This is a genomic window from Providencia rettgeri, from assembly GCF_001874625.1.
Classification (GTDB): domain Bacteria; phylum Pseudomonadota; class Gammaproteobacteria; order Enterobacterales; family Enterobacteriaceae; genus Providencia; species Providencia huashanensis.
The window spans coordinates 4,670,010-4,780,676 of sequence record NZ_CP017671.1 but is presented as its reverse complement, the minus strand read 5'-3'; the positions used below and the strand labels follow the sequence as shown (position 1 = coordinate 4,780,676).

General features: G+C 39.5%; 103 protein-coding genes and 2 pseudogenes (1 of these 105 cut by a window edge). 63 read left to right on the top strand and 42 right to left on the bottom strand.

Annotation, left to right across the window (positions count from 1 at the left end; genetic code table 11):
• Window positions 1–512: 512 nt before the first annotated feature.
• From RB151_RS24650 to RB151_RS22230, 9 genes are all read left to right on the top strand, one after another.
• On the top strand, window positions 513–590 hold the full coding sequence (locus RB151_RS24650; protein ID WP_367575689.1) for a hypothetical protein: 78 nt from the start codon (window positions 513–515) through the stop codon (window positions 588–590).
• A gap of 170 nt (window positions 591–760) precedes the next feature.
• The gene (gene rpmH, locus RB151_RS22265) at window positions 761–904 is read left to right on the top strand and encodes a 50S ribosomal protein L34 (protein ID WP_042846776.1); all 144 of its coding nucleotides are present in this window, start codon (window positions 761–763) and stop codon (window positions 902–904) included.
• Between the two features lie 21 nt (window positions 905–925).
• Window positions 926–1,285: a ribonuclease P protein component gene (gene rnpA, locus RB151_RS22260; RefSeq protein WP_071548803.1), complete on the top strand. Its 360-nt coding sequence runs from the start codon at window positions 926–928 to the stop codon at window positions 1,283–1,285.
• Entirely contained in the window at window positions 1,249–1,509 is a 261-nt protein-coding gene (gene yidD, locus RB151_RS22255; RefSeq protein ID WP_071548802.1) for a membrane protein insertion efficiency factor YidD, read from the top strand. The genes rnpA and yidD overlap by 37 nt, the downstream gene beginning before the upstream one ends.
• 2 nt (window positions 1,510–1,511) lie before the next feature.
• Entirely contained in the window at window positions 1,512–3,161 is a 1,650-nt protein-coding gene (gene yidC, locus RB151_RS22250; protein WP_042846774.1) for a membrane protein insertase YidC, read from the top strand.
• Window positions 3,162–3,288: 127 nt separating this feature from the next.
• Entirely contained in the window at window positions 3,289–4,653 is a 1,365-nt protein-coding gene (gene mnmE / locus RB151_RS22245; protein ID WP_042846829.1) for a tRNA uridine-5-carboxymethylaminomethyl(34) synthesis GTPase MnmE, read from the top strand.
• A gap of 130 nt (window positions 4,654–4,783) precedes the next feature.
• Entirely contained in the window at window positions 4,784–5,548 is a 765-nt protein-coding gene (locus tag RB151_RS22240) for a hypothetical protein (RefSeq protein ID WP_042846773.1), read from the top strand.
• Between the two features lie 155 nt (window positions 5,549–5,703).
• Window positions 5,704–5,973, top strand: coding sequence for a helix-turn-helix domain-containing protein (locus tag RB151_RS22235; protein ID WP_071548801.1), 270 nt, complete (start codon window positions 5,704–5,706; stop codon window positions 5,971–5,973).
• Window positions 5,974–6,012: 39 nt separating this feature from the next.
• Window positions 6,013–6,726, top strand: coding sequence for a HipA domain-containing protein (locus tag RB151_RS22230; RefSeq protein WP_225833099.1), 714 nt, complete (start codon window positions 6,013–6,015; stop codon window positions 6,724–6,726).
• On the opposite strand, the gene fdhD is transcribed toward RB151_RS22230, so the two are convergent.
• A complete protein-coding gene (gene fdhD, locus RB151_RS22225) occupies window positions 6,723–7,553 on the bottom strand; it encodes a formate dehydrogenase accessory sulfurtransferase FdhD (protein WP_042846771.1) in 831 nt (276 codons plus the stop codon). The genes RB151_RS22230 and fdhD overlap by 4 nt on opposite strands.
• 176 nt (window positions 7,554–7,729) lie before the next feature.
• Between fdhD and fdnG the strand changes: the two genes are divergently transcribed.
• From fdnG to RB151_RS22175, 9 genes are all read left to right on the top strand, one after another.
• On the top strand, window positions 7,730–10,777 hold the full coding sequence (gene fdnG, locus RB151_RS22215; RefSeq protein ID WP_080750904.1) for a formate dehydrogenase-N subunit alpha: 3,048 nt from the start codon (window positions 7,730–7,732) through the stop codon (window positions 10,775–10,777).
• Window positions 10,778–10,788: 11 nt separating this feature from the next.
• Complete coding sequence (gene fdxH / locus RB151_RS22210; protein ID WP_004906826.1) at window positions 10,789–11,733, top strand: formate dehydrogenase subunit beta; 945 nt, start codon at window positions 10,789–10,791, stop codon at window positions 11,731–11,733.
• A complete protein-coding gene (gene fdoI / locus RB151_RS22205; protein ID WP_042846768.1) occupies window positions 11,730–12,377 on the top strand; it encodes a formate dehydrogenase cytochrome b556 subunit in 648 nt (215 codons plus the stop codon). The genes fdxH and fdoI overlap by 4 nt, the downstream gene beginning before the upstream one ends.
• A 487-nt stretch (window positions 12,378–12,864) precedes the next feature.
• On the top strand, window positions 12,865–14,115 hold the full coding sequence (gene frc / locus RB151_RS22200; RefSeq protein ID WP_071548800.1) for a formyl-CoA transferase: 1,251 nt from the start codon (window positions 12,865–12,867) through the stop codon (window positions 14,113–14,115).
• A 54-nt stretch (window positions 14,116–14,169) separates the two neighbouring features.
• Entirely contained in the window at window positions 14,170–15,873 is a 1,704-nt protein-coding gene (gene oxc, locus RB151_RS22195) for an oxalyl-CoA decarboxylase (RefSeq protein ID WP_042846766.1), read from the top strand.
• A 105-nt stretch (window positions 15,874–15,978) separates the two neighbouring features.
• Window positions 15,979–16,923: a transporter YfdV gene (gene yfdV, locus RB151_RS22190; RefSeq protein WP_094301242.1), complete on the top strand. Its 945-nt coding sequence runs from the start codon at window positions 15,979–15,981 to the stop codon at window positions 16,921–16,923.
• Window positions 16,924–16,996: 73 nt separating this feature from the next.
• Window positions 16,997–18,253 (top strand): formyl-CoA transferase, encoded by a 1,257-nt coding sequence (frc, locus tag RB151_RS22185; protein WP_042846764.1) that lies wholly within the window; start codon window positions 16,997–16,999, stop codon window positions 18,251–18,253.
• A 227-nt stretch (window positions 18,254–18,480) separates the two neighbouring features.
• Window positions 18,481–20,214 carry a nitrilase-related carbon-nitrogen hydrolase gene (locus RB151_RS22180; protein WP_048605665.1) on the top strand — a complete coding sequence of 578 codons (1,734 nt, stop codon included), beginning with the start codon at window positions 18,481–18,483 and terminating at the stop codon, window positions 20,212–20,214.
• Between the two features lie 452 nt (window positions 20,215–20,666).
• The gene (locus RB151_RS22175) at window positions 20,667–21,383 is read left to right on the top strand and encodes a YoaK family protein (RefSeq protein WP_042846762.1); all 717 of its coding nucleotides are present in this window, start codon (window positions 20,667–20,669) and stop codon (window positions 21,381–21,383) included.
• 77 nt (window positions 21,384–21,460) lie between these two features.
• Here RB151_RS22175 and uxaC read toward each other — a convergent pair whose 3' ends face one another.
• From uxaC to uxuA, 3 genes are all read right to left on the bottom strand, one after another.
• Window positions 21,461–22,873 carry a glucuronate isomerase gene (gene uxaC / locus RB151_RS22170; RefSeq protein ID WP_071548799.1) on the bottom strand — a complete coding sequence of 471 codons (1,413 nt, stop codon included), beginning with the start codon at window positions 22,871–22,873 and terminating at the stop codon, window positions 21,461–21,463.
• A gap of 14 nt (window positions 22,874–22,887) precedes the next feature.
• Entirely contained in the window at window positions 22,888–24,354 is a 1,467-nt protein-coding gene (locus tag RB151_RS22165) for a fructuronate reductase (protein WP_071548798.1), read from the bottom strand.
• A 65-nt stretch (window positions 24,355–24,419) separates the two neighbouring features.
• Window positions 24,420–25,607: a mannonate dehydratase gene (gene uxuA / locus RB151_RS22160; protein ID WP_071548797.1), complete on the bottom strand. Its 1,188-nt coding sequence runs from the start codon at window positions 25,605–25,607 to the stop codon at window positions 24,420–24,422.
• 373 nt (window positions 25,608–25,980) lie between these two features.
• Between uxuA and RB151_RS22155 the strand changes: the two genes are divergently transcribed.
• The 9 genes and pseudogenes from RB151_RS22155 (at window position 25,981) to RB151_RS22115 (ending at window position 38,061) form a co-directional block, all read left to right on the top strand.
• Entirely contained in the window at window positions 25,981–27,276 is a 1,296-nt protein-coding gene (locus RB151_RS22155) for an MFS transporter (protein WP_071548796.1), read from the top strand.
• 187 nt (window positions 27,277–27,463) lie between these two features.
• On the top strand, window positions 27,464–28,240 hold the full coding sequence (locus RB151_RS22150; RefSeq protein WP_225833096.1) for an FCD domain-containing protein: 777 nt from the start codon (window positions 27,464–27,466) through the stop codon (window positions 28,238–28,240).
• A 522-nt stretch (window positions 28,241–28,762) separates the two neighbouring features.
• Window positions 28,763–29,698 (top strand): formate dehydrogenase accessory protein FdhE, encoded by a 936-nt coding sequence (fdhE, locus tag RB151_RS22145; protein ID WP_071548795.1) that lies wholly within the window; start codon window positions 28,763–28,765, stop codon window positions 29,696–29,698.
• Between the two features lie 26 nt (window positions 29,699–29,724).
• Entirely contained in the window at window positions 29,725–31,116 is a 1,392-nt protein-coding gene (gene selA / locus RB151_RS22140; RefSeq protein ID WP_071548794.1) for an L-seryl-tRNA(Sec) selenium transferase, read from the top strand.
• A complete protein-coding gene (selB, locus tag RB151_RS22135; RefSeq protein ID WP_071548793.1) occupies window positions 31,113–32,981 on the top strand; it encodes a selenocysteine-specific translation elongation factor in 1,869 nt (622 codons plus the stop codon). Before selA ends, selB begins: the two co-directional genes overlap by 4 nt.
• Before the next feature lie 70 nt (window positions 32,982–33,051).
• The gene (locus tag RB151_RS22130; RefSeq protein ID WP_071548792.1) at window positions 33,052–34,710 is read left to right on the top strand and encodes an LTA synthase family protein; all 1,659 of its coding nucleotides are present in this window, start codon (window positions 33,052–33,054) and stop codon (window positions 34,708–34,710) included.
• Between the two features lie 239 nt (window positions 34,711–34,949).
• A pseudogene (locus RB151_RS22125) lies at window positions 34,950–35,953 on the top strand (NAD-dependent epimerase).
• A gap of 35 nt (window positions 35,954–35,988) precedes the next feature.
• Window positions 35,989–37,155 (top strand): nucleotide sugar dehydrogenase, encoded by a 1,167-nt coding sequence (locus RB151_RS22120; RefSeq protein ID WP_048605682.1) that lies wholly within the window; start codon window positions 35,989–35,991, stop codon window positions 37,153–37,155.
• A gap of 201 nt (window positions 37,156–37,356) precedes the next feature.
• Window positions 37,357–38,061: a lipopolysaccharide core heptose(II) kinase RfaY gene (locus RB151_RS22115; protein ID WP_048605683.1), complete on the top strand. Its 705-nt coding sequence runs from the start codon at window positions 37,357–37,359 to the stop codon at window positions 38,059–38,061.
• 33 nt (window positions 38,062–38,094) lie between these two features.
• Here the strand turns inward: RB151_RS22115 and thiM are convergent, their stop codons facing one another.
• Complete coding sequence (gene thiM, locus RB151_RS22110) at window positions 38,095–38,871, bottom strand: hydroxyethylthiazole kinase (protein WP_081363981.1); 777 nt, start codon at window positions 38,869–38,871, stop codon at window positions 38,095–38,097.
• A gap of 73 nt (window positions 38,872–38,944) precedes the next feature.
• Window positions 38,945–40,150 carry an ROK family protein gene (locus RB151_RS22105; RefSeq protein WP_071548791.1) on the bottom strand — a complete coding sequence of 402 codons (1,206 nt, stop codon included), beginning with the start codon at window positions 40,148–40,150 and terminating at the stop codon, window positions 38,945–38,947.
• Window positions 40,151–40,340: 190 nt separating this feature from the next.
• On the opposite strand from RB151_RS22105, the gene RB151_RS22100 reads away from it, so the two are divergent.
• The 3 genes from RB151_RS22100 to RB151_RS22090 all read left to right on the top strand — a co-directional run bounded on the left by RB151_RS22100 (window position 40,341) and on the right by RB151_RS22090 (window position 43,398).
• Window positions 40,341–41,159, top strand: coding sequence for a purine-nucleoside phosphorylase (locus RB151_RS22100; protein ID WP_048605686.1), 819 nt, complete (start codon window positions 40,341–40,343; stop codon window positions 41,157–41,159).
• A 68-nt stretch (window positions 41,160–41,227) separates the two neighbouring features.
• Window positions 41,228–42,145: a DMT family transporter gene (locus RB151_RS24515; RefSeq protein WP_042846827.1), complete on the top strand. Its 918-nt coding sequence runs from the start codon at window positions 41,228–41,230 to the stop codon at window positions 42,143–42,145.
• Window positions 42,142–43,398, top strand: coding sequence for a nucleoside permease (locus RB151_RS22090; protein ID WP_071548790.1), 1,257 nt, complete (start codon window positions 42,142–42,144; stop codon window positions 43,396–43,398). The genes RB151_RS24515 and RB151_RS22090 overlap by 4 nt, the downstream gene beginning before the upstream one ends.
• 115 nt (window positions 43,399–43,513) lie before the next feature.
• On the opposite strand, the gene RB151_RS22085 is transcribed toward RB151_RS22090, so the two are convergent.
• A complete protein-coding gene (locus tag RB151_RS22085) occupies window positions 43,514–44,377 on the bottom strand; it encodes a YicC/YloC family endoribonuclease (RefSeq protein ID WP_042846745.1) in 864 nt (287 codons plus the stop codon).
• Window positions 44,378–44,499: 122 nt separating this feature from the next.
• On the opposite strand from RB151_RS22085, the gene rph reads away from it, so the two are divergent.
• Window positions 44,500–45,213, top strand: a complete 714-nt coding sequence (gene rph / locus RB151_RS22080) for a ribonuclease PH (RefSeq protein WP_042846744.1) — start codon at window positions 44,500–44,502, stop codon at window positions 45,211–45,213.
• A gap of 142 nt (window positions 45,214–45,355) precedes the next feature.
• Window positions 45,356–46,000 carry an orotate phosphoribosyltransferase gene (pyrE, locus tag RB151_RS22075; protein WP_042846743.1) on the top strand — a complete coding sequence of 215 codons (645 nt, stop codon included), beginning with the start codon at window positions 45,356–45,358 and terminating at the stop codon, window positions 45,998–46,000.
• A gap of 50 nt (window positions 46,001–46,050) precedes the next feature.
• Here pyrE and slmA read toward each other — a convergent pair whose 3' ends face one another.
• The 3 genes from slmA to coaBC form a co-directional block, all read right to left on the bottom strand.
• Window positions 46,051–46,650: a nucleoid occlusion factor SlmA gene (slmA, locus tag RB151_RS22070; protein ID WP_042846742.1), complete on the bottom strand. Its 600-nt coding sequence runs from the start codon at window positions 46,648–46,650 to the stop codon at window positions 46,051–46,053.
• Between the two features lie 216 nt (window positions 46,651–46,866).
• Window positions 46,867–47,322 carry a dUTP diphosphatase gene (dut, locus tag RB151_RS22065; RefSeq protein WP_071548789.1) on the bottom strand — a complete coding sequence of 152 codons (456 nt, stop codon included), beginning with the start codon at window positions 47,320–47,322 and terminating at the stop codon, window positions 46,867–46,869.
• Entirely contained in the window at window positions 47,309–48,520 is a 1,212-nt protein-coding gene (gene coaBC, locus RB151_RS22060) for a bifunctional phosphopantothenoylcysteine decarboxylase/phosphopantothenate--cysteine ligase CoaBC (protein ID WP_048605688.1), read from the bottom strand. Before coaBC ends, dut begins: the two co-directional genes overlap by 14 nt.
• 188 nt (window positions 48,521–48,708) lie before the next feature.
• Between coaBC and radC the strand changes: the two genes are divergently transcribed.
• The 8 genes from radC (at window position 48,709) to RB151_RS22015 (ending at window position 55,258) form a co-directional block, all read left to right on the top strand.
• A complete protein-coding gene (gene radC / locus RB151_RS22055) occupies window positions 48,709–49,374 on the top strand; it encodes a RadC family protein (RefSeq protein ID WP_042846739.1) in 666 nt (221 codons plus the stop codon).
• A 252-nt stretch (window positions 49,375–49,626) separates the two neighbouring features.
• The gene (gene rpmB, locus RB151_RS22045; RefSeq protein ID WP_042846738.1) at window positions 49,627–49,863 is read left to right on the top strand and encodes a 50S ribosomal protein L28; all 237 of its coding nucleotides are present in this window, start codon (window positions 49,627–49,629) and stop codon (window positions 49,861–49,863) included.
• An 11-nt stretch (window positions 49,864–49,874) separates the two neighbouring features.
• Complete coding sequence (gene rpmG, locus RB151_RS22040; protein WP_004924244.1) at window positions 49,875–50,042, top strand: 50S ribosomal protein L33; 168 nt, start codon at window positions 49,875–49,877, stop codon at window positions 50,040–50,042.
• A 203-nt stretch (window positions 50,043–50,245) separates the two neighbouring features.
• A complete protein-coding gene (gene rfaQ / locus RB151_RS22035) occupies window positions 50,246–51,310 on the top strand; it encodes a lipopolysaccharide core heptosyltransferase RfaQ (protein WP_042846737.1) in 1,065 nt (354 codons plus the stop codon).
• Window position 51,311: 1 nt separating this feature from the next.
• Window positions 51,312–52,436, top strand: coding sequence for a glycosyltransferase family 4 protein (locus tag RB151_RS22030; RefSeq protein ID WP_042846736.1), 1,125 nt, complete (start codon window positions 51,312–51,314; stop codon window positions 52,434–52,436).
• A complete protein-coding gene (gene rfaP, locus RB151_RS22025; protein ID WP_071548788.1) occupies window positions 52,429–53,226 on the top strand; it encodes a lipopolysaccharide core heptose(I) kinase RfaP in 798 nt (265 codons plus the stop codon). The genes RB151_RS22030 and rfaP overlap by 8 nt, the downstream gene beginning before the upstream one ends.
• Before the next feature lie 29 nt (window positions 53,227–53,255).
• On the top strand, window positions 53,256–54,269 hold the full coding sequence (gene waaO / locus RB151_RS22020; protein ID WP_071548787.1) for a lipopolysaccharide 3-alpha-galactosyltransferase: 1,014 nt from the start codon (window positions 53,256–53,258) through the stop codon (window positions 54,267–54,269).
• Window positions 54,270–54,280: 11 nt separating this feature from the next.
• Window positions 54,281–55,258, top strand: coding sequence for a glycosyltransferase (locus tag RB151_RS22015; protein WP_071548786.1), 978 nt, complete (start codon window positions 54,281–54,283; stop codon window positions 55,256–55,258).
• A 38-nt stretch (window positions 55,259–55,296) separates the two neighbouring features.
• On the opposite strand, the gene RB151_RS22010 is transcribed toward RB151_RS22015, so the two are convergent.
• The gene (locus RB151_RS22010) at window positions 55,297–56,847 is read right to left on the bottom strand and encodes a phosphoethanolamine transferase (protein WP_071548785.1); all 1,551 of its coding nucleotides are present in this window, start codon (window positions 56,845–56,847) and stop codon (window positions 55,297–55,299) included.
• Window positions 56,848–57,332: 485 nt separating this feature from the next.
• Here RB151_RS22010 and RB151_RS22005 point away from each other — a divergent pair, with 485 nt between their 5' ends.
• The gene (locus RB151_RS22005) at window positions 57,333–58,313 is read left to right on the top strand and encodes a glycosyltransferase (protein ID WP_048605699.1); all 981 of its coding nucleotides are present in this window, start codon (window positions 57,333–57,335) and stop codon (window positions 58,311–58,313) included.
• Here RB151_RS22005 and RB151_RS22000 read toward each other — a convergent pair whose 3' ends face one another.
• Complete coding sequence (locus RB151_RS22000) at window positions 58,314–59,552, bottom strand: O-antigen ligase family protein (protein ID WP_071548784.1); 1,239 nt, start codon at window positions 59,550–59,552, stop codon at window positions 58,314–58,316.
• Between the two features lie 254 nt (window positions 59,553–59,806).
• On the opposite strand from RB151_RS22000, the gene mutM reads away from it, so the two are divergent.
• Window positions 59,807–60,616, top strand: a complete 810-nt coding sequence (gene mutM, locus RB151_RS21995) for a bifunctional DNA-formamidopyrimidine glycosylase/DNA-(apurinic or apyrimidinic site) lyase (protein ID WP_042846728.1) — start codon at window positions 59,807–59,809, stop codon at window positions 60,614–60,616.
• 10 nt (window positions 60,617–60,626) lie between these two features.
• Here mutM and coaD read toward each other — a convergent pair whose 3' ends face one another.
• A complete protein-coding gene (gene coaD, locus RB151_RS21990; protein ID WP_042846826.1) occupies window positions 60,627–61,112 on the bottom strand; it encodes a pantetheine-phosphate adenylyltransferase in 486 nt (161 codons plus the stop codon).
• A 202-nt stretch (window positions 61,113–61,314) separates the two neighbouring features.
• Here coaD and waaA point away from each other — a divergent pair, with 202 nt between their 5' ends.
• Together waaA and RB151_RS21980 are read left to right on the top strand one after the other, a co-directional pair.
• On the top strand, window positions 61,315–62,595 hold the full coding sequence (waaA, locus tag RB151_RS21985; RefSeq protein WP_042846726.1) for a lipid IV(A) 3-deoxy-D-manno-octulosonic acid transferase: 1,281 nt from the start codon (window positions 61,315–61,317) through the stop codon (window positions 62,593–62,595).
• 199 nt (window positions 62,596–62,794) lie between these two features.
• Window positions 62,795–64,255: a glycosyltransferase family 39 protein gene (locus RB151_RS21980; protein ID WP_071548783.1), complete on the top strand. Its 1,461-nt coding sequence runs from the start codon at window positions 62,795–62,797 to the stop codon at window positions 64,253–64,255.
• A 103-nt stretch (window positions 64,256–64,358) separates the two neighbouring features.
• Here the strand turns inward: RB151_RS21980 and RB151_RS21975 are convergent, their stop codons facing one another.
• The 4 genes from RB151_RS21975 to rfaD all read right to left on the bottom strand — a co-directional run bounded on the left by RB151_RS21975 (window position 64,359) and on the right by rfaD (window position 68,240).
• Window positions 64,359–65,219 (bottom strand): WlaTC/HtrL family glycosyltransferase, encoded by an 861-nt coding sequence (locus tag RB151_RS21975; RefSeq protein WP_071548782.1) that lies wholly within the window; start codon window positions 65,217–65,219, stop codon window positions 64,359–64,361.
• Window positions 65,220–65,283: 64 nt separating this feature from the next.
• The gene (gene rfaC, locus RB151_RS21970) at window positions 65,284–66,246 is read right to left on the bottom strand and encodes a lipopolysaccharide heptosyltransferase RfaC (RefSeq protein ID WP_071548781.1); all 963 of its coding nucleotides are present in this window, start codon (window positions 66,244–66,246) and stop codon (window positions 65,284–65,286) included.
• Window positions 66,246–67,292, bottom strand: a complete 1,047-nt coding sequence (rfaF, locus tag RB151_RS21965; RefSeq protein WP_071548780.1) for an ADP-heptose--LPS heptosyltransferase RfaF — start codon at window positions 67,290–67,292, stop codon at window positions 66,246–66,248. Before rfaF ends, rfaC begins: the two co-directional genes overlap by 1 nt.
• A 9-nt stretch (window positions 67,293–67,301) precedes the next feature.
• Entirely contained in the window at window positions 67,302–68,240 is a 939-nt protein-coding gene (gene rfaD, locus RB151_RS21960; RefSeq protein ID WP_042846722.1) for an ADP-glyceromanno-heptose 6-epimerase, read from the bottom strand.
• A gap of 229 nt (window positions 68,241–68,469) precedes the next feature.
• Here rfaD and RB151_RS21955 point away from each other — a divergent pair, with 229 nt between their 5' ends.
• Together RB151_RS21955 and tdh are read left to right on the top strand one after the other, a co-directional pair.
• A complete protein-coding gene (locus RB151_RS21955; protein ID WP_071548779.1) occupies window positions 68,470–69,666 on the top strand; it encodes a glycine C-acetyltransferase in 1,197 nt (398 codons plus the stop codon).
• Window positions 69,667–69,677: 11 nt separating this feature from the next.
• Window positions 69,678–70,703: an L-threonine 3-dehydrogenase gene (tdh, locus tag RB151_RS21950; protein ID WP_042846719.1), complete on the top strand. Its 1,026-nt coding sequence runs from the start codon at window positions 69,678–69,680 to the stop codon at window positions 70,701–70,703.
• A 93-nt stretch (window positions 70,704–70,796) separates the two neighbouring features.
• Here the strand turns inward: tdh and RB151_RS21945 are convergent, their stop codons facing one another.
• Both RB151_RS21945 and envC read right to left on the bottom strand, forming a co-directional pair.
• Window positions 70,797–71,810, bottom strand: a complete 1,014-nt coding sequence (locus tag RB151_RS21945; RefSeq protein ID WP_042846718.1) for a divergent polysaccharide deacetylase family protein — start codon at window positions 71,808–71,810, stop codon at window positions 70,797–70,799.
• Window positions 71,811–71,844: 34 nt separating this feature from the next.
• A complete protein-coding gene (gene envC / locus RB151_RS21940; protein ID WP_042846717.1) occupies window positions 71,845–73,134 on the bottom strand; it encodes a murein hydrolase activator EnvC in 1,290 nt (429 codons plus the stop codon).
• A 435-nt stretch (window positions 73,135–73,569) separates the two neighbouring features.
• Between envC and RB151_RS21935 the strand changes: the two genes are divergently transcribed.
• The 4 genes from RB151_RS21935 to cysE all read left to right on the top strand — a co-directional run bounded on the left by RB151_RS21935 (window position 73,570) and on the right by cysE (window position 76,756).
• The gene (locus tag RB151_RS21935) at window positions 73,570–74,007 is read left to right on the top strand and encodes a rhodanese-like domain-containing protein (RefSeq protein WP_042846716.1); all 438 of its coding nucleotides are present in this window, start codon (window positions 73,570–73,572) and stop codon (window positions 74,005–74,007) included.
• A 357-nt stretch (window positions 74,008–74,364) separates the two neighbouring features.
• The gene (gene secB / locus RB151_RS21930) at window positions 74,365–74,841 is read left to right on the top strand and encodes a protein-export chaperone SecB (protein ID WP_042846715.1); all 477 of its coding nucleotides are present in this window, start codon (window positions 74,365–74,367) and stop codon (window positions 74,839–74,841) included.
• Window positions 74,841–75,869: an NAD(P)H-dependent glycerol-3-phosphate dehydrogenase gene (gene gpsA, locus RB151_RS21925; RefSeq protein WP_042846714.1), complete on the top strand. Its 1,029-nt coding sequence runs from the start codon at window positions 74,841–74,843 to the stop codon at window positions 75,867–75,869. The genes secB and gpsA overlap by 1 nt, the downstream gene beginning before the upstream one ends.
• Before the next feature lie 65 nt (window positions 75,870–75,934).
• On the top strand, window positions 75,935–76,756 hold the full coding sequence (cysE, locus tag RB151_RS21920; RefSeq protein WP_071548778.1) for a serine O-acetyltransferase: 822 nt from the start codon (window positions 75,935–75,937) through the stop codon (window positions 76,754–76,756).
• Window positions 76,757–76,800: 44 nt separating this feature from the next.
• On the opposite strand, the gene RB151_RS23545 is transcribed toward cysE, so the two are convergent.
• From RB151_RS23545 to cpxR, 19 genes and pseudogenes are all read right to left on the bottom strand, one after another.
• Window positions 76,801–77,058: a hypothetical protein gene (locus tag RB151_RS23545; protein WP_237071498.1), complete on the bottom strand. Its 258-nt coding sequence runs from the start codon at window positions 77,056–77,058 to the stop codon at window positions 76,801–76,803.
• A gap of 33 nt (window positions 77,059–77,091) precedes the next feature.
• Entirely contained in the window at window positions 77,092–77,595 is a 504-nt protein-coding gene (gene trmL, locus RB151_RS21910; RefSeq protein WP_042846710.1) for a tRNA (uridine(34)/cytosine(34)/5-carboxymethylaminomethyluridine(34)-2'-O)-methyltransferase TrmL, read from the bottom strand.
• 164 nt (window positions 77,596–77,759) lie between these two features.
• Window positions 77,760–78,785 carry a UDP-glucose 4-epimerase GalE gene (gene galE, locus RB151_RS21905; RefSeq protein WP_071548776.1) on the bottom strand — a complete coding sequence of 342 codons (1,026 nt, stop codon included), beginning with the start codon at window positions 78,783–78,785 and terminating at the stop codon, window positions 77,760–77,762.
• Window positions 78,786–78,802: 17 nt separating this feature from the next.
• A complete protein-coding gene (locus RB151_RS21900; protein ID WP_187265070.1) occupies window positions 78,803–80,881 on the bottom strand; it encodes a polysaccharide biosynthesis tyrosine autokinase in 2,079 nt (692 codons plus the stop codon).
• 35 nt (window positions 80,882–80,916) lie between these two features.
• Window positions 80,917–81,345, bottom strand: a complete 429-nt coding sequence (locus RB151_RS21895; protein WP_071548774.1) for a protein tyrosine phosphatase — start codon at window positions 81,343–81,345, stop codon at window positions 80,917–80,919.
• Window positions 81,346–81,350: 5 nt separating this feature from the next.
• Window positions 81,351–82,496: a polysaccharide export protein gene (locus tag RB151_RS21890; protein WP_071548773.1), complete on the bottom strand. Its 1,146-nt coding sequence runs from the start codon at window positions 82,494–82,496 to the stop codon at window positions 81,351–81,353.
• A 47-nt stretch (window positions 82,497–82,543) separates the two neighbouring features.
• A complete protein-coding gene (locus RB151_RS21885; protein ID WP_071548772.1) occupies window positions 82,544–83,491 on the bottom strand; it encodes an NAD-dependent epimerase/dehydratase family protein in 948 nt (315 codons plus the stop codon).
• A 9-nt stretch (window positions 83,492–83,500) separates the two neighbouring features.
• A complete protein-coding gene (locus RB151_RS21880; protein WP_237071496.1) occupies window positions 83,501–84,289 on the bottom strand; it encodes a glycosyltransferase in 789 nt (262 codons plus the stop codon).
• A 50-nt stretch (window positions 84,290–84,339) separates the two neighbouring features.
• Complete coding sequence (locus tag RB151_RS21875; protein WP_071548770.1) at window positions 84,340–85,299, bottom strand: glycosyltransferase family 2 protein; 960 nt, start codon at window positions 85,297–85,299, stop codon at window positions 84,340–84,342.
• A 40-nt stretch (window positions 85,300–85,339) separates the two neighbouring features.
• Window positions 85,340–86,305: an EpsG family protein gene (locus tag RB151_RS24645; protein WP_158516037.1), complete on the bottom strand. Its 966-nt coding sequence runs from the start codon at window positions 86,303–86,305 to the stop codon at window positions 85,340–85,342.
• A 72-nt stretch (window positions 86,306–86,377) separates the two neighbouring features.
• On the bottom strand, window positions 86,378–87,490 hold the full coding sequence (locus RB151_RS21865; protein ID WP_081363980.1) for a glycosyltransferase: 1,113 nt from the start codon (window positions 87,488–87,490) through the stop codon (window positions 86,378–86,380).
• Window positions 87,491–87,504: 14 nt separating this feature from the next.
• Window positions 87,505–88,335 (bottom strand): LicD family protein, encoded by an 831-nt coding sequence (locus tag RB151_RS21860; protein ID WP_071548767.1) that lies wholly within the window; start codon window positions 88,333–88,335, stop codon window positions 87,505–87,507.
• Window positions 88,328–89,556, bottom strand: a pseudogene (locus RB151_RS21855) (oligosaccharide flippase family protein). The gene RB151_RS21860 and the pseudogene RB151_RS21855 overlap by 8 nt, the downstream one beginning before the upstream one ends.
• A gap of 1 nt (window position 89,557) precedes the next feature.
• Window positions 89,558–89,947, bottom strand: coding sequence for a ParB N-terminal domain-containing protein (locus tag RB151_RS21845; protein WP_071548764.1), 390 nt, complete (start codon window positions 89,945–89,947; stop codon window positions 89,558–89,560).
• Window positions 89,948–91,756: an aminotransferase class I/II-fold pyridoxal phosphate-dependent enzyme gene (locus tag RB151_RS21840; RefSeq protein WP_071548763.1), complete on the bottom strand. Its 1,809-nt coding sequence runs from the start codon at window positions 91,754–91,756 to the stop codon at window positions 89,948–89,950.
• A gap of 2 nt (window positions 91,757–91,758) precedes the next feature.
• Window positions 91,759–92,748: an NAD/NADP octopine/nopaline dehydrogenase family protein gene (locus RB151_RS21835; protein ID WP_071548762.1), complete on the bottom strand. Its 990-nt coding sequence runs from the start codon at window positions 92,746–92,748 to the stop codon at window positions 91,759–91,761.
• Between the two features lie 607 nt (window positions 92,749–93,355).
• Window positions 93,356–94,795, bottom strand: coding sequence for a capsule assembly Wzi family protein (locus tag RB151_RS21830; protein WP_052219352.1), 1,440 nt, complete (start codon window positions 94,793–94,795; stop codon window positions 93,356–93,358).
• Window positions 94,796–95,277: 482 nt separating this feature from the next.
• Complete coding sequence (cpxA, locus tag RB151_RS21825; protein WP_042846694.1) at window positions 95,278–96,648, bottom strand: envelope stress sensor histidine kinase CpxA; 1,371 nt, start codon at window positions 96,646–96,648, stop codon at window positions 95,278–95,280.
• Entirely contained in the window at window positions 96,645–97,343 is a 699-nt protein-coding gene (gene cpxR, locus RB151_RS21820) for an envelope stress response regulator transcription factor CpxR (RefSeq protein ID WP_042846693.1), read from the bottom strand. The genes cpxA and cpxR overlap by 4 nt, the downstream gene beginning before the upstream one ends.
• A 150-nt stretch (window positions 97,344–97,493) precedes the next feature.
• Between cpxR and RB151_RS21815 the strand changes: the two genes are divergently transcribed.
• Window positions 97,494–98,069, top strand: a complete 576-nt coding sequence (locus RB151_RS21815) for a Spy/CpxP family protein refolding chaperone (RefSeq protein ID WP_071548761.1) — start codon at window positions 97,494–97,496, stop codon at window positions 98,067–98,069.
• A gap of 257 nt (window positions 98,070–98,326) precedes the next feature.
• Here the strand turns inward: RB151_RS21815 and RB151_RS21810 are convergent, their stop codons facing one another.
• A complete protein-coding gene (locus tag RB151_RS21810; protein ID WP_071548760.1) occupies window positions 98,327–99,298 on the bottom strand; it encodes a phage integrase in 972 nt (323 codons plus the stop codon).
• A 66-nt stretch (window positions 99,299–99,364) separates the two neighbouring features.
• Window positions 99,365–99,664: a helix-turn-helix domain-containing protein gene (locus RB151_RS21805; RefSeq protein WP_071548759.1), complete on the bottom strand. Its 300-nt coding sequence runs from the start codon at window positions 99,662–99,664 to the stop codon at window positions 99,365–99,367.
• Window positions 99,665–99,786: 122 nt separating this feature from the next.
• On the opposite strand from RB151_RS21805, the gene RB151_RS21800 reads away from it, so the two are divergent.
• The 12 genes from RB151_RS21800 (at window position 99,787) to RB151_RS21740 (ending at window position 107,869) form a co-directional block, all read left to right on the top strand.
• Window positions 99,787–100,077: a Cox family DNA-binding protein gene (locus tag RB151_RS21800; protein ID WP_071548758.1), complete on the top strand. Its 291-nt coding sequence runs from the start codon at window positions 99,787–99,789 to the stop codon at window positions 100,075–100,077.
• Window position 100,078: 1 nt separating this feature from the next.
• Window positions 100,079–100,291, top strand: coding sequence for a hypothetical protein (locus tag RB151_RS21795; protein ID WP_071548757.1), 213 nt, complete (start codon window positions 100,079–100,081; stop codon window positions 100,289–100,291).
• A 138-nt stretch (window positions 100,292–100,429) separates the two neighbouring features.
• Complete coding sequence (locus tag RB151_RS21785) at window positions 100,430–100,861, top strand: DUF5347 family protein (protein WP_071548755.1); 432 nt, start codon at window positions 100,430–100,432, stop codon at window positions 100,859–100,861.
• Window positions 100,862–100,929: 68 nt separating this feature from the next.
• Complete coding sequence (locus tag RB151_RS21780) at window positions 100,930–101,190, top strand: DUF2732 family protein (protein ID WP_227024181.1); 261 nt, start codon at window positions 100,930–100,932, stop codon at window positions 101,188–101,190.
• Window positions 101,183–101,404, top strand: coding sequence for a TraR/DksA family transcriptional regulator (locus tag RB151_RS21775; RefSeq protein WP_071548753.1), 222 nt, complete (start codon window positions 101,183–101,185; stop codon window positions 101,402–101,404). The genes RB151_RS21780 and RB151_RS21775 overlap by 8 nt, the downstream gene beginning before the upstream one ends.
• 2 nt (window positions 101,405–101,406) lie before the next feature.
• A complete protein-coding gene (locus RB151_RS21770) occupies window positions 101,407–101,703 on the top strand; it encodes a DUF3850 domain-containing protein (protein ID WP_071548752.1) in 297 nt (98 codons plus the stop codon).
• Window positions 101,696–102,520 carry a DNA adenine methylase gene (locus RB151_RS21765; protein ID WP_071548751.1) on the top strand — a complete coding sequence of 275 codons (825 nt, stop codon included), beginning with the start codon at window positions 101,696–101,698 and terminating at the stop codon, window positions 102,518–102,520. Before RB151_RS21770 ends, RB151_RS21765 begins: the two co-directional genes overlap by 8 nt.
• The gene (locus tag RB151_RS21760; RefSeq protein ID WP_071548750.1) at window positions 102,520–102,843 is read left to right on the top strand and encodes a DUF5405 family protein; all 324 of its coding nucleotides are present in this window, start codon (window positions 102,520–102,522) and stop codon (window positions 102,841–102,843) included. Before RB151_RS21765 ends, RB151_RS21760 begins: the two co-directional genes overlap by 1 nt.
• Window positions 102,836–105,244, top strand: coding sequence for a replication endonuclease (locus RB151_RS21755; protein ID WP_071548749.1), 2,409 nt, complete (start codon window positions 102,836–102,838; stop codon window positions 105,242–105,244). The genes RB151_RS21760 and RB151_RS21755 overlap by 8 nt, the downstream gene beginning before the upstream one ends.
• 235 nt (window positions 105,245–105,479) lie before the next feature.
• Complete coding sequence (locus RB151_RS21750) at window positions 105,480–106,262, top strand: TIGR04255 family protein (RefSeq protein WP_071548748.1); 783 nt, start codon at window positions 105,480–105,482, stop codon at window positions 106,260–106,262.
• A 32-nt stretch (window positions 106,263–106,294) separates the two neighbouring features.
• Window positions 106,295–106,942, top strand: a complete 648-nt coding sequence (locus RB151_RS21745; RefSeq protein WP_071548747.1) for a hypothetical protein — start codon at window positions 106,295–106,297, stop codon at window positions 106,940–106,942.
• A 12-nt stretch (window positions 106,943–106,954) separates the two neighbouring features.
• Entirely contained in the window at window positions 106,955–107,869 is a 915-nt protein-coding gene (locus RB151_RS21740) for a hypothetical protein (protein ID WP_071548746.1), read from the top strand.
• Window positions 107,870–108,455: 586 nt separating this feature from the next.
• On the opposite strand, the gene RB151_RS21735 is transcribed toward RB151_RS21740, so the two are convergent.
• Together RB151_RS21735 and RB151_RS21730 are read right to left on the bottom strand one after the other, a co-directional pair.
• A complete protein-coding gene (locus RB151_RS21735) occupies window positions 108,456–109,493 on the bottom strand; it encodes a phage portal protein (RefSeq protein ID WP_071548745.1) in 1,038 nt (345 codons plus the stop codon).
• Window positions 109,493–110,667 carry the 3' portion of a terminase ATPase subunit family protein gene (locus RB151_RS21730; RefSeq protein ID WP_071548744.1) on the bottom strand. The gene runs 583 nt beyond the window's last position, so only the last 1,175 of its 1,758 coding nucleotides appear in the window; the start codon falls outside the window, past its right edge; its stop codon occupies window positions 109,493–109,495. Before RB151_RS21730 ends, RB151_RS21735 begins: the two co-directional genes overlap by 1 nt.

Sequence of the window (110,667 nt, the reverse complement as noted above, 5' to 3'; positions counted from 1 at the left end):
GTTGGACTCCCCTAAACAAGGTCAATGGAACAAGAATTACGGATTCAAACAAAGAATTTTCTCAGGATTACTTTTTATTAATGGCCCAAAGAGGTTTTAGATTAATTTTTACTTACCGCATATTGCTGATCAGTGGATCAGAAATAGACCCGAGATCATACCGCAAAATTAGCCAGAGATCTTCATTCTTTTACACAGTTTTTATGCTTTTTATCCACAGGTAAATGTGATAAGGCATCTCTTATGATAAAGAAACAGACAGGATGATCGTCATTACCCGCTATTTTTCCACATGGCTGGGGATAACTTTAGACGATTTCTCGAAAATATTCTGCTTGATCAAAAAATATTTTCAGATCACTTCAAGATCCTTGCGCTTTGGGGCGGAGTCCGTATAATCTTCCTCCCTGTGTACAGTACTGATGTGATTTTTACACAAAACTGAGGTAAACTTGCTGGGTACCGCTACTCTATTTTAACGCTGACGTTAAAGAGAGAGGGGTTAAAAGCAGGTGGTCAGCCAGTATGAAAGTAAAATAATCAGTTGGCTGTCACAACATATGTCGGCAAACCTGTCAGCCAGGCTATAAATAAAAGTGGTTTGATTGCGTCATTTCATTGACGTGACCCCCTATGTTTTATTACAATCCTGCCTCTTTCTATATTGTTGCGATAGAGGCACAGGTGTAAATCAGTTTTCACTGGTTGCCAACGCGTTTACTGAATCAGTAATAAATTTTAAAGTTAGGTAGAAATCGTTATGAAACGCACTTTTCAACCGTCCGTACTGAAGCGCAACCGTTCACACGGTTTCCGTGCTCGTATGGCTACAAAAAATGGTCGTCAAGTTCTGGCTCGCCGTCGTGCGAAAGGCCGCTCTAGTCTGACCGTTTCATCTAAGTAATAAAGCTAGCCCTCTATTCCAGTGGTTACGCTCGCTTTTACCCGGGAGTTACGTTTGTTAACTCCCAGGCATTTCGATAATGTCTTTAAGCAGCCGCAGAGGGCGAGTTCCCCAGAGATAACTATCCTTGGTCGCCTAAACGAGCTGGGGCATCCCCGCATCGGTCTTACCATCGCCAAAAAAAATGTTAAACGAGCTCATGAGCGAAATCGTATCAAACGGTTAGCCCGTGAATACTTTCGTTTGCATCAACATGAGTTGCCTTCAATGGATTTTGTGGTATTGGTAAGGAAAGGGGTCGCTAATCTCGACAATCAACAGATTACGGAATCGTTGGATAAGTTATGGCGTCGTCACTGTCGCTTGGCTCAAAATTCCTGATCATGCTGATCAGAGGCTACCAACTGGTGATTAGCCCGTTGTTAGGGCCTCGTTGTCGCTTCAATCCCACATGTTCAAATTACGGAATTGAGGCATTGCGCAGGTTTGGTATGCTAAAAGGGAGTTGGTTAACGGCGAAACGCATATTAAAATGCCACCCTTTACACGCTGGTGGAGATGATCCTGTCCCACCTAGAAAAACTGATGATAATAGAGAATTATAACGATGGATTCGCAACGCAATCTTCTACTCATCGCTTTGTTGTTCGTGTCGTTCTTAGTTTGGCAGGCCTGGGAGAGCGATAAAGTTGCTCAGGAAGTTAAAACTGTTCAAACTACGCAACAAGCGGATATGCCAAGCAGTGATGCTCAAGCCGTAACTGGCAGCGGGCAAGGTAAGCTCATCACAGTCAAAACAGATGTATTGGATATTCGTATCAATACTCGTGGTGGTGATATCGATGAGGCTGACCTGTTAGCCTATCCTGCGACCCTTCATTCGGAAGACCCTTTCCGTTTACTGGAAACTAACCCAGGCTTTGTCTACCAGGCACAAAGTGGTTTGATTGGCCTTCATGGCCCAGACAACCCCGCAAATAATAATGGCGAACGTCCACTTTACTCTACAGACTCTGCAACTTTCGTTTTAGAGAACGGTCAGGATGTGTTACGTGTTCCAATGACATTTACAGATAGCAACGGTGTTGTTTATCAGAAAACGTATATTGTGAAACGTGGCCAATACACTGTTGAAGTTGAATACAGTATTCAAAACCCGACAGCTCAACCTTTAAGTCTCGCTTTCTTCGGTCAGTTGAAACAAACTATCGAGTTACCAAAAGAGCGTGATACAGGTAGCAGTAATTTTGCTTTGCATACTTACCGTGGTGCAGCTTACTCTTCAGATGAAAACAACTATAAAAAATATAGCTTTGGTGACATCGAAGATAAAAGCCTTGATTTGACCACTAAAGGTGGCTGGGTCGCGATGTTGCAACAATATTTTGCAACCGCATGGATCCCTGCAAGTTCTGAAAAGAGCACCTTCTATACCATCGACCTTGATAAAAAATCTGCCATTATTGGTTATAAGAGTGAACCAATGACCATTGCTGCAAATGGTGCAGGTACTTATTCATCAACGTTATGGGTTGGTCCAGAAATTCAATCTGAAATGGCGGCAGTTGCTCCTCATTTAGATTTGACCGTAGATTACGGTTGGTTATGGTTTATCTCTCAGCCTCTGTTCAAACTGTTGAAATTTATTCACGGTTTCGTGGGTAACTGGGGTATTGCCATCATTGTTATTACCTTTATCGTCCGTGGTATTATGTACCCACTGACTAAAGCGCAATATACCTCAATGGCGAAAATGCGTTTACTGCAACCAAAATTGGCTGCGATGCGTGAGCGTATTGGTGATGACAAACAGCGTATGAGCCAAGAAATGATGGCGATGTATAAAGCAGAAAAAGTAAACCCACTGGGTGGATGTTTACCTCTGCTGATCCAAATGCCAATATTCCTTGCACTTTATTATATGTTGATGGGTTCTGTTGAACTGCGTCACGCCCCATTCTTTGGTTGGATCCAAGACTTGTCTGCGCAAGACCCGTATTACATCCTGCCAGTATTGATGGGTGTGACGATGTTTGTTATCCAGAAAATGTCACCGACCGCTGTGACTGACCCAATGCAGCAGAAGATCATGACGTACATGCCTGTCGTGTTTACTATTTTCTTCCTGTGGTTCCCATCAGGTCTGGTTCTGTATTATATCGTGAGTAACTTAGTCACTATTATCCAGCAACAAGTGATTTACCGTGGTCTGGAAAAACGTGGTCTACACAGTCGCGATAAAAAAGAGAAAAAATAATTTCGCTTCTCAGTAAACTGAGAATGGCTTCACAAAGCGAGATTCTATAGTAGTATTAAGGCGACCAATTATGGTCGCCTTAATTATTTTCAAAAAACAGTTTTCAAGTCAAAGACAGAGAAACCTCATGCAAATCAACGATACTATCGTCGCACAGGCAACACCTCCCGGTCGTGGTGGTGTCGGTATTTTACGTATATCTGGCCCAAAAGCTGCATTAGTGGCTGAAACCGTGTTGGGTAAACTCCCTAAGCCACGTTATGCGGATTATCTCCCTTTTCGTGATGTAGAAGGTTCTGTCCTTGACCAAGGTATTGCGCTTTACTTCCCTGGGCCAAATTCCTTTACAGGGGAAGATGTCCTTGAACTACAAGGACACGGTGGTCCGGTCATTCTTGATTTATTGCTAAGAAGAATACTCACTATTGATGGTATTCGTATAGCAAATCCGGGTGAGTTTTCTGAGCGTGCATTTTTGAATGATAAGCTTGATTTAGCCCAAGCTGAGGCGATTGCCGATTTAATCGATGCGAGTTCAGAGCAAGCGGCGCGTTCTGCAATGAACTCCTTACAGGGGGCTTTTTCTTCCCATATTCACCAATTAGTGGAAGCACTCACTCACTTGCGCATCTATGTGGAAGCAGCGATTGATTTTCCCGATGAAGAAATTGATTTTCTATCTGATGGTAAAATTGAAGCCAAGCTTAATGAAGTGGTTGCCGATTTAGAACAGGTTCGCTCCCAAGCTCGCCAAGGTAGTTTGTTGCGAGAAGGGATGAAAGTGGTGATTGCTGGGCGTCCAAACGCCGGTAAATCTAGCTTACTGAATGCGTTAGCAGGGCGAGAGGCAGCGATTGTCACGGATATAGCGGGTACAACCCGTGATGTGTTGCGTGAACATATACATATTGATGGAATGCCATTACATATCATTGATACAGCAGGCCTACGGGAAGCCAGTGATGAAGTTGAGCGTATAGGTATCGAGCGTGCATGGAAGGAGATTGAACAGGCTGACCATGTGCTGTTTATGGTGGATAGCACCACGACTGATGCCACTGAGCCACAAGAGATTTGGCCCGAATTTATGGCACGCCTACCCGATGAGCTACCCGTAACTGTGATCCGTAATAAAGCAGACATGACCGGGGAGCCGGTTGAGTTTATTGATAACACTCGTTACCCATTAATCCGTTTATCTGCTCGTGAAGAAAATGGTATTGATTTATTGCGGGATCATCTAAAAGAAGCGGTTGGCTTTAATAGTAATACAGAGGGTGGTTTCTTGGCACGTAGCCGCCATTTACAAGCATTGAATGCGGCCGCAGTTCACCTAGAACAGGGCTATGACCAGTTAGTGAATGCCCGCTCCGGTGAGCTTTTGGCTGAAGAGTTGCGTCTAGCCCAATTAGAACTCAGCGAAATCACGGGGGAGTTTACTTCTGATGATTTATTAGGCCGTATTTTCTCAAGTTTTTGTATTGGGAAGTAATACGGTATCGTATTAACCTACACGGCGTTGTGTAGGTTTCCTTTCTTTTTTGTCGTCTTAATCCAATATTAAGCATTTAGTGTTTTTATTTTTCTAAAATGGTCGATTAAACCAACTAACAGATAAAAGCATGGATAAGTTATTGCAAGTTAACACTCAAAGTTACGCTCAACGCCCTGACTTAATAGAAGAGTGCGAGTTATTTCTTGATAAGTTATGGCCTCAGTTTATGAGCCAATCATCGGTATGTGATGAATATTGGAACAGGCTTGATGAAGAGCCCAATTCTTATTTTCAATTTATTGCCACTGTAAATGAGAACGAAGAGGAGCGGGTCATTGGTATTATTCGCTCTGTGCCTTTTTTATGGCCTTATGGTGATTTTAGCAAATTAGCGGAAATGGGCTGGGATGCGATTTTTAACTTCGCGATGGAAAATCAACAAGGCGGAGAGCCTTATATTTCGGCACTTTCTGTGACGGTTGACCCGCAATATCGTGGGTGTCAAATCCCTGCTTTATTGATTAATGCATTAAAACACGCAGCAAAAGAATATGCGGCAAAAGCGGTGATTGTGCCTGTTCGCCCAACATTAAAACATTGTTATCCATTACAGGATTTTGAGGCGTATTGCGGCTGGCAAAATGAGCGCGGAGAGCCTTTTGACCCGTGGATCAGAACGCATTGGCGGTTGGGTGCCACGGTACTACAGCCCGTTCATCGTTCAATGGTCATTATAGGCTCAATTGCTGATTGGCAATCATGGACAGGTATGTATTTCCCGCAATCAGGGCAATATATTGTACCCAACGCTTTGGTGCCAGTTACTGTTGATATTCAGCGCCAACAAGTTGAATATATTGAGCCTAATTTGTGGATGCTGCACTCGCTTTAAGGCTCAGTATTGTGTCTATCTTTGAATGATACTTATCGATATATTTCTACACTCTATAGCGTGTTATTTATATTTTACCTGTTATAGCGTGTAAAATGATGTTTACCGGTTGTAGCAGGTAAATATCATTAGTGCCAAACAAGGTAGGTGTTAAAATGAAAGTGACCAATACCCGACAACTTAGTGCTTACATGAAAGATGTCAGAGAGACGAAAAAATTATCTCAAAGTAAAGTCGCAAGTAAAGTGGGTATTCGGCAAGATACCGTCTCCAGTTTTGAACTCTCTCCTGACTCTACCAAATTAGAAACCTTCTTTAAGATTTTATCTGCCCTAAATTTAGAACTCGATATTAAACCGCGAAATGAAAGTGGCTCATCAAACTCAAACTCAAATTCAAACTCTAGATGGAAGGAGGAGTGGTGATGGCGATTTTGCATGTATATATGAATGGTTATTGGGTAGGTGACTTTATTCGCTCAAGTACTGGGGCTCATCAGTTTAAATGATGTGCCCCATAGTTTTATTTTAAATGTAGGTGAAATAAAGGCGTTAGCGGTTGAACGTTTTGAGCGTAAATATTCTTCTGATTCCTCGTGGATTATGCGTTTACCACAAGAAGATTTTTGTCAAACATTGAATATTTCACCGGCAAGAAAATATCAAAATCATGGTGGACCGGGTATTTCTGAAATTATGAATTACTTATTAGGTTCAATAAATGCAGAGAAAGATAGATATCAGTTTATGAAGAGCCAGGTTTTGTTTTGGTTACTTGCAGCGACGGATGGCCATGCTAAAAATTTTTCATTATTTATTGAACCTGAAGGCCGTTATCAGTTAACACCTTTTTACGATATTTTGTCCATGTATCCTAGTTATGGGGGGAGGGGAATTAACCCTAGAGATGCCAAATTGGCTATGGGGCTGAAGGGAACAAGGGAGATGAAATACAATATAGAGCAAATTTTTCCAAGGCATTTTTTTGCAACGGCCAAGGAGGTTGGTTTTGACCGCACTGAAATGGAAAAAATCTTAATTGAGTTTGATGAGCAAATGGAAAGTGTTATTACAAAGGTTAGGGAACAGCTTCCAACCAATTTCCCTAAGCACATTGCAGACTCAATTTTATCAGGGTTACATCATAAAGCCGCACGATTAAAAAAAGGTTGGGATTAATCCTTTACCCGACTCGGATGGGTAAACACGGTGGCTTTCCCCTGACGGCAAAAACCGACTAAGGTTAAATTGGCTTTTTCCGCCACTTCGATAGCGAGTGCCGTGGCAGCAGAAACGGCAAATAAAATTTCTGCACCGCAACTGGCGGCTTTTTGTACCATTTCATAACTTGCGCGGCTAGAAACCAATACAGCACCTTGTTGCCATTGGTTACGATGCTTCATTCCGAGTAGTTTATCAAGTGCGACATGGCGACCGACATCTTCGCATCCCCCCACTAATAAACCTTCTGGTGATATCCATGCGGCGGCGTGGGTACAGCCCGTTAGGGCACCTATTTCTTGTACCTTTTTCAATTCATGTAGCGCGTTATCTAAGTAAGACAAGGAAAATGTTTGTGTAAAGGGTAGGGGAGCGATGGGTTTAAAAATTTCATCGAGTTGTTCGGTACCACAAATACCACAGCCTGTACGCCCTGCTAAATTACGGCGGCGTTCTTTTAGCTCCATAAATCGGCGGCTAGATAATTCAACCTGTACTTCAATTCCTCGGTTACAGCCTTCAACGATATCAATTCCACGTATTTCATCACCTGACTGTATTATCCCTTCTGAAAGTGCAAATCCGACGGCAAAATCCGCTAAATCTTTTGGCGTTGCCATCATAACAACATGTGATATGCCATTGAACACTAGAGCGACAGGATATTCTTCTGCAACATAATCATTAACGGGTGAGTTAAGGTTGCCTTTTTGTTGCACACTTGTGTGATTTAAGCCAATCATTTTAGTTAATTTGGAGTCATTTGTAGTATTTGTTTCATACATTAGATGAATTCCTAGCATTAATGATACATAATATTAATTATGGGTAAAAAGAATTTACACCATTTGCCAGGCAATGTACCTGGATACGATAGGGAAGACGTTGAATAAGAACAGTTTACCTGATTATCGCGATTGGCGTTAGGTAAACATGAGCAATGTATAATGAGGAGATCCCCATGCAAGTCAGCAGAAGGCAGTTCTTTAAGATCTGCGCTGGCGGTATGGCAGGTACGACGGCAGCAGCATTAGGGTTTGCACCCGCCACTGCGTTAGCGTCAACGCGCCAGTATAAATTACTGCGTGCGAAGGAAACCAGAAATACCTGTACCTACTGTTCTGTCGGCTGTGGGCTGTTAATGTACAGCCTTGGTGATGGCGCGAAAAATGCGAAAGAAAGCATTTTCCATATTGAAGGGGACCCGGATCATCCGGTAAACCGTGGTGCACTTTGTCCTAAAGGTGCTGGACTTATCGATTTTATCCACAGTGAAAGCCGCCTTAAGTACCCTGAAGTGCGTGAGCCAGGGACAAATGAGTGGAAACGTATCACTTGGAATGAAGCCTTTGATCGTATCGCTAAGTTAATGAAAGAAGACCGCGATGCGAACTTTATTGAAAAAAATAAAGAGGGTGTCACTGTTAACCGTTGGCTAACCACCGGTATGCTATGTGCATCCGCAGGAAGCAATGAAAGCGGCTTTGTAACCCAAAAATTTACCCGCGCTCTCGGCATGCTTGCCGTAGATAACCAAGCGCGTGTCTGACACGGACCAACGGTAGCAAGTCTTGCTCCAACATTTGGTCGCGGTGCGATGACCAACCACTGGGTTGACATTAAAAATGCAAACCTAGTTGTCGTTATGGGTGGTAATGCGGCAGAAGCGCATCCAGTCGGTTTCCGCTGGGCGATGGAAGCTAAAATCCATAATAAAGCCAAACTAATCGTTATTGACCCTCGCTTTACCCGTACTGCGGCAGTGGCGGATTTTTACACGCCTATTCGCTCAGGTACTGATATTGCGTTCTTGTCTGGTGTTATCAAATACTTATTGGATAATGAAAAAATTCAGCGTGAATACGTGGAAGCGTATACCAACGCCAGTTTAGTTATTCGTGAAGATTATGGTTTTGATGACGGCCTGTTTACAGGTTATGACGAAGAAAAACGTCAATACGACAAAACCACGTGGAACTATGAGATGGATGAAAACGGCCTTGCGCTGCGCGATCCGACTCTGAAACACCCACGTTGTGTGCTAAATCTATTAAAAGAGCACGTCAGCCGTTATACACCTGAAGTGGTGAATAACATCTGTGGTACGCCAATTAAAGACTTCTTGCAAGTCTGTGAATACCTTGCAGAAACGAGTGCTAAAGATAAAACCGCTTCGTTCTTGTACGCATTAGGTTGGACACAACATACTGTTGGTGCCCAAAACATTCGTACTATGGCGATGATCCAGTTACTTCTGGGTAATATGGGGATGCTAGGCGGTGGTGTAAACGCACTGCGCGGGCACTCCAATATCCAAGGGTTAACTGACTTAGGCTTGCTATCTCAAAGCTTGCCGGGTTATTTGACCTTACCATCCGAAAAACAAACGACATTAGACAGTTATTTAACTGCCAATACACCGAAAGCGACGGTTGCAGGCCAAGTTAACTATTGGAGCAACTATCCGAAATTTTTCGTCAGTATGATGAAAACTTTTTATGGTGATAAAGCGCAGAAAGAAAATGACTGGGGCTTTGATTTATTACCGAAATGGGATCAAGGCTACGATGTGTTGCGTTATTTCGAAATGATGGATAAGGGGGAAGTTAACGGTTATATCTGCCAAGGCTTTAACCCGGTTGCTTCATTCCCGAATAAAAACAAAGTCATTAAATCACTTTCTAAGTTGAAGTATTTAATTACCGTTGACCCGCTGAATACGGAAACATCCAATTTCTGGCAAAACCACGGCGAAATGAACGATGTGAAACCGGAAGAAATCCAAACTACGGTATTCCGTCTACCTTCTTGTTGTTTTGCTGAAGAAAATGGCTCGATTGTTAACTCAGCTCGTTGGTTACAATGGCACTGGAAAGGTGCGGATGCTCCGGGCGAAGCCATTAGTGATGGTGAAATTCTTTCGGGGATTTTCCATCGCATGCGTCAGTTATATGCTGCCGAAGGTGGTGCTGTGCCAGAGCAGGTTCTGAGTATGACTTGGAACTACTTTGACCGTGATAATCCAACTCCGGAAGAAGTCGCTCAAGAAAACAATGGCTATGCTTTAGTTGACTTGAAAGATGCAGATGGCAACGTGATTGTTAAAAAAGGCGAATTACTTAGCTCCTTTGCTCAATTACGTGATGACGGTACGACATCAAGTGGTTGCTGGATCTTTACGGGTAGCTGGACACCAAAAGGTAACCAGATGGCTAACCGTGATAACTCTGACCCAACAGGTCTGGGTAACACATTAGGTTGGGCATGGGCATGGCCTTTGAACCGTCGCGTGATTTATAACCGCGCATCAGCTGACCCAATGGGTAAACCGTGGGACCCAAAACGTCAGATTCTCGAGTGGGATGGCAGCAAATGGACAGGAATGGATATTCCTGACTATAGCAATGCTGCTCCGGGTAGTGGTGTTGGTCCGTTTATCATGCAACCGGAAGGTATGGGGCGTTTATTCGCACTGGATAAAATGGCGGAAGGCCCATTCCCAGAGCATTACGAGCCTATCGAGACCCCGCTTGATACTAACCCATTGCATCCAAATGTGGTGTCTAACCCTGCGGCTCGTGTCTTTAAAGATGACTGGGCTCAAATGGGTAAAGCGACTGAATTCCCTTATGTGGGAACCACTTATCGCTTAACGGAACACTTCCACTATTGGACAAAACATGCTCTGTTAAATGCCATTATTCAGCCGCAACAATTCATCGAGATTGGTGAACGTTTAGCGAATGAAAAAGGTATCAAGCAAGGCGATACGGTGAAAGTTAGCTCTAAACGTGGTTACATCAAAGCGAAAGCAGTCGTTACCAAACGTATTCATACCCTGAAAGTGGCTGGAAAAGATATCGATACTATCGGTATTCCAATTCACTGGGGATTTGAAGGTTTGGCAGTGAAAGGCTTTATCGCTAATACGTTAACGCCGTTTGTGGGTGATGCGAATACTCAGACACCGGAATTTAAATCATTCCTTGTCAATGTGGAAAAGGTGTAAGGAGATAAATTATGTCAATGCAATCTCAGGACATTATTCGTCGTTCTGCCACCAATTCCCTGACTCCCGCACCTCAGGTGCGGGACTATAAGGAAGAGGTTGCAAAGCTTATCGACGTTACGACCTGTATCGGCTGCAAAGCTTGTCAGGTCGCATGTTCCGAATGGAATGATATCCGTGACAAAATAGGGACTAACGTTGGGGTATATGATAACCCAACAGATTTAACAGCTAAATCATGGACAGTAATGCGTTTTTCTGAAGTCGAAGAAAACGATAAGTTTGAATGGCTGATCCGTAAAGATGGCTGTATGCACTGTGCTGACCCAGGGTGCTTAAAGGCATGTCCTTCAGAAGGTGCTATTGTTCAGTACAAAAACGGTATCGTTGATTTCCAATCAGAACATTGTATTGGTTGCGGTTACTGTATTGCGGGTTGCCCGTTTGATGTGCCACGTATCAACCCAGAAGATAACCGTGCATACAAATGTACGTTGTGTGTTGACCGAGTTGAAGTCGGTCAAGAGCCTGCGTGTGTGAAAACTTGTCCGACAGGGGCTATTCATTTCGGTAGCAAAGAAGACATGATTAACATGGCAGGTGAGCGTGTTGAAGAGCTGAAAACACGTGGTTATGCAAATGCAGGTTTATATGACCCTGAAGGTGTTGGCGGTACGCATGTTATGTACGTCTTACACCACGCAGATAAACCTCAGTTGTACCACGGGCTGCCGGAAAACCCGACAATCAGCCCAACCGTCACTTTCTGGAAAGGTATCTGGAAGCCGTTGGCAGCGGTTGGTTTTGCTGCAACATTTGCGGCGGCCATCTTCCACTATGTGGGTATTGGTCCGAACCGCGTCTCCAAAAAAGATGAAGAAGAGGCTTTAGAAGATTTGCATAATGCAATGTCATCTGACACTTCGAAATCAAAAGAAGGGGAGGATCAGAAATGATGCCAGATGATAACGATAAAATTATCCGCCATAAGCCGATTGAAAGGATCAATCACTGGGCGGTTGTGATTTGCTTTTTGTTCACCGCGATCAGTGGTCTAGGGTTCTTTTTCCCATCATTAAACTGGTTTATGAACATTTTAGGTACGCCACAACTGTCTCGAATTTTACATCCATTCGTGGGCACAGCGATGTTCTTGCTGTTCGTGTTTATGTTCTTCCGTTATTTCCACCATAACTTCATTAATAAAGAAGATATTAAGTGGGCTAAGAATATTGGTAAGGTACTGAAAAACGAAGAGGCAGGCGATGTAGGGCAATATAACCTCGGTCAAAAAGGGGTATATTGGGTAGTCACCATTTGCTTACTAGCATTGGTTATCACAGGTGTGATTATGTGGCGCCCTTATTTTGCGGATTATTTCCCTATTCCTGTTTATCGTGCGGCTATCTTAGTGCACTCACTTTCAGCTATCGCATTGATCATCATGATAGTGGTGCATGCATACGCTGCAATTTGGGTGAAAGGCTCTGTACGTGCGATGGTTGAAGGTTGGGTAACTCGTGGTTGGGCAAGAAAGCATCACCCACGCTGGTACCGTGAAATCATCGAAAAAGAAAAGCAGCAGCAAGAGAAAAACTAAGTATCTTGATAGTATTTTTAAAACCCACAAATTATATTTGTGGGTTTTTTTATATTATTTAATTATCATATTCAGATGGGTTTTATTTTAACTGTGTTTAATTATTTATTAAAAATATATTTTAATTTATCAATATTAGAATGTCGATATTAGATTTATTATCTTAATTTTATGCTTTATTTAATAAAGATGGTCATATTTAGAGTAACTAAATAATACATTTAGATGATGTTGATTTATTATTCAATAATAGAGCAATAGTGAAATTAATTACTATATTTAATATTATTTTAGCCTATTGATATTAAAAAATAATTAAAGCGGCGAATCACTGGACTTATACCATAATATTTAATACAAATAGTTAACGGTTGCGGAATATATTACCTCAACAAAATAAAAACCCTCATATTTAAATATATTATTTTAATACAGTGAAATAAATATCATTCATTCCATTTACGATAGCTAAATAAAGAGGTAATGCATGGATCTTCCTTTACAAGGTATCAAAGTACTCGATTTCACCGGTGTACAGTCAGGGCCATCTTGTACCCAAATGTTAGCGTGGTTTGGGGCTGATGTGATAAAAATTGAACGCCCCGGCGTTGGTGATGTAACTCGTAATCAACTTAGAGATATTCCCGATGTTGATGCGCTTTATTTTACCATGCTCAATAGTAATAAACGTTCCGTTGAATTAAATACCAAAACGCCAGAAGGGAAAGAAGTTATGGAGCGGCTGATCAAACAAGCCGATGTCCTTGTTGAAAACTTCCATCCAGGTGCCATCGACCATATGGGTTTTACTTGGGAACATATTCAAGAATTAAATCCTCGTCTGATTTTCGGCTCCATTAAAGGTTTCGATGAAAACTCACCTTATGCCAATGTTAAAGCTTATGAAAATGTGGCTCAAGCCGCTGGTGGAGCTGCATCAACTACCGGTTTTTGGGATGGTCCTCCACTTGTCAGCGCCGCTGCATTAGGTGACAGTAATACAGGGATGCATTTATTAATCGGCTTATTGGCAGCACTGTTACATCGAGAGAAAACGGGTAAAGGGCAACGCGTGACGATGTCGATGCAAGATGCTGTACTCAACTTATGTCGTGTAAAACTACGCGATCAGCAGCGTTTAGAAAAAATCGGCTATTTAGAAGAATACCCTCAGTATCCAAATGGTAAATTTGGTGATGCTGTTCCCCGTGGCGGAAATGCGGGAGGCGGTGTGCAGCCCGGTTGGATCTTGAAATGTAAAGGCTGGGAAACAGACCCGAATGCTTATATCTATTTCACTATTCAGGAACAAGATTGGGAACAGACTTGCATTGCCATTGGTAAGCCGGAATGGGCGAGTGACCCAGCTTATAGTACCCCACAAGCTCGACAGCCACATATCTTTGATATCTTTGCTGAAATCGAAAAGTTCTTGGCAGATAAAGACAAACATGAAGCCGTTGAATACCTCAGTAAGTATGGGGTGCCATGTGCGCCAGTACTGAGCATGCGTGAAATTGCCAGAGACCAATCACTTCGTGATAGCGGAAGCGTTGTTGAAGTAGAACAACCTAAAAGAGGCACTTACTTAACTGTAGGCTGCCCAATGAAATTCTCTTCGTTCACACCAGATATAAAGAGTGCCCCATTGTTGGGTGAGCACACAGAAGAAGTACTGACTGAGCTAGGTTACAGTGCAGATGAAATTGCATCTATGCGAACCAATAAAGCTATCTAAATTGTAATTGGGGGAGAATACCTTCCCCATCATTCTGCTATCGATGAGGTGGACATGTCTGCTGACCAAAATCAAAATTTAACGGATGGTATGCATATTATTGTTGATGCACTAAAAAAGAATGGCATTGACACAATCTATGGCGTTGTTGGTATCCCTGTTACGGATATGGCGAGGCATGCTCAAGCCGAGGGAATACGTTATATTGGCTTTCGCCATGAACAGTCTGCGGGTAATGCGGCTGCCATTAGTGGTTTTATTACCCAAAAACCCGGTATTTGTTTGACGGTTTCTGCACCGGGCTTTTTAAATGGTATGGTGGCACTAGCCAATGCGACAACCAATGGCTTTCCGATGATCCAAATAAGTGGCTCAAGCGATAGGGCGATCATAGACCTGCAACAAGGGGACTATGAAGAGCTGGACCAGATGAATACTGCAAAGCCATTTGTCAAAGCTTCCTACCGAGTTAATAAACCAGAAGATTTAGGGATTGCTTTAGCAAGAGCCATACGAGCTTCGGTATCGGGTCGCCCTGGCGGTGTATATCTTGACCTTACCACTGAGGTGTTAGCGGCGGTGATGGATAAAGACGAAGCAGACAAAACGATTTTTAAGGTAGAAGACCCTGCACCAAGACAAATTCCATCACCTGATTCAGTGAATAAAGCGCTTAAGTTACTTGCATCAGCTAAGCGGCCATTAATTATTTTGGGTAAAGGCGCCGCATATGCACAAGCGGATGACAATATTCGTCAATTTATTGAAACGACGGGTATTCCTTATTTACCGATGTCAATGGCAAAAGGTTTGCTACCGGATACCCACCCCCTGTCAGCGGCATCAGCTCGCTCATATGCCTTATCCAGTGCGGATGTTGTGGTGTTAATGGGCGCACGCCTTAATTGGTTGCTTGATCATGGAAAAGGTAAGCATTGGTCGCCAGACACTCAATTTATTCAATTGGATATTGAGCCATCTGAGATTGATAGTAACCGCCCAATAACCGCACCTGTTGTTGGTGATATTTACTCAAGTATTGAGTCTTTACTGGCTGGTCTTAAATCAATCCCTGTTAAATCCCCAACAGAATGGATTGCCAGTATTGATGAGCATAAGAAAATCAATGTCGAGAAAATGGCTGCTAAGTTAAATACTGACACTTCTCCGATGAACTATTTCAATGCATTACGTGCAATCCGTGATGTGCTGGTCGATCACCAAGATGTTTATGTCGTTAATGAAGGCGCTAACACGCTTGATAATGGACGAAATATTATTGATATGTACCAACCACGTAAGCGCTTAGATTGTGGAACATGGGGTGTTATGGGGGTGGGGATGGGTTACGCTGTTGGTGCGGCAGTAACCAGTGGTAAACCCGTGGTGGCTATTGAAGGTGACAGTGCATTCGGTTTTAGTGGTATGGAGATAGAAACTATTTGCCGTTATAAACTGCCAGTGACCATTCTAATTTTTAATAATGGCGGAATATACCGTGGCGATGGTGTGAATTTGCATGGTGATAGCGACCCTTCTCCAACGGTATTAATGGGAACTGCCCGTTACGACAAGATGATAGAGGCTTTTGGTGGTATCGGCTATAACGCAACGACACCAGCAGAAATACAACAGGCATTGAAAGCAGGGTTAACATCAGGTAACCCAACGTTAATTAATGTGGTGATAGACCCTGATGTGGGGACTGAAAGTGGTCATATAGGCAGCTTGAATCCTAAATCAGTAGTAAAAAATTAACCCAACATCAATTTAAAAGTTGAAATTTCATAGCGCCACTTACTTGATATAAGTGGCGTAAGGTACTTTATCGTCAAAAAATAGGTGGGTCTTATGGCTGACTTTATGTTGAAGATTTTTATGAGTGACCTATTGCCTATCATTATTATTATGGTCCTTGGTTATGCGAGTGGTAAGCGTAATGTATTTACGGAAGACCAAGCAAAGGCATTCAATAAATTAGTTTTAAATTATGCATTACCTGCGGCATTATTTGTTTCAATTGCACGCGCTAATCGTGAAATGATATTTGCTGACACTAAACTGACCATTATTTCGTTTGTAACTTTATTAATTTGTTTCTTTTTCTCTTTCTTTAGTTGTAAATATATTTTTAAACATAGTCGTGGTGAAGCGGCGGTATGTGCATTGATTGCAGGTTCTCCGACCATCGGTTTTCTTGGGTTTGCAATACTCGACCCTATTTATGGCGCGACCGTTTCTACAGGTCTCGTTGTGGCAATTATCTCAATTATTGTTAATGCCATTACTATTCCTATTGGTCTATTTTTACTTAACCCATCTGATGCAGAAGGTAAGAAAGGGGGAGGAGGAATGGACGCTTTGGTCTCTGCTTTCAAAGAGCCAGTGGTATGGGCCCCGGTATTAGCAACGGTATTGGTTCTTATTGGTATTAAAATCCCCCCTATTTTAGACCCGACTTTTGAATTAATTGCTAAAGCGAATTCAGGTGTAGCGGTATTTGCCGCAGGCTTGACATTAGCAGCGAATAAATTCGAGTTTGATGGTGAAATTGTTTACAACACATTATTAAAACTCGTGTTAATGCCAGGCTTAATGTTACTTGCGGGAATGACGTTTAATATGGAATCTGAGCAATTGCAAATGATGGTATTAGCGGGGGCATTACCACCTGCGTTCTCAGGGATTATTATTGCAAGTCGCTTTAATATTTATACCCGTACTGGAACCGCATCACTGGCGGTAAGTGTACTTGGTTTTATTATTGCAGCACCCGTGTGGATCTATATCGCTCGAGTCGTCGCTTAGAAATGTCCGTTTGATAAAAGTCTCGACCATGGTGGGATTGGCATCATGGTCTTTCGGCAAAAAGAGGTAAATGATGACAGCTACAAAGCCTTTAGATGGAATACGTGTTCTAGATTTTACAGGGGTTCAGTCTGGGCCATCTTGTACCCAAATGTTAGCGTGGTTTGGGGCTGATGTGATAAAGATAGAACGACCAAGAGTTGGAGATGTAACTCGTCATCAATTGCGTGATATTCCTGATGTGGATGCATTATATTTTACCATGCTTAATAGTAATAAGCGTTCTTTAGAGCTGGATACTAAAACCCCAGAGGGTAAAGAAGTCATGGAAAAGCTGATACGCCAAGCGGACGTGTTAGTTGAAAATTTCCATCCGGGGGCGATTGACCATATGGGATTCACATGGGAGTACATTCAACAATTAAATCCTCGTTTAATTTTTGGTTCCATCAAAGGGTTTAATCAAAACTCGCCTTACGCAGATGTGAAAGCGTACGAAAATGTTGCCCAATCAGCAGGAGGTGCAGCCTCAACAACAGGGTTCCCTGATGGCCCCCCTGTTGTAAGTGCAGCAGCCCTTGGGGACAGTAATACGGGAATGCATTTACTGATTGGCTTGTTAACCGCATTGTTACACCGCGAAAAAACCGGTAAAGGTCAACGCGTGACGATGTCAATGCAAGATGCTGTGCTGAATTTATGCCGTGTAAAATTACGCGACCAACAGCGCTTAGAAAAAATAGGTTATTTAGAAGAGTATCCGCAATATCCAAATGGAAAGTTTGGTGATGCGGTTCCCCGAGGCGGAAATTCCAGCGGGGGAGGTCAGCCCGGCACCATGCTTAAATGTAAGGGCAGTGATACTGATCCTAATGCTTATATTTACTTTATTAATCAGGATCATAACTGGGAAAACACCTGTGATGCGATTGGTCGACCGGAATGGAAAACCGACCCTAATTTCGCAACGACCGAAGCTCGGGTAAGCCATATTCAGGATGTATGGGATGCGATTGAAGATATTGCGAAAGACAAAGATAAACATGAAATAACCGATTATTTCGATAAGTTTGGCGTGCCTTGTTCCGCAGTGCTGAGTATGAAAGAGATTATGGAAGATAAATCTTTGCGTGGTAGTGGTTCTATTGTTGAAGTTAAGCAACCCATACGGGGTTCTTATTTAACGGTAGGGTGCCCAGTGAAGTTTTCTAGTTTTATTCCAGAAATTAAGAGTGCTCCATTACTGGGAGAACATAATCACGAAATATTGAAAGAGCTTGGTTATAGCGATGAACAAATTATTGAGATGAAAAATAAAAGTGTTATTTAATTAATAATACTTTAAACACCTAATAATTGGTGAGCTTAAATAGATAGTCAATATTAAATTGTTATATTTGGATATTAATATATTCAAATATAACAATAATGCACAGAATTTGAATGGCTTAATTCACTTTTTAAACCCATAAATTATTTTTCTATTCTATCCACGATTAATTATTCATTAATAGTGGGGGCTTTTTACTACTCTATTCGTTGAATAAGGATTGTCATATGCGTATTTCTGAAATTAAAAAAAGTAGTAAGGTTGCTGCCGTTGATTTTGTTCCTGCATGGGGTGATTTAAATGGGAATATTCAACGCCTAGTTGCAGCTGCAGAGAAAGTTGCTGCTCAGGGTGTCGACTATGCCGTTTTTCCTGAAACAGCGGTTAGCGGTTATTTATTTTCGGACACGGCTGAGTTAGCACCTTATTTAGATACTATTCCGGGTAAAACGACGGCGGCAATTTTGCCTGTCCTCGCACAGACTGGCATGTATATGAGCGTTGGTATTGCTGAGCGAGATAGTGAAACAGGCTTAGCTTATAATTCAGCGGTCCTAATGGGGCCTGAAGGTATCATTGGTAAATATCGAAAAATAGGGTTGAACTCCCAAGACCAAAAAGTATTTGCTCCGGGTAATACTGGTGTGAAAACGTTTGATACCCCGATAGGCCGCATCGCATTATTAATTTGTTATGACGATACCTATTGGCAATATGTTCGTTTAGCGGCACTTGAAGGGGCTCAAATTATTGGTTGGCATTCAGTTTCGGACCGTATGATGCCTGATGCAACAGCGGCAGAAATGCTAGGTGACCACTCAACAGTGGCCCATGTTCAACATATGAGTGCACTGAATGGCGTATGGGTAGTTTGTGCGACACGCAGCGGTATTGAAACGAATCCAATTACCAAGGGACAGCTGTATTATAATGGGGGGTCGAGTGTGTGGTCCCCGTCCGGTCATAAGGTGGCGCAGTCCCCGGTGTTAAGCCCTTTAGAATTGGAACCCGGGTTGAATGGCATATATAGTGCAATGATTGATTTAGATGAAGCCGATAAACAGCGTAATACTTTGCTTGCTAAGCGTCGTCCTGACTTATATTCCCCAACACTTGCATTTCATCGTAGCCCTACGGATATCAATGCAACTTCGACGATAGTGCAAACCACTTTTATTGCAGCCCAGTGGGAAAAATCAGTCTCTAAGTTAGACTCTATTCAGGTGGGTGAGAATGAACTCTTAGTTTTACCTGAGCTTTCGGCACTTCCTTATACCGATGACCCGAATATTATTTTGTCCCATGCCGAAACACGAGGAGGGGTATTTGAACAAACCCTTTGCAAAGCAGCTTATGAAGGGAAAGGGTATATTGTAGGTAGTTACCCTGAAATTGATACCGATAAACTGTACCACACGGTGGTGCTAGCGGGCCCAGCGGGGGATATACTCGCCCGTTATCGAGTGACACACCTTAATGAGCGTGATAGTGGCTGGGCAATGGCAGGCCATGCAGTCAGTGTCACGGCAACTCCTATTGGGCGCATTGCTTTGGCTGCGGCACATGAATTAGAAGTCCCAGAACTCGCGGGGTTATATAGTGCATTACGCGCTGATATTTTGGCGGCGCCAGCGGGCATACCGAGTGATTTGAAAGTTGAAATTGATAGCCATCTTTATTCTGTGGAAAACCCACCGACTGGGCGAGCGGATTTTATCCCTTATGCTATCGCAACATTAAACCAACTATGGGTGATATGTGGAGGCCGCAATGAACGAGATTCAACGTCGGCCGCCATATACGGGCCTGAACCCGTCGTACTGACGCCAACATTAACAGCACAGAGAGGGGCTGAAGATGTTAGATTACAAACACAGGTTCCTGCTCCTTTTACTTGGATTAATCAAGAGCGTTTAATTAGTGGGCAGCAAGCCATTTGGTTTACGCCGCTAACTCGGTAGTTATTTTTGTTTTCCTGTTGTAATTCATTTGGTTACAACAGGAATACTAAGTTATTAATATGAAAAATATTACTCATTAGCAATTAAAAGCCGGCAAAGGAGAGTTAAAACACTTCACTTTTTTGGTGTTGTTGCCTTGTTGGTTTTAATTGCGAGTATTTCTAGTGAAGTTTTTAATCACGGTTTATTTTGAATTTCAATTCTGAATTTGCATTTATTTTACAGTTGGTTTTTTTATTTTTATTTAGCTCTAAAAATAAAAAACGGTTTATTAAGAAATACTCAATTATTGTTCCGCCCTCTATGCATTATTTTGGTTATTTTGGATTATGTATCGACTAAATTGGCAAAAAAACAAATTTATTTAAGACGATTTTTACGGTGCATATCACTTCGATTATGAGTCGGCCGAGCTGCTCAAAAATAGAGAGTTCAATACAGGGAAATAAAATATGACAACCTCTTCACCACAAGTGCCGTTTATGCAATTACCCACTATTGCATTTTTATTAGCGATTGCCTCAGGGATGTTGGATGGCTATGCCTTTTTCACAACGAAATCATTTGCGACGTTTCAGTCGGGCAATATCATCATGCTAGGTTATCAATTTGCTGAAAACGGTCTGGCTGCGGTGACGCCTTATGTTATTTCTATTTTCTCATTTGGTGCGGGAGCTATGTTACTGGCATTGATCCGTTATCGCTATAATACCGATGAGAAAACATGGACATTCACTTTACTGTCACTTGAAATAGCCCTTTTATTGCTGCTGATCGCGTATATTTTTTTATTCAATATCCAATCTAAGGGGTTTCATGCCGTTTGGGCTTTGTCTTTTATTGCAGGTATGCAGGGTAATGCATTCCACAAAATTAATGGCATGTTATACGGGAATATTGCAGTCACCTTAAATGTACAGCTAGGTTTTAGTTCTTTAGCAGAGTCTATCGCATTTAAAGGTAAAGCCAGAAAAAACGCATTGTATAAAAGTTATTGTTATTTTCTGACGCTCTTGGGTTTTGCTGGTGGGGCATTTCTCATGGTATTACTCGCTGATTATGCAAGGGAATATGCATTGTTTGCTACATTAATTCCGTTATGTTTGATATTTTTCTCTGGTCGCCAGTTTTCGAAAGAAAATAAACAGCTACCAATAGATTCGGATTGATGGATAAAAGCCGTTATGAGGCATAATCTCCTTATTCGTAGGGGATTATGCCTATATAAAAAGTGATAAAAGGTTTGCTAGGGTGCTGAAAAGTAATTTTCTGCATTATTAAAGCAAATATTTTGTACCATTTTACCTAGCATTTTTTCCTCATTTGGAATTTCACCATTGATTACCCACGTTCCTAACATATTACACAAAATACGACGGAAGTATTCATGGCGCGTATAGGATAGGAAACTACGGGAGTCAGTTAACATACCGACAAATTGGCTCAATAACCCCAATTGTGAGAGCTGCTCAAGTTGACGTAACATGCCATCTTTTTGGTCATTAAACCACCAGCCAGAACCAAACTGAATTTTTCCTGCGATGCCTCCGCCTTGAAAGTTACCTATCATGGTCGCTAAAACTTCGTTATCACGAGGATTCAAGCAATATAAAATGGTTTTTGGCAGCTCATTATTTTTGTCCATCTCATCTAATAAACGAGACAGTGGATAAGCAATAGGGCTGTCTCCGATAGAATCAAAGCCGCTATCTGCGCCTAATAACTTAAACATACGGGTGTTATTATTGCGTAGCGCACCTATATGTAACTGCATGACCCAATTATGTTTGGCGTATTGTTTCCCTAGCCAGACAAGCACCGCAGTAGAAAACTGAGCAATAGACAGCTCATCTAATGGTTGGCCATTAAGCCTATTTTGTAAAATAGTATCTAACACGCTTTCATCGGGGATAGGGGCATAACGTAATACTTCAATGCCGTGGTCAGATGCCACACAACCGTGCTGATCAAAATGTGTTATCCGCACTGCTAATGCAGATAGCAAATCACTAAAGCGTGTAATTTCGATATCAGCGGATTTACCCAATTTGCTGATATAGTCGACAAATCCATCAAGCTCAATTTTAAAGGCTCTATCTGGACGCCAGCTCGGGCGAACGTCAATATTAAAGGTTTTATCTTGGGCAATTTTTTGGTGATATTCTAATGTATCGATAGGGTCATCCGTTGTTCCTACCATACGTACATTCATTTGCTGCATGATACCGCGAGCCGAAAAATCAGGCTGTGTCAGTTTTTCGTTGGCATCGTGCCAAATGGTATCGGCGGTGTCAGGTGAAAAAAGTTTACCAGTGATACCAAAAGGGCGCCTTAGCTCTAAATGTGTCCAATGGTATAGTGGATTACCTAGTGTCATTGGCACTGTTTTTGCCCAAGCTTGATATTTTTCATAGTCACTAGTTTCCTTACCCGTGATCAGAGCTTCAGGGATACCCGCTGATCGCATACCACGCCATTTGTAATGGTCGCCTTCTAGCCAAATCTGCCCGAGGTTATCAAACTGTCTGTTTTCTGCAATTTCGCGAGGGTTTAAATGACAATGATAATCATAGATTGGCATTGTCGCGACATACTCATGATAAAGGCGGCGAGCAATTTCGTTATTCAGTAAAAAATCTTCGCAAAGAAATGTTTTCATATCATTATCCAACCTTAAAGCGTGGCAACAGCTTGGCGTGCACCCATATCGAGTAATTGTTGATAAGCCGATTTAATTACTTTCACAAATAATGGATTCTTGGGAAGCTCAGTACCAAAAATAGCATCGATAGCGAGTAAATCATCTACAACCGAAACGTTAAGCCCATGTTTGGTATAAATAGCCGTGTAGGTATCAACGAGAGGGTCCCGAACATCGATTTTGTTGCCTTGTTCGTCAACACCAGCAACATAACGCATCCACCCCGCAATCCCTAAAGCGAGATGGCGATAGTCAGTCTTATTAGTCATATGCCATGCGATAGGATCTAACATACGTTGCGGTAATTTTTGGCTTCCGTCCATAGCGATTTGCCAAGTTTGGTGTTTCAACGAAGGGTTAGTGAAGCGATTTATTAAGCTACTTGCGTAATCTGCTAAATTCACTTCTTCAGGCATAACCAAGGTGGGAGCTTGTTCATTCATCATTAATGCATAGGCTGCGCGACGATAGTCTGGGTTGGTCATAGTGTCAGATATGTGAGCATAACCACCTAAATAACCAAGGTAAGCTAAGAAGGAATGACTGCCGTTTAGCATCCTTAGTTTCATTAGTTCAAATGGAACCACATCCTCAACAAATTGAGCGCCAGCACAGTCCCATTCAGGCCTACCGTTAACAAAATTATCTTCAATAACCCATTGTCTGAAAGGCTCACAAGCAATGGCACAAGTGTCTTTGACCCCTAAAAGCTCAGCAATTTCAGCCAGTGTTTCTTCTGTTGCGGCGGGAACAATGCGGTCAACCATTGTGCAAGGAAATGTCACATTATTTTCTATCCACGCGGCTAATTCACTACTTTGTAATTGGGCTAAACCTAGCACCGCTTCTCTAGCAACATGGCCATTTTCACGGACATTATCACAAGAAAGAACAGTAAACGGTGGTAGTTGGCGTTCATAACGAAGTTTTAGTGCTGCAGTAATATAGCCAATAGCAGATGCTGGTTGAGATGGTGTTGCTAAATCTTGTTGAATTAGTTGGTTATTTTTATCTAACTTCCCAGTGGCAGGGTCTGTACAGTAGCCTTTTTCGGTTACAGTAAGAGAAACGATACTCACTGATGGTGAGGCCATTTTTTCAATAATGGCGTCAATACCGTCAATGAGAGGGTGTAATGCTTCTTTCATTGAACCAATAATTTTTAATTCGGTATGTGTTTCACCTTTTTCAGCCACGGTATAAAGCATGGATTGTTGTTTGAGATTTTCTATCAAAGCAGCATCATGCTTTGAGATCAAATTAACCTCACAATAACCCCAATCACTATCTGTTTTTTCTAATACGTGATGAGTATACAGCGCTTGATGTGCACGATGAAAAGCACCACAACCTAGGTGTACGATACGAGTGGTTAAGCGGTCGGCTGTCCAGTGTGGGCGAGTAGCATTAATTGCCGAGGTAACGATATTTTTTTCCATGACGAACCCCTGTTAATTAGCGGCCAATTTGGTTTGGCCGCTTGTCAGGTACAACGGTGAGATAATTATTTCTTAGAATAGAATGCGCGGTGAATACCCAGTTCTAATCCACGAATTTCAGCAAGTCCTTTTAGGCGGCCAATTGCGGAATATCCAGGGTTGGTCTTTTTCTTCAGGTCATCAAGCATTTGGTGGCCATGATCTGGGCGCATAGGGATTAACTCACCTGAACCAGTTTGTATTCTGCGATGTTCTTCTTCTGCAACAGCACAAATGACATTATACATGTCCACATCACCTGCTAAGTGGGCAGCTTCATGGAAAGTGTTTGGATTTTCTTCGCGTAACGTAGAACGTAAGTGAAGAAAATAAATACGTGAGCCAAAAGTACGGATCATGTTAACTAGGTCGTTATCCGCACGGACACCATACGAACCGGTGCACATAGTGTAGCCGTTTGCATCACTATTTACGGTATCTGCCATCCACTTCATATCTTCAATGGTCGAAACGATACGTGGTAAGCCTAATATTGGACGAGGAGGGTCATCAGGGTGAACCGCCATTTTCATTCCAATCTCTTCAGCTACAGGGATGATTTTCTTTAAGAAATAAGCAAAGTGTTCACGCAGTTTATTTTTATCAATATCTGCATAGAGTTTTAAATGTTGGCGGAATTGTTCAAGGGTATAGCCTTCTTCAGCACCCGGTAAGCCAGCAATAATATTATTGATAAGTTTTTGCTTTTCCTCATCACTCATTGATTCAAAGCGCTGTTTAGCCTGAGCAAGCTCTTGGGCTGTATAATCTTGTTCTGCATTTTCACGCTGTAATAAGTGGATCTCAAAGACAGCAAAAGCAATTTGGTCAAAACGTAATGCTTTTGAACCATCTGGTAATTCATATTCTAAATCCGTGCGTGTCCAATCAAGCACTGGCATGAAATTATAACAAACAGTATGAATACCACAGGCTGCAAGGTTGCGCATAGATTGTTGATAGTTTGCTATCCATTTATCGTAGTCCCCTGTATGGGTTTTGATATCTTCATGAATAGGAATACTTTCAACGACTGACCATTCTAGCTGGTTCGCTTCAATCAAGTCTTTACGCTGTTTTATTTCTTCAATACTCCAGACTTCCCCGTTTGGTATGTGATGAAGTGCTGTAACAATACCCGTTGCACCAGCCTGACGAATATCAGAAAGGGAAACCGGGTCCGCCGGTCCATACCAACGCCAAGTTTGCTTCATACTTAACCTCGTTTATATTTCACTAATGCATCTAAATCGGCTAATAAGTTCTTCTTGCAATACAGCAGTTGGAACTATAGTCATTTAACTTATTTGCTAAAAAGTGTGCCATGATATTTTCTTAATATCCACAGAGGTCAACCAATTTGGTTAACCAGATCACAAATACTCATTAAATTTGGGTCACCAATTATAAACCAAGATACAGCTCACAAAACAAAGGCATCATTTTGTGCAGAATCCAGTCAGCTAAATATAAAACTTATCGATTTAAAACTATTTTTCTTTCAGGTTTACCAATTTTATCATTAGTTGGGTTAACCAAGTATCTGTTCAGGATGATTAGAAAAATATAAACCCTAAAAGGCTGACTATGAAAAAGTTAAGACATTATCGATGGTACATGATTCTCTTGGTTTGCTTTATAACTATAATCAACTATTTAGATAGAACCGCATTAGGTGTTGCTGCCCCAACTATTATGGAGACAACGGGCATTACAAAAGAGCAATACTCATGGATTGTAAGTGCGTTCCAATTAGCCTACACAATTGGTCAACCAATAATGGGTTTTTTCATTGATACCATTGGTTTGAAGCTAGGTTTCTTTATTTGTGCTTTGATTTGGGGACTAGCAACTATGGGGCATGCTTTAACAGGAACATGGCAAGGTCTCGCATTTATGCGTGGGTTGATGGGGTTCAGTGAAGCCTCGGCTATCCCAGCAGGTGTTAAAACTGCGTCAACATGGTTCCCTGCTAAAGAACGCGGTATAGCAACAGGTGTGTTTAACATGGGGACGTCGTTTGGTGCCATGTTAGCTCCACCATTGATCGCGTGGGCTATTTTATTTCATAGTTGGGAATTCGCTTTCATTATTTCAGGTGTACTAGCAATCATTGCTGCATTCATTTGGTTCTTTTTCTATAAAGACCCTAAAGACGCGAAAAGGTTATCAGATGAAGAACGCGCTTATATTGAAGAAGGGCAAGAAAAGCATTTACAGCCATCTAAAAAAGAAAAAACGTCGATCAAAAATATCTTAAAGCAACGTAATTTCTGGGGGATTGGTATTTCCCGTTTCCTTGCAGACCCTGCTTGGGGAACAATTAACTTTTGGGTGCCTATTTTCTTTGTAGAGACGTTAAATTTTAGTCTTAAAGAAATTGCGATGTTCGTTTGGCTACCTTTCTTAATGGCGGACCTAGGCTGTCTAGCGAGTGGTTTTGTTGCTAAATTCCTAAACGATCGCGGTATTTCATTAATTAACTCTCGTCGTATTACCTTCACAATAGGCGCTATTTTGATGACAACGATTGGTTTGGTTAGTATTGTTGAAAATCCTTATATCGCTGTTTTATTAATTAGTATTGGTGGCTTCTCGCACCAATTATTATCCACTGTTGCAGCAACATTAGGCGCTGATTTATTCAAGAAAAATGAGGTAGCAACAGCGGTAGGTATGGCTGGCGCATGCGCTTGGACTGGTCAGTTAATCTTTAACTTATTTATCGGTGCATTTGTTGGCATCATTGGTTTTGGCCCATTCTTTGTTGCTTTGGCAGTATTCGATTTAATCGGTGCAGCAGTGCTGTGGATTTTGATTAAAGAGAAAAAAGAGCCTGAAGAAAGTAAAACTGATCATGATAGCTCACTGGTAGCATCATAATTATCGTAAACCTATAAAGTTATATATATCAAGTAAATACACTGCAAGGTCTGATTCTATATTTTGTTGGAATTGGACCTTTTCTATTATTTTTCTTGCTAATGTTTGGCGTAAAACTATTTTTGGTCGACCAATATCTGTTAGACTAGGGCAATCGAAGCTCAGTTTTAATATAATGGCCAATGTAATGACACAGTTTACTGAATATAAACGTCCCTACCAGGAAGTCGGTTATACTTTACGCCAAATGATCTCGAATATGGACTATGCGATTGGTGATAGGCTTCCTCCAGAACGGGAAATTGCTGAAATGCTAGATGTTTCTCGTGCGGTTGTACGTGAAGCATTGATTATGTTAGAAATTGAAAATCTGATTGAAGTGCGAAAGGGGTCTGGGGTCTACGTCATTGCTTTACCTAAGGACAGTGAAGCCGCTGAACAAGGTAAAATTGATAACTCAGACCTTAATGCAGCAGGGCCGTTTGAGTTACTTCAAGCTCGCCAGTTGCTAGAAAGTAATATTGCAGAATTTGCAGCGACACAAGTGACCCCTGTGGATATTGCAAATATGCGTAAAGCTTTAAAAAGAGAGAGAGACGAGCTAAAAACGGGTGAAGATGAAACGGGTGACCGTGAGTTCCACCTTGCGATTGCACAAGCAACGCATAACAGTATGTTAGTTGAACTTCTTAAGCAGTCATGGGAATGGCGGGAAAATAACCCAATGTGGCTCAAGCTACATGCACGTATTACAGATAAAGATTATCGAAAAGCTTGGATGACAGACCACGAAGTGATTTTAGCTGCGATGATAAAAAAAGACCCTGCAGCGGCAAAAGCTGCAATGTGGCAACATCTTGAAAATGTGAAACAGCGGCTCCTCGAACTTTCAGACGTAGATGACCCTAATTTTGATGGTTATTTATTTAATTCTTATCCAGTAGATTTAATTCGTAACATTTGAGTTCTCTGATATTACCTGTACGCGACTGAAGGCTATTTAGTCGCGTCACTTATTGACGAAAAATGCGTTTGCGATTTAATTAAGCATTAATATGCATAATTGACATTATTTAAATATATTGATGTTTTTCTATTTATTTTTTCAGCCGGTCACTAAAAAATAGAACAGTTTGATGGCAAATCTTCGGGGTTTTATTATTACCCTTTTTTACGCTAAAAATTGACGAGCAGTAGTCATATCCTCTTTAACGTAGACTTCAGATATTTTTATCCTAGAGATAACAATTTATTTATATCAAATAAAACAACCATCATCCTGATTTACATTTACCTTGATCTACTACGGGGTTATATCATAGATAATTCGAGGGCCAGAGTAGCCTCAACGCTACTTTTGTTTTATCCTGAGTATTAGAGCACCGCTTTCGCGGATATAAAATATGATGAGCAAAGACGCTTCGGGAAAATGGTCAGCCATTTCTCGGGGATTGTCGTTATAAAAAAATAGAAAAGAGAGAACGCAATGGGTATTCGTATCGTTCCTAAAGAAGAGTTAGGGCAAGAAAGATTGAAAGAAAAAGGAATTGGTTTTATTCCTCCGGTTCTATTTCCTAACCTAAAAAGTTTATATCAACGCCGTGCTGAGCGGTTGAAAGAACTCGGTATTGGTGAGCATCCCTTTGAAGATTATCTGAATTTTGCAGCTGAAGTTGCTACTGCGCAACATAATGCACAACATGATAATCCATTAGACGTGGATATGGCGCCTATTCTTGAGCGTTCAATTAATACAAACAACTCCCCCTTAGATGCAAAAACCTTCCCACGTACAACACATTGGCACAAATTATTGACCGCTATTATCGCTGAGTTAATGCCAATTGTCCCTGAATCAGTTCGCCCAGCATTAGAAAACTTAGATAAAGCATCCGAAACTGAATTAGAGGCAATGGCGACCGCGTTATTAAATGAGGAGTTTGAGAAAGTCCCTGCGGAAAAATCCATGTTTATTTGGGCTGCTCTATCTGTGTATTGGGCGCAAATGGCTGCAAATATCCCCGGTAAAGCGCGCGCGGAACATGGTGACCACCGTCATTTCTGCCCAGTATGCAATAGCATGCCTGTATCAAGCATTGTACAAATTGGGACTTCGCAGGGGCTGCGTTATTTACACTGTAATTTATGTGAAACCGAATGGCACATGGTGCGTGTGAAATGCAGCAATTGTGAGCAAACAGGCCAACTGAATTATTGGTCACTGGATGACGAAAACGCAGCCATTAAAGCGGAAAGTTGTGGTGATTGTGGAAGTTATCTGAAGATCCTTTACCAAGAGAAAGAAGCTAAAGTCGAAGCAGTTGCTGATGATTTAGCGTCAATTATTTTGGATGCACGTATGGAAGAAGAAGGTTTTGCACGTAGCAGTATTAACCCGTTCTTATTCCCTGGTGAAAAATAAGCGGTAACAAACAGAGAATCGTAACTATGGCTGAATCAAATTCTGTTTTATATCGCCAACTTCCTGCGATCGATAAATTATTGCAGCTTGATGAAGTACAAATATTGGTCGAGCAATCAGGATTGCATTGGGTAACAGCATGCTTACGTGAAATGCAAGAACAAGCCCGAACTTGTATTTCACAGTTTGGAAAATTACCCGCTTGGCACGATGACTGGCTAAAAGAACTATCTGTCCGCCACCAAACATTAGGGCAAAGTGCGTTAAAAAGCGTCTTTAATCTAACGGGGACGGTACTGCATACCAATTTAGGTCGAGCAGTAATGCCAACCTCGGCGATTAATGCAGTTAGCCAAGTGATGAATTCGCCAGTTACATTAGAATATTCTCTTGATGGCGCCATGCGTGGTCACAGAGACCGCGCGATTGCGGATTTACTCTGTGAATTAACAGGGGCAGAGGATGCATGCATTGTTAATAATAACGCAGCGGCAGTTTTGTTATTATTGGCAACAGTCGCGAATGGTCAGCAAGTCATTGTTTCTCGTGGTGAACTCGTCGAGATTGGCGGGGCTTTTCGCGTACCAGATGTGATGGCACAGGCCGGTTGCCAACTGGTTGAGGTGGGCACAACAAACCGTACTCACTTACGTGATTATGAAAATGCAATTAATGAGCAAACTGCATTGTTAATGAAGGTGCATACCAGTAACTATAGCATCGAAGGGTTTACTGCTGAGGTAGAGGGAGATGAATTAGCGGAACTGGGCAAAAAATACCAGTTACCGACGGCGATTGACTTAGGCAGTGGCTCCATGATTGATATGATAACCTTGGGGTTACCCGCTGAGCCAATGCCTCAAACCTATCTTGCTCAAGGTGTTGATTTAGTTTCTATTTCCGCTGATAAGCTTCTTGGTGGGCCACAAGCAGGGATTATCTTAGGGAAGAAAAAATGGATTGAGGCAATCCAAAAGCACCCGTTAAAACGCGCACTGCGCGTTGATAAAATGGTGTTAGCTGCGCTTGAAGCTACCCTAAAACTCTATTTAACCCCTGAAAAACTAGTTACTGAGTTACCGACCTTGCGATGGCTAACCCGTGAGCCAGAAGTGATCCAAAGGAGCGCAGAAAATATCTTAGTAGCACTGCAAGCTTTTTACGGTGACAAGTTTATTGTGGAAGTTGAGTCTTGCTTATCGCAAATAGGAAGCGGCTCGCTACCTATTGACCGGTTACCGAGTTTTGCGGTGACTTTTGCACCATTAGATGGAAAAGGCAGTACGCTGGAACAACTTGCCTCCCAATGGCGGCGGCTACCTCAACCCGTTATTGGTCGTATGAAAGAAGGCAAGCTGTGGCTTGACCTGCGTTGTCTTGATGATGAACATGCTTTATTACAGGTTTTACTTTCATGATTTTTGCGACAGCTGGCCATGTTGACCATGGTAAAACATCATTAATTCAATTGATTACAGGTATAAATACATCTCACCTTCCCGAAGAAAAAAAACGCGGGATGACGATTGACCTCGGTTATGCCTATTGGTCGCAACAGGATGGTAGTGCAATTGGCTTTATTGATGTGCCAGGGCATGAAAAATTCTTAGCGAACATGCTAGCTGGGGTTGGCGGCATTAACCATGCTCTACTGGTTGTGGCATGTGATGATGGTGTAATGGCTCAAACACTTGAGCATCTATCCATTTTAAGGCTCGCTGGCTGCCAAGATATCACGTTAATCCTTACCAAGGCTGACCGAGTTGACCATTCACGTATTGAACAAGTGATACAACAAGCTAAATCAGAGCTAGCACGGCAAGGTTGGCCTGACGCTAAATTATTTATCACCTCTAGCGAAGATGGGCGTGGTGTTGAATCACTACGTTTATATCTACAACAGTTACATCAACTCAATGGCGCTCATGAAAATTTGCAGCGCCGTTTTCGTTTAGCCATTGACCGAGTTTTCCATGTAAAAGGGGCTGGGATTGTGGTGACGGGAACTGCGTTAGCAGGGAAAATACAAGTCGGGGACTCACTATGGGTTACTGGTGCAGATAAACCGGTTAGAGTCAGAGGGGTCCATCGGCAAAATCAATCCTCAGACTGTGCGCAAGCGGGTGACCGTGTGGCATTGAACCTATCCGGTGATATCGCGAAAGAAGACATCACTCGAGGTGATTGGCTGTTGTCTCAGCAACCGGCCTTTATTGCAAACCGTGTGATTGTTGAGCTGGAATGTGACGCATTAATTAAGCATTGGCAACCTGTACATCTTTATCATGGAGCAAGTCACATTACCGGACGTGTATCTTTATTAGTGGAGCAAGGGGAAACCCCCATTCTTGCCGAGTTAATTTTAGATACTCCATTATGGTTAGTGGATAATGACCGGCTGATTATCCGTGATATAAGTGCTCGCCAGACATTAGGCGGGGCACGTGTGATCCGCTTAGTCTCCCCGCGTCGTGGCAAAAGGCTTCCCGAGTTTTTAGATTGGTTATCAAAGCTGTGTAAAGAGCATGATGAGCTTGCGCACTTTAAGTTACAACTTCCTCAGGGGGAGCTTAATTTACAGGAATACAGCTGGGCGCGGCAATTAACCCATGAAGCGGTAGAAAGCTTATTGGTGCAAACAGATGCAGAGCGTGTCGGTAACAATGTACTGTCAGCATTTAAAGCCCAAGTGGCTAAAGAGCGTTTAGTACAGACCCTTGAGAAATTTAACCAAGTCCATAGTGACCAAATCGGGGTTGGGAAAGCCCGATTAAAACGCATGGCGCTCCCTTCTATGAGTGAAGCGCTAGTGTTTAAGCTGATTAATGACCTTATTGATGAAAAGGTCATTAAGCAAACGCGCGGTTGGTTACATATGCCTCAGCATGGGTTGGTTTTCGACGCTGAGCAACAATTAATTTGGCAACAGATTTACCCGTTATTTTCTCGTAATGAGGCTTGGTGGGTACGTGATCTCGCATTAGAAAGTGGCTATGAGGAAGAGACAATGCGGCGCGTACTTAAAAAAGCCGCACAAATGGGGTTAGTTATCGCGATTGTGCGTGACCGTTATTACAGCAATGAGCAAATTAGCTATTTTGCTGCGAAGATCCATCGTTATTGCTTAGAAAATGAAGTGATTTTTGCGGCGGATTTTCGTAATCAATTGGGCATTGGTCGAAAACTTGCGATTCAAATTCTTGAGTTTTTTGATAAAAGCGGTTTTACTCGTCGTAAAGGCGATGGGCACTATTTGCGTGATAAAGGGATTTTCGTTGAATAAACTGAGTGTTTTATTCCGTTATAGTAGTGCTTCATAGCAAACCTTCAATATTAACCTTGTGGTAAAACCGATGAAGAAAAAGTTATTTGCAGGCTTTTATCTGGCATTAATTTTTATTGGCTCACTTTTTTTAGTGTTTGAAAAAGGGAGTGTGATTTATCCTGCGCTGATTTCAATCAGTGTATATGCTACCTTATTTGGTGTTTTAATGGTGCTTACAGCTCGCTGGTTATTTTCAGTGGTTATTACCAGTACCTTGTTTATTATCATTAAATTTTTAAACCAGTTAAAAGTTCATTACTACAAAGAACAACTTTTCTTCACCGATATTAACATCATGACCGATACCTCCAATATGGGCACCTTGGGCCATTATTGGTTAGCGGGTGTTGCCTTGGTCGCCTTGGTTATTTTGCTAGTGGTTAATGGTGTTATCAGTTGGCGCCTAGTGTCATCATCTAAATCATTAACTTCACGTATTGTTGGGCTGATCTTAGTTGTTGCGGGTTATTTTGGGGCGAGTTTTACAAGCGATCATTATTATGATCGGTGGTCTCAAACTTTACCTAAGGGCCGTGGGACAGTCACAAATATTATCATGTCTGCAAAAAACTCGAGTTATCAATCACCGCAATTTGCAGGTTCTGCGGATTATTTCATCGAGAAAGCGGCAACGGTAACGTTAGAAAATACAACGCCTTCAGAAAAGCCAGATATTGTTTTATTACTTCAAGAATCAACGGTTAACCCAAATATTTATGATTTACCTGCTGGGACAAAACTTCCTGAATTATTCATGTTCCAGCAAGATGAGGGTGTTGCTGCATCTAGCCAAATGCGGGTTCAGACTTTTGGCGGTGGTACTTGGCTATCAGAGTTCTCAGCGCTCACAGGTTTAAATAGTGATGATTTTGGTGCACAAAAAAGCGGTGTTTTTTATTTTATTGTCGATAACTTAAAAAATAGCCTATTCAAAGAAATGAAAGCCAATGGCTATTACACAGTTGTCTTAACACCGTTTAATAAAGGGGCTTACCATTCAGGCCATGCTTATGAAACCCTCGGTGTCGATAGAATTATCCAGCCACAAGAACTCGGTTATCCAGGTAAATTACAAGATAATCTATGGACAATCAGCACGGAAGATATGCTGAAATATGTCAAAGAAATTTTAGCAAAAGAAACGGACAAACCTGTTTTTATTTTCTCTTTAACAATGTATGAGCATGGGCCTTATAAAGAGAGCCACAGTGATGATTACGGGATAAAAGACAAAATTAAACAGGCAGATGCTGCCGGTGAATTTAGCCACTATATGGAGAAAATTATTGCCTCAGATGCATCAATCCGTGACTTTGCTAGCTTTATTGAAAAGCGAGACCGCCCACTAATGTTCTTGTATTTTGGTGATCACCAGCCGGGTATTAGTTTAAATCAATATAATTCCCCTCTGTCGTCACCAGCTTACCTGACTCAATTTACGTTACGTGATAATTTGAAATCAGGGACACACATTGAAATCGGCCCATTAACCGATATTTCCTTCTTAGGGGGTATCCTATTGGAGCGCGCAAATTTAAAGGTTTCGCCATTCTATGAGGCTAATATTAAGATGCGCCATCTTTGTGAGGGTAAATTGAATGATTGCGAAGACCAGAAGCTACTAGATAGCTATCGTAATTATATTTACCGCACTTTAAAATCCGCAGATAAAGTAGATAACAACTAAATATCAGTAAGTTGTGGCAGGTATCTAACCATACCTGCTACTGATTTTATCTTTATATCGTCTACCTTTCTTCCTATCTAACCTTAACGTTTCTTTAAAAGGAAAATTTTTTATTTATTATTCGGTTAGCGATAAAACCATTTTTGACTTTTTGTGTCTTATATTCAGGTCAGTTTATTTAAATGACCAAAACGCTCAATTAGAGCTTGGAAATGGTTTAATGCTAGAAGATGGTGAATATGAAATACTTGGTCACGGGAAGTGCAGGCTTTATTGGTTTTAGGCTATGTCAGCGTTTATTAGAAAGTGGGCATGAGGTCGTCGGTATTGATAACCTTAATGCTTACTATGATCAGGGCCTTAAACAATCCCGCTTACATTTATTAGAACAATTTCCGCTATTTCGTTTTCTTCACCTTGACCTAACCGATCGCGAAACCATCAGGGTATTGTGTACCCAAGAGCAATTCGATAGGGTTATTCACCTTGCGGCACAAGCGGGGGTTCGTTATTCGTTGGAAAACCCATTTGCTTATGCAGATAGCAATTTAACGGGTCACCTAGCTATTTTAGAAGGTTGCCGCCAAGCCAAAGTAAAACACCTTGTGTATGCTTCTTCTAGCTCCGTGTATGGCGTGACAGATAAGGCCCCATTTACTACCGATATGCCAACCGATCATCCAATCTCATTGTATGCAGCAACGAAGAAAGCCAATGAATTGATGGCGCACTCCTACTCACATCTATACCAGTTGCCTACAACAGGGCTGCGCTTCTTTACCGTTTATGGCCCTTGGGGCCGGCCAGATATGGCCTTATTTAAATTTACTAAAGCTATTTTGGCGGGGGAGCCCATTGATGTCTATAATAACGGCAATCTCAGCCGTGATTTCACTTTTGTTGATGATATTGTCGAAGGTGTGATCCGTATTTCGGATATAATTCCACAAGCAGACCCGCACAATAACGGTGCCTCACCGGCAGAAAGTAGTGCGCCATACCGTATTTATAATATTGGTAATGGGCAGCCCGTTAAATTGATTGAGTTTATTTCAGCGTTGGAAAAAGCGCTCGGTAAAGAGGCCATTAAAAACTTCTTACCTATGCAAGCAGGGGACGTCTACACAACTTGGGCAGACACTGAAGACCTATTTAATGTGACAGGTTATCGTCCACAAGTATCTATTGAGCAGGGTGTTCTCAGGCCTTTGTTGATTGGTATCGTTCTTATTACCATCAATAAAATAATACATCCGTAGCAGAAATTGAGAGGCAAGTTTGAAAATAGCAATCGCAGGGACCGGCTACGTCGGCCTATCTAACGCCATGTTACTGTCACAAAATCACGAAGTGGTTGCAGTCGATATCATCCCTGAAAAAGTGGCAATGCTAAACAATCATCAATCACCGATTGTTGACGCTGAAATTGAGCAATTCTTAACGGAAAAAACGCTCAATTTCCGTGCCACAGAAGATAAAAACGAAGCCTATACGGGCGCGCAGTATGTGATAGTGGCGACGCCAACAGACTACGACCCAAAAACCAATTACTTCAATACTCAATCGGTTGAATCTGTTATTCATGACGTGAATAACATTAACCCCGCAGCGACGATTATTGTGAAATCCACCATTCCTGTGGGCTTTACTGAGCGTTTACGTGAAGAGTTTGGTTACACCAACGTGATTTTCTCCCCTGAATTTTTACGTGAAGGCCGTGCTCTGTGGGATAACTTACACCCTTCCCGCATTGTGGTCGGGGAGCGTTCTGAGCGTGCAAAGGTTTTTGCTGATTTACTGCTAGAAGGTGCAATTAAAAAAGACGTTCCGGTGTTATTTACCGATGGAACCGAAGCCGAAGCCATTAAACTGTTTGCCAATACCTATTTGGCGATGCGAGTGGCGTACTTTAATGAACTCGACACTTATGCAGAAAGCCGTGGCTTAAATGCACGCCAAATCATTGAAGGTGTCTCTTTAGACCCACGTATTGGCAGCCATTATAACAACCCATCATTCGGTTACGGCGGTTATTGTTTACCGAAAGATACCAAACAGCTACTGGCTAATTACGATGACGTGCCAAATAACTTGATTAACGCCATTGTCGAATCCAACCGTACCCGTAAAGACTTTATTTCTGATGCCATTATTGCTAAAGCACCACACAAAGTGGGGGTTTATCGCTTAGTGATGAAAGCGGGCTCTGATAACTTCCGTGCTTCAGCGGTACAAGGGGTGATGAAACGCATCAAAGCCAAGGGCATTGAAGTGGTGGTGTATGAACCTGTTTTAAATGAACCTGAGTTTTTCCGTTCAAAAGTGGTCAATGACTTAGCGGAATTTAAGGCTCAGTGCGACATTATTTTAGCCAACCGTATGGTGCCTGAGCTGGAAGATGTAGCGAGTAAAGTCTATACCCGTGACTTGTTTGGTAACGATTAAGCTTATCAACCTGAAATAGATTGGTCATCGAATTGGCCAATCTATGCGTCAAGTCCCCGTATTGTCGCTAAAACCCTATCTATTTTGTGCTAAATGCCACAATTACTCATTTTATTCGCTGATTTTGCAAGAATCGCTAAGAAATGCCTTTTCCCCTTTGCTAGCATCAGCTGATCTACTTAAATAAACTGGCTTTTTGTCATGCAAAAAATAATTAAAAAACAAATGGATAGTTTTACGACTTATCAAAAAGAGGGAACAATCGATTTTTGGCAGGTTATTAATGATTTTATTCAAGGGAAAATTGATGGCAAAAATTTAGGTAGTGGCAATATCGATAGAAGTGTTGCACGTATTAATATTGATGGTCGGAATTTTATTATTAAGTGTGAAAAAGAGCGTGATAAACGCCTTGAAAAGAGAATAATGCGCATTATCTCTGGGCCTTTTTATTCAACCTTATTAAAACGCTTAGTTGTCGCTCAAAATAAAGGCTGTACTGTCACAAATGATATTTACTTTGTGGCTGAAAAAATAAAATGCCGTGAATCAATCGAAACGTGGATTATTGCTGAGTATGTAGAAGGGACAGTACTCTCTGAGCTTGACGATATCACGCCTTACTATGAGGAGATGAAATCGGTCATTCATCAGTTACATCAATACGGGTTATCTTCTAATGATGTCCATACGGGGAATTTTGTTTTAACGGACAATGGATTGAAAGTCATTGATTTATCAGATTATGGTAATTTGTCTATTTGCAAAGCTAATGACTTAATTGCTTTACAACGTTTTTACGGTATCGAACCTGATCACAAAAACCTTATCTATCGATTTATTCGTTTCAGGGATAACTTTCGCCATTGGTCGAGAAAACTTAGAGGAAAGAAAACGCGGTTATAACTTAGCGACTTTATTTTCTTTATCAATAAGTGATTAATTTAGCTGGTAAATGGCATCTAAAAATTCAGGGATAAAACTGCCTGTACCGTGGCACCGTAGTGTCGCTGTTTCTCCTGCTTGTTTCATTAATGCGCATGCTGTTGCAACATGCTGTAAACGGTCGCCAGTTAAGGTACAAAATGCGCCAACAACAGCAGAAAGCGCACACCCAGTGCCAACCACTCGAGTCATTAATGGATGACCCCCTATGACGGCAATCGTTCGCGCCCCATCGGTGATGTAGTCAACTTCGCCGCTAATTGCCACGATTGTAGCCGTTTTTCGCGCTAATAACTGAGCTGCCGGTAGAGCATCACTCGTGGTATTCAGGGAATCAACCCCCCTCCCACCAAGGCTTTCACCGGCTAATGCCATGATTTCGGATGCATTGCCACGAATAGCGGCGGGTTTTAGTGTGAGTAGCTCTTGACAAAATTGTGTCCGAAAACTCAGCGCCCCCACGGCAACAGGGTCTAACACCCACGGCTTATTGGCAGCATTAGCACTCTGTACCGCTAAACGCATAGCATGCTGCCGCGGTGCAGTTAGCGTGCCTACGTTGATTAATAACCCACTGGCTATGGCAGCAAATTGCTCCGCTTCTTCGGGCTCAATGACCATGGCGGGGGAACAACCCAAGGCAAGAAGTACATTGGCTGTAAAGGTTTGAACGACATCATTGGTCATGCAGTGGACAAGGGGAGAGGCAGACTTAAGTTGCTGTAATATATTTGATTTTGTTACGTTGTCGATACTTTCAAATTCAGCCATGTGCCCCTCTCGCATAATGGAAACTGTAGAATAACTCATGCAGTTTACAGGTTATAATCATTAATGAAATAGCTTAATAATCAGAAAGATAGTTTTGTATCACCATCCCCCCAGCCCCTTGAGCGACAATTTCATAAGAGTCATTTGCTGGGTAAATACGTGTTTTAATATGCGGGAAAATAGACAGTTTGTCTTCAATGGATTTTTTAGTCACCGCAAAAAAGTGGTTTTTAGGTGTTAATGTGCCCCCGCATACAACGACATCCGCTTGCGTGATCAAAACGGCATTAGCAATCGCAATACCATAATAATAGGCAGCTTCTTCAAGTGCCTCAAGACACAATGCATCATTCAAGGTTAACGCTTTGAAAATAATATGGTAATTAATCTCAGATTCATGATTAACTAATTCATTGATAACTGAGGGCTTTCCTAAGCGAAGTTGTTTTATTATTCGGGTTTTAATCGCAGATAGTGAGCTATACTGCTTTAAACAGCCAAATGACCCACATTCACAGCGTTGGCCATTGATATCAATCGTGGTGTGACCAAATGCTTGGGCGGTACTGATAGGCGCAGGGGCGTAGTGATTATTAATTATGGTGCAGCTGCGGATGTCAGTATCACAAGTAGTGAATAAAAACCTTTGGCTATCAGAGGTATAGCGTAAGCGATATTCAGCAAAAGCCGCAAAGCTGATCCCACTCCCGAGTAATACAAAGCAAGGTACTTTGTCAGTAATATAACGATATAGCTCTTGTATCCGGGCGCTATATTGGTGATAAGGTAGTTTATCGCGCTCTAAAATATGGTCGATAGCAATCCCTATGCCAAGCAAGCTTTCAAGCTTGAGATGGTGTTCCTCAAGCAGGGTGTTAACCTTATTTAGCAGATGATCTAGCATGTTTTCTGCTGTTTCTAAGTGTTCATATTTCACTTTGACTATGCCTAAAATATCCAGCTTTAGGTTTTGTAAAACAATGGTCGAGTAGATATCACTCATTTCAATCCCAACTAAATAACCATCAGCAGGGTTGATGCTATACAGAATGGGTTTACGCCCACCAGTTGATTCTCCGAGTTCTGAGGTCGAAATTAATTGGCATTTACTCAGCTCATCGAGCAGCCTTGCACAGGTGGCAGGCTTCATACTGGCCAATGATGCCAAGGTTTCAGCTCTAATTGGACCATGGTTAAGAATCAACCGATAGAGGACTTTGAGTTTTTGTGTTTTTGAATTTTTTGAGGTGCGAAATTCATTTAATAGTGTATGTAACAAGCGCCCCGCTCCTTTCTATTGCCAACTCTTGCGCTAGAGATTAGCAAATCTACGCATAAAATACTGTTTCGTCCGACACATCATACCGAAATACTTTTTCTTAAAATGAGATTAAGATCGCTGTTCTGTTTTTAAATTGCTTTATGATCGATTTTAACAATTTTTAGTCGATGTCAATTTGGAGACCGCCATGCATCATACAAAAGATATTTTAGAAAGCTTGAGTTTTATTCAGTCTCGCACAGATATGAAACCTACTGTTGGCATTATTTTAGGGTCAGGATTAGGGCCATTCGCCGACACATTAGAAAATGCGGTACATATTCCTTATAGTGAAATTCCCCATTTTGCGAAATCAGAGGCGGTTGGTCATGCCAACGAGTTAGTCATAGGGACTATCGCAGGCAAAAATGTTGTTGCTATGAAAGGGCGTTTTCATTATTACGAAGGCTTTTCCCTTGATCAAGTCACTTTCCCTGTGCGTTTAATGAAAGCTCTGGGTGTCGAAAAACTGATTATTACTAATGCTTGCGGTGCAGTGAATACTGAGTTTAACCCAGGCGATCTGATGATTATCACAGACCATATTAATTTGACGGCGAACAACCCATTAATTGGGCCAAATAACCCTGAATTAGGTGTGCGCTTCTTGGATGTTAGCGAAGTCTATAACAAAGAGTTACGTCAAACGATTAAAGATGTTGCCACAGAGCAAGGGGTCAGTGTGCGTGAGGGCGTATATGCATGGTGGACAGGGCCAACTTATGAAACACCTGCCGAAATTCGCATGATCAGAACGTTAGGCGCTGACGCCGTTGGGATGTCTACTGTACCTGAAGCCTTGGTTGCTCACCATTCACAAATTAAAACAGTCGGGATTTCCTGCTTAACCAATATGGCGTGCGGTATTTTAGAACAACCTCTCAGCCATGACGAAGTGATTGAAACGGCAGAAAAAGTCAAAGCAACTTTCTTGAAGTTAGTGACAGGTGTGATTGAGCGCTTCTAATTTTTTAAGCTTCTTTTTCTCAAAATAATATAAAGAATGTTGTAAGTATAGGCAGGATGAATATTGAAATGAAACTCAAAGGTTTAATTCTAGTTTCTTTAGGCGCTTGTAGTTATGGCATTCTTTCGACGTTAGTCATTCTAGCTTATCGTGCTGGGTATTCCCTTAATGATGTCATCGGTAGCCAAACGGTACTTGGTGCGATATTACTTTGGTTTTTTGTCGTCGTTGGCGCATGGGTAAAAAGAGTTCGTTTAGTCTGGCCAACGGGTCAGCAGGGGTTGTTGATGTTACTCACGGGGACAACAACAGGCTTAACGGGGCTACTGTATTATGCATCGCTACAGTATTTATCGCCTGCTCTTGGTGTTGTGTTATTTTTGCAATTTACCTGGATGGGGGTAGTAATTAATACGGTAGTGACGCGCCAAATACCGCCTTTCATGACGGTAATTTCTGTTGTCGTCATATTAATCGGAACAGTACTGGCGACAGGGTTACTGAATAGTGAAACGGTGGTGTTTCATTGGCTTGGTGTGTTATTAGGGTTATTAGCCGCATTATCAAATGCTATCCGCGTGTATGTCAGTGGGGCCTTAGCAATAAAAACTGACCCAATGATGCGTTCTGCAATTATGGTAACAGGCGGAGCTATTTTGACATCAATCGTTGTACCACCCACCTTTTTGCTAAGTGCTTCAACGTTTCAATCGTTATTTTTCTCTTATGGATTACCTCTCGCTTTTTTTGGTTCCTTTTTTGGTATGTGGATGTTTGCCAAGGGCACTCCACTTATTGGCACCAGCCTAGCGACCATTGTTAGCTCAATGCAACTTCCCGTTACTATTTTATTGTCTGTAACGGTATTGCATTTACCTCTTGAATTCATTCAGTTTGTTGGTGTTGTCGTCATTCTTATGGGTGTCGCCATTGCTGAGTTGAAAATAAAAACGAATAAATGTAACTCCAAACGGAGCTTCGTATGAATATTAAATCCCGCTTAAAAATCATGCTTTTTCTACAATATTTTGTCTGGGGAAGTTGGTTGATTACACTCGGCTCTTACATGATGAAAACATTGAGTTTCTCAGGTGCAGAAGTCGGTATGGTTTATAGTTCGAAAGGTGTAGCCGCTATTTTAATGCCCGGTATTATCGGGATAATTGCAGATAAATATATTCCAGCAAATCGGCTATATATGATTTGTCATTTGATTGGCGCAGCGGCTTTATTTTATGCAGCTACAGTAACCAACTCGACAGTGATGTTTTGGGTGATGCTGATTAATGCGATGGCTTTCATGCCAACCATTGCGCTTTCGAACAGTATTAGCTACTCATCATTAAGCCAATATCAATTAGACTCGGTCAGTAATTTCCCGCCTATTCGTGTATTTGGTACCATTGGTTTTATTGTGGCGATGTGGAGTATTAGCTTATTGAAATTTGAGCTAAGTAGTATGCAACTTTATATTGCAGGTGGTTGTTCACTACTTTTAGCGCTTTATTCACTAACCTTGCCAAAAATTGATGTCAATAAAAAAGCCATTTCAAGTAGCTGGATCAGTAAGCTAGGTTTAGATGCGCTCGTTTTATTTAAAAAACCGATTATGGCGGTGTTTTTCTTATTCGCTATGTTACTTGGTGCTGTTTTACAAATCACCAATACGTTTGGTAACCCATTCTTGCATGATTTCGGCCTGAACCCGCTATACCAAGATAGCTTAGTTGTTCAGTACCCATCGATATTATTGTCGATTTCTCAGATGGCTGAAGTGGGTTTTATCTTAGCAATTCCTTTCTTCTTAAAACGCTATGGCATTAAAACAGTCATGTTATTGAGTATGTTTGCTTGGACATTAAGGTTTGGTTTCTTTGCGTTTGGTGACCCATCTGCGATTGGCTTAATGTTCTTAATCATGTCAATGATTGTTTATGGCTGTGCGTTTGATTTCTTCAATATTTCAGGGTCTATCTTTATCGAAAGAGAAGTCGACACAAGAATGCGGGCAAGTGCTCAAGGTTTATTTATGACGATGGTGAATGGCGTTGGTGCGTATTTTGGCGCTATTTTAAGTGGGTTAGTTGTCGATTATTATACGGTAGATGGGGTTAAAGATTGGCAAATGATTTGGTTGGTCTTTGCATCTTATACCGTAGTATTAGCGATAATATTCCAATTTACGTTCCATTATCATCACGATAAAAACACTGGCTTGAAAGAAGCCAAAGCCAATTAGTCAAAAGTGGCGTAAACCCCGTTCAATACGAGCGGGGATACCCGGATAAGCTGTTAAAAATTAAGCCAATCAATACAAGTACCAATTGGCTTAATTTTTTAGTTATTGAAGAGGGTTATTCAATATTCTGAATTTGTTCTCTCATTTGCTCAATCAATACTTTTAGCTCGACGGCAGAGTTAGTGACTTCGCTATTGATTGACTTCGACGCTAATGTATTTGATTCACGGTTAAATTCTTGCATCATAAAATCAAGGCGACGACCTGTTGCCTCTTTTTTCTTCAGAATATTACGTGTTTCTTTAACATGTGCTTCTAGGCGATCTAATTCTTCAGAAACATCAATACGCTGTGCTAACAAAATAAGCTCTTGCTCTAAACGGTTGTTATCCACTTGGATTTCCGCTTCTTCAAGCTTGCTGTGCAAGCGGTCACGTTGCCATTGTAAAATTTCAGGCATATGTTGGCGGACTTTAGCTACTTCAACCAGTACACCATCGAGGCGTTGTTCGATTAATGCATGCAGTGACGCGCCTTCAGCTTCACGGCTTTGAATGAAAGCATCAATGGTTTCATCTAAGCCTGCCATTAATTGTTCGCTAATGGCGTCTAAATCTTGCTCACCTGCTGACATCACCCCAGGCCAACGTAAAATTTCCAATGGGTTAATTTCACCTTCATGGCTATAATTTTTTACCCAATTAGCGGCACTAATTAATTGGCGAGCAAGCCCCTCATTAAGAATTAATTCACCACGATTTGCCCCATCTAGCTCAAAACGCAGGTTACATTCTACTTTTCCTCGAGTTAGGCGAGAACGTAAACGCTCACGTATAACCGGTTCAAGGCTTCTAAATTGCTCAGGTAAGCGAATATAGGTTTCTAAATAGCGTTGGTTTACGGAACGCAGCTCCCAGGCCGCACTCCCCCATTCACCCTTGATATCACGGCGGGCAAAAGCGGTCATACTTCGGATCATAATTCGTTCCTATCATCATCAAATTAGGGGGATTATAACGCTATGAGGGATGACAGGATAGGCATTATCGCTTTAAGGACGTATAATGCGTCCCAATTTGAGTTGATAATGGAGATAACACCATGCGCCCAGCAGATAGACAAGCAGACCAAATGCGCCCGATTAATATCACGCGCAACTATACCAAGCATGCAGAAGGCTCTGTTCTTATTGAGTTTGGCGACACTAAGGTGTTATGTAATGCAACTGTTGAAGAAGGCGTTCCACGCTTTTTAAAAGGGCAGGGGCAAGGCTGGGTAACCGCTGAATATGGCATGTTACCGCGAGCAACTAATTCACGTAATCAACGAGAAGCGGCGAGAGGAAAACAAACAGGCCGCACGATGGAAATTCAGCGGTTAATTGCCCGCTCTTTACGAGCTGCGGTTGACTTGAAAAAATTAGGCGAATACACCATAACGCTAGATTGTGATGTGATCCAAGCCGATGGGGGTACTCGTACCGCTGCGATTTCAGGCGCTTGCGTTGCTTTAGTTGATGCTCTGAACAAAATGGTAGAGCAAGGTAAGCTAGCTAAGAGCCCATTAAAATCGATGGTTGCAGCAGTGTCTGTTGGAATTGTTAATCAAGAAGCACTGTGTGATCTTGAATATGTTGAAGACTCCGCCGCAGAAACCGATATGAATGTTGTTATGATGGATGACGGCCGTATGATTGAAGTACAAGGCACCGCAGAAGGTGAACCGTTCAGCCATGAGGAGTTACTCGCATTATTAGCACTTGCTAAAACGGGCTTAGAAACGATTTTTGAAGCTCAGCGAGAAGCGCTGAAATAAGTTAATGATTCGTTAGGCGGCTAAATAGTCGCCTTTTTTATGCTTAGAGATCGACCCTTGTTTTTAAGTACGGTACTTATAACAAATAGTCTCTAATTCGTTTTGTCAGATATTAAACAGTAATCCATGAGGAGAATGACCAATGAAAGCCTATCAGCGCGATTTTATTGAACTTGCCATGAAAAAACAGGTGCTTAAATTTGGTGAGTTTACGCTGAAATCAGGTCGCAAAAGCCCTTATTTTTTTAATGCAGGGCTATTTAATACGGGACGTGATTTGGCACTTGTCGGTCGTTTTTATGCGCAAGCGCTACAAGATAGCGCAATAGAATGTGATGTCATTTTTGGGCCAGCGTATAAAGGTATCCCAATCGCAACGACAACCGCAGTCGCACTAGCAGAACACCATGATATTGATATGCCATATTGCTTTAATCGTAAAGAAGCAAAAGATCATGGCGAAGGGGGCATACTCGTGGGGAGCCCATTACAGGGAAAAGTCGTGGTCGTTGATGATGTGATTACCGCGGGGACCGCTATCCGTGAGTCTATGGAAATTATTAAACAGCATAAAGCGACGTTGAATGGTGTTTTATTGTCCCTTGACCGTCAAGAAAAAGGCAAAAGTGAAATTTCAGCGGTACAGGAAGTTGAACGCGATTATCACTGCAAGGTTTATTCAATCATTACGATGAGTGATTTAATTACCTATCTTTCTGAAAAAGAGGGGATGCAGGAACATTTAGTGGCAATGAAGGCTTACCGAGAACAATACGGAATTGAATAAAAAAATCCCCGCGCCCAATAACGGGCGGGGTGAGTAGTATAAATAATCGGTTATTGTAACTGAGCTAGAATTAAAGGCCAGCGTGCTTCGAACTCCACCGTTGGCCGATAACGAAATTCAGAGCGTACAAAACGTGAGAGCATACCTTCACAAAAGGCTAATAGTTGAGAGGCAAGTAATGACTCATCATGGATAAACCCATGGCCATCACGTATTTTTTTCTCTTTCAACACCTGCCGTAATTGCGATTCAATACGTTCAAACAATTGGTTAATACGGTCTTGTAGCCTATCTTGCTCAAACATTAACGCATGACCAGTCATTATACGCGTTAGCCCTGGGTTTTTCTCTGAAAAGCCTAGAACTAGCGCTAATATTAACTTGATTCTGATAATAGTATCTTTTTCATCATTTAAAATCAGATTGATGCGCGAAACCAGTGAGTCTTCTATAAACCCAATGAGGCTATCGAACATTTTCATTTTACTTGGAAAATGACGATATAGCGCAGCTTCTGACACACCAACGGTGGCCGCAAGTTTTGCCGTTGTAATACGCTGGCTACCATCACTACTTTCTAACATTAACGCAAGAGCTTGTAAGATCTCATCACGCCTGTTACGTTTTTTTGTTGTCGCTTTTTCTGCCATGTCTAATAAGACCCCTGCTAAAACAGCAAAACAAACTATCCAAAATTTTGCTTTTAGTAAAGAGACTTACGCAGCAAAATAGGTTTTAAAAATGTAGAGTTTATAAGCAATTTTGAGCTTTTCCCTGTTGTTGATTATATGACTGATTGTTTTTATTGATAAATATAGAACCTAGTGCCGGTTCTATATAGCATATTAAACATCAGGGGGTTTTATTTATTGACGGCCAGAATGACCAAAGCCACCTGCACCGCGCTCAGTTGCATCAAAATCATCAACAATATTAAATTCAGCTTGAACAACGGGAACAAACACCATTTGTGCCATACGCTCACCAGGTTCAACTGTAAAAGATTTATCGCTACGGTTCCATACAGAGACCATAAGCTGCCCTTGGTAATCGGAGTCAATCAACCCAACTAGATTACCAAGTACCACCCCGTGTTTATGGCCTAAGCCTGAACGAGGTAAAATCACAGCAGCAAGGTTTTCATCTGCTATATGAATAGCTAAACCTGTTGGAATCAATTCTGTTTGACCCGGTGCTAAGTCGATCGGTGCGTCAACGCATGCACGTAAATCTAAACCGGCAGAGCCTGTAGTTGCATAGGTCGGCAGAGGAAATTCAGTACCGATACGGCTATCAAGAATTTTTAGGTCAATTTTTTTCATAACGTTGAAGTATCTCGTCAAGTAAGTAGTGGCTTAATTCAGTTTTACTGCAATGAGGCAAACGAGTATCACCATTGCTATCAAAAAGGTGTAATGCATTGTTATCGCTATTAAACCCGTTATCCGCAAGGGATACATCATTGGCACAAATTAAATCTAATTGTTTTTGTTGCCGTTTTTGGCGTGCATATTCTTCCACATTTTGGGTTTCTGCTGCAAACCCAACAACATAGGGCCTGTTTTGTTTCAGGTTGCCCACACTCGCTACGATATCTGGGTTTTTGACCAGTGTAATCATAACTTCATCGCCTTGTTTTTTTATTTTATTTTCGGCGATCGTTTTGGCGCGATAATCTGCAACGGCAGCACACCCAATAAAAATATTTTGTTCAGCAATGGTTTGATGCACTTTATCATACATATCTAAACCACTAATGACGTCGATTCGATTAACCCCTGTTGGAGTTTCAAGGTTTACAGGGCCTGCAATTAATGTCACTTCGGCACCACGTTGACTAGCTGCTTGTGCAATAGCAAACCCCATTTTCCCTGAACTGTGATTACTGATAAAACGAACAGGGTCCAATGCTTCACGTGTTGGGCCCGCGGTAATCATCAATTTAATGCCTTGTAAGTCAAGCTTAGGGTTGAAATGTTCAGCTGCGAGACGAACGATTGCTAATGGGTCAAGCATACGGCCTGGGCCAATATCACCACAAGCTTGGTTACCGTCATCCGGCCCCCAAATCATACATTGGCGTTGTTGCAATCTGATTAAATTGTCTTGTGTGGCGCTCGCCCGATACATTTGTTGATTCATGGCTGGCACAACGGCAATAGGAGCTGAAGAGGCGAGACAGACCGTCGTTAGTAAGTCATTTGCCATTCCAGCACTAAGTTTAGCAATTAAATCCGCAGTTGCTGGTGCTAAAATAATTATATCAGCCCATTTAGCCAATTCAATGTGACCCATTGCGGCCTCTGCTGCTGGGTCTAACAGGTCATCAGAAACAGGATGCCCTGAAACAGCTTGCAAAGTTAAAGGGGTAATAAAGGCCTTTGCGCCCTGAGTCATGACGACTCGCACTACTGCACCTTGATCACGCAAGCGACGTGTCAGCTCAGGGATTTTATAGGCAGCGATGCCCCCGCTGATCCCAATAACTACCTGCTTACCTAATAGTGATAGCTGATTCATTATTTTTATCCGATTCGCTCAATGTGGAAGGCATATTACCACATCATCAGTTTAGGTGGCGCGCTCGATTTGACATCAGATTGTTATTTTTGCGAAGCGTTACTCAAACACGGATAGGCAGGCTTGTTAACGTTTTCTAAGCTATATAAAAAGGTTCGAAAAGGGTTTTGGGGCGAAGGAATAAAGGGATGAGAGAACATCAGGAGTTACCACCGAGGGAAAAACTACTTGCATACGGGGCCGCCTCATTATCGGATGCGGAACTATTAGCGATTTTCTTGCGAACAGGAAGCCAAGGGGAACCCGTTTTACAGTTAGCCAAACGTATGATCAAAGAATTTGGTTCCTTATATTTACTCATCCAAGCTGATTACGAAAAGTTGATGCAGTGTAAAGGTATGGGGAACTGTAAATTTACACAGTTACAAGCCATAAGTGAATTGGCTCGTCGTTTTTTTTCTGAGCAATTTTTACATGAAGATGTAATGAGCGGGCCTGAATTATTGAAGTCAAAGTTGTTAGATTTGTTTGCGGGCCGGGAGCGTGAGGTTTTTATTGTTTTGTTTTTAAATAATCAAAATCAAATTATTTGCCATGAAGAAATGTTTAAAGGCACATTAAATAGAGTTGAGGTACATCCGAGGGAAATTATTCGCTTTGCTATTAAAATGAATGCTAGCGCAATTATACTGGCTCATAACCATCCTTCGGGTAATCCTGAACCGAGTATGGCTGATAAACAAGTTACTGAACAAATTCAACAAGCTTGCTCTCTTATGGGCGTGAAATTACTTGACCATTTTGTAGTCGGGCACAAACAATGCGTCTCATTTGTAGAGCGGGGATGGCTATAAAATTATTTTTTTGCCTAAAAAATGACAACTTTCGTTGTGTTGGGCTTGAGTGAAATCGATTGAAAGCGTATACTACGCCACCTTTAAGGATCTTGGGTTTGGCGAGAAGGGCCTATCTCAGTAAATTTTTTACTCAGGTATAAACGGTTTTTTCAGTCAATGAAAGTTTGCTGAGATGGGCTCCTAAGCCTGACGAGGCGGCCATACCCAGAACAAAAAAGCTCGAGCTGATTAGATTTTTGGAGAATAGACATGTCACGAGTCTGCCAAGTTACTGGCAAGCGTCCAATGAGCGGTAACAACCGTTCACACGCATTAAACGCGACCAAACGTCGTTTTTTGCCAAACCTGCACTCTCACCGTTTCTGGGTTGAGTCTGAGAAACGTTTCGTAACACTGCGTGTATCTGCTAAAGGTATGCGTGTGATCGATAAAAAGGGAATTGATGCGGTTCTTGCTGAACTGCGTGCCCGTGGTGAGAAGTACTAAGGAGCTAAAAAATGGCTAAAGGTATTCGCGAGAAAATCAAGCTGGTCTCTTCTGAAGGTACAGGTCATTTCTATACCACTACGAAGAACAAGCGCACAATGCCAGAAAAACTGGAAATGAAAAAATTCGATCCAGTTGTTCGTAAGCATGTGATCTACAAAGAAGCAAAAATCAAGTAATTTTGCTATCTGCGTTAAAAACTCAGCTTCGGCTGAGTTTTTTTTTGCTTAAAAATTGGTTAGTTACGGATATGCGCATTCGAGGCTATGACCATTATTCTGAAAGTAGTAACATAGCTAGTAATTATTGAATTAATAATGATATTCGTTGTCAAATATCTATCGTCTTTTACACATAATATAGACCTGATTAAGAGTGCCTGGTGAAAAAACAGTTTAAAAAAATTCTTGTGATCAAGATGAGGTTTCATGGGGACATGCTGCTGACTACACCTGTTATCAGCTCATTAAAACACCAATATCCTGATGCAGAAATTGATGTTTTGCTTTATCAGGAGACCATTCCCATCCTCTCTGAAAACTCTGAAATCAATGCCTTATATGGCATGGCGAGTAAAAAAAGTTCTGGATTGAGTAAAGCCTGTAATTTTATCAAGCTAATGCTAAAGCTACGTAAAAATAAATACGATTTAGTTGTTAATTTAGCTGATCAGTGGTTGGTTAGCTTATTGGTTAGGGCTATCCCTGCTGAAATGAAAATCTCTCATCAATTTACTCATCGAGACTCTCAATATTGGCGTAACAGTTTTACTCATTTGACCCCACCTGAAGGGGAACATGTTGTTGTAAATAATTTATCCGTACTTAAGCCGTTAGAAATTAAAGAATTAAAAACGCATCTAACGATGTCATACTCGGCGCAAGATTGGAAAAATATTGACGAAAAGTTATTAAGCTTAGGCGTCCATAGTAGCTATGTGGTTATCCAACCAACAGCCCGTCAACTTTTTAAGTGTTGGGATAATGAAAAGTTCTCAGCGGTCATTGATGCACTGCAGTCTCGTGGTTACCAAGTTGTTTTGACTTCAGGGCCGAGTAAAGAAGACCTTGAATGTATTAATCAGATTGCAGATGGCTGTAATACAAAACCTGTTACTGAGCTTGCGGGGAAAACAACGTTCCCTGAGTTAGGGGCTCTTATTGCTCATGCCGCTTTATTTATTGGTGTGGATTCTGCGCCAATGCATATTGCTGCAGCGGTAAACACACCTATCGTGTGCCTTTTTGGCGCGACAAATCATATTTTTTGGCGCCCTTGGAGTGATAATGTTGTTCAATTCTGGGCCGGTGACTATGAATCGATGCCACCCAGAGATGAGCTAGACCGCAATAAAAAGTATTTATCCATTATTCCAGCGTTAGATGTAATTAACGCAACAGAAAAAATGTTACCCATGAATATCCGCTCCATGATGAAAAGGTATTAATATGAATGTGGCATTCTGCTTATATAAATATTTCCCGTATGGTGGTCTACAGCGGGATTTTCTGCGTATTGCTACTGAATGCCAGTCACGTGGTCACCATGTTCGAGTGTATACCCAATCATGGGACGGTGATCAGCCTGATGGCTTTGAAATTATCATTGTACCGGTGACATCAAACACGAATCATGGCCGTAATACTCAATATTGCCATTGGGTTTTAGACCATTTGCAGCATCACCCAGTAGACCGTATTGTCGGTTTTAATAAAATGCCGGGCTTAGATATCTATTATGCTGCTGATGTGTGCTATGCCCAAAAAGTTGCGGAAGAAAAAGGTTTCTTTTATAAGCTAACCCCGCGTTATAAGCATTATGCAGCATTTGAAAAAGCTGTTTTTGCAGTGGGTAAGCCCACCCAATTATTGATGTTAACGCCACATCAAATTAGCCATTTTAAAACGCATTATGGGACAGAGAACCAGCGTTTCCATATGCTTCCTCCAGGTATTGCTAAAAGTATAAAATACGACCAGCAAATACCGAATGCGAAACAGGTCTATCGCCAAAAAAATCAAATACCAGAATCTGCATTTTTATTGTTGCAAGTGGGTTCTGATTTTAGGCGTAAAGGTGTTGATAGAACATTAAAAGCGGTTGCTGCGCTCCCTGAAGATATTAAAAAAAATACGCTGCTGATGGTGGTTGGGCAAGATAAACCAGCAAAATACCAACGTTTAGCTGAAACACTTGGGATTGGGCAGCAAGTTTCTTTCTTTAGTGGTCGTAATGATATTGCCGAATTAATGGCAGCTGCCGATATATTAATGCATCCAGCTTATCAAGAAGCAGCAGGTATTGTGTTATTAGAAGCTATTACTGCAGGATTACCTATTATAGTGACGGAAGTATGTGGTTACGCTTCATTTATTGAGCAAGCCCAATGCGGTATGGTTATCAAAGAACCATTTGAGCAATCAGCTTTAAACTTAGCATTAGAAAATAGCCTAAAAAATTCTGTTCAGCTTGTACAATGGGCTCGAAATGCACAGTATTTTGCAGATACAGAAGATTTGTATAGCCTACCAGAAAAGGCTGCGGATATTATTTTAGGGTGCTCAAATGATTGAATTAAAAACGCCTTTCAGTGAATTATGGAAAAATAAAGATCCATTTGTTGAAAGCGATAAATTACATGGTGAAGTCTTCCGTGCATTAGAGTCGCGTAAAACATTACGTTTTGAAATTGAAGGGCAAAGCTATTTTATAAAGATCCACTATGGCACAACACTAAAAGAAGTTTTAAAAAATCTATTTTCTTTCCGTTTACCTGTTTTAGGGGCTGATAGAGAATGGAATGCTATCCATCAACTTACTAAAGTGGGCGTTGATACTATGAATGGGCGGGCATTCGGGCAAAAAGGGCTTAACCCTCTTCGCCGACATTCATTTATTATCACTGAAGATTTGACCCCGACGGTGAGTTTAGAGGATTATTGTGCAAATTGGCTAGATGAGCCTCCGGCATTTCGTACCAAGCAAATGATTATTCGTCGGGTTGCGGACATGGTACGTAAGATGCACGCGACAGGTATTAACCACCGAGATTGCTATATTTGCCATTTTTTACTTCATTTACCTTTTACGGGTAATGAAGACGATTTAAAAATATCCGTTATTGACTTACATCGTGCACAACTTAGAAATTCGGTTCCCATTCGTTGGCGCAATAAAGATTTAATTGGGTTATATTATTCTTCATTGAACATTGGGCTAACTCAGCGTGATATTTTTCGGTTTATGAAGGTATACTTTGAGTTGCCGCTAAGAACAATTTTGCAGCGGGAAAGGCACTTAATAGCCAAAGCTGAAAGTAAAGCAGAGCAAATTAAAGAACGTACAATAAGAAAGTCATTGTAAATGAAATTGAGATAAGAGAGATAAACTAAATGTTTTTCAATAAGGACAATGCGATAACAAAGCAAATTGATTTATCCTCAACTGGCGCGGTCGTTAGTGATGATAGCTTGCATATTTCATATGGGATTGACCGTAATTTTCTATATGGCTGTGGAATTTCAATTGCATCTTTATTAAAAACAAATAGAGATATTTCTTTTTCATTTCATATTTTTACTGATTATTTTGACGATGAGCAAAGCCGCCTTTTTCAACAACTAGCTGAACAATATAAAACCGGTATTCAGGTTTATTTAGTTGATTGCGAACAACTAAAAACACTGCCAAGTACTAAAAATTGGTCATATGCTACGTATTTTAGATTTATTATTGCTGATTATTTTGCAAATCAGCTAGAAAGAATAATCTATATGGATGCGGATATTATGTGCCAGGGTTCATTGCAACCATTATTGAGTATTCAATTTACTGGTGATGAGATCGCAGCGGTGGTACCTGAAAGGGATATGGCTTGGTGGGAAAAAAGGGCAACAGCCTTAGGGGTACCTAGCATTACATCAGGGTATTTTAATGCTGGCTTTTTAGTCATTAATTTAGTTAATTGGGCTAAGTGCAATATATCAGAGAAAGCAATAGAGTTACTTTCTCAAGAAGAAGTCAAAGCGAAAATATCGTATCTTGATCAAGATATCTTAAATATGCTACTGACGGGTAAAGTTATTTATTTAGATGGAAAATATAATACCCAATATAGTATAAACTACGAGCTTCAAAAGGGTAAAAAAGAGAACCCAATCACTTCAGAAACGGTATTAATTCATTATATTGGCCCAACTAAGCCTTGGCATGAATGGGCGAATTACTCAACAGCTCAGCCCTTTATTAATGCAAAAAACGCGTCACCATGGAAAGACATTCCGTTACTGAAGGCTAAAAGCAGTAATCATTTGCGTTACTGTGCTAAGCATAAAATAACGCAAAAAAAATATTTACAGTGGTTTATTGGATATATTCAATATTTTTTTAGTAAAATAAAAGGCTAACAGGTGCTAGAGTGGATTTAATAAAGGAAAAAATAGAATTTGGAAGTCAGGATTCTGAAGCAGAATTAAATATTGCTTATGGAGTAGATAATAATTTTCTATTTGGTTCAGGAATTTCAATGAACTCTATTATTATAAATAATAGAAATCTTAAATTGAAATTTCATTTATTTACAGATTTCATTGATGATGATTTTTTGTTAAAATTCAAATCGTTGGCATTAAATAATAATGTGAGTATTGATATATATATTTTAAACTCTGATGAATTAAAAAAATTACCAACATCACCTGTATGGTCGTATGCTACTTATTTTCGATTTTTTATCTTTGATTATTTATGCGATACTATTTCATCAATACTGTATTTGGATGCAGATGTATTTTGTAAAGGAAGTTTATCTCATTATACTAAGATAGTATTTAAAGATGAATTTTCAGCTGTAATACCTGATGTTCCTGCTATGCAGGAATCTTGTGAATCTCGCCTAGGAATAAAAAATATAAAAAATAAATATTTTAATGCCGGAGTAATTTTTCTTAATTTGAAAGAATGGGATAGTATTAATTTCACAAAAAAAGCATTTGAATTAATTACTCACAATCATACAGGCAAGCCATTAAAATATTTAGATCAAGATGCATTAAATATTTTATTTAAATGTAATAATATTTATCTTTCTAGAGATTATAACTGTATTTACACATTAAAAAATGAACTAGAAAAAATAAATTATAGAGATTATATTACAGATTCTACTAAGTTAATTCACTATACTGGCGCAACTAAACCTTGGCATTATTGGGCTGTCGATTACCCTGCAAGCCAAACATTTAAAATAGCTTTTGATAGTTCACCATGGAAAGCTCAATCACTAGTGTTGGCAATAAAGAAGCCTGAATATCAAGAAAGATATAAACATGAATTCCATCAAGGGAAAATTTTAAAGGGAATAGGTAGCTTAATTAAATATAGATTAATTAAGTGAAGATGAAGGTTAGCAAATTTATTTGCTAACCTTATAGTCTATTTATACCTTATGTCTATAGGAATATCATCATCTTCACCACTTCTTAATTTACTGAAATGGCTTTTCAGTATAGATTCGTTATCATTCCCAGAAAATAGGGTGTAGTTAGGATCTATTTTATTATTTCTGATGTTTAACCAGTTCGCTAATCCTGTAGTAAAAAATTTCCCTGATTTATGAACTTTGATATATTCTTTTGTGTTACTGTCAGAATTAAACATCATGAGTGGGATATTTAATACTTTTGCCGAAACATGGCTTAAATTTAATTTAATCTGGTCATCTATTAATGAATGAGAAAGTCCATGATCAGCAAAATACAACATGGAGAAGCTACGATGAGTTTGTTTTTGTTGCTCTTTTAATGAATTATAAATTAGGCCAAGTATTTTATCTGTTTTTTCTATACTAGCAACATAACAAGAGATATTATTGAACTGATTATCTTTAGTCCTGTAGTTATTTTTATAATCTTCAATTCGAGCACAAGCATCGGGGTGTGAGCCATATAAATGAATGACAAAGAGTCTCTTTTGTTTTTTACTGACCTTTTCATCTAACACTTGTTGGAATACATTTACTAAACTAAAATCACTAGTATCTTTAGAATTAAATGCGCCCATTTTATTGAATTTTTTAATATCACTTCTTTTTGCGATAAATGTAATTGGTGTATCAAACTCACCAAGAAACCCTTGATTTGATAGCCAATACACCTTGTACCCTGCTGATTTTGCTAAGTCGACAAAATTTAAGCCATAATTCGGTAACCATTCATCTTTTTGGGATTGGGTTAGCATAATTCGCAAAGATGCCACCGTGTTAGTGCCACCGGAAGTTAATCCTTCAACAATGACTCCATTTGTCTTACTAATAAAAGGTGTGTTTTTAATTGGGTAGCCGTAGGCATTCATATAATCACGACGAACACTTTCACCAATAATTAAAACATAATCATCATATTGTGGAGTACCTACTTTTAATGTTGAATCTCCCCATTCACTTTTTTTAGTAAATTCATTTAAGTTATTGACTTCATTTTTTACATTTAATATAGAGTGATAGATATTATCAAAAAATTTAAAAGGGGATTGATTTATCAATGCAATAATGGCTAGGCAAACAAGCAATGTTCTATTTTTATAAAAAAATATGCCGTTTTTAATGGTCATTTTCCTATAATAAATAAAAGCAACAATAATAAATATTGCGAAAAGATAATTTTTTATAGGGATTTGTGTGAAAAATTCTTGGGACTCCATTGCATCTGTAGCGACTATAGATGAAATATATTGGTAGGTTGGCTCCCCAAAGTTGAGGCCAATTGGTGTATAGAGTGCATTGACTATAATAATAGGGAAGCCAATATACCAATAAGCTTTATTTGATGAGCTTAATATAATAATTAAAAAGCAGACTAGTGTTATTTCCCTAACCGTTGGGTGTGCATTACCGGTGCCGAGCAGCATAACTTTGGATAATGTCGCTAAAATAACCAGCGCAAGTATGATGAGTATATATTTTTTTAGCTCAATGCTTTGTTTCATTGTTATATCGCAAAGTAAAATTTAGTTGGTTTATGAATACTAATAATTAAGATTAGAATTTTCCTAACGCTACCCCATAATCCGATTATAGTGTAAATACAGAATATTTATATAGATTACAGCCAAATTGTTTAATAAAATTAAAGCTAGCTGTTTAGACTTAACAATTTCATGGAGTTTTTCAACTAAACGTGGTCTGTCAAGACATCTACTGTTGATATATTGCACAATGCAAGTCATCAAATTTGGTGTGCAATAAAATTATACGATACTAAGTGCTGGTTTTGGCAGTTTGCCCCTCAAAATACTCAATATAACCATTTGTTATATATGTGGTTTTTTCTATTGAAAGAGATAATCGTAAAACTGAGTGAATTAACATAAATCAGGGCAAAATTAGTTTATACTATTGGTGTATATTATTAAAACTCAATTAAGCTTAGCTAATCTGAAGTTGTAAAAATGTGAGGGGTAGGAACCTTAAAATGTTATGTAATGAGATGATAAAATCAAAGATAGAAATTAACTCAGATACCAACATTAGTAATGAATGTTACTTTCACATTTCATATGGCGTAGATGAAAATTTTTTATACGGTGTAGGGACATCGATTTCCTCGATTCTGCTTAACAACCAAGAAAATTTTTTCCACTTTCATCTCTTTGTTGATAATTTAAGCGATGAGAGGTTGTTTCATCAATTAATGGAACATACGCAACATAGGTTAAGTATATATCTTATTGATAACGAAAAATTTAAATCTTTACCTCTACCATCAAAAGGCTGGAGTTCCGCAATATATTTTCGCTTAATTATCATTTCATACTTAGCAACAAAAGGGCTTGATAAACTATTATACTTGGATGCCGATATTATCTGTAAAGGGGAGTTATCATATCTGGGTTCATTAGAATTTAATGAGAGTACTTATCTATATGCCGTTAAAGATAAGTTCCGTAGCGATAAAAATTCATTACCCATGGATATGTCAAAGTATTTTAATTCTGGTTTTTTATATATGTCGATAAAAAGGATGGCAGAATATAACATTCCAAATCAAGTCATTGATTTGGTTAATAAAAGTGACTTTACGCACCCAGATCAGGATGCTTTGAATATTTTATTAAATAATAAAGTGATCAATATCAGTGAGAATTTTAACTTTATGTTTTCTTTAGATTGGCATATAACCAAAAAATCAGACCTCCCTAAAATCTCTGAGCAGGTTGTTTTTATTCACTTTGTCGGTTTAACAAAGCCATTTCATGAATGGGCTAAATTTTATTCAGAGTGTATTTATTTCGAGTCTGCAAGGGATAACTCCCCTTGGAAAAATGTCCCTTTACTAAAACCGGAAGGTTATAAACAGTTATCAAGAAAAAAATCACATTTAAGAAGAAATGGCGATTATATTGGTTTTCTTATCACAACCATAAAGTATTTGATGAGAAAACTATCTATCTAATTAATTCGATAGACATTTTTTGACTAAAATGGCAGTTAATATATTATATAAGATGAAAATATCTAAAAAGATAAACTCAAATAGACAATACACCAAAAAGTAACCAATAGAAGAAACAAAGATCCCAACATTAAGAATATTTTTTCCCCTTCGAATGTCTTTTAATAGGTCTTTCATATTAATGAAAAATGCAGATAAAAATAAAACTAAGCCAATAAAACCAATGTTATAGATGATATTTAAGAAAAAGGGCTCATCATTGTTATAGAAAGACTCACCTGACTTACGTGAATATCCCATTCCACCTTGGTTAGTTGGGGCTTTATTATCAAGTAAGAACTGATTGTACGCGACAGAACCATAACCAACACCAGCAAGCTGACTAGCAAGGCTTTGTGTAAAAATAGGGTAGCGTGTTTCAATGATTTTATCACGGTTAGATGTTAAGTTTTCAGAATATAAAGATTGGTTTATTTTATTTTTTACCTGTGGGATGTAATGATAAGAAGTAAAAACAATAGCTACAGCTAATACGCCAAGGCTAATTATATTAATAAGGAACTTCTTGTAGTTTGCTGATAATAAACATAAAATCATAAATGCTTCTATTACGACAGCCAATGCTCCACCACGACTTCCAGTATAGAGTAGGAATAAAAATGCACAGGCAGATAGGGTCAACATTAACAATTTAAGTAATATTTTTTTAAATAAAAAAACAGCACTGAAAGTGAATGGGAATAGTAATGTCATATAGTGCGCAAAGCCATACCTAAGTTGTAGGTATAGAGGCAACTGACTATTTTTAAATTGTTTTAGTATGGGGATGATAAAAATAGTAAACGCAAGGGTAGCAATAAGGGCATAAATAATCGTTTTATTTGATTTTGACATCTCTTTTTTAAAAACGATTAAAAACAATGTAATAATGACAATATAGCGCCAGTCATTAAAAAACTCTTTAACGGCCTCATGAGTGAAGCTTGGATAGGTGAAAGTGACCGCACATAATAACCCCCAGGCCCCAAATAAAAAAAGTATTTTCCTATTTTTGATTAATGTAATAAGGTCATTTTTAATATTAATTTTATATTTAAAAATTGAGTATAAGGTATATATAAAAAGTAAAGCAGCAGAAACATTTAATACGCCTTGGGTATCATTGGTAAACATTCCTAAAGTGACTAAAAATAATAATAAAAAAGGGAGTTGATTGGTGACATTGTTATTTATATTCACAAAATAGCCTTTACTCTATTTAACAGTTTATGCTGATTACCCAAAGTTTTTATATTAATAAATTACACTTATTTATCATGAGGGAAAGTGCTTTAAATGTAAATACTTTATGATAACTTCTGTTTATGAATCGGTACTTAAATATCAATCAGCTTATTTACCAAAGTGTTCAGCTTCGTGTTATAACAGGTGGTGCCTTAGAATAGGTATTTGATACAGTGTACTTTTTAATTGGGTCAATATAGGTATAAAGCATGCCAGAACTACCAGAAGTCGAAACAAGCCGTCGTGGTATCGAACCCCATTTGGTTGGTAATACAATATCTTATGCCATTGTACGTAACGGTCGTTTACGTTGGCCAGTTAGTGAACAAATTAAAAGTTTATCAGATGAAGCGGTTTTGAGTGTTCAACGCCGTGCAAAATATTTGCTGATTGAATTGCAAACAGGGTGGATTATTGTGCATCTTGGTATGTCTGGTAGTGTCCGAATTTTAACGGAAGAATTACCTGAAGAAAAACATGACCATGTAGATCTCATTATGCGTGATGGCAAAGTACTTCGCTATACCGACCCTCGTCGTTTCGGTGCTTGGCTTTGGTGTGATGACTTAGAAACCAGCTCTGTACTTGCGCATTTAGGCCCTGAACCGCTATCTGATGCTTTTAATCCTCACTATCTTTATGAATTAGCTCAAAAAAAGAAAGTTGCTATCAAGCCTTGGTTAATGGATAACAAAGTTGTAGTTGGTGTTGGTAATATTTATGCTAATGAAGCCTTATTTGCGGCAAAAATTTCACCCGAAAAAATTACCAATACACTAACTTTGGAAGAGGTTGCTGAATTAGTTCAACAAATTAAAAAAGTTTTACAGCGCTCTATCGAACAAGGTGGCACAACGTTGAAAGATTTTTTGCAATCGGATGGTAAGCCGGGCTACTTTGCTCAAGAGCTGTTCGTGTATGGCAAAAAAGGCGAACCCTGTTCAATGTGTGGAACACCAATTGAAAGTATTAAACAGGGCCAACGTAGCACCTTTTTTTGCCCGCAATGCCAAAAGTAGTAGGTACTTACTATTTTTTATTGAGCTTCTTTAACATTGCCTCAGCAACGACTGGGGGCAAGAAAGAAGAAATATCACCATCATGAAGTGCAACATCCTTTATTAAAGATGAAGAAACAAAGGATAAACTTTGTGATGGTAATAAAAATACGGTTTCTAAATCCGGCACAAAGTGGCGGTTCATATTTGCCAGTTGCCACTCATACTCAAAATCGGCGACCGAGCGAACACCCCGAATGAGAATATTGGCCCCATTCTTTTGTGCAAAATTTGCCATTAGTTCAGAAAAACCAACGACTTCTACATTATTAAGATGAGAAGTGACTTCTTTAGCAAGAGCAACACGTTCATCAAGGGAGAACATCGGGTTCTTTCGTTGGCTATTAGCAATAGCGAGTAGGACATGGTCAAACATTGCTGCTGCACGAGTAACAATATCAACATGTCCAGATGTAACCGGGTCAAACGTACCAGGGTAAATAGCCTTGTGTTTCATGGCGATAGTATCTCTTTGTTTGCTATTACTTATTCTAAAAAACAGCATGAATAAGCGTTGATAGTAATTAACATTATCGGCTATCTGGCATGGTTGCAACTGTAGATAGTGGTCTGTTATCATTTTTAGGTGCATATTCTGCACACTTTTATTTGAGCTTTATGCTAAGATAGCGCCAATTTTGGTAAGTGAATCAGAACGAATGTTATTGCTGCGTTTATATCAGGTACTTCTTTATCTTATCCAGCCATTTATATGGGTTCGCCTATTGCTGCGCAGCCGTAAAGCGCCTGCGTATCGTAAACGGTGGGGTGAGCGCTATGGTTTTTGCGCGGGGAAAGTAAGGCCTCAAGGTATTTTGCTCCATTCAGTCTCTGTTGGGGAGACTCTCGCGGCGGTTCCTCTTGTTCGCGCACTTCGCCATCACTATCCCTCATTACCAATTACTGTGACGACGATGACACCAACTGGCTCTGAGCGTGTACTTTCTGCTTTTGGTGATGATGTTGACCACGTTTACTTGCCTTATGACCTTCCCGGTTCAATGCGCCGTTTTCTTAAACAAGTAGACCCTAAACTTGTGATTATCATGGAAACTGAGTTATGGCCAAACATGATAAATCAGCTCCATAAACGTAAAATTCCTTTGGTTATTGCTAATGCACGGTTATCTGAGCGTTCCGCTCGGGGGTATCAAAAGCTCGGCAATTTTGTAAAACGGATGCTGCGTAATGTCACGATAGTTGCTGCCCAGCACCAGGAGGATGGCGAGCGCTTTGTTCAACTTGGGTTAAGGCGAATGCAACTGAATGTGACGGGGAGCTTAAAGTTCGATATTTCTGTGACACCTGAATTGGCTGTTAGGGCAATAACATTGCGTAGGCAATGGGCTGCTCACCGCCCTGTTTGGATTGCTACGAGTACACACGAAGGTGAAGAAGCAATTGTATTAGAAACACATCAAAAATTGTTAGCACGCTTTCCTGACTTACTATTAATTTTGGTTCCTCGTCATCCTGAACGTTTTGCCAAAGCAGAGGAACTCACTCAAAAAGCAGGTTTAACATTTATTCGCCGTAGTGCCAATACTGTCCCAACATCTGATATACAAGTGGTTATTGGCGATACGATGGGGGAGTTAATGCTGCTATACGGTATTGCGGATATTGCATTTGTCGGGGGAAGTTTAGTTGAAACAGGGGGGCATAACCCTCTTGAAGCCGCTGCTCATGCTTTACCTGTTTTAATGGGGCCTCATACGTTCAATTTCAAAGATATCTGTGGGAAATTAAAACAAGCAGATGGTTTAATTACGGTAACAGATAGTGAATCGATGGTTCAAGCAGTGACCAGTTTGCTTTCTGATGAAGATTACCGGTTATATTATGGTCGACATGCTGCAGAAGTGCTGCATGAAAATCAAGGGGCCTTACAGCGCCTCTTGAAATTACTGCAACCTTATTTGCCTCCGAAAGAACAATAGTCGTCAATAAAGTCTTTTCTTGAGTAGAAACTTGAACATTACAGCAATAAACTGTGAATATTTCATGGCATACCTTAGTATTATTCCTAAACTATAGTAGACTGCACCGTTTATTATTGAGCCGTTCTAGTTTGGTTTATTGCACTTGAAGTCGCACCCAAATGGAATGTTGAAATTTTTTCTTATCTTTTAAGACTATATGCCTGCTATCAATCAATCAATATCAAATAAATATGTCTATCTATGGGTTATAGGCTACGCTATCGCTTGGATCTTAGCGAGTTTCTATTTTGACCCAACGGTACCTTATGACACTGTAGAAGCAGTGAATTGGGGAATGAATGGCGAATGGGGCTCCCCTAAAAACCCATGGTTTGTTGGGGTATTGATGTGGCCTGCAATTTATTTAGGGATATCATATAGCTTCTATTGGTATTTTATCCATTTTGCGGGTATTGCATTTGGTTTGCTTGGTGTGTGGAAACTCGCTTTTCATTTAACAGGGCGTCGTGACCTAGCTTGGTTTGCGATGCTGATGTTAAATTTATCAGGTGTAATTAATTTCGATATCATTCCATATAATGATAACTATATTTTAGTGACTTTATGGCCATGGACTATTTACTTCTTTCTACGCGCTGTAGATGACAACCCTGCATGGTGGCTACCTTTTGCCTTGTTTGCAGGGTTGGCCACGATGGGGAAATACTCAACTTTAGCTTTAGTTGGCTCTGTTTTCTTGTTAACACTATTTGTAAAGCAGGTTCGCCAAAGTTATCGCCACCCCGTGTTTTATCTCGCAATTGCCCTTTGGTTTGGGCTGGTATTACCGAATTTCTTTTGGTTAATGGCGAGTGATTTTTCTGCGTTTAAATGGGTTGATTCGCAAATTGACCCTGGTTTCAATTTGCATACAACTCAAGCTGCGCTTAGTGTTTTTTACCCACTAATCATTGCTGCTGTGATCGTTTATCGTGGTGGCGGTAAGTTAGGCTGGCCGAAACCTATTGCCAATAGAATGGCTAATTTTATTATCTTATTTCCACTTATTGTGATTTATGGCTGGTTTTCATTCCATGATGGCGGTCGGATCACCGAATGGTTACAACCATTTATGGCCGTTTGCGCGCCGTTATTTGTCGGTTCGATCACGGTGCTGCCGAAAAAAACCTTTAAAAAATCATTAGTGGGCCTTGCCGTTTTTGGTGCTTTAGTGTTAGTTGGGTATATCACGGTGCAAGCGGCAAACATCCGTGGAGCAGGGCAAAAATTTATTGGTGTCAAAGACCTGATTACAGAAGGTGAGCAACGTTGGTATCAGCGATATGGTACACCAGTTAAATATGTTGGCGGGGAAGATAACCAGTATCAATGGTTTATCATTTATGCAAAAGATAGGCCGCATGTGATCCAACCTTGGTCGATGGAAAAACATATGCCACCAAATGTATATAATCGTGATATTACCGAAGCGGAAATTCGCCAGCATGGTGCGTTGCTACTCGGCAAAAAATATGATGATTGTGCCCATGAGAACTTCGCTAAAGTACGTAAGTTTTGGCCGCAATTTACGATAGAAAAAGAAGATGTGATTTACCGTTCTGAACCGGATGCTGCACCTGAAACCATGTGCTTTGGGTTTATTGCACCAGAGAAATAGAGAAAACCGCCTAGTGAAGTGACCCCCAGTAATTGGTTGTCCAACTTTTTTGGGGCTCTTCATTGGCTTTCAAGACAATTTTTTATAAGTCAACCATATTTCGTTATTTAATTATTCTTAGTAAGATGCCTAAACGTATTAAGTAATTAATTTTTGAGCCTTTATGGAATAATCTAAAAGTCCTAAACCATTTCATCCGTCCTAGAAAATTTAATTGGAAAAGATGAGCATTTTGACTTGCACAGGTTAAAAAAACGCCCTGATCATCATCAATGATGCCTGATTTTATAAAATCCTTTTGTGTTTTAGATACGAGTTTATAAAACTCAGGCCATTTTTCTATACTCGCAACGAGTACGCCACCAATAATATGGGGGTCATTGTTTAAAACAGCATGTAGTACAGCCTGCTCATTTGATAAGTCTAAAGTATCTTTGATAGTAAAAAAATGTACTTTGTCTTTGTTAAAGGGATGATACCAATCACTAACTCCATATAGTGTTTTATTGTTTCGTATATAACCAAAATCAATCCATGCTACTAATTCGCTATCTATACGTTGCATTTCGATAGCCTTTTTTACAAAAAAAACTTTTAAATTAGTGACTAAAATATATTCACTTGACCAATATTCAGGGTTATTGATTAAACTAGGGTCAATTAACCCTTTAAATGAGCTACTATTTTGGATATCTGATATCTTTTTTAAGATAAATTTGAACTTTTTGTGGATATCGAGCGTAATGATCTGAGTGGGTTTACCATCCCTTAAAGATAATATTTTTCCTTTTAAATCTGGTGATGTAAAGATAATAACGTTGTTCTCTAATTTTGCTAACTTTTTGAAATAGCTAAAATATGTTTCATTTGTACGGTCAAATTTCTCAGAGCTATTATTTCGTTTTTTCCAATTACCTCTACCAATATCAAAAAAGGCAGTCACGATAGTTATTGATTTATTCATAAGGTTTGCCGATAAGCTATACTGGTTTATGTTATTTATGGAAATTAAAGTATAGGAAATATATCTAAATAACCACTTTTAGGTGATTAAATACCTTCACGGGCTCAATAGATATCATCATATTATTAATAGACTTAATTTCATGCTGCCCTTGCCCATATCCCCCAATCAACCCTGGGTCAGTGGGCCCAAACAGGGTGAAATTGGGTTTATCCAACGCAGCAGTCAAATGGCTAAGCCCAGTATCGACAGAAACCACTGCTTTAGCATTAGCAATTTGTTGTGCAACCTCAGCTAAAGTCAGTTTTGGCAATACCTCGACAAAATCAAAGCCTTTCGCTAACCGCTCTGCACGTTGTTGCTCATGAGGCGCACCCCACGGCAGTTTAATTTGAATACCACTATTCGCCATTAAGCTAATGAGTTCTCGCCAGTTTTCTTCTGGCCAGTGTTTATCATCGCGGGTTGTTGAATGCAAAAAGACGACGTAAGGGCTTTGCCCATCTTCAGATGATTGCAAAAAATGGCGTGCAATGGCGTAATCCCCTTGCTGTGTTGGGCAATCATAATTAAGGCTTTTGGCAAACAGTTGGCGGATGCGTTCGACAGCATGTTGTTGTTTACTAATTGCATAACGGTGGTCATAGAACCAACTGGCTAACGGCTCGCGAATACTATGGCGGTCGTACCCATGTTTGTCACCCTTTGCTAAACGGGTGACAAGAAAAGCGCTCTTTAATAACCCTTGAGCATCAATGATGGCGTCATACTGTGTTGCTTGTAATTTCTTGCGAAATTCTGCACGTTCGGCCCTAATCGGTGCAGAAAACCAATTTTTTCGCCAGCGGCGAATGGCCACAGGGATCACTTGGTTAACGGCACTGTGCCATGTCGGAATTTGCGCGAAGCCTTCCTCAACGACCCAATCAAATTGGATACCGGGTATGGCTTGTTGTGCATCGGTCAGTGCTGGTAATGAGTGTAAAACATCTCCCATTGAAGATGTCTTGACTAATAATACTCTCATTATTCAATACCTATATTTAACCGAGCTAACGCATCGATAACTAATTGAGGTTGGATATCAATCAAACTTTGGTGATAACCACTTCCACCGTCACCTTTACGCACTTTGTGATACCCCGTAATTAGGCGGATCACTTCTGCTTTATCTGATAATGGCGGGGTGAAATCAGGGCTACTTGGGCCATATAAGGCGACAAGAGGTTTACCTAGCGCTGCTGCGACATGCATCAAACCAGAGTCATTACTGACAACGGCGGTACAGGCATCGATCAGATTCACAGCTTGTTCTAAAGATGTTTTTCCTGAAAAATTATGGCAATGTAATTTCGCATCATCAGTCAGCTCTAAACGAATGGCTTCACCGGCTTCGTGGTCTTTTTGTGAACCAAATAGCAGCACCTGATAGCCTTTTTCGCTAATTAATGTTTGAGCGAGAGAAGCGTAGTGATAGTGTGGCCAACGTTTGGCTGGCCCGAACTCTGCACCAGGGCAAAAACCAATAATAGGGCGAGAACCATCAACCCCAAAAGTTTGCAGGGTTTCAGTGACTTCTTGCGGCACAGTCACCAGTTTAGGCGGTAAAATTGGTGCCGGAATATCGGAAGCTGATTGAATAGTTTGCTTATCATAAGCTAGAGCAACATATCGCTGCACCATTAAAGGAAAAGCGTCTTTATTTAGTGGGCGAATATCATTGAGTAGGCCATAGCGCATTTCTCCCCGCCACCCGGTTCTTTTGGGGATTTTTGCAAAGAAAGGCACAAATGCAGACTTCAAAGAATTGGGTAACACAATAGCTTGATCATAGCCATTTGCTTGCAAACTTTTGCCTAATCGACGACGTTCACCAATTTCAAGTGCCCCATGGCCTAGCGGCATAGGAATTGCGTTACTGACTTCGGGCATTTTGGCAAGTAAAGGGCGACACCATTGTGGCGCCATCACATCAATCTGCGCATGGGGCTGTAACGCCTTTATTGTGCGATAAAGGCTCTGTGACATCATCATATCCCCTACCCAAGAAGGGCCGATCACCAATATTTTCATAAATAATAATTACGCGTCTTTATTTAGCCATTGCATATATTCAGCAACACCTTCTGCAACCGTCTTAAATGGTGCAGTATAGCCGGCGGCACGTAGCTTAGTGAGGTCAGCTTGTGTGAAGCTTTGGTAGCGGCCTTTTAATTTTTCAGGGAATTCAATATATTCGATAGCGACATTTTTATCTTTGTGGAATTCAGTGACTGCATCAGCAACGGCTTGGAAAGATTCCGCTCGCCCTGTACCGCAGTTAAAAATACCTGAAACATTATTTTCCCAGAACCACAAGTTAACCGCGGCTACATCACCGACATAAATAAAGTCACGACGGAAACCATCGCTACCTTCGAACAGTTTTGGACTTTGCCCTTCATTAATTTGCTTATTTAGGTGATAAGCAACGCTTGCCATGCTGCCTTTATGGTTTTCATTTGGCCCATAGACGTTGAAATAACGGAAGCCACAGACTTGCGAACCCGCTTCAGGCAAAATTTCGCGAACGTATTGGTCAAACTGGAATTTTGAATAGCCATATACATTCAACGGTTTTTCAAATTGGCGTTCTTCGATAAAATTATCGCTACGGCCGCCATATGTCGCCGCTGATGAGGCGTATAAGAAGGGAATTTCCCGCTCTAAACAGTAGTGTAGTAACTCTTTAGAATATTGATAGTTATTATCCATCATATATTTGCCATCCCACTCAGTGGTTGATGAGCAAGCACCTTCATGGAATACCGCGTCCACATCACCGAAATCATCACCGGCAATGATACTAACAATAAAATCTTCTTTGTCTGCGTAATCGGCAATATCAAGGTCAACAAGGTTGGCAAATTTAGTGCCATCTTTCAGATTATCGACTACTAGGATATCTGTGCGGCCAATTGCGTTTAGAGCTCTAATAATATTGCTGCCAATAAAGCCAGCTCCACCAGTGACTATGATCATTGGATATACCTCAAATGGGTTAAAAAAATAGAATAACAATGGGTGACTATAATAACACCTCTTTCCATCGACAGCAGTATTGTTAATAGAGATTTGAACTAGTGTGTTAATCAGAACAAGGCCATTATCGTGATCTTGCCTACAAACTTCACTTATTTGTGCTGTGAATGTCGCTACCAACAGAGACTATTATTAAACTCTATTAATAGTCATTATACAGGAACAAATCATGTCAGATAAATTTTACCAGCAGATCCAAGACCAATTGGTGCAAATTGAAGCGGATGGGTTATTTAAAAATGAACGCATCATTACCACTTCACAAGATGCTGACATTGAAATTATCGGCGGCCAGCGAGTGATTAACTTTTGCGCAAATAACTACCTTGGGCTGGCGAACCATCCTGCATTGATTGAGGCGGCAAAGCAAGGAATGGATAGCCATGGTTTTGGAATGGCTTCTGTACGGTTTATTTGTGGTACCCAAGACAGCCATAAGGTTCTCGAACACAAGCTCGCTGACTTTCTTGGTATGAAAGATGCTATTTTGTATTCTTCTTGTTTTGACGCAAACGGTGGGTTATTTGAAACATTACTAGGGCCTGAAGATGCAATTATTTCAGATGCATTAAATCATGCTTCAATTATTGATGGTGTCAGGCTAAGTAAAGCAAAACGTTACCGTTATAGTAATAACAACATGGGCGAGTTAAAAACGCGTCTTGAAGAAGCGAAAAATGCGGGGGCTCGGCATATTCTAATTGCCACAGATGGCGTATTTTCGATGGACGGTGTCATCGCCGACCTTCAGTCAATTTGCGACCTTGCTGATGAATATCAAGCTTTAGTCATGGTTGATGATTCTCACGCAGTCGGCTTTGTGGGGGAAAATGGCCGTGGTAGCCATGAGTACTGCAATGTCATGGGGCGCGTCGATATTATTACAGGAACATTAGGAAAAGCACTGGGGGGAGCCTCTGGTGGGTATACCGCTGCGAGAAAAGAGGTCGTTGAATGGTTACGTCAGCGTTCTCGCCCGTATTTATTTTCCAATTCCCTTGCGCCAGCCATTGTTGCTGCATCCATTAAAGTCATCGATATGATGAGTGAAGGGCAACATTTACGTGAGAAGTTATGGAATAACGCCATGTTATTTAGGGAGAAAATGACATTGGCTGGTTTTACGCTCGCGGGGGCTGATCACGCAATTATCCCCGTTATGTTAGGGGATGCGAAGTTAGCCCAAGTATTCGCCAAAGAGCTTCTTAATGAAGGTATTTATGTTACCGGCTTTTTCTATCCTGTTGTACCGCAAGGTCAAGCTAGGATACGTACCCAAATGTCTGCAGCACATAGTAAGGAGGATATTTTACACGCCGTTGAAGCATTCACCCGCATAGGTAAAAAACTAAACATAATCAAATAATAAGGCCGTCTATGAAAGCACTGTCCAAATTAAAAGCAGAGCCAGGTATATGGATGACAGATGTTCCTAAACCGGAACTCGGGCACAATGATGTGATGATAAAAATTCGTAAAACCGCTATTTGTGGTACGGATGTCCATATCTATAACTGGGATGAATGGTCGCAAAAAACGATCCCTGTCCCTATGGTGGTCGGTCATGAATATATAGGGGAAATTGTTGCCATTGGGCAGGAAGTGAAAGGTTTTAATATTGGTGACCGGGTCTCTGGTGAGGGGCATATTACCTGTGGTCATTGCCGAAACTGTCGTGGTGGCCGTACCCATCTTTGCCGTAATACTATAGGCGTGGGGGTCAACCGTACTGGCTGCTTCGCTGAATACCTAGTTATCCCCGCATTCAATGCCTTTAAAATTCCCGATAATATCCCTGATGAAATTGCCGCTATTTTTGACCCTTTTGGCAATGCAGTTCATACCGCACTATCCTTTGATTTGGTTGGGGAAGATGTTCTGGTTTCAGGCGCAGGCCCTATCGGTATTATGGCTGCCGCAGTTTGCCGACACGTTGGTGCCCGCCACGTTGTGATCACAGATGTTAATGACTATCGTCTTGAATTAGCGAAAAAAATGGGGGTGTCACGAGCGGTCAATGTCAGTCGTGAAAATTTAAAAGATGTAATGAACGAACTTGGTATGAAAGAAGGCTTTGATGTCGCATTAGAGGTTTCAGGCGCCCCAGCCGCTTTTCAAACCATGTTAGATACCATGAACCACGGTGGGCGAATTGCATTATTAGGGATCCCCCCAGCTTCGATGGCGACGGATTGGAGCCAAGTCATATTCAAGGGGCTGTTTATTAAAGGGATCTATGGCCGGGAAATGTTCGAAACATGGTACAAAATGGCGACCCTAGTACAATCAGGGTTAGACTTATCACCGATTATTACTCACCAATTTCCGATTGATGAGTTCCAAAAAGGCTTTGATATCATGTGCTCAGGGCAGTCTGGTAAAGTTATATTAAATTGGGATTAACTTTTATAACGTAATGTCCCTTTTCCCCCTTCTGCATTATTTCCACGCCAGAAGGGGACTACCACCTGTTGAATAGCTTATGACTTGGGTTGTTTAGTCTTTTAATAAAAGAGGTTGTAAGGCCTTGTCGTGATAAATCCCTTCAACTACAAACATAATAAAATCAATTCCTTGTAGTTTATTCTTTGGTGTTTCAAACTCGCAAAGACCTAATTCTGCGGGGGGAGCTTCAACCGTTGTCACCTCTTGTTCGGGCTCGGGTTGTACCTGTACTTCTTCTTCCGGTGTTACGGATGGCGGAGTGGAAGATCCACTATTTTGTGGTTGCTTCGCTTCTTCCGATAGCATTCTGAGTGATTTTGCAGGTTGTTTATCGGCTGGTTGTGGGCTAAGCAGCGAACTAACCGCAACAAGTTCAATATCTGCAGGGAGCTGTGGAAGGTACTTTTGCAAAGCACGTACTGTGGATGGGTGAGGGTGGCCAATCGCAACGGCACTGCCATGTTTACGTGCATAGGCAACGGCTTTGTTAAGTTGACTGCGGGTTTCTTCTTCCGATTGGTGGTTATCAATAAAAATATGGCGGCGTAGGGTTGGCACACCGTATTCTTTCGCCGCATTTTTCACTTGTGTATTGCCAATGGTAACACTATCTAAGAAAAATAAATTCGATTGTGACAGGCTGTGCATGACATTACGCATCCCCGGTAAGCTCGATGTCATCTCGCTACCCATATGATTATTCATACCTTTTGCATAGGGTACCCGTTGAATCGCATTCTTAATGAGTCGGTCAATATCCTCTGCACTCATTGAGGGGGATAATGTATCTTTTTCTAAGGGCTGGTTACTCAATGGCTTCATTGGCATATGGATTAAAATATCCCGCCCTTGCTGATGGGCCTTTTCTGCCACTTCACGACCGTGTGGAGAGCTTGGTAAGATAGCAATAGTGACCGCGGCTGGTAACGCTAAAATTTGGTTATCTTCTTTGACTCGGTAACCAAAGTCATCAATAACGATAGCCAGTTTTGCTGCACTCACCTGTAGACACACCATTAACAAAGAACATCCAATGAGTAATCTAAAGGGTAAGTACTTCAACATAATTTTATCCTAATCTTTTAAATTTAACGTTTTGCTATCGGCCCAACCAAGGTCGAGGGTTTACGGTTTTACCTTGTCTACGGATTTCAAAGTACAAAGCAGGGCGTTCTTGACCACCACTACTACCGACTAAGGCAATAGGCTGACCCGCTCGAACTTCTTGGCCAACATTCACTAATGCGCTTTGGTTATATCCATAAAGGCTCATATCACCTTTACCATGTTCAACGACCACAACCAGCCCATAACCTTGTAGCCAGTCGGCCAGTAACACTCTGCCATCTGCAATGGCTTTTACTTGCGTGCCTTCATTTGCCGCAATAACCATACCTTTCCAGCGTAATTCACTAGAGATAACATCACCATAGTTATGCAGTAATGAACCGCGAACTGGCCAAATTGCTTGCCCAGCAGGGCGCCCTAATCCACCTGTTCGAGACATAAGTGAGCGTTCACTTTCTGACGGTTTATAAGTTGAACCTTTTTGTTTTGCTTGGCGTTCTTTTTCTGCTACTTGTGCACGGATACGAGCAGCTTCACGGGCTTCTCGTTCAGCTCTTGCTTTTGCTTCCCGCTCAGCACGTGCAATTTTGTCTCGTAGTCTTGCTTCGTTTTGTTTTAGAACCGCAAGGTTCTTTTGGTCCTCTTTTAATGTGCTTTCGAGCGCATTTAATGTTTTTTGGCGCGAAGCTCGGGCATTATCGAGTTTGCGCTTTTCTTGCTGTTGACGCGCAAGAGTTGTTTTTTGTTCCGCTTGTTTTTTCTGTTCCAGTTGCTTTTGTTCTTGTAGCGTTTGAGTTGTTTCTTCCAGTGCGGCAATGTTTTTTTCACGAGCCTGATTTAAATAACTGTAATAGGCTAAAATGCGCTCTTCACGCTGACCTTCTTCACCTTTAAACATTAAGGTAAGCCCTTGATGCTTCCCTAAGCGAAAGGCTGCATCAAGTTGGTCTGCCAGCAGTTTTTCTTGCTGTTGTTTCTTTATTTGGAGTTGTTTTATATTATTATTTAATGAAACTATTTCTTTATCTAATTGTTTTAATTGGTTTTGTGTTTCATGCAAACTACGGCCAGCAGCCGAAATACTTTGTTCTTGCTGCTTGAGTTGATTAAGCAGTGCCGAGCGCTTAGCTTGCTGTTCTTTAACACTTTTTTCTTTTTCGGCAATATTTTTCAGTAAATCGTGTAATTGCCCTTTATTTTCGGTGATCTGATTGGCAAATACGGTGTGGGTAGGGATGAGAGTAAACAGCCCTAAACCCAATAGAGCAGTAATAGCCTGACGAAGAAATGATGCTTTCATTCGATGATGTATATTGGCCATTGTGATAGTTCACCTCAATTAAGTACGATAACTGATTATTTCATCTGCAAGTTATGGTTTCCAGCACTCTCTAACAAATAGTATTGAAAACATTTACAAATTCGGATTTTTGCCCTGAGATAAAGGTTAATTAAGTTAAATTATATAGTTTTATTATCACTGATTTATTTTGTATAGCTAGTATTCAATCATTTTTTATTATTGAACCTCTATTTAATCCATCACTTAGACCCGTTTAGCCATGTTTATGTTAAAATATCTGCGTACAGTTTCGCGATACAAATGTTATTTTCCAGTGGTTCGGTATTCATTTTGCGTGCTTTACCGCAAAAAAAACACCGTAGTTTGTGTGAATTGGCTGTAATTAGCTCAACACAAAGGTATACTCTGAACCCTTTGATATTCGTTTTTAACTAACGGGAGTGATTGCCCCCCATGATCCAAGAAATCATGCAATTTGTAAGCCGGAACATGTTATTGAGTCTGGTTTGGATAGCGTTATTAGTTGCTGTGGTCGTAATGACCTTTAAAGGTCTTTTCTCTAAAACGAAAGTGATTGCTCGTTCACAGGCGATTACACTGATTAATAAAGAAGAGGCAGTTGTTGTGGATTTGCGTACTCGTGACGATTTCCGCAAAGGGCATATAATTGATTCTATTAACTTAACACCGTCTGAAATTAAAGATAACAATTTAGGCGAATTAGAAAAACATAAACAGAAACCCGTCATTATTGTTTCTGCGAGTGGTATGGAATCAGCTAAACCTGCTGAGCAACTTGCTCAATACGGTTTTGAAAAAGTTTTTGTCCTAAAAGAAGGGATTGCTGGCTGGGCAGGTGAAAACCTTCCATTAGCTCGTGGTAAGAAGTAGTTACCATATATAATAGTTAATCTTGAGTTGCATGTATTAATATGTAACTTGGGTAGTGCAATGCAGAGAGTCTTCTGTAACTCAAAATGAAATTATTTGGGTTACAGTTAGGCGCAAGTGAAGGTATCCAAGGAGCCTACATCAGTATGTGACTTGGGTAGCGCGATGCAGCGAACACCTTCTGTGGCTTAAGAAACAAGGCTTTCCTTGGGTTATTTGGGCTACAGGCAGGCAGCAAATGAAGGTATCCAAGCAGCCTACATCAGTATGTGACTTGGGTAGCGCAATGCAGCGAACACCCCTGTAACTCGAAGAATAACAGGGAAAACTCATATGGAAGTTAAAAGGTACTAAACTATGTCAGAACAAAACAACTCAGAAATGGTATTTCAAATTCAGCGTATTTATGCAAAAGACGTTTCATTTGAAGCACCTAACGCGCCTCATATTTTTCAACAAGAGTGGCAGCCAGAAATTAAATTGGATTTAGATACATCTTCAAATCAGCTGTCAGAAGGCGTTTATGAAGTTGTTTTACGTGTCACGACCACGGCAACGTTAGGTGAAGAAACCGCATTCCTGTGTGAAGTTCAACAAGCAGGCGTTTTCTCTATCGAAGGTATTGATGGGACTCAAATGGCGCATTGCTTAGGTGCATACTGCCCGAATATCCTGTTCCCATATGCACGTGAAGCGATTACTAGCTTAGTGGGTCGTGGTACATTCCCACAATTGAACTTAGCGCCAGTTAACTTTGATGCACTGTTCATGAACTACTTACAGCAGCAACAAGGTGAACAAGCGCAGAACTCAGAAGCTCAACAGGACGCTTAATGGATACTGCTTCAATGACAGTGATCGGTGCCGGCTCGTACGGCACCGCTTTAGCCATTACGTTGGCGCGTAATGCACATCAGGTCGTGTTATGGGGTCATGACCCAAAACACATTCGTCAATTAGAACAAGATCGTAGCAATCAGGCTTTTTTGCCTGGCGTTTCTTTCCCTGATAGTTTATCTCTCGAAACGGACTTAAAACGTGCCGTTGAGGCGAGCTCGAATATCTTGATAGTCGTCCCTAGCCATGTTTTTGGCGATGTACTAAAACAAATCCAACCTTATTTACGAGCAGATTCGCGCATTATTTGGGCGACGAAAGGCTTAGAAAGGGATACCGGTCGTTTGTTACAAGATGTGGCACGTGAGGTATTAGGCAATGAAATTCCTCTAGCAGTTTTGTCTGGGCCTACCTTTGCAAAAGAGCTAGCAGCAGGCTTGCCAACAGCAATATCGGTGGCGGCAAGTGATAGCCAATTTGGTGATGACCTACAACAACTTTTCCATTGTGGTAAAAGCTTTCGGGTTTATAAAAACCCAGATATGGTTGGGGTGCAACTTGGTGGCGCAGTCAAAAATGTGATTGCTATCGGGGCGGGTATTTCAGATGGCATGGGCTTTGGTGCCAATGCACGGACTGCCTTGATCACCCGCGGCCTTGCTGAAATGAGCCGCTTAGGTGCAGCACTCGGTGCTGACCCTTCAACCTTTATGGGGATGGCAGGGCTTGGCGATTTAGTGTTAACTTGTACCGATAACCAGTCTCGTAACCGCCGTTTTGGTATGATGTTAGGCGATGGCATAACGGTTGAACAGGCAGAAAAAGAGATTGGCCAAGTGGTTGAAGGTTATCGGAATACCAAAGAAGTCCGTGCTCTTGCTGAACGTGCTGGGGTGGAAATGCCAATTACAGAGCAAATCTATCAAATCCTCTATTGCCATAAAAATGTACTAGAGGCGGCGCAAGCATTACTGGGGCGAGCGACCAAAGATGAAATTGCTGATATGCCAAAACTGCATGATTAATAAAAATTAACCGCATTAAGAAGTTACATAATAGGGTAATTATAAAAATAGATAGGTGAGTGATTATGTCGCGTGAAGAATTGGATAGAATTTGGGACTTCATTAAAGAAGAAGCGAAGTCGCTTGCTGACTGCGAACCACTCCTAGCCAGTTTTTTTAACGCGACATTATTAAAGCATGATAACTTGGGTAGCGCACTTAGCTATATGTTAGCGAATAAACTCAGTTCACCTATCATGCCTGCTCTTGAAGTCCGCGAAATCGTTGAAGAAGCATATCGCAATGACGAAGGCATGATTTTCTCCGCAGCAATGGACTTAGCTGCGGTTCGCCTACGTGACCCTGCCGTTGATAAATATTCCACTCCATTATTGTACCTGAAAGGCTTCCACGCCTTGCAAGCCTATCGCATCGGGAATTGGTTGTGGAAAGAAGGCCGCCAAGCGCTGGCGGTTTACCTGCAAAATCAAATTTCTGTTTCATTTGGTGTCGATATTCATCCCGCAGCTCGTATTGGTTGCGGTATTATGCTTGACCACGCAACAGGCATTGTCATTGGTGAAACGGCTATTGTGGAAAACGATGTATCTATCTTGCAATCGGTTACCCTCGGCGGTACTGGGAAAACCTGTGGCGACCGTCATCCTAAAGTCAGAGAAGGGGTGATGATTGGCGCGGGGGCAAAAATTTTAGGTAATATTGAAATTGGTCGCGGCGCAAAAATTGGTGCGGGTTCGGTTGTTCTTCATCCTGTTCCGCCACATACTACCGTTGCAGGGGTCCCTGCGAAGGTTGTTGGTAAGCCAAGTAGCGAAATGCCGTCCTTAGAAATGGACCAAAACTTTAACGGCAGTATTTATGGTTTTGAAGATGGTGATGGGATTTGAGTTGCGGGAAGGCGTAATAGGTAGTGAGTTGCTCACTATCGTTGTTATTTTTCAATAGTGTGTTTTTTAAACACATTTCCCTTTTTAAACTGAGTAATCGATTTATTTAAATGTTCGGCATTAGCGGGTGAACGTAATAAATAAGTGGTTTCATTGATACGACCCAATGGGGTATTCGTGGATTGCTCAGTTTGTTTAGTAAAAGGCTCTTTCATTAAAATATCTCGCTTATGTTCAGAAAAGTCACCTATCCCTCTAAATAATTCGAGCGGTACATTGCTTGGGTATTGGTGTGAAGCCAACACCCATACTGCTTGAAGTATGGCTAGGGGGGGCTAGTCTTTTAGTAACGCCCCTGCATACCCCAGCTGTCTCCATGCTTCAAACACCACAACCGCCACGGAGTTGGATAAATTCATACTGCGGCTATCGGCTAGCATTGGAATACGAATTTTTTGCTCCATTGGCATGTTATCGAGAACATAGGGTGGCAACCCGCGTGTTTCCGGGCCAAACATCAAATAGTCATTTTGTTGGTAACTGACATTACTGTGGCTGGGTTTACCTTTGGTGGTTAAGGCGAAGACGCGAGCACCACTTTCTGACTGGTTATTATCGGGGTTTAACCCCTCACTTTTTAAGAATGCGTAATAATCATGGTGATGTTTGATATCAGCAAACTCGCTGTAATCCAACCCTGCACGGCGTAGGCGCTTATCATCCCAAGTAAAGCCTAATGGGTGAATAAGGTGTAAATCAAAGCCGGTATTAGCGCAAAGGCGAATGATGTTGCCGGTATTTGGTGGTATTTCTGGTTCGAATAAGACGATGTGTGGCATAACGTTAAGCTGATATTTGTAATGATGAAATAAATGATGGGTGGAGTTTACGCGCAAATGGGTTTATTTTCATGTGGAACTTTTATTTGCGGGCTAAAAATTATTTGCACTCTAAAAACAAAAAACGAGCCATAAAGGCTCGTTTCTGAATTAACTCGTTGAGGTTAGCTGTTATAACCGTTAGGGTTCATAGACTGCCAACGCCAAACATCATCTGCCATATCTTGGATAGAATACTGTGCCGTCCAGCCTAAGTCTTGTGCTGCTTTTGCTGGGGTTGACCAATATTCAGCAATATCACCAGGGCGGCGGTCTGAAATAGTATAAGGGATTGGTTTACCAACCGCTTTTTCAAATGCAGCGACCACCTCTAATACACTGGTGCCTGTACCTGTACCAAGGTTATAAATATGAAGCCCAGCTTGCTGACTAACTTTATTTAGTGCAGCAATATGCCCATCAGCCAAATCCATTACATGAATATAGTCACGAACGCCGGTCCCATCTTTAGTCGGGTAATCACCACCAAACACAGCGAGCTCTTTACGACGACCAACTGCCACTTGTGCGATAAATGGCGTCAGGTTATTTGGAATACCATTCGGGTCTTCCCCCATCAAACCTGAATTATGCGCACCGACAGGGTTAAAATAGCGCAGTAATGAGATAGACCACTCGTTATCTGCAATGTTTAAGTCAGTCAAAATACGCTCAACCATATATTTACTGGTGCCATATGGGCTATTCGTATTACCAACAGAAGCCTCTTCCGTTAATGGTATATGCTCAGGTTCACCATACACTGTCGCCGATGAGCTAAAAATTAGGCTTTTTACGCCCGCTTTTTTCATGCTTTCCACTAATACCAATGTGCCATTAACGTTAACATCATAGTATTCAATCGGTTTCTGTACTGACTCACCAACCGCTTTTAACCCAGCAAAGTGAATGACAGAATGAATTTTGTGATTAGCAAAAATGGTATCTAATACTTGGCTATCGCGCACATCACCTTGGTAAAAGACCGGCTTAACACCTGTGATAGCTTCAATGCGGTTTAGCACTTCAAGGTTAGCATTATGCAAATTATCTAAAATAATCGGCTGCATTCCCTGCTGGATCATTTGTACACAGGTATGGCTACCAATATAGCCAAGACCACCAGTAACGAGAACTTGTTGATTATTCATCTCAATATTCCTGAGTCTTAATATTCGTAATGGTAGTTATAATCGTCAGATCTTGCATCAATACCATTCAAGATCACACCGGTAATTTCGATATCATTTTGCTTAAAGCGTTTCAGTGATAAATCAACATCTTTCACGGTATTTACCCCGTAGAAAGCAATCAGTAATGAAGTACCGACATATTTACCAATAATCGCCGAGTCGGTGATCGCCAAGATTGGGGCGGTATCGATCACCACAATATCGTATTGGTTTTTTACTTTATCGAGCAACTGTTTAAAGCGCTCGCTCATTAGTAACTCAGAGGAGTGAGTGACATTTTTACCACGGCAAATCACATCTAAATTTTCAATTACATTAGAGTGAATGGTGGGTGACTCTAGGTTCGACTGAGATAAATACTCAGATAACCCAGCTTTATTATTTAACCCGAAAGCTTTGTGCAAACGGCCTTTGCGTAAGTCGGTATCGATTAATAACACTTTCTTACCTGCGTTAGCCAGTACCACTGCCATATTGGAGGTAACAAAACTTTTCCCGACACCGGGTGAGGCGCTGGTGACCATAACTAGGTTGTTACCTTGGTTCATCACCGAAAAATACACACTGGTGCGTAAGGAACGGATTGCTTCTACCGCGGTATCGGCTGGGTTTTCTATTGCCAATGGGCTCTTGTTGCCAGCCTCAATCAGTTTTTTCTCATGGGTAGAGAAAGGAATCGTGGCATAGACATTAATCCCGAGCGCATCGATATCTTCAGTACTTTTAATTTTATTATTAAAGAACTCGCGAGCTATCACATATGCACAACCGAGAATCAAGCCAAGGATAGTGGCTAGGGCAACAATTAGTGATTTTTTCGGAGCTATAGGTTTTGGTTGTGATTCAGCGGAATCAATAATACGCACATCCGCAGTGATACCGGAGTTTAATACACTGAGTTCTTGCTGTTTCGCCACCAATTGAGTGTAAATAGCTTGCTCAGATTCAACATCACGAGTTAAACGGACAATTTCTTGTTGGGTATTCGGTAATTTTTGAATATTTTTGCTGATCTTTTCTTTTTCCCGTAACAGTTGTTGGCGTTTATCGAGTAATGACTGATAAGCGGGGTGGTTACGGGTATACAGTTGCTGGATTTCCACTTCTTTAAATGTCAGCTCATTGAGTTTTTCTTCCACTTGTAATGCGCTATCAAGGGCAGATTTGGCCTCTAAGGAAAGGTCTATAGACTCATTTTTTTTACGAAATGCATTAAGCTGGTTTTCGTAGTTATCTAATTTCTTTTTAATAGTCGGTAAGTAGCCTTCTAAGAACACTAAGGTGTTATTAGTGACTTCTTTTTTACGTTCAGTGTTCTGGTCGACATAGTTTTGGATAACACTATTGAGGATTTTAACATTTTCGGTTTTATCTGCCCCTTTAATCGCTAAGCTGATAATCCCTGTCCCTTTCCCCACTTCAGCAATGGTTAAGGTATTACGTAAGTCTTCAATCGTCGAGTAGCGGGCATTTTTAACTAAAGTAAATTCCTCGCCAGTTTCTGCAGTAAAGCTTGAGATCAATAAGCTAATCTCACCTTGTTGTAGCACTTCCCCCACTTTGCCTTGCAATACTTGCCCATCAATATTTAAGGAGTATTGGCCATCCCCCAAATAGGTTAATGTAAATGGCTGACCAATCAGGCTTTCAGGTAGCTGAAATAGGGCAATATCAATAGGCGCAACTTTACCCAGCAACTTATTGAGGAAGCCCTCAGGAGCGGCTTGCGTATCTAAGTTTAGGTCTGCAACGGTTTTACCCAACACCATGCGTGATTTAATCACTTCAATCTCTGAATCCACTTGGTTATTGCTATTTCCAAATGGCATTACATCGTTCATTTGGTCAAGTAATGATACCTGACCTAATTTATCGTATTGTAATGTAGCATTAGCTTGGTAAATTGGTGTTGCGAGTAGGCTATAGGCTATGGCAATCGCTGCAAAAATAACAGTAAAAAACCCAATTTTAATGGTATTGGATTTCAAAACTTTAAACAGAGCGAGCAGATCGATTTCATCTGAGGCAGGGGAGCTATTTTTTGTTGTGTTCATAATAGGTTAAATGTTTAGTCATCCAATAAATAAAATTAAATTTTTCCTTGCCAAGCAATCGCGGCTTTTTCCATTAACTGATAAACATGTTCAAACATTTCATCACTGCGTTTATGGGGGTCAGGGATCTCGGTTTTATTAATCCACTGGCCAAACAACATCACTTTGCCACGGGTTTCAGGAAACAATTGGTGGATTTTAGCAATATGGTCATTTTCCATCACTAGGATTAAGTCGGTTTTTTTACATAATTCGCTAGTTAAACGACGGGACTGATGGTTTTCCAAAGAAAGGCTATGTTGCTGTGCAATGCGGATGGCACTGTCATACGCGGGCCTATCATTTTGAGCGATAATGCCCGCGGAATGAACGGTTTTTTCGGGAAAATACTGTTGTAATAAACGCTCCCCCGTAGGAGAGCGACAGATATTACCCATACAAACAACTAGGATATGGTTAAACATAGCTATTACCAATCGTGAATACGTTTAGTGCCTTCTGTTAATTGATTATAAGAGGCAATGGTTGGTAATAATTGGGTGATTAAACGGTTCCAACGTACTACAGGCGCCGCAGTCACATACACTAAATCATACGGTTGTAATTTAAATTCGGTACCCATTACGAGTGAGGTGGCATCGGATAAATCTAACTGATATACCGCGGCCATTTTTTTAGGTAATAACGCTTCGAGTTCTTTATCTTCTGCTGGCTGGTTTTTAATTGGGCGGATAACAAATACACCTGTTGCATTGGCTGTGGTCTGGTTAAGGCCGTTTGCTTTACTTAGCGCCTCAGTGATACTCATACCTGCACGGTCAATAGTCAGCGTGGTTGGTTGGCCGACTTCCCCCATCACAAATACTTTTTGGCTATCATTACGCGGCACATACAGGACATCACCTGATAGCATTAAATGGTTTTGGGTTAAATCCCCATATTGCACAAGGGATTGCAGTGAAATTCGAGTTTCTTTGCCATTACGCGTTAAAACTACATTATCCCAATCGGCTTTTTCGGTTAAACCACCCGCATTATTAAAGGCTTCTAAAATAGTCAGCGGTACGTTAGTAATTGGCAAAGTACCCGGTTTTGCCACTTCACCTGATACATACATTTTCTGCGAGCGGAAAGCGGCAATGCTGACATCCACTTGTGGGGATTCGATATAAGTGGCTAAACGGTTGCTGATTAGGGTACGGATTTCAGTAACGGTTTTACCGATCACTTTGACTTTACCAATATACGGGTAGTAGATAGTCCCATCGGAATGTACCCAGTTACCCGAGTCTTGTGCACTACGGTATGAACCTGCGGGGATAGTCAGTTCAGGGTGGTCCCAAACCGTAATGGTTAATACATCACCAGCACCCACACGGTATTCATAGTGAGTAAGTTGCTTTTCTAACTGAGAATTTGGTTTAGCAATAATTGGAGCGGTGTACATATCATCCAAGAGTTTTGGTGAAATGGGGTAGATATCCACCAATTTGGTAATATCACGGTCACCCGTATCAACCACATTTTTGCCTGAGGTTGACATATAGGCACCGGGGGTGATGGTGCAGCCAGTCAATGCGGTTAGCATCAGTACAGTAACAGAAAGGCGCTTCATAAATACACTCTATCCCTATAGCAATATGGTTAAGGCTTTAGCCTATTTTATTTAAATTCGTGCTGAACTGTATTAGCGATACCTTTTTCCAGTGTGACTGGTGGAGTAAATGAGGTATCAGCAATGTAGTTTGATTTGAATTGTGTTCTTGCACAAAACTTTTTCACCCTGATACTGCTGACTGGAAATTCTTTACCTGTCATCTTAGAAAGAATATCAAAACAGTAGCCGCCTAAGATCCCGATTGGGTAAGGGATACGGATATTCGATTTAGGCTTATCTAATGCATTACAGATGACTGTAGTGAGTTCATTCATGGTGAAATCAGGTTTATCAATATAATTGAAAACATGTTTTCCTGTTGTAAATGTGGTCGCAAAATAAATAAATGCCGCGACATTTTCAACATAAGCCATCGATTTTTGGTTATTCCCTGCACCGATCATTAAGAAACGGCCTGAAGCAATTTGGCGGAATAAATTATAAACGTTACCGCGGTTATTTTCACCAAAAACAACTGTTGGGCGTATAGTGACTAAAATATTATCCGCTGACTTAGCTTGCCATGCATCATAGACATATTCGGCTTCAAGTTTTGATTTGCCGTAGTCGTTAAACGGATGATATTCGCCGTTTTCGCCAGTTTCTTTTTCAACAAAGCCATAAACAGCGACAGAAGAGGTAAATACAATATGTTTAATGCCAAGTTGTTCAGCCACATCACAGACATTTTTAGCACCATCAACATTCACTTCATAGTAAAGGCTAATTGGGTGCACATTATCTTTATGTTGAGCAGATAAATTAATAATAACATCACTGCCTTTTAATGGCTCAATAAGTGTTTCAGGTTTGGTAACATCACCAAATTCCCATTTTTCAGGATGAGCTTCGCTTTTTTGAATATCAACAATTTTGAAATCGATATTTTGGGATTTTAATTGATTAGAGAGACGGGTGCCGATAAAACCGGAACCACCGATGATAGTTAGCATATTGAACCTTTATTTTCTTAATTTTTTATAAACTTTAGATAACATGTAAGTTGGTAATAATCTAGGGAGGCTACGTATGATGAAATTTGAATAGGCTCCGATAGGAGAATCAATATTTTTTTCTATTTTCAATTTTGCAAGTTGTAATTCACTTTTTATATATACTAAGCCTTTTCGTCTTTTCACCATGGAGTCGCCACCACGAACATTAACTAATACCTCATCAATGTTTCCCACTTGGTGACCTGCCGCAATAACTCTTATCCATAAGTTGTAGTCTTCCATATAAAGATGATGTTGATAACCGCCAACAGATTCAATTACATCTTTACGAAAGGCTACGGTCATATGATTGAAAGGGTTTCTACGTTTTATATATTCTCTAATCTCATTATTATTAATTGGAACTCTTCTTTGTCCTAACGACGTCACCATAGATGAATCAAATTCTTCAGTATTAGAGCCAAATAATGTTACATCAGAATGATTTTTTATATAGTTAACTTGCTTCTTAAATCGATTAGAAGAACAGAGGTCATCGGTATCCATACGAAAAACCCAATCATAAATACAGTGCTTTAAACCTTCATTTAGAGCATTACCTAATCCTAGGTTTTTTGATAAACGGATAACCTTGATCGGTAATAAATGACTAAATTTTTTTACGACGGAGTTTAACTCCTCATTTATTTTTCCATCGAATACTAAAACTATTTCAGATGGTGTTAGGGTGTTTTTTTGAATGCTTAGTAGACAATCATGTAATGAATTTGGTGCCTCTTTATTATAAAGAGACATTAAGATGCTAAAATTTACTGAGTTATTTAATTCCATATTATATCAATATATTATTTTTTGGCAGAAGTGTGATTAATGATTCTTTTTGATAATAAAATAAAAACTAAATACTTAAGTTTTTTTATTATAGTCTTAGTGATTATAAATGATGTTGATTTATTTTGTTCTGCTTTATCATCAAGAATATTAAAATTTAATTTTAATTGATGAAGTGCCTTTGAGTCATCTAACCCATGTAAAAAACTTAATTTAATTAAGTAAATATACGTACGTTGAGTGAAGTAAGATAAATCATTCCGTAGATAAAGATCGGTTATTTCCTTATATAGTTCTTGATATAGTTTTATAACGAAAATTTTATTTTGATTAATAGATGTTCTTACTGTGCTGCTGTTTTCTATTTTATATCTAAAAAGTTTATCTGGAATATAAGTTATATTATTATTTGTTGCTAGTAGTGCTTTTATTATAAAATAAATATCCTCACCAAATGAATATCCAGAAGGGAATGTTAAATTATTATTTTTTAGAAAGGTTAAATTAAAGCAAGTAGCACAAATGCAAATGTTCATTTTTTTTAGAAAGAACATTTTCAATATTTCATTTTTATAAAACTCTGCTTTTGTATTTGGATTTGCATTTTTAATGTTAGTAATATCATAGTTGAAAATAATAACTTCCGATTTCTCATTTAAGTTTTGGTCTAATTTATCGAATAAATTTAACTGGTATTCATCATCAGCATCTAAAAATAATATAAAAGTTCCGTTCGCTTTGGTTATTCCATTATTTCTGGCGCTTGAAACTCCGCAATTTTTTTGATGAAATACTGTGAAGTTTTGTACTTTACTACATAACTTATAAGTTTGATCTATCGAGCCATCATCAATAATGATGAATTCAATATCATTTCTTATTTCTAGTATAGTATTAGCAAATCTAACTAGATAAGGAATATGTTTCTCTATATTATAAGCAGGAATGATGACGCTATATTTTATCTTTTTCATAGGTAATTATATTAACTTAATAAATTATGAGTTTTCTAATTTAAAAGCCAATGATATTAAATATAGTATATCCAGGAATAAGGCTATCATTAATTAGGTTTTCATTTAATTTGAATGTATTGACTGCTATAAACATTATGTCGTAGATAGCTATTAGATATATAATGCTTTTTTTTGTGTAATTGAAATTAGAGGTTAGGGATATCAAAATAAAAGGAATAAATGTTATAAGCAATCGACCACCGATAGGTAAAAAATAATAGTTTAATGTGTAAAATATTAAACCAAACAAGGATACAAGATCCACTAGTGATGGGCTTCTGTTATTTATATTTTTTATCAGAATAACAACTAAGCAACTTCCCCACAAAAACAAACCATAACCAGTAGCAACATTTTCATGATTCAAAAAATCCATTTGCCTGAACGAAAAATATTTACCGATAAAATAAAATGAACTGGTAAAAAAAATACTAATAAAAATTGAAATAAAAATCCATTTATTTTTGGATAGTGATTTATTAAATATCCCCATTATAGAGAAAAAAAGAGTTAGAATAAAGAATGAGTTGTGGATGAAAGCACATATGATGGTTATGATAATTAATTTATTAATATTCGATTTTTTCTGTATAAAATATAACATAATACATGTGGCTATAGATTGACGCAAAACTACTAGCTGTGCATGTAATGACATTGAAATTAATACAAGCATGCAAAAGCATAAAGCAAAAAAAAACGGGTTATATGCTCTTTTCAGAGTTAAATAAGAAAAGCAATACGTAATGAAAAAAACATAAATGCTTGGGATAATGAGATTGTTAATATTTAACACTTTACTTATAAATATATTTATAAGTAAAAAAATAGGTTCTTCAGTTAATAATTTAATTAAGGAGTTGTTATATGCATTAGCTAGCATATCATCGCTAATTAATGCATAATAACCGCTATAAGATGACCTATCTCTTAAGTAATCAGCGTCGATTAAAAAAGTAAGCATAGAAGCATAAGCTAAACACAATATTAATAGTATTAACTTATTTTTATTGATAATAAACAAGGTCTACCTCAATTAATTATTATACTGATTTTTTGAAAATAACGAATTCCATTGATTACAAATGAAGGCTATATTGAATTTTTTAGACGAGATTACAGCGTTATAAGATATTTCATTATAATTTTTTATCGATGATAGTTTTTCTAAAATTTTAGAGTATTCAATTAGATTATTGTTTTCAATTAAATACCCATTTGATTCATTTTTAATTATATCTGATGGTCCAGTTTCACAATCGAATGCAATTACTGGAAGGCCAATACTAATTGATTCTAATAATACCATGGGAAGACCTTCATATATAGAAGTTAAAATGAAAAAATCTGATTTAATCATTGCGTCTTGTAGATTTTTAATAGGAGAGTGTATAAAAATATTTTTATCTAAAGAGTATTTTTTTATTTTTTCAGTCAATAGATGATGTTGAGAACCAGTTCCATAAATGTTTAATTCCCAATCCATATTAAATTTTGTGTTTTTAAATATTTCTATCATTCTGAGGAATGACTTTTGTTTTTCTAGTCTACCCGCACTAATAAATTTTATTTTGTCTTTTTTTGATATTTCTTTCTCTTCTATTTGAATGGAGTTTGGTAATATAGGGTTATTTATTACATAAATGGAAGATATATTTCTTTTAGCCCATTTTGGATAATCTTTGTTTGTTAATATGACTAATGAATTAAATTTTCTAGCAAAAAATATATTTTTTTCTCTTCTAATATAACCTAATAATTTTTTTATGGGATTATTGGTTTCGCTAGATTCTAAGATAGGTTGATTATAACAAAAGTGCCATTCTAGTATGCTTTTTATTTTTTTTGATAATAGAGATATAAATAAAATATCCGGACCGCCTAAAGAAATAAAATAATCAGGTTTTTCTTTATTTACATATTTATAAATATCAATAATATTACTGTATTTTCCTTTGGATGATAGATTTACAATGCTAATACAATTATTTATAGGGAAAAATGGAGGGGAATTATTGGGATTCTGGTAAGTAACAATTTTAATATTGTACCCCCATTTTTCTGAAAGAAAATTGACTTTTAGAGATAAAACATTTTCCATCCCACCAGCATTATGTAATCCAGGAATACAGTATATAATATTTTTCATGTTGTTTTAATATTTTATTTATTATGAATGTCAATATAAAATTCAGATGAATGTGATATTTGTTGGTCTAATGGTGGTGGAGTCATATAATTGATGCCATACAGAGACTTTAAATATTCATGAGAATTATTTGGCGAATAGAAAGCATAACCAGATAAATATATTTTTGATAATGGGAATATATTATCTTTAGGGATATTCCCTTTGTGGAAAGGTAATTCAACGCCTTTTGAAATAATTGTGTTATTTTTATTCTTATTTAATCGATTACAAACTTTAGATGTTAACCAATTTAACAGCTTAATTGGTATTGTATAATGAATTAAATGGCTAGCTATTAAAGCTTTTTTGGATATATTTTTTCTATAAAATAAACTTTTCCCATGATACAGAAAATATATCGATTGATACATTTTTCTTGTTAATTTATCAGTAGGATACTGATCACAAGGAAATATATCAATAAAAAATCCTTGATGAGGTTTTTTACTAAGTGTTGAAGTTTTGTTACTTTCAATCAACAATGTATTGTTGATTTTTAGCTTACATGGAATATCAAAATCTTTATAAAAATTATCAGTTTTTGGCGTTTGTAAAAAATATTTATTACTGTCCAATTCATCATAAGAACAAGAGATAAACCTATTAAAATCCTCTCTTGGCATACATATATCAATATCATCATCCCAAGGGATGAATGTTCCATTTCTAATAGCTCCTAGGAGAGTTCCAGAATCAAGCCAATAAGAAAGATCATGCTTTTCACATACTCTATGTATTTCAAGTAATCCCTCAAGAAGAATACTTTGAAGCTCAGAAGTATTTATTTTTTTATATCTATTCATGTGTTTTTATATTCTTATATGCGTTATGGAATACAATATACCTAAGTAATAGTACAAATATTTCACATGATAAATAGCTACAAGCTATAAATAATGCTGTAAACTTTATATTTAAAAAATAAGCTACTAAGATAATTCCCAACTGCAGAAAACCAGCATAGAGAACACTGAAATTAGCCACTTTAGTTTTATTTAATGGTATAAGAGCGGGGTATCCAAATAACATACCTAAAACGCTAATAATGATTGCAATCATAAATACATTTAAAATGATATATGAATCAGAAAACTCTTCACCAAATATTAAGCCTAAGATTTGCTTACCAAATAAAAAACCAAATAGCGCCCCCAATGTTGATAAGACTAACGTAAAAGCTGTTATTTTCCAAAAAACCTCATAATTTTTTGTTCTGGCCATATATGGAGTTAACGGGGATGATATAGCACTCATTAAATATACACCAGCCCTATATAATTGCTCAGCAGCACCATAGATGGCTACTTGGTGTAATGAACCTGAGAATATACCAAGGAAAAAACCACAAGCTGATGAGTAAAATGTCACACCGATTCGAGATATAAAATATTCGGTAGACTCTTTAAACAAGACTATGGCTTTTTTATAATGAAAATATTTTAATTTTATACCCCACCGATGTACTATAAAATAACTTAGTATGATACTAAGAAATATTTGAAGGAGATTTATTTTTAAAAGAAGTGAAAAATCGGTTGGTGATTTAACTAAAGTCACGATGGCAATCATTGATATGATACGAGTAATAATAGTTATTCTACTATAAAGATATATTTTTTCTAATCCTTGAAATAGCCATATGAGATTAAAGGATGAGAAAAAATAGAAAGCATTATTATATATATATCTTTATTTCCATGTTGATAATAGTTAGTGTTATATAAAATTAGAAAAATTATAATTAATGTGATAAAACAAATGATTGTTTTTATTAAGTTTATATGAAATAAAAACTCAGAAATATTTTCAACTTTATTCTCCCCTTCAGCTATCCTTTTCACTATTGAGATATCAAAGCCATAATTTGTTATTATAGTAGCTATTGATATTGTTGATATAGAAAAAATATATAGACCAAAATAATTAGTATCTAATGTTCTACTCAAATATGGTAATAACAATAAAGGAACTATATAACTAAATATTTGATTAGTAAAAAGATTAAGTATATTTTTTTTGAGCATATTAGTATAAGAAGCTGATGGGGATTGATATTTCGTCAGGATATGGGTCTATAATATGCTTAGTTGTTTTATGAGGGAAGATTTTTTTCTGTTTTATATAATCTTGCACTACTTCCTTATTAACTTCAAAATTGTCACGCCAAGAAACAACTTTAACGGAAGGGGAATTATAGCTCAACATAACAGAAGGTATCCGCTTTAAACCTAAGCGTTTTGCAACTTCAAATCGATGATGTCCATCCATAATTGCATATGAATTTTCTTCTAGAAGTAAAGGCACTCTCCAGAGTGCCTCTGATTTGATTTTTTCTACAAGCCATTCAACACGTTCAGGTATATGTTCTTCCGTAATTTGAATTTTTTCAATATTAACTAATTCTAACCGGTACACTTATTTAACCTTAGACTCTATTTCAAGTAAGCTATCGATCAAATGTTGATTATCAACACTATCCCTAACAGCTAATCTAATATATGGCTGATTATCAAAGCCTTTTTTCTCTGCACAATCTTTCGCTAAAATATTATACTCAGTGCAAAGTATTTCAATAAGTTCCGTGGATGAGATCAAACTTACTTTACATAAAATATAGTTAGCTTGGGATTTAATAGGAGTTAGTAACTTATTTTTTGATAAAGCGCTAAATAGTGAGTTTCTTTCAGTAATTATTTGTTTGCAAGCACTAGCATATACCTTTTCATATTTTCCAATAATTTGAAGGAAAAATTCACCTAAAGAATTGATATTCCATACAGGAATTGATTTTTTAATTAATGAAATTAATTCAGTGTTTGAGCTTGCTATAACACCTAAGCGAATTCCAGGAACACCATAACTCTTACTGATACTTTTTATAACAATTAATCCTGAGTATAAATTAAGGATTTCTTCTTTCATTAGTGTTGAGTCTAGGCCATTCTCGGCAAAATCTACAAAGCTCTCATCTACAATAAATGTTTTTTTATTTACTTTAAACCAATCAATTAGTTCTATCAAATCTTTGTATGGAATAAAGTTTCCAGATGGATTATCCGGATTAATCAGAATAACACCATCATTCTCTTGAGCTAATTTAATAATATCATTTCTATCATATGTGAAATTTTGATTATTAAGTTTTTGCAGAGTTACAGATTTGAATCTTGATGAGTATTCTTCAAACGTTGGAATAAAAAGACCTAGTTTTTCATTTTTATATTGAGCCAGTATATCGATCAGCTCTGCTGCACCATTTCCAACGGCGATTTGATCTGGGGCGCACTTAAACATTTTAGCAGCCAAAAGAGATTGTACATTAGCACCTGATGGGTATTCACGTACTAAGGTATCAAACGAATTTTTCATTTCTCCCATAAATGTTTTATTAGGAAAATAAGGATTCACTAAATAGCAGAAATCAATAATGTCACTATAACGCCAATAGCCACCATAACGACGGGATAGTAGGCTTAATTTTTCTTCTTTTGGTGCAAAAATAACATTAGCATTATCAAGATCTTGCGCGTCATCTATTTCGTACCATTTTTCACCTTGTAATGGTAACGCTTTTAATTCCTGAGTTTCCAATAGTGTGATAACTCGCAATACTTGTTCGTAATACTCATTTTGACCTAATGCTTTTGAATAAGCTTCTAAAAAAGGCACATATGTATTTTCCAAAAATTCTTTAGAAAACTTATAAATATTTACTGTTTTATAATAAGAATCACTTTTACTAAACTCAAAATCTTTTTTCGGAACAAAATTAACAATATCAAAGTTATTATTAATTTCGACAACGGTTCCATCCATCCATGGCTGGTATTTATCAACTACAGCAATATTTGGAAATTGATTTGATACTAGGTTTTCTATGATTTTTTCTTCAAATATCAGGTCGCTCTCAAGTAGAATAGTATCATCTTTAACTAATTCATCTTTGGCAAGGTATATTGAATATATATTGTTTGTCTTATCATATATATCGTTATCAATATATATTATTTCTATACCATTATAACTATTACCTAAAAGTTCTTTTAATTTATTTTTGTGATAACCTACAACTAATACAATTCTCGAAATATCATACTTTGAAAGAATTGATAGGCAACGTTCTATTAATGTAACGTTATGAACTTCTACCATACATTTTGTTTTATCACTTGTGTACTTTCCAAGTCTATTTCCCATTCCTGCAGCGGGTATGACAACTTGCATAATTATGCCTCTTCTTTCATAATTGAGTTATACCAATCCAAAATCATAGGTATAAAATTTAACTTTAGGCCAGATTTAACAGCAATATTTTCTATGCATTTTAGCCCAATTCCAAAATCTTCAGTAAAATATCTTGATTGCAGATCTGCAGTATAGTGCCCCTTTCCATCCTCAATCATTGGCGTTTGAATTTTTTTGAATGCGTCGATATTTTTAATTTTATTTGTTAATTCTATGGCTGAGCTTACACCATAGTGACTTAAAATATCGGTATGTAAATTTTCTATGTAATTAGCTTTATAGATTTCTTTTAGCTCATTATCCATATTAATTAGCAGGTGTGAGGACTCATCATTCCATTCTTCATAAAATAATATTTTTTCCTGCTTTGTTAGATCATTGTTAAAAATTGAATATAATCTTGATGTATGAAGAAGAGGGTTCGAGTTAGATAGAGTATTTTGTAAATGGGATTCTAAATAGTACGTGGGTGTATTAAATAGATAGGAAAAGGTTTCCAATAAATCATCACTTTTATCTTTAAGGTATAAAAATAGCTTATCTTTATATCCTGTTATTTCAATTTCTTTTCCATATTCTTTTATTCTGCAAATATATGGAACTCTTTGAAGTGAACCATAGTTAAACTTTTCATAACCCGAAATGGTAGAAATGAGGTCTTCAAAATTTCCATAACCAGGAATAGCCACGATGGTACTATAGTGAATGTTTAATTGTAATAGTTTATTAAGAGTATCTTCTCTATATAGTAATGGTAATGTTAAAAAGATTATACTTGGATTGTCTTCTACTTTTTCATCCCAAGTCAATACACTAAATGATTTAGATTCATTTAAGCCAAATTTTAATTTTGTGTTCCATTTCGTTTTGTCTCGCACAAGTAGAGTAACATTAGCTTTGTCAGACAAAGAGTATGCTAGTGAATGACCAACATTGCCACCACCAATAATTAGTATATTTTTGTTTTTCATTATTAGGTTCAATATTATCGTTCAACCATAGCTACCGCACTGGGTTGTCGGGTCCCAGAGCACCATTGAAATTGTAAATGCATACTTATCAATTGAAAACGTTACATTTTTTGCTAACCTGTTCAATTGATAAGCACTGCTTATCGTTTTTTGACCGACCAAGGGTATGCTTCGAGCCCTGTCCGGTCAAGTAAAAGCGCCTAATAATACCACTAAATATATATAGTGACTATCACTGTGATAGCCTTAGAGAATAGTCCTAACAGGTGTATCTATTGAATAAGTTATTTTAAATTATTAGGTTATAATCCCATTATCACATTTTGAGCATGATTAAATATTTTAGTTAGGTTACTCCTTATATATCATTGCTTTCGATATGTAACAAATTAATTTACAATGGAAATATATCTAAAATTATCCGAATTAAGAGTGTTAATAGATGAATAGTATGGGTAATTGATTATATTAATTAACTGAATGGTTAGATAACATCTAAGAAGTTAATGTATATTTGTTTGAAAATAGAAATATTCAACATATAAAAAAACGGGTTATGTATAAAACATAACCCGTTTAAAAGAAAGTTACGCGAAATAGGTGTATTTTACCATTTAAACGGCACGTTTACCGTAACAGCGGCACCTAGGTCATTACGAGTTTCATAATCTGTTTTAGAAACCCATACTTTGGCATCTGTGCTGATATCATTCTCAAAGTTATGCCACCAACCTAAGTCTGCACCTTTGATAGTTTCTGATTTAGGGAACAGTTTGTTACCATCGAAATCAGATTTATTCACCTTCGCATACATTAGGCGGGTGCTAACACGGTTATCATCATCAAGGGTATATTCCACTTTGGTGGTGAGCATACGGCCGTCACCGCCCATCGCGTGGCCTAGTGATGCACCTTGTTGGTAATAACCATTTTTATAAATAAAGTGGCGGTACATTACGCCGTCTTTATCCCACTCTGTATGGGTATTGGCGCCTTCAATGTACCAATTTAATGGTTGGCCCCATAGGGTGTGGTAGCCCTCAATACCGCCCATAAAGGCGTTTTTCGATGGGAAAAGGTTAGCTTCATCTTCACCGACCATTTGCCCGTAAACGCTGACAGGGAGGTCAATTAATGGGTAAAGTTTCAGTTTAAAGTCTAAACCAGCTAATTGGTTACCGGGGTCATCATTATAGTCGCCGGTATTATCCCTACCACCCATAGCGTTCCAGAACGAGTTCCAGTTGTTAGGGCGGCCATCGCCTCCCCACATCACGACGCGTGAACCGCCGAGTTCAAAGAAATCAGTAGGGTTCATGGTCATACGCAAACCAATCAGTTTGGTATTGGGTTGGGAAGAGTATTGCTTAATTTGCCCAGCGGTTAATTGATATTGCCATGAACCAATCCAAGAAAGCCATGGGGTTTCAAATGGGCTTTGGTCAGCACGTTGCAGCAAAAAGCCCGTGACAGGGCGAGCGGCATCGGTACGAATTAAGCTACCATCATGACCCGGCCCCCACCATTGAGGGATCTCACCAAAGGTGACCCACTGGTTCCAAATTTTTACGCCACCATAAGAGCCATTCAGGTTATAGTCTGAACCGTTTTCAACACGTAGGGCGCGTTCACCGTTGGCGGTGAGGTTTAAATCTACATCGTCAGTGCTATAGTTGCCTGAAACGGTATAACGGATGTCGCTATATTCGCTTTGTGCAAAGCCTTGCGGCATAGAATTGTGGCTAGATGCAAAGTGCGTTTCCAACTGAACACTGTTTTTAGTGCGGTTTAGGTTCTTTTTAATACGTTGAATAATCGCTTCTTGTTCGCTGTTAGTAATATTCGCATTATTTAAAGAACGTGTAATTTCTTCTTGGGATAGTGGCCAAGTTGATAAACTAATCTGAATAACGTTACGCTCTGAAAGCCAAGCCAAATCACTACGTAAATTGTTATCCGGTAGTACTAATCCCCCCGCAATGCTGTGTGTACTTATGGCACTCAGTACAGCAAGCATAGCCAGCTTGGTGAGCTTGAATTTTTTCATTGATAAATCCATTTGAAGTTGAGTTCGCCTAATATTGAACAGGTTAATAAATAAGAACCAATAAATTAAATCGATTTAAAACGTGATTAGTATCAGCACATATTATAAGTATCTTAATTTGAAGCGAGTTGGGCTTCTGTGCCTTCTTGCCGCTCTATTAAACACCACGCGTAAATCACGTAAAATAGAATATCAGATTAATATATTAGGCATAGGAAGTAATAACACATTAAGATATATAGCGATATACATTACTGCGATTTTATATCTCTAAAATATTCCTTATTTCTCAATAATATTCTTTCATTTATGTATTTTTTATATAAAAAGCATTTTATATTGGTGGCGTGTTTAGGGATTGTTACTTTTGCATCCAATATAAGAATATTCCATAATAGTTTTTGAGTACATGTTTTGTGAGTAGAAATAAAAAAGCCCTCTATTTAAAATAGAAGGCTTTAAGGTTCAAACTAAGCGTTAGGTTAACGGCCGTGTTCAGGTAACCAAATTTGTAACCTTAAACCACCAAGTGGGCTATCATCGGCTTTCACCCAACCTTTGTGTTGTGTTATGGCTGTTTCAACAATAGCAAGACCTAACCCAGTACCACCAGTTTCCCTGTCCCTAGCTTCATCCGTGCGGTAGAACGGGCGGAAAATATGTTCACGGTCAGCAGGGCTAACACCGGGGCCGTCATCATCTACAGTGATCAGAATACCGTTGTTTTCTTCTTTAAAATCAACAGCAATATGGGTGTTTGAGTAACGCAAAGCATTACGCACGATATTTTCAAATGCACTACCCACCGCGGAAGGGTTACAGTACAACGGCCAAGGGCCTGGATGAGAAGTTACATCAAGCGTTTTGTTCATTTGTTCCGCTTCGAAACTTGCGTCATCTAAAATATCACCCCAAAGTTCATCTGCCTTGATGTTTTCACGGAGGATTTCGTTTTTGTGCTGGCTACGAGACAGAACAAGCAAGTCATTGATCATGCTGTCCAAACGGTGAGTTTCTGTTTCGATGCGTTCAAGTTCTTTACTTTCACCATGGCGACGACGCAGTAATGCGGTTGCCAATTGTAACCGTGTCAGCGGAGTGCGTAATTCATGGGAGATATCAGAAATTAAACGTTGTTGAGCACTAACCATGCCATCAAGAGCGCTGATCATCTGGTTAAAGCTGTTCCCCGCAGAAAGGAACTCTTGTGGACCGGCTTCCAGTTCAGGGTGGGGCCGCAAGTTCCCTTTGGCAACGTCATCTGCCGCCATTTTTAATTTACGGGCAGGGCGTGCGAGGCTCCAAGATAGCCATAATAAGAGCGGAGCACTGATTAGCATTGTGGCAATCAGTAATAAGAATGGCCTATCAAATAATAAGTTAATAAAGTCAGATTGCGGGCTGCTAGATGGGCGAACTAAGTACAGTTGATAGTGGTCTTCTCCATCACGGATAGAAAAAGGCCCTAAAATTTCAGCGCGACCGTATTTTTTCTTTTTGGGGTGATCGGCGTTATCTGATTGCCCAATGAAGTTACGAATAACTTGCATTTCACTTGGCATTGCACCGATAACACGACCTTCGCTGGTGACGATAATCAACCGTTGCCCAGGCGGTGCCCATTTTTTGATGGCATTAGAGATGCGACGCCACCAAAGTAAGTCATTCATTGGAGCTTGCGCAAGTTCTGCTTCTATATGCTGCTCAAGCATTTCCCCTTGGCGTTGTTCACTTTCCATAAGGACGGTGATTTGCCGAGAATCGAGCTTGGGCACCATCAGCACTAGCATTAATACTAGTGCGAGGGTGAACCAGAAAATCGCAAAGATCCTGGCGGTTAAGCTGTTGATCATGTGGCAGAAACCATTAAGTACCCTCGACCGCGCAAGGTTTTAAACCATGGCTGGCCATCAGTACGTTCAGGAAGTTTACGACGTAGGTTTGAAATATGCATATCGATTGCACGGTCAAACGGTGTTAAGCGTTTCCCGAGAACTTCTTGGCTAAGATGCTCACGAGACACTACTTGGCCTAAATGCTGTGCAAGCAGATATAACAAAGTAAATTCAGTCCCTGTTAAGTCCAAAATTTCGTTATCAAAGCTAGCTTCTTGGCGACCAGGGTTAAGCTGCAGCTTATCAACTTGCAAGACAGGGGTATTGCTGTTGTCGCCTTGCGTTTGTTCGCTCCAGTTTGAGCGACGTAATAAAGCACGAATGCGGGCAACCAGTTCGCGGTCATTGAATGGTTTTGGTAAGTAATCGTCTGCACCTAATTCTAAGCCCAGTACTTTATCTAGTTCACTGCCGCGGGCAGTTAACATGATCACCGGCGTTTGGTGTATTTGACGCAGTTCTTTTAATGTCTCAATACCATTTTTTTTCGGCATCATGACATCAAGTAAGAGTAGATCAATGGATGAGTCAATTTGTTGTAATGCTTGTTCACCATCATAAGCGATGACAACATTGAAGCCTTCCATTTCTAGCAGTTCTTTTAATAGCGACGTGAGTTCACGGTCGTCATCAACTAATAGGATTTTATGCATTTTATATGTCCTCCAACTGCCAAAATACGATAACAATCTTTACGATTCCATCACTTTACGTTCTTTTACATGCTCTGACGCTAGTTTGCAGCCACAGGTGTATATTCATTCACATTGAATCACGAGCACAGTTCATAGACAAGGAACCAAATGCTGAGAACAACACATAGCAAAGTACATAATACAGTACATAAAACCGCAATGTTAGTTTTAGCTTCTGCATTTGTGTTTGGCCCAACAGTTGCTTTTGCAGAAGTAGAAGTTTCGCAAAGTGCGGCAAATGAAAGTTCGGCACCTTTGATGCTACAAATGCAATCTGAGCAAACTTCATCAACAGGGCATGCCGTTGTGCCATTTCAGCATCATGAAATGTTTAGCAGTGAAGAACGCGCCAGCACCTTTATGTTTAATGGTATCACGTTAAATGAGAAACAACGTCAGCAATTACGTGATTTAATGGCAACGCAGCGTCATTATCATGTTGATAACACGGCTTCCATTCGTGAACGTGAAGCACTGCACAAATTAATTATAGCGGATAGCTTTGATGGCAAAGCGGTTCGCGAGCAACTTGAAAAACGAATGCAAAGAGAACTGGAACAACGTGTTGAAATGGCACGAATTCATCATGAATTATACCAGTTGTTAACGCCAGAACAGAAAGCAGAACTTGAGCAAATTCACCAACACAAGATGGCTGAATACCAAGCGATGCAGTTTCAGTAAGTATCGTAGTAATGCAAGTTAGTTAGTTTTATATTTTGAGTTTTTATGTAAGTAGTGAAGTAGCAATAAGTGAAGTTTTTCCTTGCCATAGACACCATCCCTGTCTTTTATAGCCCCTGTTAGGGGCTTTTTTTTATCTCAAAAATAAATAAATCCTTTATTTATCAGTGTGATAGCGTTTTTATTAGGCGTCCATAAAAGTCACGAAAAATCATAAGTGTGGACAGTCCGTGGACACTTTGAACGCCTATTAATGCTTAAATACTAATACCCCCATTTAATGGATTTAAGGTAATAGCAAATTGCAAATAATCAGGGGCTAAGTGAGCATAAGCCATTGTCTGTTGAATATTGGCGTGACCTAATATTTGTTGCAGCGCAACAATATTGCCACCATTCATCATGAAGTGACTTGCGAAAGTATGCCTAAGAACGTGCGTAGCTTGACCGTCTGGCAAATCAGGTTTAACAGCTTTTAGTTTCAGCCTGAAACTTTCGTAATCAACATCAAACAATAAGCCGGTTTGCTTAGTTTTTATCTCCTTTTCTAATTCCTCAGAAATAGGAACTATGCGTGATTTCCCATTTTTAGTTTTTAGAAAAGTGACTCGCCCATTTTTTACTTGTTTACTCTGTAGTGTTGCTGCCTCTCCCCACCTTGCGCCTGTGCTCATACAAAATATTGCGATTTTCTTTTCTTCTGATGATAGCTGAGATAGCAATAAACTAATTTCATCATGAGTTAAGAATGTCATTTCAGGCGGTGTTTCTTTGAGAGGTGGCAAGCCGTTAAGTGGATTATCTGCATTAAACACCTCAAGCTTTTTGAGTGTAGAAATCATGCCTGATAAACGATACATATCGCGATTAATAGTCGCTGCACTTGTTCCACTTAGTAACCTATCACTGCGATGCTCAAGTAATACTTGTTTATTCAATCTGTTAATTGCGGGGTCACCAAGAAACTTAATTGTTTTTTTAAGTTGTCTTTTCTCTATCGAACCATTTTCAGTTGTTTGGCCATAATAAAGCCACCAAAGTTCTAATAGATCACTTAAAAGCCGCCTATCTGCTTTCGTTCCCGCTTTTTTAGCATTCGCCATTGTGTAACGTTCAAAGGCAATCGCTTCTGATTTTTTATCAAATGTCTTCCTGATCCGGTTTCCTTTCCGTCCAAGAGGTCTAATGTCCACCATATATCGACCATCATCGGTTTTTTTAATTGGCATATTGCAGCCCTCCGATGTGGCATATTGAATTGTTATCAATCCAATCAAGTAAATCTGTATGTATTGTTAGCCAATTTTCCGGCCTGAGTGGTGCGATGTTTGAAGTTCTTGCCCATCAGGGGAGAGAGTTGGACTAATTTGTCCTAACGCCTCGTTTGTTTTATCAGCCATTAACCACAAGATATATTTTTCAAACCTGGGGTGAGTTGTTATTTTAGGTAGTGTCTTTCCACTAATTTCTTGTCTTCCAGTTTCATAAAATTTTTGCGTGCCTTCTGGTATACCTGTTAAAGAGCAAAAATCTGCACGAGTTAAGTTTTCAGCCTCTCTAATCATCCTGATTTTTTCACCTAATGATATTGACATGGTTGTACCTATTACCCTATTATCGATTGCAAGGGGTAGCACTTGCTACCGTGAAAGTGAAGAAAGACTTATAATCGCCTAGGTAAGCGACTATAAGCATCTACAAGAAGGAATTATGCCATATGAGCGGTAAAGAATTAGAAAAGTATTTGCAAGTTCATTATCCAGTTGATGCGGTTCCTTATAAAAAATTCGCTGATTTAATAGGGAAAAGTGAAGCTGCGGTAAAAAACATGGTTGATAGAAACAAATTGCCATTGATTGTTTGGCAGAATCCAGACAGTGAGGGGGATGTTAAAACGCGTGGTGAAAATTGGGTTTATATCCCTGAATTCAACCGCGCAATGCGTGATGCATTTTTGAATAGACCAAAAGAGCAAAGGGATGCATGGTTGCTTTGGGTGGGCTTGTAATATGAAAGCTGAACAAATCTCAACTCACAGTTTTAAATATCGTGGCTTCCTAATCGTTAAGTTACCGGCTAAAGCTATGAATCCAGTAACCCGTTTTCATGTTCAACGAAATGATGATTCTTACGGGTTATTTGATTCTATGGCTCAGGCGACTAAATATATTGATTGTTTATATGGTGAAAAAAATGACTCAATTACATTTGCAACAGCATAAACATAAATTAACCGGTTCATCCGTTAATAAATTTAAAAGCAATAAAAAACGCCAATTAACTTTGATGGATAAAATATTATTGGTTGGTGGTGTTTTGTTCTTTTTATATTTGTTCTCAGTTTCTATTAGATAAAAATAATGGGTAATTCCGCGGCTGTATTAGTGAAAACTAAACAGTTAATCCAGTTGCTAGGCAACGTAAAGCAAGACGTAAAGCCAATCGATGCAATCGCTCACCAAGCGAATATCAAGCTTTATCAGAACCAAGGGGCAACCTTTGAAAGCCGAGTCAATGGACTAAATCAAGCCGCAAAGTTAAGAACATCTGTTTTTCATTGTGATAAACAAAATCCAGATAATAGAGAGCTAGCCGGATTTATTGAGTACTTGAGATTAAGTGATGTACGGATGCTAAATATGATTTTTTATTTAGCGGAAATAAAAAGTAATCAACATCATTTAGGTTTCGATGAATTTAATAAAGAGGAACAACAAGCAATTATTTCAGCAATAAACCAAATTAAAGCACTCGCGGCGCTATTACCTAAACATATCGCCATGCCTATTTAAGGTAAATAAACAAATTAATGACGTTAGCGCGTCAGGGATTCCTACATTCTAAATCTGAGGGTTGGATAATGAAAAATAAAGAGATAAAGCCAATTTTGATAGGTGTTGATACTGCAACCGGTAAGCGCGATTACTCCGCTGTCGCTATCAGTATTAGAGCAATTCGCGAAGATGAACGCAAAACCATGTATGACAAATTTTCATCTCGCCTTGATGCCCTTGCATGCAAGTTAATTAATGAAAAATTAAATGACGAACAAATTCACCAGTTATTAGTTGGTGAATCTGAGCATTACTCAAATCTAGCTGCGGAGCTGGATCATGTCTAAAGAAATTGACCGTGCTAGCGAGAACGAAATGCTTATGCGTGAACAGCAAATAAAAACCATTACTAATCGCCTAGTCAGTGTTTCAGCTTTCGAATGTGAAGATTGTGGCAAGCCGATTCCAGAAGAACGCCGCATCGCATCACAGGGCTGCATCCGCTGTATTGACTGCCAAACTATTTTTGAGCTTAAAAGTAAACATTATCGGAGCGTGTGACGATGAAAAGAAAACATGAGCTCAAGCTAGCCCCTCATTACTTTCAGCTCGTTCAAGATGGTTTGAAAACAGCAGAGTTTCGCCGTGCCGATAGGGATTTTCAGGTTGGTGATGAACTGTTTTTACGTGAATTCAATTCAATCAATAAGCCTTATGCCAGTTACACCGGTAATGCTATCTCATGCCTTATCACTGATATCACAAAAGCCAACGAGGTTTACCCAGAGCTAAGGGCATTACCTCCATTTGTAATGATTTCATTTTCAGTTATTCGAATTGAGGATAATTATCGTGGCTAAATCAAATAAAACCATCCTCAAATGGGCAGGTTCTAAAGTTCGAATTATGGACCAATTACGCCCACACTTACCAAAAGCAAAACGGTTAGTTGAGCCGTTTGCTGGTTCATGTGCTGTGATGATGAATACAGACTATGAGCAGTATTTAATTGCTGATGCTAACCCTGATTTAATTAACTTATATGAAACTCTTACTATCTTACCTGAGAGTATGTTAATAGAGGCTTTACCACTTTTTAGAAGGAATAATAGCGCTGATTATTATCTTGCTAGATCAGAGTTTAATGATAGTAAACAGGCATTATCACGGCTAAGACAAGCAAGTTTATTTCTATACTTAAACAGGCATTGCTTCAACGGGTTGTGCCGTTATAACCAACAAGGCAAGTTCAACGTCCCCTTTGGACAATACAAAGCACCGTACTTTCCTAAAAATGAAATTGATAGTTTTTGTGATAAGGCTTACCTCACTAAAACTCAAATTTTAAATCTTGAATGGCAAGATACCCTTTCATTAGTTGATTTCAGTGATGGTGTTTATTGTGATCCACCCTATATGGGCGGGCGTGATAGCTTCACGCAATATCATACCGCCGGCTTTACTGATGCAGACCACGAAGCATTAGCAATTACTCTAAAAGATATTAATGATATCCAAGGTAATCCAATCACCGTTTCTAATTCGCCAGAAGCAAAGGCGCTTTACGCTGACCTCGGTTTTACTATTCACGAAATAGAAGCACCGCGCACCATTGCTAGTAATGGAAAGCGAACGCCGGCTAAAGAAATTATTGCTGTTTTAGCGGGGGTTAATTAATGATTCTCGATCCTAAAGACGGCGTATACATCAGCGGGACAGCCTTTGCTATTCAGCGCCATGTTGATGAAGATTCAAATGCGGTTCAATGGCGACTATTGCAAATCAATAAAATGGCTCGTTGCTATGAGTTGGTTTGTTGCCATTCTGATCCGTGGATGCTGGCGATTGAATTAACTTCTTATCATGTTAGCCGCGTTAAAGGTAAAGGCCTCAAATCATTAGATGTTTACCGCCAAACAGTTGATATCATTTCACGCCGTTGTGAAACGGCCATCAACGCATTACGACCTGAAACCTTGGGTGGTGCGCTAAATGTCTAAGGTATTAGATTTTACGCAGCAACCGTTAACTTATACCGCGGATATGATTTTTCCGTATCCGTGGAATAAGCCAGAAAAAAATAATTACTACAAAGCTGATATTGACGCACTTGAGAAATCCCTTACCCATGAACAACAAATTCATGCGCAAGCGATTTTAGATGAAATTGAAACTTTACCGCGTATTTTACGTTATCGTATTCAAAAGCATTATGAATACATCATTAAAGAGTCAGGCCACTATAAAGCTTATGAATTTTTACGCTCTGATTTTTATAAGCGGATATTTCCTCGTATCACCGCGGTTAATTCACGATATGAATTAAAAACGAAAGCACTATTGACACTTTCAACTCGCTTTACACCTGAAATCAGTCAATTTAACCGGTTGTTTGACCTTTATGACAAACCAATCAAAAAACTGGCAGAGCACATTTCTAATGGTTTTTTCACTCTATATGAAGCCTATTGCGACCAGCTAACCGAGCAAAACGGCGGTGATCGTGAAATTATCTATGAAGATTCAGCACAAACTCAAATTTACGGGGCATTGGCTGAATTATCTCTAAATTTACATGTCACGCCGCTTTATCATCAAAGTTATCTCAAAGTTTTAAAAAATCGAAAGCGCCGCAAAGGGAAGCAAAACCTAACCACGCACCAAGTGATCGCAGCTATTTCTCGCCTTGTAAATGCAGATTACTGGCACCGAAAGCTAAAAGCCCATAGAACACAATGGATTGAGGCAATCATGATTGCCAATATGGACGTGTGCATTAATCGCCACCCATACGCCAGCAAACAAGCTATCCGCGCGGTTCAAGCACAGCGTTTATCCAACATGCAATATTTACAAGGTATGGATATTCAAGATGTTGAAACCGGTGAGCGTTTTGATCTGTTCGATAAAGTGATGGCCAGTGTGTCAAACCCTGAAATTCGCCGCATGGAATTAATGGCGCAAATGGCAGGGATTGAGCGCGTGGCAAAAGAACGCGGTGATATCGGGATGTTTATCACTTTGACGTGCCCGTCAAAGTACCACCCGACGAAGCAACGTAAAGAGAAAAATAAAGAAACCGGAAAAGATGATTATTACGCCGTACTAAACCATAAATGGAAAGATGAAGCCTACACACCAAAAGACGGACAGCGTTATTTAGTCAAAGTGTGGTCGCGTATTCGTTCCGCTTTCAATGATAACAATATCAATATTTATGGTGTTCGTGTTGTCGAGCCGCATCATGACGGCACCCCACACTGGCATATGCTGCTTTTTGTTGATAAGGCCAGCCGAGCAAAAGCTATTGATATTATGCGTAAACGTGCCCTGAAAGAGGACGGTAACGAAGCTGGCGCACAAAAATACCGGTTTGAGTATAAGCACATGAACCGCGGCGGTGCCGTGGGTTACATCGCTAAATATATTGCTAAAAATATCGATGGGTATGCCCTTGATGGTGAGATAGACCATGAAACCGGCAAAGACCTAAAAAGCATGGCGGCAGCGGTTACCGCGTGGGCGTCAACATGGCGTATTCCGCAATTTCAATTTTATAAGCTCCCATCTAAAGGCGCATACCGTGAATGCCGCCGCTTACCTCGTGGTGTTTCCATTGCTGACAAACTTGGGGATGTTGCCGAACGTGTTAGAGCTGCTGCCGACCAAGGCAAATTTGATGAATACATCATGTCACAAGGTGGTCCATGTATTCGCCGAAAAGAAGAAACAATACGAGTTGCCCGAGAAGTTAGTGACGTGAATGTTTACGGCGAAGAGGTTCAAAAAGTTGTTGGTATTTATCATCAACTCAAAGCCGATGCACCAGTACTTAAAACCCGTGAAAGAAAGTACCAAATCGTCAAGAAAAGTGCCGTTGACGTTGATTTTAATCTTTTAAAGAGCGACAGCGGAGCGACTCGGAGTCCTGTCAATAACTGTAGATCGCGGATCACATCCAATCTATCAGATGTGCAATTTTACGAGCCTGAACAGGGTTCAGGTGAAGTATGCAACATTAAGGAATACGGTTTCGCGTTTATAGAAACAGACGCTGATAACGCCGCGGGCAGCGAAATATCACAGGGTAATCAGCAAAGACAGATATCAAAAATTGAATTAAGCGAGAGTGATAAAGAAATTCAGTTGGAAATTATCAATTTTGCCAACGAAGTCGGCATTAATTTCGATATTCCACAGATTAAAACCATGTTTACTAAAGGTATGGGGGTTAGCGATGGTAACTATTATCTGAAATTAGACGGGGAACGGCTGAGGTTAGAGCTGACAGAGGATGGAAAAGAGCAAAGAAAACAAGAAATAGCAGCACAAAATGAGGCTAGAAGTCAGAAGTATAAACAACGGTGCGCTGATGTATGGGCACGGATTATGAAATTTTAATATATTTTTTTAGTATGATATTTGTGTGTAATTTTAAATTACACACTTATTTGAAAATACGTGATGTTAATCTTGTTATAAGCTAAAAATTATTAATGCGATCTAAGCTTTATTTTTAATCTATTGATTTTTATATGAATTTAAAAAGGTATTTTTGTGTAAAATTTCGTCTAATGTATATGAAAAGTGTGTAACTTGATGCTATAATGTTTGCATTACTTATGAGGTGTTGAGAATGGATGATTACGGATTAGTATATATGCTAGTAAAAGTGGAGTTCGGTAGAATTCCAGACAGTGTTTTCTTAGAGAAGATAGGCCACTTTGCCCATAATTTAAGGAAAGACTATATTACTGCACCAATGATGCATATAAAAGCCTTTAAAATGAATATGAATGTTATTAATAATGGGCAACCAGAAGTAACTCATTTTGAAGTGCCTATGGTTACGTTACTGTCACCAAACAAAGATTATGGTGTGCGTGTGGCTCCTGATTTTTTCGTAGTACACACGAGGAAATATCAGAATTTTTCTGATATAAGCGAACGAGTTAAAAAAATATTAGATTCCCTAATTGAGCAGTTCGATATTTCATTTTATTCATTTTTGGGTATGAGATACGTTAATAAAATAAAATATGACAATGAATATGAGTTTTCTAAGGAGATTACTCGTTCTGAATTTTTACAACCGAGAGTATGTGATTGGCCTAGAGCTGGCAGTAATATGTTATCTAATTATTTAGATATGAGTACAGGGGTTGCTGTGACTTTAAATACAGGAATAGTCATTGATAGTGATATTTTGCCACCCGAATTAATGGAGGTAGCTTCTGATATCATAACTCAGCCTAAGGTACTTCAAGGTCCTGTTGCTCACATTGACATTGATGTTAATCTTTCATCTGGAGAAGGTGAATCAAAAGAAATAAATGTTGATGAAATAATTAATAATATGAGTATATTGAGAAATACGGCTAATCGAGCATATAAAAATATAACTAAAAATGAAAATTAATGTTGTAAATTATTCTATATTTTGGAGGGCACATGACAAGTAATACAAACGAGTTTGTTTATGTAAAAAGAAATAGAACCTCTCTGAATATTGAAACAAATAACTCACGTAGAGGGTGGAACTTTATAATCGCTCCTGCGACTCAAAGTAATTTTGTAGGGATAAGTCTGTTAGCTTTGATTCTTAGTGGGCTAATGGCGTTTACATCGCTATCTAATATACATTCATCTAGGGCAGAATCTAATACATTTTACAGCGACAAAAATTCAGTAGATAAAACTGTAACATCAGAAAGCTGGGTAAAAGAAGTTTCATCACTATCAGACTCTCCAGCAGAAAAGAGCGAAGAGCTGCGCCAACTGTTTGGTTTTAAAACAGCCCAATGGGCCGTTATACTAAATGTTGGTAGAAAAACTTTGTACAATTGGAGTAATAATCCTGAGGGTAAAATTAAATCGGAAGCAGAGGATAGACTTAATATTTTAGCTGAGTTCTCAAAAGAGTTTCGTTCAGAGCATAGTCGATACTTTTCAAAGTTATTATTTGGTCGATTTTCGAATAAAAATTTACGTGAAACATTTACAGCTAAAAACTTAGATTTAAATTCTATGTTAAAGGCTTATGATGAGGTTTACGGAGAATTAGATGGTTTTGCAGTAAGAGCAGACTTGTTTAGTTAAGGAATAGTAGTAATGAGTGATATTGATGATGTTGGTATTGATAGAGATAGTTTAGTAAGCTCAGGATGGAAAAGAGGAACGTTTGTTGAACTAAAAAAATTTACCAACATCATTGATGAGCTGCCTCCGAAACTAAGACTGTTTTGTGAGCGAAATGAAACAGTATATTTAATTCCTGTATTATATGACTGTGCATTGATTGAGCCGTCTTTGGAAAAAGAGCCTTGGGTTCAGGTTATATTGGCTATACCTTGCCAAGCCGATAATAATTTTAAACATGCTAAAAACCCTAGAAAAATTCATTTGCCTATCCAAGTTGATGGTCATGAATCCTATATAGAAATCACAGCATTGAGTTTTTTTCAGGTTTGTAGAAAAAAACTATTACAAGAATCAATCCCGTCACCAAATATAATGTGGCTAGGCAATGCTAAAAATATGCTTCTTGATTGGATAGCAGAGCGTTATCGTAGAGCGACATTCCCAGATTCTTTTGGGCATAGAATAGATAAAAAATGTCAAAAAGCATTGGATTCCACATGGAAAGATGAAAATTTTAGTAAATTTTGTTCTGGAGTTTATATTAATCTGCATACGGACGATGAATTGCCAGAAGGGCAAGTATATAAAACCGACATCCTGATTGCTGTGCCAGAAGAGGTTAATTTAAGACAAATTCGTAATAATAGAATAGCAGATAAGATGGTGGAAAAACTGAAAAATGCAATTTTGTTAGCAAAGGGTATTCAAGTTAGTTCTATAGATTTGATGTCGGAAGATCAGTTTACTAAGAAAATTGAACGTAAATTTAAGAGGTTTTCTCTCGAATATTTTAGTTATAGTTCCAAACATGACTCAGAGGATGAGCCTTCACCTTTACCATCAGAATTTATTGGGAGTAAAAGCTTAAAAACTTCATTTTTTTAAGTCTTTATTATATGACTGAAATATCAGCACTAGTTTATAACGTCAATGTAGGTTATCCATCATTATAGTATTCAATTTACTTAAACATTCATGAATTAAACATATTAGCCGTCGTCATGACGGTTTTTTATTTTCTAAAATTACCCCATAATTTCGCATTTTTCCGCCCAAATCCGCAAGATCAAAAAAGGATCGTTACCCATGCGGAGCGCCACCACTGGCGCGGTTCAGACGAACACTTGCAGGCGCATGAAAATCGACCTATTTAGTGGGCAGGCGTGGCGGGGTCACGATTGCGCGGCGAGGTGTTTATTGTTAAATATCCGTCCGCAAAATCTCCGAGCCGTCACAGCGTTAAAATCAAATTTCTATAACTAGATAGCAATTATTTTTGCACGCTTTGTGGTGGCGTGTGGTGCGTTTAAATCGCTATTTGATGGGGGTAATTTATTGCGGATTCGTCTTGGTGAGTTAGGTTTGATATAATACAGTGGGGTCCTATTATTATTTAGGGCATCGAGATCACCTACCTACGGGCAAAAAAATACCGCCTCAGTGGGCGGTATCATTGAATTTACGCGTGATATTATTCGTCGTCTAAGTCAAGAGAATACTTTTCAAACTTTATAATTTCCCCACCAAACCAATCATTCAATTGCATCATCTTACTTTGTAACGGCATCAACTCATTGCGCACAAATACTTTTGCCGCTTTCTCAACATCACCAAAGCCGCCCACATTTTCAGGAATGATCCCCATGATTTGCGGTGGCACGCGGTGTGCCGCTAACATATCGTCACGACTTACATTTTTAATATTAAGGAATTCATCTTTTGCGGCAGCTTCGGAAAGCGGAATAGTTTGGATGCCGTCTTTCTTTCCCCCTGGTGCGTACAAAAATAAATTGCGAAAGTTCCCTGGTCCTTTACTGCTTTTGAGTGCTTCACGAATTTTATCAACATCATCGGTTTTTTGTGCTGCATCACTGATATACAGAATATAACCGGCATGCGAACCATTGAGATAATATTTACGGCGAAATAGTGTTGCCGATTCATTGAGCAGTACGGACGGGATTGCCGCGAGATATTCAGGCAAGCCGTATAACTCTTGGTTAATATCCGGCTCAATCAAGTGAAACACTTTACCCGTTTGAAATTCATACGGTTTAATATCGTATCCGTATTGCACAAACCAGTAAGTTTCTAAGTCAACACCGCGGCGGGTAAACTTAGCCGGCGAATGTTTAAAATTCAGCGACTGCCCCAGACGGTTATTTCGTTCTTCAAGATATCCATTACCAAACAGTAAAAAATCTAATGCCCAACTATCAAACGTCTGACGACTTAAATATTTATTAGGAATAAAGGTACTGGTGAGAATATTACGTTTTACATAAATTGCGCTGCTATGGTGTGGGGCTGCGCGGAACGTGCGCGCAAGGCCATTAAAACTAATTGGCGGCTCATAGTAATTATCAATTTGCACACATTCCAAATAATCAAAAATTTCACGCTTATCAAGTACGGGGATTGGATCACCGAAAGTGAATGCTTCCATTGATGCGCTGTCGGTTTTTTGCGCCAGTGTTTGTGATTGGCGTTTTTTATTTTTACGGCTCATTAAAAGACCTCGACGATATTATGTTGATTGTGATTTTCACCGGTGATCGGTTCGTTATAAAGGGCGTGCATGGTTGCCCATGCTAAATCTGCGTGGCTGGCTTCTTCGCTGCGGTCAGCTTCATAAGTTGGGCGGTTACCACTGGCGGTAGTGGCACGGCGAATGGCCATAAAAGATTGCGTGATATCATTACTACCCGCGTCATATTCCAACCGGTCATTGCTAATCACGTCATAAGCTTTAAGCACCAATGCATTTTTTAAGGCAGGGTTATAGACAAATTCTTTTGCAGCAGGGAAAAATTCCCGCACATTTTGCAGGACACCATGGCCAATACCTGTGGAATCAATCCCGATGTATTGCACGTTGTAACGCTCGGTGAGTTCTTTTATCGCGTCCGATTGCGCGCGAAAATCCATGCCACGCCATTGATGATGCTCAAGTATGCGAAACTTACCGCCTTTGTGTAGCGGTGGCGCAATCACCACGCAACCCGCACTATCTCCGTTTTGAGTACCTTTCGCGGGGTCATAACCAATCCAAACAGGGTGATAAGCATAGGGGCGTATCATTAACGGCTGAACGTCGTCCCATATTTCCCAACTGTCCACCATGCATTTTTGCATTAACTGCAAATTAAAGATGGATGCAATATCATCGACAAACTCACACATCAGCAAGTTTTCGAATTCATCAGGACTATATTCTAAATAGAGTTGATCAATATCGAATAAATTACACCCGCCCCGCATGGCATCTTCAATCGTGACAATTTGCCGCCACTGACCATCCCCACACATCATGCCATTCACTAACGCTTGATGGCTGATATCGACCTCAACGTGATCGGCCTTACGACGACCACGATTAAAGAGCTTTCCAGACCAGAACGGATACGCGCTGTGTGTTAATGCGGATGGGGTCGAAAAGTAGGTTTGACGCCATTTTTTGTGCATGGCCATACCGGAGGCGACTTTGCGTAATTCTTGGAATTTGGGTATCCAGAAATACTCATCAAGATACAAATTACCGTGGTAACTCTGCGCGGTACGGGCATTGGTGCCAAGAAAATACAGTGTTGCGCCATTAGGCAAAACTATCGGATCACCTTTTAAGTCAACATCAACCTCTCGCGCCATATCAATAATGTAGCCTTTGAATACGTGCGCTTGGG

Excerpts from the sequence above, each read along its gene's own strand:
- cysE (WP_071548778.1), top strand. The coding sequence starts at position 75,935 with ATGTCGCGTGAAGAATTGGATAGAATTTGGGACTTCATTAAAGAAGAA.
- RB151_RS22235 (WP_071548801.1), top strand. The coding sequence starts at position 5,704 with ATGAAAGTGACCAATACCCGACAACTTAGTGCTTACATGAAAGATGTC.
- RB151_RS22175 (WP_042846762.1), top strand. The coding sequence starts at position 20,667 with ATGACAACCTCTTCACCACAAGTGCCGTTTATGCAATTACCCACTATT.
- cpxR (WP_042846693.1), bottom strand. The coding sequence starts at position 97,343 with ATGCATAAAATCCTATTAGTTGATGACGACCGTGAACTCACGTCGCTA.
- RB151_RS21815 (WP_071548761.1), top strand. The coding sequence starts at position 97,494 with ATGCTGAGAACAACACATAGCAAAGTACATAATACAGTACATAAAACC.
- RB151_RS21860 (WP_071548767.1), bottom strand. The coding sequence starts at position 88,335 with ATGAATAGATATAAAAAAATAAATACTTCTGAGCTTCAAAGTATTCTT.
- RB151_RS21770 (WP_071548752.1), top strand. The coding sequence starts at position 101,407 with ATGAAAAGAAAACATGAGCTCAAGCTAGCCCCTCATTACTTTCAGCTC.
- RB151_RS22130 (WP_071548792.1), top strand. The coding sequence starts at position 33,052 with ATGAAGAAAAAGTTATTTGCAGGCTTTTATCTGGCATTAATTTTTATT.
- dut (WP_071548789.1), bottom strand. The coding sequence starts at position 47,322 with ATGAAAAAAATTGACCTAAAAATTCTTGATAGCCGTATCGGTACTGAA.
- rph (WP_042846744.1), top strand. The coding sequence starts at position 44,500 with ATGCGCCCAGCAGATAGACAAGCAGACCAAATGCGCCCGATTAATATC.
- RB151_RS21955 (WP_071548779.1), top strand. The coding sequence starts at position 68,470 with ATGTCAGATAAATTTTACCAGCAGATCCAAGACCAATTGGTGCAAATT.
- mutM (WP_042846728.1), top strand. The coding sequence starts at position 59,807 with ATGCCAGAACTACCAGAAGTCGAAACAAGCCGTCGTGGTATCGAACCC.
- RB151_RS24645 (WP_158516037.1), bottom strand. The coding sequence starts at position 86,305 with ATGCTTACTTTTTTAATCGACGCTGATTACTTAAGAGATAGGTCATCT.
- yidD (WP_071548802.1), top strand. The coding sequence starts at position 1,249 with ATGGCGTCGTCACTGTCGCTTGGCTCAAAATTCCTGATCATGCTGATC.
- tdh (WP_042846719.1), top strand. The coding sequence starts at position 69,678 with ATGAAAGCACTGTCCAAATTAAAAGCAGAGCCAGGTATATGGATGACA.
- RB151_RS22085 (WP_042846745.1), bottom strand. The coding sequence starts at position 44,377 with ATGATCCGAAGTATGACCGCTTTTGCCCGCCGTGATATCAAGGGTGAA.
- RB151_RS21780 (WP_227024181.1), top strand. The coding sequence starts at position 100,930 with ATGAAAAATAAAGAGATAAAGCCAATTTTGATAGGTGTTGATACTGCA.
- waaO (WP_071548787.1), top strand. The coding sequence starts at position 53,256 with ATGTTTTTCAATAAGGACAATGCGATAACAAAGCAAATTGATTTATCC.
- RB151_RS21830 (WP_052219352.1), bottom strand. The coding sequence starts at position 94,795 with ATGAAAAAATTCAAGCTCACCAAGCTGGCTATGCTTGCTGTACTGAGT.
- trmL (WP_042846710.1), bottom strand. The coding sequence starts at position 77,595 with ATGCCACACATCGTCTTATTCGAACCAGAAATACCACCAAATACCGGC.
- rpmG (WP_004924244.1), top strand. The coding sequence starts at position 49,875 with ATGGCTAAAGGTATTCGCGAGAAAATCAAGCTGGTCTCTTCTGAAGGT.
- RB151_RS21755 (WP_071548749.1), top strand. The coding sequence starts at position 102,836 with ATGTCTAAGGTATTAGATTTTACGCAGCAACCGTTAACTTATACCGCG.
- RB151_RS21935 (WP_042846716.1), top strand. The coding sequence starts at position 73,570 with ATGATCCAAGAAATCATGCAATTTGTAAGCCGGAACATGTTATTGAGT.
- RB151_RS21740 (WP_071548746.1), top strand. The coding sequence starts at position 106,955 with ATGAGTGATATTGATGATGTTGGTATTGATAGAGATAGTTTAGTAAGC.
- RB151_RS21975 (WP_071548782.1), bottom strand. The coding sequence starts at position 65,219 with ATGAATAAATCAATAACTATCGTGACTGCCTTTTTTGATATTGGTAGA.
- RB151_RS21795 (WP_071548757.1), top strand. The coding sequence starts at position 100,079 with ATGAAAGCTGAACAAATCTCAACTCACAGTTTTAAATATCGTGGCTTC.
- frc (WP_071548800.1), top strand. The coding sequence starts at position 12,865 with ATGGATCTTCCTTTACAAGGTATCAAAGTACTCGATTTCACCGGTGTA.
- RB151_RS22100 (WP_048605686.1), top strand. The coding sequence starts at position 40,341 with ATGCATCATACAAAAGATATTTTAGAAAGCTTGAGTTTTATTCAGTCT.
- thiM (WP_081363981.1), bottom strand. The coding sequence starts at position 38,871 with ATGGCTGAATTTGAAAGTATCGACAACGTAACAAAATCAAATATATTA.
- RB151_RS21810 (WP_071548760.1), bottom strand. The coding sequence starts at position 99,298 with ATGCCAATTAAAAAAACCGATGATGGTCGATATATGGTGGACATTAGA.
- cpxA (WP_042846694.1), bottom strand. The coding sequence starts at position 96,648 with ATGATCAACAGCTTAACCGCCAGGATCTTTGCGATTTTCTGGTTCACC.
- radC (WP_042846739.1), top strand. The coding sequence starts at position 48,709 with ATGAGAGAACATCAGGAGTTACCACCGAGGGAAAAACTACTTGCATAC.
- fdhD (WP_042846771.1), bottom strand. The coding sequence starts at position 7,553 with ATGTATGAAACAAATACTACAAATGACTCCAAATTAACTAAAATGATT.
- RB151_RS22030 (WP_042846736.1), top strand. The coding sequence starts at position 51,312 with ATGAATGTGGCATTCTGCTTATATAAATATTTCCCGTATGGTGGTCTA.
- selA (WP_071548794.1), top strand. The coding sequence starts at position 29,725 with ATGGCTGAATCAAATTCTGTTTTATATCGCCAACTTCCTGCGATCGAT.
- RB151_RS21865 (WP_081363980.1), bottom strand. The coding sequence starts at position 87,490 with ATGAAAAATATTATATACTGTATTCCTGGATTACATAATGCTGGTGGG.
- slmA (WP_042846742.1), bottom strand. The coding sequence starts at position 46,650 with ATGGCAGAAAAAGCGACAACAAAAAAACGTAACAGGCGTGATGAGATC.
- waaA (WP_042846726.1), top strand. The coding sequence starts at position 61,315 with ATGTTATTGCTGCGTTTATATCAGGTACTTCTTTATCTTATCCAGCCA.
- rfaP (WP_071548788.1), top strand. The coding sequence starts at position 52,429 with ATGATTGAATTAAAAACGCCTTTCAGTGAATTATGGAAAAATAAAGAT.
- RB151_RS22115 (WP_048605683.1), top strand. The coding sequence starts at position 37,357 with ATGCAAAAAATAATTAAAAAACAAATGGATAGTTTTACGACTTATCAA.
- RB151_RS21840 (WP_071548763.1), bottom strand. The coding sequence starts at position 91,756 with ATGCAAGTTGTCATACCCGCTGCAGGAATGGGAAATAGACTTGGAAAG.
- RB151_RS21805 (WP_071548759.1), bottom strand. The coding sequence starts at position 99,664 with ATGTCAATATCATTAGGTGAAAAAATCAGGATGATTAGAGAGGCTGAA.
- fdhE (WP_071548795.1), top strand. The coding sequence starts at position 28,763 with ATGGGTATTCGTATCGTTCCTAAAGAAGAGTTAGGGCAAGAAAGATTG.
- RB151_RS22150 (WP_225833096.1), top strand. The coding sequence starts at position 27,464 with ATGACACAGTTTACTGAATATAAACGTCCCTACCAGGAAGTCGGTTAT.
- RB151_RS22005 (WP_048605699.1), top strand. The coding sequence starts at position 57,333 with ATGTTATGTAATGAGATGATAAAATCAAAGATAGAAATTAACTCAGAT.
- RB151_RS21735 (WP_071548745.1), bottom strand. The coding sequence starts at position 109,493 with ATGAGCCGTAAAAATAAAAAACGCCAATCACAAACACTGGCGCAAAAA.
- yfdV (WP_094301242.1), top strand. The coding sequence starts at position 15,979 with ATGTTGAAGATTTTTATGAGTGACCTATTGCCTATCATTATTATTATG.
- RB151_RS22165 (WP_071548798.1), bottom strand. The coding sequence starts at position 24,354 with ATGGAAAAAAATATCGTTACCTCGGCAATTAATGCTACTCGCCCACAC.
- rpmB (WP_042846738.1), top strand. The coding sequence starts at position 49,627 with ATGTCACGAGTCTGCCAAGTTACTGGCAAGCGTCCAATGAGCGGTAAC.
- RB151_RS21885 (WP_071548772.1), bottom strand. The coding sequence starts at position 83,491 with ATGCTAACTATCATCGGTGGTTCCGGTTTTATCGGCACCCGTCTCTCT.
- selB (WP_071548793.1), top strand. The coding sequence starts at position 31,113 with ATGATTTTTGCGACAGCTGGCCATGTTGACCATGGTAAAACATCATTA.
- RB151_RS22010 (WP_071548785.1), bottom strand. The coding sequence starts at position 56,847 with ATGAAACAAAGCATTGAGCTAAAAAAATATATACTCATCATACTTGCG.
- RB151_RS21800 (WP_071548758.1), top strand. The coding sequence starts at position 99,787 with ATGAGCGGTAAAGAATTAGAAAAGTATTTGCAAGTTCATTATCCAGTT.
- RB151_RS22155 (WP_071548796.1), top strand. The coding sequence starts at position 25,981 with ATGAAAAAGTTAAGACATTATCGATGGTACATGATTCTCTTGGTTTGC.
- fdxH (WP_004906826.1), top strand. The coding sequence starts at position 10,789 with ATGTCAATGCAATCTCAGGACATTATTCGTCGTTCTGCCACCAATTCC.
- fdoI (WP_042846768.1), top strand. The coding sequence starts at position 11,730 with ATGATGCCAGATGATAACGATAAAATTATCCGCCATAAGCCGATTGAA.
- gpsA (WP_042846714.1), top strand. The coding sequence starts at position 74,841 with ATGGATACTGCTTCAATGACAGTGATCGGTGCCGGCTCGTACGGCACC.
- rpmH (WP_042846776.1), top strand. The coding sequence starts at position 761 with ATGAAACGCACTTTTCAACCGTCCGTACTGAAGCGCAACCGTTCACAC.
- frc (WP_042846764.1), top strand. The coding sequence starts at position 16,997 with ATGACAGCTACAAAGCCTTTAGATGGAATACGTGTTCTAGATTTTACA.
- RB151_RS21835 (WP_071548762.1), bottom strand. The coding sequence starts at position 92,748 with ATGAAAAACAAAAATATACTAATTATTGGTGGTGGCAATGTTGGTCAT.
- RB151_RS21875 (WP_071548770.1), bottom strand. The coding sequence starts at position 85,299 with ATGAAAAAGATAAAATATAGCGTCATCATTCCTGCTTATAATATAGAG.
- envC (WP_042846717.1), bottom strand. The coding sequence starts at position 73,134 with ATGGCCAATATACATCATCGAATGAAAGCATCATTTCTTCGTCAGGCT.
- RB151_RS21900 (WP_187265070.1), bottom strand. The coding sequence starts at position 80,881 with ATGAACACAACAAAAAATAGCTCCCCTGCCTCAGATGAAATCGATCTG.
- RB151_RS21880 (WP_237071496.1), bottom strand. The coding sequence starts at position 84,289 with ATGTCTCTTTATAATAAAGAGGCACCAAATTCATTACATGATTGTCTA.
- RB151_RS21980 (WP_071548783.1), top strand. The coding sequence starts at position 62,795 with ATGCCTGCTATCAATCAATCAATATCAAATAAATATGTCTATCTATGG.
- RB151_RS22090 (WP_071548790.1), top strand. The coding sequence starts at position 42,142 with ATGAATATTAAATCCCGCTTAAAAATCATGCTTTTTCTACAATATTTT.
- uxuA (WP_071548797.1), bottom strand. The coding sequence starts at position 25,607 with ATGAAGCAAACTTGGCGTTGGTATGGACCGGCGGACCCGGTTTCCCTT.
- rfaF (WP_071548780.1), bottom strand. The coding sequence starts at position 67,292 with ATGAAAATATTGGTGATCGGCCCTTCTTGGGTAGGGGATATGATGATG.
- RB151_RS22240 (WP_042846773.1), top strand. The coding sequence starts at position 4,784 with ATGGATAAGTTATTGCAAGTTAACACTCAAAGTTACGCTCAACGCCCT.
- RB151_RS22180 (WP_048605665.1), top strand. The coding sequence starts at position 18,481 with ATGCGTATTTCTGAAATTAAAAAAAGTAGTAAGGTTGCTGCCGTTGAT.
- yidC (WP_042846774.1), top strand. The coding sequence starts at position 1,512 with ATGGATTCGCAACGCAATCTTCTACTCATCGCTTTGTTGTTCGTGTCG.
- RB151_RS21760 (WP_071548750.1), top strand. The coding sequence starts at position 102,520 with ATGATTCTCGATCCTAAAGACGGCGTATACATCAGCGGGACAGCCTTT.
- RB151_RS21750 (WP_071548748.1), top strand. The coding sequence starts at position 105,480 with ATGGATGATTACGGATTAGTATATATGCTAGTAAAAGTGGAGTTCGGT.
- coaD (WP_042846826.1), bottom strand. The coding sequence starts at position 61,112 with ATGAAACACAAGGCTATTTACCCTGGTACGTTTGACCCGGTTACATCT.
- RB151_RS21775 (WP_071548753.1), top strand. The coding sequence starts at position 101,183 with ATGTCTAAAGAAATTGACCGTGCTAGCGAGAACGAAATGCTTATGCGT.
- rfaD (WP_042846722.1), bottom strand. The coding sequence starts at position 68,240 with ATGATCATAGTCACTGGTGGAGCTGGCTTTATTGGCAGCAATATTATT.
- RB151_RS21895 (WP_071548774.1), bottom strand. The coding sequence starts at position 81,345 with ATGTTTAACCATATCCTAGTTGTTTGTATGGGTAATATCTGTCGCTCT.
- RB151_RS21890 (WP_071548773.1), bottom strand. The coding sequence starts at position 82,496 with ATGAAGCGCCTTTCTGTTACTGTACTGATGCTAACCGCATTGACTGGC.
- uxaC (WP_071548799.1), bottom strand. The coding sequence starts at position 22,873 with ATGAAAACATTTCTTTGCGAAGATTTTTTACTGAATAACGAAATTGCT.
- pyrE (WP_042846743.1), top strand. The coding sequence starts at position 45,356 with ATGAAAGCCTATCAGCGCGATTTTATTGAACTTGCCATGAAAAAACAG.
- RB151_RS21945 (WP_042846718.1), bottom strand. The coding sequence starts at position 71,810 with ATGTTGAAGTACTTACCCTTTAGATTACTCATTGGATGTTCTTTGTTA.
- rfaC (WP_071548781.1), bottom strand. The coding sequence starts at position 66,246 with ATGAGAGTATTATTAGTCAAGACATCTTCAATGGGAGATGTTTTACAC.
- mnmE (WP_042846829.1), top strand. The coding sequence starts at position 3,289 with ATGCAAATCAACGATACTATCGTCGCACAGGCAACACCTCCCGGTCGT.
- RB151_RS24515 (WP_042846827.1), top strand. The coding sequence starts at position 41,228 with ATGAAACTCAAAGGTTTAATTCTAGTTTCTTTAGGCGCTTGTAGTTAT.
- RB151_RS21785 (WP_071548755.1), top strand. The coding sequence starts at position 100,430 with ATGGGTAATTCCGCGGCTGTATTAGTGAAAACTAAACAGTTAATCCAG.
- RB151_RS21745 (WP_071548747.1), top strand. The coding sequence starts at position 106,295 with ATGACAAGTAATACAAACGAGTTTGTTTATGTAAAAAGAAATAGAACC.
- oxc (WP_042846766.1), top strand. The coding sequence starts at position 14,170 with ATGTCTGCTGACCAAAATCAAAATTTAACGGATGGTATGCATATTATT.
- coaBC (WP_048605688.1), bottom strand. The coding sequence starts at position 48,520 with ATGAATCAGCTATCACTATTAGGTAAGCAGGTAGTTATTGGGATCAGC.
- galE (WP_071548776.1), bottom strand. The coding sequence starts at position 78,785 with ATGAATAATCAACAAGTTCTCGTTACTGGTGGTCTTGGCTATATTGGT.
- secB (WP_042846715.1), top strand. The coding sequence starts at position 74,365 with ATGTCAGAACAAAACAACTCAGAAATGGTATTTCAAATTCAGCGTATT.